The 109,325-nt window shown below is 57.7% G+C and carries 126 protein-coding genes and 6 tRNA genes (2 of these 132 cut by a window edge); 94 read left to right on the top strand and 38 right to left on the bottom strand.

Going from position 1 to position 109,325, the window contains the following annotated elements; all coding sequences use genetic code 11:
* The 16 genes from ACRC4F_RS25485 to ACRC4F_RS25410 all read left to right on the top strand — a co-directional run.
* On the top strand, window positions 1-588 hold the 3' portion of the coding sequence (locus tag ACRC4F_RS25485; protein WP_438661838.1) for a FimV/HubP family polar landmark protein. The gene continues 2,046 nt to the left of window position 1, outside the view; the window shows 588 of its 2,634 coding nt (coding positions 2,047-2,634); the start codon falls outside the window, past its left edge; its stop codon occupies window positions 586-588.
* A gap of 214 nt (window positions 589-802) precedes the next feature.
* Window positions 803-1,627 (top strand): tRNA pseudouridine(38-40) synthase TruA, encoded by an 825-nt coding sequence (gene truA, locus ACRC4F_RS25480; RefSeq protein ID WP_438661935.1) that lies wholly within the window; start codon window positions 803-805, stop codon window positions 1,625-1,627.
* Window positions 1,628-1,690: 63 nt separating this feature from the next.
* Complete coding sequence (locus ACRC4F_RS25475; RefSeq protein ID WP_438661837.1) at window positions 1,691-2,314, top strand: phosphoribosylanthranilate isomerase; 624 nt, start codon at window positions 1,691-1,693, stop codon at window positions 2,312-2,314.
* 208 nt (window positions 2,315-2,522) lie between these two features.
* Entirely contained in the window at window positions 2,523-3,443 is a 921-nt protein-coding gene (gene accD / locus ACRC4F_RS25470) for an acetyl-CoA carboxylase, carboxyltransferase subunit beta (RefSeq protein WP_056744405.1), read from the top strand.
* Window positions 3,440-4,747, top strand: a complete 1,308-nt coding sequence (folC, locus tag ACRC4F_RS25465) for a bifunctional tetrahydrofolate synthase/dihydrofolate synthase (RefSeq protein WP_438661836.1) — start codon at window positions 3,440-3,442, stop codon at window positions 4,745-4,747. The genes accD and folC overlap by 4 nt, the downstream gene beginning before the upstream one ends.
* Window positions 4,731-5,408 carry an SPOR domain-containing protein gene (locus tag ACRC4F_RS25460; RefSeq protein WP_438661835.1) on the top strand — a complete coding sequence of 226 codons (678 nt, stop codon included), beginning with the start codon at window positions 4,731-4,733 and terminating at the stop codon, window positions 5,406-5,408. Before folC ends, ACRC4F_RS25460 begins: the two co-directional genes overlap by 17 nt.
* Before the next feature lie 98 nt (window positions 5,409-5,506).
* The gene (locus ACRC4F_RS25455) at window positions 5,507-6,067 is read left to right on the top strand and encodes a CvpA family protein (protein ID WP_109633196.1); all 561 of its coding nucleotides are present in this window, start codon (window positions 5,507-5,509) and stop codon (window positions 6,065-6,067) included.
* Between the two features lie 41 nt (window positions 6,068-6,108).
* Entirely contained in the window at window positions 6,109-7,614 is a 1,506-nt protein-coding gene (purF, locus tag ACRC4F_RS25450) for an amidophosphoribosyltransferase (protein WP_438661834.1), read from the top strand.
* Between the two features lie 73 nt (window positions 7,615-7,687).
* Window positions 7,688-8,899 carry an O-succinylhomoserine sulfhydrylase gene (locus ACRC4F_RS25445; RefSeq protein WP_438661833.1) on the top strand — a complete coding sequence of 404 codons (1,212 nt, stop codon included), beginning with the start codon at window positions 7,688-7,690 and terminating at the stop codon, window positions 8,897-8,899.
* Window positions 8,896-9,672, top strand: coding sequence for an SDR family oxidoreductase (locus ACRC4F_RS25440; protein ID WP_438661832.1), 777 nt, complete (start codon window positions 8,896-8,898; stop codon window positions 9,670-9,672). The genes ACRC4F_RS25445 and ACRC4F_RS25440 overlap by 4 nt, the downstream gene beginning before the upstream one ends.
* 238 nt (window positions 9,673-9,910) lie before the next feature.
* A tRNA-Val gene (locus ACRC4F_RS25435) sits at window positions 9,911-9,986 on the top strand.
* A 55-nt stretch (window positions 9,987-10,041) separates the two neighbouring features.
* Window positions 10,042-10,118 (top strand) — tRNA-Asp (locus ACRC4F_RS25430).
* Window positions 10,119-10,210: 92 nt separating this feature from the next.
* Window positions 10,211-10,287 (top strand) — tRNA-Asp (locus tag ACRC4F_RS25425).
* 248 nt (window positions 10,288-10,535) lie between these two features.
* Window positions 10,536-11,045: a sigma-70 family RNA polymerase sigma factor gene (locus ACRC4F_RS25420; protein ID WP_438661831.1), complete on the top strand. Its 510-nt coding sequence runs from the start codon at window positions 10,536-10,538 to the stop codon at window positions 11,043-11,045.
* Complete coding sequence (locus ACRC4F_RS25415; RefSeq protein WP_438661830.1) at window positions 11,042-11,992, top strand: FecR domain-containing protein; 951 nt, start codon at window positions 11,042-11,044, stop codon at window positions 11,990-11,992. Before ACRC4F_RS25420 ends, ACRC4F_RS25415 begins: the two co-directional genes overlap by 4 nt.
* A 67-nt stretch (window positions 11,993-12,059) precedes the next feature.
* Window positions 12,060-14,483, top strand: a complete 2,424-nt coding sequence (locus tag ACRC4F_RS25410; protein ID WP_438661829.1) for a TonB-dependent siderophore receptor — start codon at window positions 12,060-12,062, stop codon at window positions 14,481-14,483.
* A gap of 118 nt (window positions 14,484-14,601) precedes the next feature.
* Here ACRC4F_RS25410 and aldA read toward each other — a convergent pair whose 3' ends face one another.
* From aldA to ACRC4F_RS25390, 4 genes are read right to left on the bottom strand one after another with little or no spacing between them, the layout of a single operon-like run.
* Entirely contained in the window at window positions 14,602-16,035 is a 1,434-nt protein-coding gene (gene aldA / locus ACRC4F_RS25405; protein WP_438661828.1) for an aldehyde dehydrogenase, read from the bottom strand.
* 19 nt (window positions 16,036-16,054) lie between these two features.
* The gene (locus ACRC4F_RS25400; protein ID WP_438661827.1) at window positions 16,055-16,855 is read right to left on the bottom strand and encodes an aldolase/citrate lyase family protein; all 801 of its coding nucleotides are present in this window, start codon (window positions 16,853-16,855) and stop codon (window positions 16,055-16,057) included.
* 14 nt (window positions 16,856-16,869) lie between these two features.
* Entirely contained in the window at window positions 16,870-18,054 is a 1,185-nt protein-coding gene (gene rhmD / locus ACRC4F_RS25395) for an L-rhamnonate dehydratase (RefSeq protein ID WP_077750338.1), read from the bottom strand.
* A gap of 17 nt (window positions 18,055-18,071) precedes the next feature.
* Window positions 18,072-19,367: an MFS transporter gene (locus ACRC4F_RS25390; protein ID WP_438661826.1), complete on the bottom strand. Its 1,296-nt coding sequence runs from the start codon at window positions 19,365-19,367 to the stop codon at window positions 18,072-18,074.
* Between the two features lie 125 nt (window positions 19,368-19,492).
* On the opposite strand from ACRC4F_RS25390, the gene ACRC4F_RS25385 reads away from it, so the two are divergent.
* The 5 genes from ACRC4F_RS25385 (at window position 19,493) to ACRC4F_RS25365 (ending at window position 26,193) form a co-directional block, all read left to right on the top strand.
* Window positions 19,493-20,434, top strand: a complete 942-nt coding sequence (locus tag ACRC4F_RS25385) for a LysR family transcriptional regulator (RefSeq protein ID WP_438661825.1) — start codon at window positions 19,493-19,495, stop codon at window positions 20,432-20,434.
* A 184-nt stretch (window positions 20,435-20,618) separates the two neighbouring features.
* On the top strand, window positions 20,619-23,450 hold the full coding sequence (locus ACRC4F_RS25380; protein ID WP_438661824.1) for a xanthine dehydrogenase family protein molybdopterin-binding subunit: 2,832 nt from the start codon (window positions 20,619-20,621) through the stop codon (window positions 23,448-23,450).
* Window positions 23,443-23,982, top strand: a complete 540-nt coding sequence (locus ACRC4F_RS25375) for a (2Fe-2S)-binding protein (protein ID WP_007982256.1) — start codon at window positions 23,443-23,445, stop codon at window positions 23,980-23,982. Before ACRC4F_RS25380 ends, ACRC4F_RS25375 begins: the two co-directional genes overlap by 8 nt.
* Window positions 23,983-23,984: 2 nt before the next feature.
* Entirely contained in the window at window positions 23,985-25,220 is a 1,236-nt protein-coding gene (locus tag ACRC4F_RS25370) for a c-type cytochrome (protein WP_438661823.1), read from the top strand.
* A 1-nt stretch (window position 25,221) separates the two neighbouring features.
* The gene (locus ACRC4F_RS25365) at window positions 25,222-26,193 is read left to right on the top strand and encodes an XdhC family protein (protein ID WP_438661822.1); all 972 of its coding nucleotides are present in this window, start codon (window positions 25,222-25,224) and stop codon (window positions 26,191-26,193) included.
* 120 nt (window positions 26,194-26,313) lie between these two features.
* Here ACRC4F_RS25365 and ACRC4F_RS25360 read toward each other — a convergent pair whose 3' ends face one another.
* A complete protein-coding gene (locus ACRC4F_RS25360; protein ID WP_438661821.1) occupies window positions 26,314-27,597 on the bottom strand; it encodes an NAD(P)/FAD-dependent oxidoreductase in 1,284 nt (427 codons plus the stop codon).
* Between the two features lie 183 nt (window positions 27,598-27,780).
* On the opposite strand from ACRC4F_RS25360, the gene ACRC4F_RS25355 reads away from it, so the two are divergent.
* Window positions 27,781-27,857: transfer RNA gene (locus tag ACRC4F_RS25355), tRNA-Val, on the top strand.
* A gap of 247 nt (window positions 27,858-28,104) precedes the next feature.
* Here ACRC4F_RS25355 and ACRC4F_RS25350 read toward each other — a convergent pair.
* Entirely contained in the window at window positions 28,105-28,326 is a 222-nt protein-coding gene (locus ACRC4F_RS25350) for a hypothetical protein (RefSeq protein ID WP_438661820.1), read from the bottom strand.
* A 258-nt stretch (window positions 28,327-28,584) separates the two neighbouring features.
* Between ACRC4F_RS25350 and ACRC4F_RS25345 the strand changes: the two genes are divergently transcribed.
* The 3 genes from ACRC4F_RS25345 (at window position 28,585) to ACRC4F_RS25335 (ending at window position 30,323) form a co-directional block, all read left to right on the top strand.
* Window positions 28,585-29,070, top strand: coding sequence for a hypothetical protein (locus ACRC4F_RS25345; protein WP_438661819.1), 486 nt, complete (start codon window positions 28,585-28,587; stop codon window positions 29,068-29,070).
* 156 nt (window positions 29,071-29,226) lie between these two features.
* A complete protein-coding gene (locus tag ACRC4F_RS25340; RefSeq protein WP_438661818.1) occupies window positions 29,227-29,421 on the top strand; it encodes a hypothetical protein in 195 nt (64 codons plus the stop codon).
* A gap of 446 nt (window positions 29,422-29,867) precedes the next feature.
* The gene (locus tag ACRC4F_RS25335; protein ID WP_438661934.1) at window positions 29,868-30,323 is read left to right on the top strand and encodes a DUF2214 family protein; all 456 of its coding nucleotides are present in this window, start codon (window positions 29,868-29,870) and stop codon (window positions 30,321-30,323) included.
* A 193-nt stretch (window positions 30,324-30,516) separates the two neighbouring features.
* Here ACRC4F_RS25335 and csrA read toward each other — a convergent pair whose 3' ends face one another.
* A complete protein-coding gene (gene csrA, locus ACRC4F_RS25330) occupies window positions 30,517-30,711 on the bottom strand; it encodes a carbon storage regulator CsrA (RefSeq protein WP_007938114.1) in 195 nt (64 codons plus the stop codon).
* Between the two features lie 250 nt (window positions 30,712-30,961).
* Between csrA and ACRC4F_RS25325 the strand changes: the two genes are divergently transcribed.
* On the top strand, window positions 30,962-31,327 hold the full coding sequence (locus ACRC4F_RS25325; protein ID WP_438661817.1) for an SPOR domain-containing protein: 366 nt from the start codon (window positions 30,962-30,964) through the stop codon (window positions 31,325-31,327).
* A gap of 100 nt (window positions 31,328-31,427) precedes the next feature.
* Window positions 31,428-32,339: a siderophore-interacting protein gene (locus ACRC4F_RS25320; RefSeq protein ID WP_438661816.1), complete on the top strand. Its 912-nt coding sequence runs from the start codon at window positions 31,428-31,430 to the stop codon at window positions 32,337-32,339.
* Between the two features lie 56 nt (window positions 32,340-32,395).
* Here ACRC4F_RS25320 and ACRC4F_RS25315 read toward each other — a convergent pair whose 3' ends face one another.
* From ACRC4F_RS25315 to ACRC4F_RS25305, 3 genes are all read right to left on the bottom strand, one after another.
* Complete coding sequence (locus ACRC4F_RS25315; protein ID WP_109633159.1) at window positions 32,396-33,085, bottom strand: endonuclease; 690 nt, start codon at window positions 33,083-33,085, stop codon at window positions 32,396-32,398.
* A gap of 4 nt (window positions 33,086-33,089) precedes the next feature.
* A complete protein-coding gene (locus ACRC4F_RS25310) occupies window positions 33,090-33,380 on the bottom strand; it encodes a DUF1654 domain-containing protein (protein WP_438661815.1) in 291 nt (96 codons plus the stop codon).
* 167 nt (window positions 33,381-33,547) lie between these two features.
* Complete coding sequence (locus tag ACRC4F_RS25305) at window positions 33,548-34,636, bottom strand: asparaginase (protein WP_438661814.1); 1,089 nt, start codon at window positions 34,634-34,636, stop codon at window positions 33,548-33,550.
* Window positions 34,637-34,982: 346 nt separating this feature from the next.
* Between ACRC4F_RS25305 and ACRC4F_RS25300 the strand changes: the two genes are divergently transcribed.
* The 8 genes from ACRC4F_RS25300 (at window position 34,983) to ACRC4F_RS25265 (ending at window position 42,584) form a co-directional block, all read left to right on the top strand.
* Window positions 34,983-35,420, top strand: coding sequence for a hypothetical protein (locus ACRC4F_RS25300; RefSeq protein WP_438661813.1), 438 nt, complete (start codon window positions 34,983-34,985; stop codon window positions 35,418-35,420).
* A 188-nt stretch (window positions 35,421-35,608) separates the two neighbouring features.
* Complete coding sequence (locus ACRC4F_RS25295; RefSeq protein WP_438661812.1) at window positions 35,609-36,565, top strand: sugar ABC transporter substrate-binding protein; 957 nt, start codon at window positions 35,609-35,611, stop codon at window positions 36,563-36,565.
* Window positions 36,566-36,620: 55 nt separating this feature from the next.
* A complete protein-coding gene (locus ACRC4F_RS25290; protein ID WP_438661811.1) occupies window positions 36,621-38,174 on the top strand; it encodes a sugar ABC transporter ATP-binding protein in 1,554 nt (517 codons plus the stop codon).
* Window positions 38,171-39,148 (top strand): ABC transporter permease, encoded by a 978-nt coding sequence (locus ACRC4F_RS25285; protein WP_438661810.1) that lies wholly within the window; start codon window positions 38,171-38,173, stop codon window positions 39,146-39,148. Before ACRC4F_RS25290 ends, ACRC4F_RS25285 begins: the two co-directional genes overlap by 4 nt.
* A 3-nt stretch (window positions 39,149-39,151) precedes the next feature.
* On the top strand, window positions 39,152-40,171 hold the full coding sequence (locus tag ACRC4F_RS25280; protein ID WP_438661809.1) for a LacI family DNA-binding transcriptional regulator: 1,020 nt from the start codon (window positions 39,152-39,154) through the stop codon (window positions 40,169-40,171).
* Window positions 40,172-40,195: 24 nt separating this feature from the next.
* Window positions 40,196-41,113, top strand: coding sequence for a ribokinase (gene rbsK, locus ACRC4F_RS25275; protein WP_438661808.1), 918 nt, complete (start codon window positions 40,196-40,198; stop codon window positions 41,111-41,113).
* On the top strand, window positions 41,110-41,514 hold the full coding sequence (rbsD, locus tag ACRC4F_RS25270) for a D-ribose pyranase (RefSeq protein ID WP_438661807.1): 405 nt from the start codon (window positions 41,110-41,112) through the stop codon (window positions 41,512-41,514). The genes rbsK and rbsD overlap by 4 nt, the downstream gene beginning before the upstream one ends.
* Window positions 41,515-41,555: 41 nt before the next feature.
* Window positions 41,556-42,584, top strand: coding sequence for a nucleoside hydrolase (locus tag ACRC4F_RS25265; RefSeq protein ID WP_438661806.1), 1,029 nt, complete (start codon window positions 41,556-41,558; stop codon window positions 42,582-42,584).
* A gap of 36 nt (window positions 42,585-42,620) precedes the next feature.
* Here the strand turns inward: ACRC4F_RS25265 and ACRC4F_RS25260 are convergent, their stop codons facing one another.
* Window positions 42,621-42,830, bottom strand: a complete 210-nt coding sequence (locus tag ACRC4F_RS25260) for a hypothetical protein (protein ID WP_438661805.1) — start codon at window positions 42,828-42,830, stop codon at window positions 42,621-42,623.
* A 132-nt stretch (window positions 42,831-42,962) separates the two neighbouring features.
* Between ACRC4F_RS25260 and ACRC4F_RS25255 the strand changes: the two genes are divergently transcribed.
* Both ACRC4F_RS25255 and ACRC4F_RS25250 read left to right on the top strand, forming a co-directional pair.
* Complete coding sequence (locus ACRC4F_RS25255) at window positions 42,963-43,268, top strand: hypothetical protein (protein WP_438661804.1); 306 nt, start codon at window positions 42,963-42,965, stop codon at window positions 43,266-43,268.
* 167 nt (window positions 43,269-43,435) lie between these two features.
* Entirely contained in the window at window positions 43,436-43,756 is a 321-nt protein-coding gene (locus ACRC4F_RS25250; protein ID WP_438661803.1) for an I78 family peptidase inhibitor, read from the top strand.
* Between the two features lie 72 nt (window positions 43,757-43,828).
* Here the strand turns inward: ACRC4F_RS25250 and ACRC4F_RS25245 are convergent, their stop codons facing one another.
* Together ACRC4F_RS25245 and ACRC4F_RS25240 are read right to left on the bottom strand one after the other, a co-directional pair.
* A complete protein-coding gene (locus ACRC4F_RS25245; RefSeq protein WP_007905882.1) occupies window positions 43,829-44,041 on the bottom strand; it encodes a cold-shock protein in 213 nt (70 codons plus the stop codon).
* Window positions 44,042-44,331: 290 nt separating this feature from the next.
* Window positions 44,332-44,634: a hypothetical protein gene (locus tag ACRC4F_RS25240; RefSeq protein WP_438661802.1), complete on the bottom strand. Its 303-nt coding sequence runs from the start codon at window positions 44,632-44,634 to the stop codon at window positions 44,332-44,334.
* A 373-nt stretch (window positions 44,635-45,007) separates the two neighbouring features.
* On the opposite strand from ACRC4F_RS25240, the gene thrS reads away from it, so the two are divergent.
* The 9 genes from thrS (at window position 45,008) to ACRC4F_RS25195 (ending at window position 52,464) form a co-directional block, all read left to right on the top strand.
* Complete coding sequence (thrS, locus tag ACRC4F_RS25235; RefSeq protein WP_438661801.1) at window positions 45,008-46,930, top strand: threonine--tRNA ligase; 1,923 nt, start codon at window positions 45,008-45,010, stop codon at window positions 46,928-46,930.
* Window positions 46,930-47,481 carry a translation initiation factor IF-3 gene (gene infC / locus ACRC4F_RS25230; protein ID WP_169857083.1) on the top strand — a complete coding sequence of 184 codons (552 nt, stop codon included), beginning with the start codon at window positions 46,930-46,932 and terminating at the stop codon, window positions 47,479-47,481. The genes thrS and infC overlap by 1 nt, the downstream gene beginning before the upstream one ends.
* 60 nt (window positions 47,482-47,541) lie before the next feature.
* On the top strand, window positions 47,542-47,736 hold the full coding sequence (rpmI, locus tag ACRC4F_RS25225) for a 50S ribosomal protein L35 (RefSeq protein ID WP_002553160.1): 195 nt from the start codon (window positions 47,542-47,544) through the stop codon (window positions 47,734-47,736).
* A gap of 28 nt (window positions 47,737-47,764) precedes the next feature.
* Complete coding sequence (gene rplT / locus ACRC4F_RS25220; protein ID WP_007905879.1) at window positions 47,765-48,121, top strand: 50S ribosomal protein L20; 357 nt, start codon at window positions 47,765-47,767, stop codon at window positions 48,119-48,121.
* A gap of 109 nt (window positions 48,122-48,230) precedes the next feature.
* Window positions 48,231-49,247 carry a phenylalanine--tRNA ligase subunit alpha gene (gene pheS, locus ACRC4F_RS25215; protein WP_007905876.1) on the top strand — a complete coding sequence of 339 codons (1,017 nt, stop codon included), beginning with the start codon at window positions 48,231-48,233 and terminating at the stop codon, window positions 49,245-49,247.
* A 26-nt stretch (window positions 49,248-49,273) separates the two neighbouring features.
* Window positions 49,274-51,655 carry a phenylalanine--tRNA ligase subunit beta gene (gene pheT, locus ACRC4F_RS25210; protein WP_438661800.1) on the top strand — a complete coding sequence of 794 codons (2,382 nt, stop codon included), beginning with the start codon at window positions 49,274-49,276 and terminating at the stop codon, window positions 51,653-51,655.
* Between the two features lie 3 nt (window positions 51,656-51,658).
* Window positions 51,659-51,961 (top strand): integration host factor subunit alpha, encoded by a 303-nt coding sequence (ihfA, locus tag ACRC4F_RS25205; protein WP_002553164.1) that lies wholly within the window; start codon window positions 51,659-51,661, stop codon window positions 51,959-51,961.
* Entirely contained in the window at window positions 51,942-52,298 is a 357-nt protein-coding gene (locus ACRC4F_RS25200; protein WP_003179985.1) for a MerR family transcriptional regulator, read from the top strand. The genes ihfA and ACRC4F_RS25200 overlap by 20 nt, the downstream gene beginning before the upstream one ends.
* An 89-nt stretch (window positions 52,299-52,387) precedes the next feature.
* A tRNA-Pro gene (locus ACRC4F_RS25195) sits at window positions 52,388-52,464 on the top strand.
* Window positions 52,465-52,533: 69 nt separating this feature from the next.
* Here ACRC4F_RS25195 and ACRC4F_RS25190 read toward each other — a convergent pair.
* The 4 genes from ACRC4F_RS25190 to ACRC4F_RS25175 are packed head-to-tail and all read right to left on the bottom strand — an operon-like array spanning window position 52,534 to window position 54,545.
* Window positions 52,534-53,715 (bottom strand): tyrosine-type recombinase/integrase, encoded by a 1,182-nt coding sequence (locus ACRC4F_RS25190; RefSeq protein ID WP_438661933.1) that lies wholly within the window; start codon window positions 53,713-53,715, stop codon window positions 52,534-52,536.
* Window positions 53,601-53,987: a hypothetical protein gene (locus tag ACRC4F_RS25185; protein WP_438661799.1), complete on the bottom strand. Its 387-nt coding sequence runs from the start codon at window positions 53,985-53,987 to the stop codon at window positions 53,601-53,603. The genes ACRC4F_RS25190 and ACRC4F_RS25185 overlap by 115 nt, the downstream gene beginning before the upstream one ends.
* 5 nt (window positions 53,988-53,992) lie before the next feature.
* Window positions 53,993-54,367 (bottom strand): hypothetical protein, encoded by a 375-nt coding sequence (locus ACRC4F_RS25180; protein WP_438661798.1) that lies wholly within the window; start codon window positions 54,365-54,367, stop codon window positions 53,993-53,995.
* Window positions 54,360-54,545 (bottom strand): hypothetical protein, encoded by a 186-nt coding sequence (locus tag ACRC4F_RS25175; protein ID WP_280163467.1) that lies wholly within the window; start codon window positions 54,543-54,545, stop codon window positions 54,360-54,362. Before ACRC4F_RS25175 ends, ACRC4F_RS25180 begins: the two co-directional genes overlap by 8 nt.
* Before the next feature lie 452 nt (window positions 54,546-54,997).
* Between ACRC4F_RS25175 and ACRC4F_RS25170 the strand changes: the two genes are divergently transcribed.
* Window positions 54,998-55,852: a hypothetical protein gene (locus tag ACRC4F_RS25170; protein ID WP_438661797.1), complete on the top strand. Its 855-nt coding sequence runs from the start codon at window positions 54,998-55,000 to the stop codon at window positions 55,850-55,852.
* A gap of 296 nt (window positions 55,853-56,148) precedes the next feature.
* Here ACRC4F_RS25170 and ACRC4F_RS25165 read toward each other — a convergent pair whose 3' ends face one another.
* Window positions 56,149-56,403 carry a hypothetical protein gene (locus ACRC4F_RS25165; protein WP_438661796.1) on the bottom strand — a complete coding sequence of 85 codons (255 nt, stop codon included), beginning with the start codon at window positions 56,401-56,403 and terminating at the stop codon, window positions 56,149-56,151.
* 153 nt (window positions 56,404-56,556) lie between these two features.
* On the opposite strand from ACRC4F_RS25165, the gene ACRC4F_RS25160 reads away from it, so the two are divergent.
* On the top strand, window positions 56,557-56,769 hold the full coding sequence (locus ACRC4F_RS25160; RefSeq protein ID WP_438661795.1) for a hypothetical protein: 213 nt from the start codon (window positions 56,557-56,559) through the stop codon (window positions 56,767-56,769).
* Here the strand turns inward: ACRC4F_RS25160 and ACRC4F_RS25155 are convergent.
* Both ACRC4F_RS25155 and ACRC4F_RS25150 read right to left on the bottom strand, forming a co-directional pair.
* The gene (locus ACRC4F_RS25155) at window positions 56,753-58,009 is read right to left on the bottom strand and encodes a hypothetical protein (protein ID WP_438661794.1); all 1,257 of its coding nucleotides are present in this window, start codon (window positions 58,007-58,009) and stop codon (window positions 56,753-56,755) included. The genes ACRC4F_RS25160 and ACRC4F_RS25155 overlap by 17 nt on opposite strands.
* A 244-nt stretch (window positions 58,010-58,253) precedes the next feature.
* On the bottom strand, window positions 58,254-58,775 hold the full coding sequence (locus ACRC4F_RS25150) for a hypothetical protein (RefSeq protein ID WP_438661793.1): 522 nt from the start codon (window positions 58,773-58,775) through the stop codon (window positions 58,254-58,256).
* Between the two features lie 341 nt (window positions 58,776-59,116).
* Between ACRC4F_RS25150 and ACRC4F_RS25145 the strand changes: the two genes are divergently transcribed.
* Window positions 59,117-59,761 carry a hypothetical protein gene (locus ACRC4F_RS25145; protein WP_438661792.1) on the top strand — a complete coding sequence of 215 codons (645 nt, stop codon included), beginning with the start codon at window positions 59,117-59,119 and terminating at the stop codon, window positions 59,759-59,761.
* A gap of 247 nt (window positions 59,762-60,008) precedes the next feature.
* Here ACRC4F_RS25145 and ACRC4F_RS25140 read toward each other — a convergent pair whose 3' ends face one another.
* The gene (locus tag ACRC4F_RS25140; protein ID WP_438661791.1) at window positions 60,009-60,368 is read right to left on the bottom strand and encodes an Arc family DNA-binding protein; all 360 of its coding nucleotides are present in this window, start codon (window positions 60,366-60,368) and stop codon (window positions 60,009-60,011) included.
* 321 nt (window positions 60,369-60,689) lie between these two features.
* Between ACRC4F_RS25140 and ACRC4F_RS25135 the strand changes: the two genes are divergently transcribed.
* Together ACRC4F_RS25135 and ACRC4F_RS25130 are read left to right on the top strand one after the other, a co-directional pair.
* Window positions 60,690-60,998 (top strand): DUF3077 domain-containing protein, encoded by a 309-nt coding sequence (locus tag ACRC4F_RS25135; RefSeq protein ID WP_438661790.1) that lies wholly within the window; start codon window positions 60,690-60,692, stop codon window positions 60,996-60,998.
* Window positions 60,998-61,810: a Rha family transcriptional regulator gene (locus tag ACRC4F_RS25130; protein ID WP_438661789.1), complete on the top strand. Its 813-nt coding sequence runs from the start codon at window positions 60,998-61,000 to the stop codon at window positions 61,808-61,810. The genes ACRC4F_RS25135 and ACRC4F_RS25130 overlap by 1 nt, the downstream gene beginning before the upstream one ends.
* 69 nt (window positions 61,811-61,879) lie before the next feature.
* Here ACRC4F_RS25130 and ACRC4F_RS25125 read toward each other — a convergent pair whose 3' ends face one another.
* Complete coding sequence (locus tag ACRC4F_RS25125; protein WP_438661788.1) at window positions 61,880-62,305, bottom strand: hypothetical protein; 426 nt, start codon at window positions 62,303-62,305, stop codon at window positions 61,880-61,882.
* Between the two features lie 119 nt (window positions 62,306-62,424).
* On the opposite strand from ACRC4F_RS25125, the gene ACRC4F_RS25120 reads away from it, so the two are divergent.
* The 9 genes from ACRC4F_RS25120 (at window position 62,425) to ACRC4F_RS25080 (ending at window position 67,468) form a co-directional block, all read left to right on the top strand.
* Window positions 62,425-62,670: a transcriptional regulator gene (locus ACRC4F_RS25120; RefSeq protein WP_217870804.1), complete on the top strand. Its 246-nt coding sequence runs from the start codon at window positions 62,425-62,427 to the stop codon at window positions 62,668-62,670.
* Window positions 62,671-62,737: 67 nt separating this feature from the next.
* A complete protein-coding gene (locus ACRC4F_RS25115) occupies window positions 62,738-63,160 on the top strand; it encodes a phage regulatory CII family protein (RefSeq protein ID WP_438661787.1) in 423 nt (140 codons plus the stop codon).
* Between the two features lie 21 nt (window positions 63,161-63,181).
* A complete protein-coding gene (locus tag ACRC4F_RS25110; RefSeq protein WP_438661786.1) occupies window positions 63,182-63,688 on the top strand; it encodes a hypothetical protein in 507 nt (168 codons plus the stop codon).
* Window positions 63,688-63,909 carry a hypothetical protein gene (locus ACRC4F_RS25105; RefSeq protein ID WP_438661785.1) on the top strand — a complete coding sequence of 74 codons (222 nt, stop codon included), beginning with the start codon at window positions 63,688-63,690 and terminating at the stop codon, window positions 63,907-63,909. The genes ACRC4F_RS25110 and ACRC4F_RS25105 overlap by 1 nt, the downstream gene beginning before the upstream one ends.
* A gap of 3 nt (window positions 63,910-63,912) precedes the next feature.
* Window positions 63,913-64,641: a helix-turn-helix domain-containing protein gene (locus ACRC4F_RS25100; RefSeq protein WP_438661784.1), complete on the top strand. Its 729-nt coding sequence runs from the start codon at window positions 63,913-63,915 to the stop codon at window positions 64,639-64,641.
* Window positions 64,625-65,428: an ATP-binding protein gene (locus ACRC4F_RS25095; RefSeq protein WP_438661783.1), complete on the top strand. Its 804-nt coding sequence runs from the start codon at window positions 64,625-64,627 to the stop codon at window positions 65,426-65,428. The genes ACRC4F_RS25100 and ACRC4F_RS25095 overlap by 17 nt, the downstream gene beginning before the upstream one ends.
* A complete protein-coding gene (locus tag ACRC4F_RS25090) occupies window positions 65,425-66,795 on the top strand; it encodes a replicative DNA helicase (RefSeq protein WP_438661782.1) in 1,371 nt (456 codons plus the stop codon). The genes ACRC4F_RS25095 and ACRC4F_RS25090 overlap by 4 nt, the downstream gene beginning before the upstream one ends.
* The gene (locus tag ACRC4F_RS25085) at window positions 66,792-67,082 is read left to right on the top strand and encodes a hypothetical protein (protein ID WP_438661781.1); all 291 of its coding nucleotides are present in this window, start codon (window positions 66,792-66,794) and stop codon (window positions 67,080-67,082) included. The genes ACRC4F_RS25090 and ACRC4F_RS25085 overlap by 4 nt, the downstream gene beginning before the upstream one ends.
* Window positions 67,079-67,468 carry an antiterminator Q family protein gene (locus tag ACRC4F_RS25080; RefSeq protein ID WP_438661780.1) on the top strand — a complete coding sequence of 130 codons (390 nt, stop codon included), beginning with the start codon at window positions 67,079-67,081 and terminating at the stop codon, window positions 67,466-67,468. The genes ACRC4F_RS25085 and ACRC4F_RS25080 overlap by 4 nt, the downstream gene beginning before the upstream one ends.
* A 143-nt stretch (window positions 67,469-67,611) precedes the next feature.
* Here ACRC4F_RS25080 and ACRC4F_RS25075 read toward each other — a convergent pair whose 3' ends face one another.
* A complete protein-coding gene (locus ACRC4F_RS25075) occupies window positions 67,612-68,346 on the bottom strand; it encodes a type II toxin-antitoxin system HicB family antitoxin (protein WP_438661779.1) in 735 nt (244 codons plus the stop codon).
* Between the two features lie 257 nt (window positions 68,347-68,603).
* Between ACRC4F_RS25075 and ACRC4F_RS25070 the strand changes: the two genes are divergently transcribed.
* The 19 genes from ACRC4F_RS25070 (at window position 68,604) to ACRC4F_RS24980 (ending at window position 83,948) form a co-directional block, all read left to right on the top strand.
* A tRNA-Met gene (locus tag ACRC4F_RS25070) sits at window positions 68,604-68,680 on the top strand.
* A 96-nt stretch (window positions 68,681-68,776) separates the two neighbouring features.
* Window positions 68,777-69,166, top strand: coding sequence for a hypothetical protein (locus ACRC4F_RS25065; RefSeq protein ID WP_131059671.1), 390 nt, complete (start codon window positions 68,777-68,779; stop codon window positions 69,164-69,166).
* The gene (locus ACRC4F_RS25060) at window positions 69,167-69,340 is read left to right on the top strand and encodes a hypothetical protein (protein WP_438661778.1); all 174 of its coding nucleotides are present in this window, start codon (window positions 69,167-69,169) and stop codon (window positions 69,338-69,340) included. It begins immediately after the preceding gene.
* 20 nt (window positions 69,341-69,360) lie between these two features.
* Window positions 69,361-69,792, top strand: coding sequence for a proteasome subunit beta (locus tag ACRC4F_RS25055; protein ID WP_438661777.1), 432 nt, complete (start codon window positions 69,361-69,363; stop codon window positions 69,790-69,792).
* A 12-nt stretch (window positions 69,793-69,804) separates the two neighbouring features.
* Entirely contained in the window at window positions 69,805-70,320 is a 516-nt protein-coding gene (locus ACRC4F_RS25050; RefSeq protein WP_438661776.1) for a hypothetical protein, read from the top strand.
* On the top strand, window positions 70,320-71,633 hold the full coding sequence (locus ACRC4F_RS25045; protein WP_438661775.1) for a phage terminase large subunit: 1,314 nt from the start codon (window positions 70,320-70,322) through the stop codon (window positions 71,631-71,633). The genes ACRC4F_RS25050 and ACRC4F_RS25045 overlap by 1 nt, the downstream gene beginning before the upstream one ends.
* On the top strand, window positions 71,630-73,684 hold the full coding sequence (locus ACRC4F_RS25040; protein WP_438661774.1) for a portal protein: 2,055 nt from the start codon (window positions 71,630-71,632) through the stop codon (window positions 73,682-73,684). The genes ACRC4F_RS25045 and ACRC4F_RS25040 overlap by 4 nt, the downstream gene beginning before the upstream one ends.
* Window positions 73,674-73,970, top strand: coding sequence for a hypothetical protein (locus ACRC4F_RS25035; protein WP_438661773.1), 297 nt, complete (start codon window positions 73,674-73,676; stop codon window positions 73,968-73,970). The genes ACRC4F_RS25040 and ACRC4F_RS25035 overlap by 11 nt, the downstream gene beginning before the upstream one ends.
* 72 nt (window positions 73,971-74,042) lie before the next feature.
* Window positions 74,043-74,912: a hypothetical protein gene (locus ACRC4F_RS25030; protein WP_438661772.1), complete on the top strand. Its 870-nt coding sequence runs from the start codon at window positions 74,043-74,045 to the stop codon at window positions 74,910-74,912.
* A 12-nt stretch (window positions 74,913-74,924) separates the two neighbouring features.
* Window positions 74,925-75,896: an SU10 major capsid protein gene (locus ACRC4F_RS25025; RefSeq protein WP_438661771.1), complete on the top strand. Its 972-nt coding sequence runs from the start codon at window positions 74,925-74,927 to the stop codon at window positions 75,894-75,896.
* Between the two features lie 44 nt (window positions 75,897-75,940).
* Entirely contained in the window at window positions 75,941-76,237 is a 297-nt protein-coding gene (locus ACRC4F_RS25020; protein WP_438661770.1) for a hypothetical protein, read from the top strand.
* Window positions 76,234-76,803 (top strand): phage adaptor protein, encoded by a 570-nt coding sequence (locus ACRC4F_RS25015; protein ID WP_438661769.1) that lies wholly within the window; start codon window positions 76,234-76,236, stop codon window positions 76,801-76,803. Before ACRC4F_RS25020 ends, ACRC4F_RS25015 begins: the two co-directional genes overlap by 4 nt.
* Window positions 76,803-78,248 carry a hypothetical protein gene (locus ACRC4F_RS25010; protein ID WP_438661768.1) on the top strand — a complete coding sequence of 482 codons (1,446 nt, stop codon included), beginning with the start codon at window positions 76,803-76,805 and terminating at the stop codon, window positions 78,246-78,248. The genes ACRC4F_RS25015 and ACRC4F_RS25010 overlap by 1 nt, the downstream gene beginning before the upstream one ends.
* Complete coding sequence (locus ACRC4F_RS25005) at window positions 78,248-78,541, top strand: hypothetical protein (protein WP_438661767.1); 294 nt, start codon at window positions 78,248-78,250, stop codon at window positions 78,539-78,541. Before ACRC4F_RS25010 ends, ACRC4F_RS25005 begins: the two co-directional genes overlap by 1 nt.
* Window positions 78,541-78,951 carry a hypothetical protein gene (locus tag ACRC4F_RS25000; protein ID WP_438661766.1) on the top strand — a complete coding sequence of 137 codons (411 nt, stop codon included), beginning with the start codon at window positions 78,541-78,543 and terminating at the stop codon, window positions 78,949-78,951. The genes ACRC4F_RS25005 and ACRC4F_RS25000 overlap by 1 nt, the downstream gene beginning before the upstream one ends.
* Complete coding sequence (locus ACRC4F_RS24995) at window positions 78,948-79,919, top strand: hypothetical protein (protein ID WP_438661765.1); 972 nt, start codon at window positions 78,948-78,950, stop codon at window positions 79,917-79,919. Before ACRC4F_RS25000 ends, ACRC4F_RS24995 begins: the two co-directional genes overlap by 4 nt.
* The gene (locus tag ACRC4F_RS24990) at window positions 79,916-80,632 is read left to right on the top strand and encodes a hypothetical protein (RefSeq protein ID WP_438661764.1); all 717 of its coding nucleotides are present in this window, start codon (window positions 79,916-79,918) and stop codon (window positions 80,630-80,632) included. Before ACRC4F_RS24995 ends, ACRC4F_RS24990 begins: the two co-directional genes overlap by 4 nt.
* A gap of 1 nt (window position 80,633) precedes the next feature.
* Window positions 80,634-81,866: a hypothetical protein gene (locus ACRC4F_RS24985; protein ID WP_438661763.1), complete on the top strand. Its 1,233-nt coding sequence runs from the start codon at window positions 80,634-80,636 to the stop codon at window positions 81,864-81,866.
* A gap of 3 nt (window positions 81,867-81,869) precedes the next feature.
* Window positions 81,870-83,948, top strand: coding sequence for a hypothetical protein (locus ACRC4F_RS24980; RefSeq protein ID WP_438661762.1), 2,079 nt, complete (start codon window positions 81,870-81,872; stop codon window positions 83,946-83,948).
* Between the two features lie 5 nt (window positions 83,949-83,953).
* Here ACRC4F_RS24980 and ACRC4F_RS24975 read toward each other — a convergent pair whose 3' ends face one another.
* Window positions 83,954-84,115: a hypothetical protein gene (locus ACRC4F_RS24975; RefSeq protein WP_438661761.1), complete on the bottom strand. Its 162-nt coding sequence runs from the start codon at window positions 84,113-84,115 to the stop codon at window positions 83,954-83,956.
* Window positions 84,116-84,191: 76 nt separating this feature from the next.
* Between ACRC4F_RS24975 and ACRC4F_RS24970 the strand changes: the two genes are divergently transcribed.
* From ACRC4F_RS24970 to ACRC4F_RS24950, 5 genes are all read left to right on the top strand, one after another.
* Entirely contained in the window at window positions 84,192-85,397 is a 1,206-nt protein-coding gene (locus ACRC4F_RS24970) for a hypothetical protein (RefSeq protein WP_438661760.1), read from the top strand.
* Window positions 85,397-85,849 carry a hypothetical protein gene (locus tag ACRC4F_RS24965; protein ID WP_438661759.1) on the top strand — a complete coding sequence of 151 codons (453 nt, stop codon included), beginning with the start codon at window positions 85,397-85,399 and terminating at the stop codon, window positions 85,847-85,849. Before ACRC4F_RS24970 ends, ACRC4F_RS24965 begins: the two co-directional genes overlap by 1 nt.
* A gap of 17 nt (window positions 85,850-85,866) precedes the next feature.
* The gene (locus ACRC4F_RS24960) at window positions 85,867-86,418 is read left to right on the top strand and encodes a glycoside hydrolase family 19 protein (protein WP_438661758.1); all 552 of its coding nucleotides are present in this window, start codon (window positions 85,867-85,869) and stop codon (window positions 86,416-86,418) included.
* Window positions 86,415-86,960 (top strand): DUF2514 family protein, encoded by a 546-nt coding sequence (locus ACRC4F_RS24955; protein WP_438661757.1) that lies wholly within the window; start codon window positions 86,415-86,417, stop codon window positions 86,958-86,960. The genes ACRC4F_RS24960 and ACRC4F_RS24955 overlap by 4 nt, the downstream gene beginning before the upstream one ends.
* Window positions 86,961-87,175: 215 nt before the next feature.
* On the top strand, window positions 87,176-87,466 hold the full coding sequence (locus ACRC4F_RS24950; protein WP_438661756.1) for a hypothetical protein: 291 nt from the start codon (window positions 87,176-87,178) through the stop codon (window positions 87,464-87,466).
* A gap of 191 nt (window positions 87,467-87,657) precedes the next feature.
* Here the strand turns inward: ACRC4F_RS24950 and ACRC4F_RS24945 are convergent, their stop codons facing one another.
* From ACRC4F_RS24945 to ACRC4F_RS24900, 10 genes are all read right to left on the bottom strand, one after another.
* Window positions 87,658-87,903, bottom strand: a complete 246-nt coding sequence (locus tag ACRC4F_RS24945; RefSeq protein ID WP_438661755.1) for a hypothetical protein — start codon at window positions 87,901-87,903, stop codon at window positions 87,658-87,660.
* Window positions 87,904-88,166: 263 nt separating this feature from the next.
* Entirely contained in the window at window positions 88,167-88,874 is a 708-nt protein-coding gene (locus ACRC4F_RS24940; RefSeq protein ID WP_438661754.1) for an SOS response-associated peptidase family protein, read from the bottom strand.
* Window positions 88,875-88,897: 23 nt separating this feature from the next.
* Entirely contained in the window at window positions 88,898-89,626 is a 729-nt protein-coding gene (locus ACRC4F_RS24935; protein ID WP_438661753.1) for a hypothetical protein, read from the bottom strand.
* 204 nt (window positions 89,627-89,830) lie between these two features.
* A complete protein-coding gene (locus ACRC4F_RS24930; protein ID WP_438661752.1) occupies window positions 89,831-90,256 on the bottom strand; it encodes a response regulator in 426 nt (141 codons plus the stop codon).
* 736 nt (window positions 90,257-90,992) lie between these two features.
* On the bottom strand, window positions 90,993-91,754 hold the full coding sequence (locus tag ACRC4F_RS24925; RefSeq protein ID WP_438661751.1) for a flagellar brake protein: 762 nt from the start codon (window positions 91,752-91,754) through the stop codon (window positions 90,993-90,995).
* A gap of 298 nt (window positions 91,755-92,052) precedes the next feature.
* Entirely contained in the window at window positions 92,053-92,262 is a 210-nt protein-coding gene (locus ACRC4F_RS24920; RefSeq protein ID WP_438661750.1) for a hypothetical protein, read from the bottom strand.
* 347 nt (window positions 92,263-92,609) lie between these two features.
* Window positions 92,610-92,882 (bottom strand): hypothetical protein, encoded by a 273-nt coding sequence (locus tag ACRC4F_RS24915; RefSeq protein ID WP_438661749.1) that lies wholly within the window; start codon window positions 92,880-92,882, stop codon window positions 92,610-92,612.
* A 182-nt stretch (window positions 92,883-93,064) separates the two neighbouring features.
* Window positions 93,065-93,769 carry a metallophosphoesterase gene (locus ACRC4F_RS24910; RefSeq protein ID WP_438661748.1) on the bottom strand — a complete coding sequence of 235 codons (705 nt, stop codon included), beginning with the start codon at window positions 93,767-93,769 and terminating at the stop codon, window positions 93,065-93,067.
* Window positions 93,770-94,108: 339 nt separating this feature from the next.
* Window positions 94,109-94,312, bottom strand: coding sequence for a hypothetical protein (locus ACRC4F_RS24905; RefSeq protein ID WP_438661747.1), 204 nt, complete (start codon window positions 94,310-94,312; stop codon window positions 94,109-94,111).
* 214 nt (window positions 94,313-94,526) lie between these two features.
* On the bottom strand, window positions 94,527-95,630 hold the full coding sequence (locus tag ACRC4F_RS24900; RefSeq protein WP_438661746.1) for a hypothetical protein: 1,104 nt from the start codon (window positions 95,628-95,630) through the stop codon (window positions 94,527-94,529).
* A 372-nt stretch (window positions 95,631-96,002) separates the two neighbouring features.
* Here ACRC4F_RS24900 and ACRC4F_RS24895 point away from each other — a divergent pair, with 372 nt between their 5' ends.
* The 7 genes from ACRC4F_RS24895 (at window position 96,003) to ACRC4F_RS24865 (ending at window position 103,177) form a co-directional block, all read left to right on the top strand.
* On the top strand, window positions 96,003-97,958 hold the full coding sequence (locus ACRC4F_RS24895) for a hypothetical protein (RefSeq protein WP_438661745.1): 1,956 nt from the start codon (window positions 96,003-96,005) through the stop codon (window positions 97,956-97,958).
* A 4-nt stretch (window positions 97,959-97,962) separates the two neighbouring features.
* Entirely contained in the window at window positions 97,963-99,408 is a 1,446-nt protein-coding gene (locus tag ACRC4F_RS24890; protein ID WP_438661744.1) for an MBL fold metallo-hydrolase, read from the top strand.
* 75 nt (window positions 99,409-99,483) lie between these two features.
* Window positions 99,484-99,804, top strand: a complete 321-nt coding sequence (locus tag ACRC4F_RS24885; protein WP_438661743.1) for a hypothetical protein — start codon at window positions 99,484-99,486, stop codon at window positions 99,802-99,804.
* Window positions 99,801-100,268, top strand: a complete 468-nt coding sequence (locus ACRC4F_RS24880) for a hypothetical protein (RefSeq protein ID WP_438661742.1) — start codon at window positions 99,801-99,803, stop codon at window positions 100,266-100,268. The genes ACRC4F_RS24885 and ACRC4F_RS24880 overlap by 4 nt, the downstream gene beginning before the upstream one ends.
* Window positions 100,269-100,509: 241 nt before the next feature.
* On the top strand, window positions 100,510-100,725 hold the full coding sequence (locus ACRC4F_RS24875; protein WP_154741692.1) for a TOBE domain-containing protein: 216 nt from the start codon (window positions 100,510-100,512) through the stop codon (window positions 100,723-100,725).
* Between the two features lie 189 nt (window positions 100,726-100,914).
* A complete protein-coding gene (locus ACRC4F_RS24870) occupies window positions 100,915-101,934 on the top strand; it encodes an ABC transporter substrate-binding protein (protein WP_438661741.1) in 1,020 nt (339 codons plus the stop codon).
* A gap of 16 nt (window positions 101,935-101,950) precedes the next feature.
* Complete coding sequence (locus ACRC4F_RS24865; RefSeq protein WP_438661740.1) at window positions 101,951-103,177, top strand: RtcB family protein; 1,227 nt, start codon at window positions 101,951-101,953, stop codon at window positions 103,175-103,177.
* 76 nt (window positions 103,178-103,253) lie between these two features.
* Here the strand turns inward: ACRC4F_RS24865 and ACRC4F_RS24860 are convergent, their stop codons facing one another.
* The 4 genes from ACRC4F_RS24860 to ACRC4F_RS24845 all read right to left on the bottom strand — a co-directional run bounded on the left by ACRC4F_RS24860 (window position 103,254) and on the right by ACRC4F_RS24845 (window position 105,801).
* Window positions 103,254-103,682 carry a hypothetical protein gene (locus tag ACRC4F_RS24860; RefSeq protein ID WP_438661739.1) on the bottom strand — a complete coding sequence of 143 codons (429 nt, stop codon included), beginning with the start codon at window positions 103,680-103,682 and terminating at the stop codon, window positions 103,254-103,256.
* Between the two features lie 117 nt (window positions 103,683-103,799).
* Entirely contained in the window at window positions 103,800-104,213 is a 414-nt protein-coding gene (locus ACRC4F_RS24855) for a VOC family protein (RefSeq protein WP_438661738.1), read from the bottom strand.
* A 144-nt stretch (window positions 104,214-104,357) separates the two neighbouring features.
* Window positions 104,358-104,963: a TetR/AcrR family transcriptional regulator gene (locus ACRC4F_RS24850; RefSeq protein ID WP_438661737.1), complete on the bottom strand. Its 606-nt coding sequence runs from the start codon at window positions 104,961-104,963 to the stop codon at window positions 104,358-104,360.
* Complete coding sequence (locus tag ACRC4F_RS24845) at window positions 104,950-105,801, bottom strand: 3-hydroxybutyryl-CoA dehydrogenase (protein WP_438661736.1); 852 nt, start codon at window positions 105,799-105,801, stop codon at window positions 104,950-104,952. The genes ACRC4F_RS24850 and ACRC4F_RS24845 overlap by 14 nt, the downstream gene beginning before the upstream one ends.
* 164 nt (window positions 105,802-105,965) lie before the next feature.
* On the opposite strand from ACRC4F_RS24845, the gene ACRC4F_RS24840 reads away from it, so the two are divergent.
* From ACRC4F_RS24840 to ACRC4F_RS24830, 3 genes are all read left to right on the top strand, one after another.
* Window positions 105,966-106,979, top strand: coding sequence for an AraC family transcriptional regulator (locus tag ACRC4F_RS24840; RefSeq protein ID WP_438661735.1), 1,014 nt, complete (start codon window positions 105,966-105,968; stop codon window positions 106,977-106,979).
* Window positions 106,980-107,375: 396 nt separating this feature from the next.
* Window positions 107,376-107,735, top strand: a complete 360-nt coding sequence (locus tag ACRC4F_RS24835; protein WP_438661734.1) for a DUF6124 family protein — start codon at window positions 107,376-107,378, stop codon at window positions 107,733-107,735.
* A gap of 170 nt (window positions 107,736-107,905) precedes the next feature.
* Window positions 107,906-109,325 carry the 5' portion of an ABC transporter ATP-binding protein gene (locus tag ACRC4F_RS24830; RefSeq protein ID WP_438661733.1) on the top strand. The gene runs 395 nt beyond the window's last position, so the window shows 1,420 of its 1,815 coding nt (coding positions 1-1,420); it begins with the start codon at window positions 107,906-107,908; its stop codon lies off the right edge, out of view.

The following is a 109,325-nucleotide window of genomic DNA, read 5'->3' as shown; positions in this document are numbered from 1 at the left end:
CAATTCCCGCTGGACGACGACTTGAGCTTTGAGTCGGTGTTGAAAGAGCAGACCGAGATCAAGGAAAACCTCGACGACCTGTCGGACTTCGATCTGGACATGGATCTGGGGGCAGACCCGTCGCCGGCGATGCTCGCGGAAGACGACTTCCTGCTGGACCTGGACGAAGGCGTGAAGGACTTGCCTGTCGAACCTGTGAAGCCTGAAGTTCCGCAGGATGATCTGGAATTGCCAGCCGATTTCGACTTGTCGCTGGCCGATGAAATGGACACGGCACCGACCGAACCTGAGGTTAAGGACGCCTTCGCCGCAGAGCTGGAAGACGTCAACGCCGAGCTGGATCGTCTGTCCCAGAGCATGAGTGAGCCGACCTTTACCGCCGAAGACGCCATGGCTTCTGCGGCGGACGAGCCGGATTTCGACTTCCTCTCTGGCACCGATGAAGTCGCCACCAAGCTCGATCTGGCCCAGGCCTATATCGACATGGGCGACAACGACGGCGCTCGGGACATCCTCAACGAGGTGGTGGCCGAGGGTAATGCCGGCCAGAAGAGCGAAGCCAAGGAAATGCTGTCGCATCTGGCTTGAGTGATCGGCAGGCAGTAAACAGAACGGCAGCCCATTGAGGCTGCCGTTTTTGTTTCGCCAATGTGTTGGCGGCGTTCCGACGATGGGGCCATAACATTCAACGCAGTCTCGACTGTTGCACTGGCATCCCGGTGCCGCGGCCTTATAATGCCCGCCTTTGCGCACATCAGCAGGCTGTTACTCCTTGGCAAATATAGATAACCCGGCCGCCGAAATGGCCGCTGACGGCTTTTTCCGGATCGCGCTGGGCGTTGAATACAAAGGCTCGCGTTATCGCGGCTGGCAGCGCCAGGCCTCCGGCGTGCTCACCGTGCAGGAAACCCTCGAAAAGGCCTTGTCCAAAGTCGCCGACTCACCGGTGTCGTTGCTCTGCGCCGGGCGTACTGATGCCGGCGTGCATGCCTGCGGCCAGGTGGTGCATTTCGATACGCAGGTCGAGCGTACGATGAAGGCCTGGGTCATGGGCGCCAACATCAACTTGCCCCACGACGTCAGCGTCAGCTGGGCCAAGGTAATGCCGGCGCACTTTCATGCGCGGTTCAAGGCCATCGCCCGGCGCTATCGCTACGTGATCTACAACGATCAGATCCGCCCGGCGCACCTGAACGAAGAAATCACCTGGAACCACCGTCCGCTCGACGTCGAGCGCATGGCCGAGGCCGCCCGGTATCTGGTTGGCACTCATGATTTCAGCGCTTTCCGCGCCGGTCAGTGCCAGGCCAAGTCGCCGATCAAGGAACTGCATCACCTGCGCGTCACCCGTCACGGCAAGATGATCGTGCTGGATATTCGTGCCAGCGCCTTCCTGCACCACATGGTGCGCAACATCGCCGGTGTATTGATGACCATCGGTGCCGGCGAGCGCCCGGTGGAGTGGATGAAGGAAGTGCTGGAGAGCCGGATCCGTCGTTCTGGCGGGGTGACGGCGCATCCATTCGGCCTGTATCTGGTGCAGGTCGAGTATCGCGACGAGTTCGAATTGCCTGAGCGTTACATTGGCCCACACTTCCTCACCGGCTTCTCTGAACTTGACGGCTGACGCCCTCGAACGCATTTGTTACCATCCGGGACTTTCTCGGATTTGCCCTGAGGTTTTATCGACATGTCAGCCGTTCGCAGCAAGATTTGTGGGATTACCCGCATAGAAGATGCGTTGGCGGCGGTCGAGGCCGGGGCGGATGCCATCGGGTTTGTGTTTTACGCCAAAAGCCCGCGGTCGGTGACGTTCCAGCAGGCGCGCGCGATTATCCAGGCGCTGCCGCCGTTCGTGACCACCGTGGGGTTGTTCGTCAACACCAGCCGCTGCGAGTTGGGCGAACTGCTCGACGCCGTGCCGCTGGACCTGTTGCAGTTCCATGGCGACGAAACCGCGGCCGACTGTGAAGGCTGGCACCGCCCATACATCAAGGCGCTGCGGGTCAAAGCCGGTGACGACATCGCGGCGGCATGCAATGCGTTTCCAAGTGCCAGCGGTATCCTGCTCGACGCCTATGTCGAAGGCGTACCCGGCGGAACCGGTGAAGCGTTCGACTGGTCTCTGATACCGCAAGGTTTGAGCAAGCCAATCATCCTCGCCGGCGGCCTGACGCCAGATAACGTGGCGCAGGCAATCGCCCGGGTCCGCCCTTATGCTGTGGACGTCAGCGGCGGGGTAGAGGCGAGCAAGGGCATCAAGGATCACGCAAAGATTCAGGCATTCATCAAGGCTGTACGTAGTAGCACGTAGTTGATGTGACGGCTGGCAGACTGCCGCCGTCCCAAAATGCACTGCGCTGCACAAAGCAGGCACGGCTGAGGATTGAGGGGTTGTACGCCGGTCACGTTCACTGACCCGGCAATCGATCGATCATCGCCACACACATGAATTTAGCTCAAGGGCATACGCGGGGCTGCGAACCAGAGCGTTCGGGCCGCCGGTACTGGAGAAAGAAAGCATGAGCAACTGGTTAGTAGACAAACTGATCCCTTCGATCATGCGTTCCGAGGTCAAGAAGAGCTCGGTGCCTGAAGGTCTGTGGCACAAATGCCCGTCTTGCGAGGCTGTGCTGTATCGTCCGGAGCTGGAAAAGACCCTGGACGTTTGCCCCAAGTGCAACCACCACATGCGTATCGGCGCCCGCGCACGCATCGACATTTTCCTCGATGCCGAAGGCCGTGCCGAATTGGGCGCTGACCTGGAGCCGGTTGACCGTCTGAAATTCCGCGACGGCAAGAAGTACAAGGATCGCCTGACCGCTGCCCAGAAGCAGACCGGCGAAAAAGACGCACTGATCTCCATGAGCGGCACCCTGCTGGGCATGCCGGTGGTGGTCTCGGCCTTCGAATTCTCCTTCATGGGCGGTTCGATGGGCGCCATCGTCGGTGAGCGTTTTGTCCGCGCCGCCAACTACGCGCTGGAAAACCGTTGCCCCATGATCTGCTTCGCCGCTTCCGGTGGTGCGCGGATGCAGGAAGCCCTGATCTCCCTGATGCAAATGGCCAAGACCTCTGCGGTGCTGGCGCGTCTGCGTGAAGAAGGCATTCCGTTCATCTCCGTGCTGACCGACCCGGTCTACGGCGGCGTTTCCGCCAGCCTGGCGATGCTGGGCGACGTAATTGTCGGTGAGCCGAAAGCCCTGATCGGCTTCGCCGGTCCGCGCGTCATTGAACAAACCGTTCGCGAAAAACTGCCGGAAGGCTTCCAGCGCAGCGAATTCCTGCTGGAGCACGGTGCGATCGACATGATCATTCACCGTCAGGAACTGCGTCCGCGCCTGGGCAATCTGCTGGCACAAATGATGGGCCTGCCGACGCCAAAATTCGTCGCCGCGCCTATCGAGCCGATCGTGGTTCCGCCGGTACCTGCAAACATATGACCGAACGTACCCTTGGCGAGTGGCTCGCCTACCTAGAGCAGTTGCACCCGTCGGCCATCGACATGGGCCTTGAGCGCTCGCAACAGGTAGCGTCCCGCATGGGACTGGGCAAGCCGGCGCCTCGGGTGATCACGGTCACCGGCACCAACGGCAAGGGTTCTACCTGCGCATTCGTGGCTTCGTTGCTGCGGGCGCAGGGCCTGAACGTCGGTGTCTACAATTCTCCGCACCTGCTGCGTTACAACGAGCGGGTGCAGGTCAACGGCGTCGAAGCGACTGACGCCGCGCTGTGCGAAGCTTTTGCTGCGGTCGAGGCTGGCCGTGGCGACACGTCCCTGACGTACTTCGAGATGGGCACCCTGGCGGCGTTCTGGCTGTTCCAGCGGTCCGGACTTGACGCTGTGGTACTGGAAGTCGGCTTGGGTGGGCGTCTGGACACAGTCAACGTGGTCGATGCCGACATGGCGCTGGTCACCAGTATCGGTGTCGATCATGCCGATTATCTGGGCGATACCCGTGAGTCCGTGGCTTTCGAGAAAGCCGGCATTTTCCGCCAGGGCGCGCCTGCGCTGTGTGGCGATCTGAATCCTCCACAACCTCTGCTGGATAAAGCGCGGGAGCTCAATTGCCCGTTTTTTCTGCGTGGCCGCGATTTTGATCTCGGTACCACCGATCAAAACTGGCAATGGCGCGGGGTAGACGCTGAAGGTCGGGTGGTTGAACTGCGCGATCTGCCGTTACTTGACCTGCCGATGGAAAACGCTGCATTGGCCTTGCAGGCTTACCTGTTGCTCGGGTTGCCGTGGGTGGATGCGCAGATTATTGAGGCACTGACAGCAACGCGGGTGGTCGGTCGTCTTGATCGCCGTCAGTTCGACTGGCAGGGCAAACGTCTGAACCTGTTGCTGGATGTGGGGCATAACCCGCATGCGGCCGAGTATCTGGCGCGCCGTCTGGCCAGCCGTCCGCCGGTCGGCAAGCGTCTGGCGGTGTTCGGATTGTTGGCGGACAAGGATCTGGATGGTGTTGTCAGTGAATTGAATGCTAGTGTCCAGCAATGGGCTGTCGCGCCGCTGGATTCACCGCGTGCGCGCCCTGTTGCCGATTTGCAGGCGGCGTTGCAGAACCTTGGCGCCGCGGTAACGTCCTATGACAGCGTGGCGGCCGCCCTGGACGGGCAGTGCGCGCTGGCGACGAGCGACGACGAGATTCTGTTGTTCGGATCATTTTATTGTGTCGCCGAGGCCCTTGAATGGCTGGCCCGGCGCTCCACGGAGGAAGCGGCAAATGGCATTGCTGGATAAGGCATACAAACAGCGCATGGTTGGCGCCCTGGTTCTGGTGGCGCTGGCGGTGATTTTTCTGCCGATGCTGTTTTCCCGCCAGGATGAGCAGCGTCAAGTGACGGTCGAAGCCCCGACCGCGCCGCAAGCACCTGCGGTGCCGCAAGTTCAAGTCGAGCCGGTGGTGGTGCCTGAGCCGCAAGCGCTGCCTCAGGAGCCTGTGCCGAGCGATGATGAAATCGCTCAGCAAGAAGCCGCGCCGTCGGCGCCGATTGCACCGGCTGCACCCAGTGCGCCGGTGGCGCCTGCACCTGTTGCCAAGCCGGTCGCGCCCGCTCCGGTGCCTGCTTTGGCAGCCAAGCCTGCCACTGCGCCGTCTCAGCCAATCTCCGCCGCACCGGGCAAGCCTGACACGACTCAAAGCCGCGTCGATGCCAATGGCCTGTCGGTCAGTTGGTCGGTGCAACTGGCCAGCCTGTCGAGCCGTGCCAGTGCCGAAAGCCTGCAGAAAGACCTGCGCAGTCAGGGCTATAACGCCTATATCCGTACGGCCGATGGCAAGAATCGGGTGTTTGTCGGACCGCTGATCGAGCGCGCCGAAGCCGATCGTCTGCGCGACTTGTTGGGCCGCCAGAAGAACCTCAAGGGTTTTGTGGTGCGTTTCCAGCCTGAGCGTGGTTAAAACTATCGCCCCGATTTGAAATGCACTGACAATCGCAGCTTACCGATAGCCATGGGCTCTGCTAAAATGCGCCGCCTTATCCGTCTGTAGGCTGCACTGTGCCATTTACCTGGGTTGACTGGGCGATCGTTGCAATCGTCGCCATCTCCGCATTGATCAGTCTGAGCCGCGGCTTCGTCAAAGAAGCATTATCGCTGGTGACCTGGATCATCGCAGGAGTCGTCGCCTGGATGTTCGGTGGTGCATTGTCCGAGTACCTCGCCGGATACATCGAAACGCCATCGGCCCGTGTGATCACGGGCTGTGCCATCATGTTTGTCGCCACGTTAATCGTAGGCGCAATGATCAATTATCTTATCGGCGAGTTGGTTCGTGTCACCGGGTTGTCCGGGACCGATCGATTCCTCGGCATGGCCTTCGGCGCTGCGCGTGGCGTGTTGCTGGTGGTCGTGGCAGTCGGGCTGTTGAGCCTGGGGCCGGTACAGCAGGACGGGTGGTGGCAACAGTCGCAGCTCGTGCCAAAATTTCTATTGGTCGCAGACTGGTCCAAAAACCTGATCCTCGGGTGGAGCAGTCAGTGGCTTGCCAGCGGTATCAGCGTACCCGCTGAGATACCGTTCAAGGAGCACCTCTTGCCGATGGCCAAAACGCCTCAGTGAGTTGTGTTCAGTTCAGATCCATTAAGTAGGGGTTGCGTCGCATGTGTGGCATCGTCGGTATCGTCGGTAAGTCGAACGTCAATCAGGCGCTGTATGACGCGCTAACCGTCCTCCAGCACCGCGGCCAGGACGCTGCCGGTATCGTGACCAGCCATGATGGCCGGTTATTCCTGCGCAAGGACAATGGCCTGGTGCGTGACGTGTTCCATCAGCGTCACATGCAGCGCCTGGTCGGCCACATGGGCATTGGCCATGTGCGTTACCCGACCGCGGGCAGCTCGACGTCGGCCGAAGCTCAACCGTTTTACGTCAACTCGCCTTACGGCATCACCCTGGCGCACAACGGTAACCTGACCAACGTTGAACAGCTGGCCAAGGAGATTTACGAATCTGACCTGCGCCACGTCAACACCAACTCCGATTCGGAAGTGCTGCTCAACGTGTTCGCACACGAACTGGCCCAGCGCGGCAAGTTGCAGCCGACCGAAGAAGACGTGTTCGCTGCCGTCACTGACGTGCACAACCGTTGCGTCGGTGGTTACGCGGTGGTGGCGATGATCACCGGTTACGGCATCGTCGGTTTCCGCGACCCGCACGGCATCCGTCCGATCGTCTTCGGTCAGCGTCACACCGACGAAGGCGTCGAGTACATGATCGCCTCCGAAAGCGTTTCCCTGGACGTGCTCGGTTTCACCCTGATTCGCGACCTGGCACCGGGCGAAGCGGTCTACATCACTGAAGACGGCAAGCTGCACACCCGTCAATGTGCGACCAACCCGTCCCTGACCCCGTGCATCTTCGAACACGTCTACCTGGCGCGTCCGGACTCGATCATCGACGGCGTGTCGGTCTACAAGGCCCGTCTGCGCATGGGTGAGAAACTCGCCGAGAAGATCCTGCGCGAGCGCCCGGATCACGACATCGACGTGGTCATCCCGATTCCGGACACCAGCCGCACAGCAGCGCTGGAACTGGCGAACCACCTGGGCGTCAAGTTTCGCGAAGGCTTCGTGAAGAACCGTTACATCGGCCGGACCTTCATCATGCCGGGCCAGGCTGCACGGAAAAAATCCGTACGTCAGAAGCTCAATGCCATCGAGCTGGAATTCCGCGGCAAGAACGTGATGCTGGTGGACGACTCCATCGTTCGCGGCACCACCTGCAAGCAGATCATCCAGATGGCCCGTGAAGCCGGCGCGAAAAACGTCTACTTCTGCTCCGCAGCCCCGGCCGTTCGCTACCCGAACGTGTACGGCATCGACATGCCAAGCGCCCATGAGCTGATCGCCCACAACCGTTCGACCCAGGACGTGGCTGACCTGATCGGCGCTGACTGGCTGATCTATCAGGACCTGCCTGACTTGATCGAAGCGGTCGGTGGCGGCAAGATCAAGATCGAGAAGTTCGATTGCGCAGTGTTTGATGGCCAGTACGTGACCGGCGACGTCGACGAGGCTTACCTGAACAAGATCGAGCAGGCACGTAACGATGCCTCCAAGGTCAAGACGCAGGCAGTCAGCGCGATCATTGATCTGTACAACAATTGAGTAACTACCGGCCCTGAGGGGCCGGTTTTGTATCTGGCTTTTAATTGACGAGAATAGGGAAAGGAGAGACAGCATGAGTCAGGATTGGGATGCCGGTCGGCTGGACAGCGACCTCGAAGGCGTAGCGTTCGATACCCTGGCTGTGCGCGCCGGTCAGCACCGCACGCCGGAAGGCGAACACGGTGATCCGATGTTCTTCACTTCCAGCTATGTATTCCGCACCGCTGCCGACGCGGCCGCCCGCTTTGCCGGGGAAGTGCCGGGCAACGTTTACTCGCGCTACACCAACCCGACCGTACGTGCGTTCGAAGAGCGCATTGCCGCGCTGGAAAGCGCCGAGCAAGCGGTGGCCACGGCAACCGGCATGGCGGCGATCATGGCGGTGGTGATGAGCCTGTGCAGCGCCGGTGACCATGTACTGGTGTCGCGCAGCGTGTTCGGTTCGACCATCAGCTTGTTCGAGAAATACTTCAAGCGCTTCGGCATCGAAGTCGATTACGTGCCCCTGGCGGACTTGTCCGGTTGGGATGCGGCGATCAAGGCCAACACCAAATTGCTGTTCGTCGAGTCGCCATCCAATCCGTTGGCCGAGCTGGTAGATATCGCCGAGCTGTCGAAAATCGCTCACGCCAAAGGCGCGATGCTGGTGGTCGACAACTGCTTCTGCACCCCGGCGTTGCAACAGCCGCTGAAGATGGGCGCGGACATCGTCGTGCACTCGGCGACCAAGTTCATCGACGGCCAGGGTCGTTGCATGGGCGGCGTTGTCGCCGGTCGCGGCGAGCAGATGAAAGAAGTGGTGGGTTTCCTGCGTACCGCCGGGCCGACCCTGAGCCCGTTCAACGCCTGGATCTTCCTCAAGGGCCTCGAAACCCTGAGCCTGCGGATGAAGGCGCATTGCGCCAACGCCCAGCAACTGGCCGAGTGGCTGGAGCAGCAGGACGGCATCGAAAAAGTCCATTACGCCGGCCTCAAGAGCCATCCGCAGCACGAACTGGCTTTGCGTCAGCAGAAGGGTTTCGGCGCCGTGGTGAGTTTCGAGGTCAAAGGTGGCAAAGAGGGCGCCTGGCGCTTTATCGACGCGACCCGTCTGATTTCGATCACCGCCAACCTGGGCGACAGCAAGACCACCATCACGCACCCGAGCACCACCTCCCACGGCCGTCTGGCGCCGCAAGAGCGTGAAGCGGCGGGCATTCGTGACAGCCTGATCCGCATCGCGGTCGGCCTGGAAGATGTGGCAGACCTGCAAGCCGATCTGGCGCGCGGGTTGGCTGCCTTGTGATCGAGTTGTCGACGCCGCGCACCGGCACCCATGGCCGCGTTGCACTGGTCACCGGTGCCGCACGCGGCATCGGGCTGGGGATTGCGGCGTGGCTGATCAGCGAAGGCTGGCAGGTGGTGCTGACCGATCTGGATCGAGAGCGCGGTTCGAAAGTGGCGAAGGTGCTGGGCGAAAATGCCTGGTTCATTGCCATGGACGTCTCGAACGAGGGGCAAGTGGCGTTGGGCGTCGCCGAAGTGCTGGGTCAGTTCGGGCGTCTCGATGCCTTGGTGTGCAACGCGGCGGTGGCCGACCCGCACAATATCACCCTGGAAAGCCTCGATCTGGCTTACTGGAATCGGGTGCTGGCGGTCAATCTCAGCGGGCCGATGCTGTTGGCCAAGCACTGTGCGCCGTATCTGCGCGCTCACAGCGGTGCGATCGTCAACCTGGCCTCGACCCGTGCCGGACAGTCAGAGCCTGATACAGAGGCGTACGCTGCGAGCAAGGGCGGTCTGTTGGCCCTGACTCACGCGCTGGCCATCAGCCTGGGGCCGGAAATTCGCGTCAACGCGGTCAGTCCTGGCTGGATCGATGCGCGAGACCCGGCGGCACGCCGTGCCGAACCCCTGACCGATGCCGACCATGCCCAGCATCCGGCGGGCAGGGTAGGGACCGTCGAAGACGTCGCGGCGATGGTGGCGTGGCTGCTGTCGAAGAATGCCGGTTTCGTCACAGGTCAGGAGTTTGTGGTGGATGGCGGCATGACCAAGAAGATGATTTACAGCGAGTAGTCGGACAGGGGGCGTTCTCCAGCAGTGGTGTTGAATGTACCGCCGTCATCGCGAGCAGGCTCGCTCCCACATAGGAACTGCGATTCATTGTGGGAGCGAGCCTGCTCGCGAAGGCGGTCTCACGGTTTGCGGCTCAGGTGTGGATTGCAACGATTTTGTCTTTTTCAGAAAAACTTCAATCCTGCTATTGACTTAGGTTCGCTACCTGCGTAAATTTCGCGGCCTCGGAGATGCAAACGGGTGATTAGCTCAGCTGGGAGAGCGTCTGCCTTACAAGCAGAATGTCGGCGGTTCGATCCCGTCATCACCCACCACTTCCGAGAGTCTTGCGAAAGCAAGATGGAAGCTTTTAAAAGCCTCCACCGACGCGCAGCGGTAGTTCAGTCGGTTAGAATACCGGCCTGTCACGCCGGGGGTCGCGGGTTCGAGTCCCGTCCGCTGCGCCATATTTTCCGGATCAGATTTATCTGGTGCGAGATTGAAAAGCTTCTGAGTTTTCAATCAGACGAGTTACTTGGGCGAAAGTCCAAAGCGATACGCAGCGGTAGTTCAGTCGGTTAGAATACCGGCCTGTCACGCCGGGGGTCGCGGGTTCGAGTCCCGTCCGCTGCGCCATATCTGCCTCAAGGCCCACTGAACGCCTTGGAGCTACGAAGAAAGCCGTTGGCTGTCTTCGAGTCGATAGCAAAGACCCTGGTCGAAAGACCGGGGTTTTTTGTGTCTGCGATTTGGCTTTTCCTCCTTCATACCCTGCCAATCCAACCTTTCTGCTCAGACGATGCATAAAGGGCTTCCTTCACACGCCTGACATTAATTAGAATCACTCTCATTTACGATAACTCCTTGGCCCAGGGCTTTATGAAATGAGCGATGCAGCGATGCCGGAGGAGCAAACCTTCCACGATGTGTACCGCGACCATCGCGGCTGGCTCGAAAGCTGGTTGAGACGACGCATGAGCAATGGCCATGATGCAGCGGACCTGAGCCAGGATACGTTCGTGCGCTTGCTCGCCAGCTCCCAGCACATTGCTGACCTTCAAGAACCCCGCGCCTACCTGGCGACCGTGGGCAAACGGCTGCTGACCAACTTCTACAAGCGCCGAAGCCTCGAGCAGGCTTACCTCAATGCCTTGGCGCTGTTGCCTGAAGACTGCGTGCCATCCCCCGAGCAACGCTGGATCCTGCTGGAAACCCTGCAAGCCCTCGACGAATTGCTCGATGGATTGCCGGCCCCGGTGCGACGAGCGTTTCTCTGGAGCCAACTGGAAGGCCTGGGCTATCAGGAAATTGCCGAGCGCCTGCAAGTCTCTGAACGCACGATCAAGCGCTACATGGCGCAAGCCTTCGAACACTGCCTGCTGGTGGACCTGTGATCGGTTCAGCCCCTTCGGCCGACGCCCGCCAAGTCATACGGGCTGCCGCCCAGTGGCTGGCGCTCATGGAGTCGGGCACCGCCAATGAGCGCGACCGAGCGGAATTGCAGAGCTGGCGGGAAAGCCATTCCAGCCACGAGCAGGCCTGGCAGAAAGCGCAACTCTTGCGTCAACGCTTTGCCGACCTGCCTTCAGCATTGGCGATGGCCAGTCTGGATCGGCAGCAGCCGAGCCGGCGTACGGTACTCAAGCGCGCCGTCGGAGCGGTGGCGTTGGTGCCGGCTGCCTGGCTGATCAGTCGGCAATTGCCTCTGGATGTCTGGAGAGCCGATCTGCGCACGGCGACCGGGGAGGGCAAGAAGGTTCAGTTGGCCGATGGCAGCTCGCTGCAATTGAACACAGCCAGTGCCGTCGATATCGATCTGAGCAACAGGCTACTGAAGCTCGTGGAAGGCGAAATAGCCCTGAAAGTCCCCGGCACTTCGCCGCTGACGATCCAGACGCACTTCGGCCAGGTGGTCGTCAGTCAAAGCGAAGTCTGTGTTCGTCAGTGGCAGACGGGTTGCCGGGTGTCGGTGCTGAACGGCGCGGTGCAGTTGCAGCCTTTGCACGGACCGGTCTTTTCGTTGCGCGCAGGCCAGCAAGTCAGCCTTCAAGCGGCGGGGGCTGGCGCGGTAGAGTCCTTCGACGTGCTCGCCCCAGGCTGGCGCGACGGTGTGTTGATGGCGCAGAACCAGCCGCTGGGGGATTTCCTGCGCGAACTCAGCACCTATCGCCCGGGCGTGTTGCGCTGGGAGCCGGAACTGGAATCCCTGCGCGTCACCGGCAGTTTTCGCCTGGAAGACACCGACCGTATCCTCGCGCTGCTGGCGGCCAGCCTGCCGTTGGAGGTGCATTCACGTACGCGTTATTGGGTAACGCTGTTGCCGCGCAAAAATAGTGTTTGAAGCGTGTCCCCTTTTTTCGCCTCGCTTGTCATTCAAGGCAAGTGAACGAGATAAGAGAGCTTCTTCAATGCCCGCAGTGTTCCCGTCCAGTCCGCGTTTGGCTTCATCCCGCCTGCGCCCGTTAATGCACTTGAGCCTGTTACTGAGCCTCAGTGCCTGTCCGTTGTTCATCACTGCCGGTTGGGCCGAAGACGCGCCTCGACGCAGTTATCAGGTGCCGGCCGGCAGCCTCAGCGCAGCACTGACCCGTTTCGCCGGTCTGGCGGGCGTCAACCTCTCGGTTGACCCGGCGCTGGTGAGCGGTCGCAACAGCCCCGGTCTGTCCGGCGAGTACGCCGTGGAGGAGGGCTTTGCCCGGCTGTTGCAGGGTTCCGGCCTGCAACTGCAGCCAGTGGGCGAACAGGCCTACATCCTGACCCCGGCGCCAGAAGGCAGCGGCCTGCAACTGGGTGCCACTTCGATTCTCGGCTCCATCGACCCGGTGGACGGCGATCCGTATGCCGGCGGCCAGGTCGCGCGCCGCGGTTCGCAGGGCTTGCTGGGCTCCAAAGATTTCATGGAAACGCCGTTCAGCATGACCACCTACACCAGTGAGGTGGTCAAGAATCAGCAGGCGCGGACCTTGGGCGACCTTATCGCCAACGATCCGTCGGTTCGCGCCACCAACCCGGCGGGTGGGCGCTACGAGCAGTTCACCATTCGCGGGCTCAGCCTGTTCAACAGTGATGTGGCCTACAACGGTCTCTACGGCGTCCTGCCGACCTACACGATCGACATGGAAATGGCCGACCGCGTCGACGTTCTCAAAGGTCCAAGCCAGTTGATCAACGGCATCTCGCCGCGGGGCAGCGTAGGCGGCGGCATCAACGTGGTGCCCAAGCGCGCCACCGACAAACCGATTACTTCGTTCACCGGCAGCTACGCGTCCGACAACCAGGTTGGCGGTGCCGTGGATGTCGGCCGGCGTTTTGGTGAAGACAACAAATTCGGCATCCGCTTCAACGGCGTGAAGCAGTCTGGCGACACCGAATGGGATCAGCAGAATGTCGACCGCGAAATGGCCGTCCTCGGGCTGGATTTTCGCGGTGAACGCCTGCGTCTCTCAACAGATATCGGGCGCACCGAGCGTGACACCGACGCCCCGCAGGAGCGCGTGCAGGTCAACGCCAACGCGCAGGTGCCGCATGCCAGCGATGTGCGCCACAACTACGCGCAGCCGTGGAGCAAGGCGAGCACCAACGACACCTTCGGTACCGTGAACGGTGAATTCGATGTCAGCGATTCCGTCATGCTGTATGGCGGTGTCGGCGCGCGCAAAAGCAACCATGACTTCCTGCGGCATGCCGTTGCAGTCACCAACGACCGGGGCGATTTCAGTGTTCAGCCACGTGATTTCACCCGTGATGAAAATGTGCGGACGGCCACCGCAGGGGTGCGTAACTGGTTTCATACCGGCCCGGTGAGCCACGAGGTCAATCTGGCCGCCAGCTACTTCTACATGGATTTCGAGAATGGCGGCGCGCGTTACGCGGCGGCCCCCAGCAACCTCTACAACCCGGTGGAAACCCCCACGCCGATCAGGCCGACGCGACAAGACCCGAAGGTCTACACCGAAAACCGCTTCAGCGGCGTGGCGTTGTCCGACACCCTGGGCTTCTTTGATGATCGGCTGCTGCTGACTCTCGGTGCGCGCTGGCAGCGGGTGAAGGTTGACGACTGGTCGGATAACGTCAAAGGCGACACCGCCTACGATGAGGAAAAGGTTTCGCCGTCGGGCGGCATCCTGTTCAAAGCCACTGACAAGCTGTCGCTGTACGCCAACTACATGGAAGGCCTGAGCCAGGGCAAAATCGCGCCGTCGACCTCGGTGAACGAGGACGAAATCTTCCCGCCGTTCATCAGTCGCCAGGTCGAGGTTGGCGCCAAGTACGACGCTGGCGCGTTCGCCGTGACCGCCGCAGTGTTCCGGATCAAGCAACCAGCCTACGAGACCAACGCCACAACGCGCGTGTTCGGCCCGAACGGCAAGCGTGAGAACACCGGGGTGGAGCTGAGTGTATTCGGCGAACCGCTCGATGGTTTCCGCCTGCTCGGCGGTGTCATGTACATCGACAGCGAGTTGACCAACACCGCCAATGGCACCTTCGACGGCAACCGCGCGCCAGCCACGCCGAAATATAACGTCAACCTCGGCGCCGAGTGGGACGTGCCGACCGTACAGGGTCTGACCCTGACCAGCCGCGGCATCTATTCCAGCTCGCAATACCTGGATCAATCCAACAACAAGGAAATCGATTCCTGGGAGCGTTTCGACGTGGGCGCACGCTACGCGTTCAAGGTCGAGGAAAAGAACATCACATTGCGTGCCAATATCGAGAACGTGGCGGACAAACGGTACTGGAGTTCGGCCGGTGCCTCGGATGACAGCGAGCCGGGTTTGACGCTGTCGACGCCGCGCACCTACCTTCTTTCGGCCACCTTCGATTTTTAAGCGGTGAGTACATTGTGGCGAGGGAGCTTGCTCCCGCTGGACTGGGCAGCAGTCCCCAAAGGGGTGGCTTCGCCCCCCGACGGGAGCAAGCTCCCTCGCCACAGATTAAGTGTCAGATTCAGCCCTGCAAATACACCGCATGGGTATGGGTGTACTCGTAGAGCCCATGCTTGCCATCCGCACCGCCAATCCCGGATTTACGCACCCCGGCATGGAAGCCCTGCATGGCTTCAAAGTTCTCCCGGTTGACGTAGGTTTCGCCAAAATCCAGCTCGCGCATCGCCTGCATGGTTTTGTTCAGGTCACGGGTGTAGATCGATGAGGTCAGGCCGTAGTCGCAGTCGTTGGCCAGGGCGATGGCTTCGTCGAGGTCATCGATGATCTGGATCGGCAGCACCGGGCCAAAAATCTCTTCACGCATGATTTCCATATCGGCGCTGCAACCTGCCAGCACCGTTGGCTGGAAGTGAAAGCCGTTCGGCAAATCGGCTATCTGCCCACCACTGATCAAACTCGCGCCTTGACTCAACGCCGTGCGGACTTTGCGGTTGACGCTGTCCAGGCCCTGACGGTTGATCAGCGGGCCCATTTCCACGTCCGGCCGGGCAATCGGGTCGCCGTAACGGGTCGCGCTCATCGCCGCAGAAATGCGTTCGATAAACTGATCGGCGACCTTGCGCTCGACGTACACCCGCTCGGCGCAATTGCACACCTGGCCGCTGTTGATAATCCGCGAATCGCGGATGGCTTTCACCGCCAGGTCGAGGTCGGCATCCGCCAGCACAATGGCCGGCGCCTTGCCGCCCAGTTCCAGGTTGAGCTTGGTGATGTTCGGCGCAGCGGCGGCCATGATTCGCGAGCCGGTGTCGACGCTGCCGGTGAAGCTGATCATGTCCACGCCCTTGTGCGCGCTGAGCGCCGCGCCCACTCGACCGTCGCCGCAGACCACATTGAACACGCCGGCCGGCAGGTCGGTTTCGGCCACGAGCCGGGCGAATTCGAAGCAGTTGTTCGGGGTTTCTTCGCTGGGTTTGATCACGATGGTGTTGCCGGTCAGCAGCGCCGGCGCCATCTTGCGAGCGATCAGGAAAAACGGGAAATTCCACGGCAGAATCCCGGCGACCACGCCCAGCGGTTTGCGGAACAGAAAGATGTTTTCGTTCTGCCGATCGCTGGTGATGATCTCGCCTTCGATGCGCCGGGCCCACTCGGCCATGTAGTCGAGGTAATCGGCGGTGAAATTGACCTCGACCTCCGCCAGACCGCTGATCTTGCCTTGTTCCAGAGTGATGGTGCGCGCCAGATGCTGGACATTTTCCCGCAGCCTGGCGGCGATCCGGCGCAGATGCCCGGCGCGTTCAATCGCCGGTTTGCGCGACCAGTCTTTTTGCGCAGCACGCGCGGCGGCGAGGGCGCGGTCGACGTCTTCGGCCGTCGAGGCCGGGACTTTCGACAGCACGACGCCGGTGGCCGGGTTGATCACATCGAGATGGGCAGCACTGGCCACAAACTGGCCGTTGATGAAATTTTCGTAGACAGGCACGGACGACATGGGACGACTCCTTGGCTGATCAATAGGTGCGCGACGGCGCGTGCTCGGTGGCCGGTGTGCGGTAGCGCGCGAGGGTGGCCATGGCGCTTTGGCGCAGCAGGCTGATGTCGATGGCCACCGCAATGAACTGGCAGCCCCAGCTCTGATAGCGGCGCGCGTCCTCTTCGTTTGGCGCGAGAATGCCGCAGGCCTTGCCGGCCGCGAGGGTTGCTTGCACCGCGTATCGGATGTGTTCCTGGACTTCAGGATGACCCGGGTTTCCGGCATGGCCGAGACCGATGGACAAATCCGCCGGGCCGATAAACACCGCGTCAACGCCTTCCACGGCGGCGATCGCTTCAACGTTTTCCACACCCGTGCGCGATTCCACCTGCACGATCAGGCACAACTGCTCATGGGCGGTGTTCAGGTAGTCCGGCACGCCATCCCAGCGCGTGGCGCGGGTCAGGCCGCCGCCCACGCCGCGAATGCCATGCGGCGGATAGCGCATGGCGCGCACCAGCGCGGCGGCTTGCTCGGCGGTTTCGACCATTGGGATCATCAGGGTCTGCGCGCCGATATCCAGCAGTTGCTTGATCAGGTTGGCATCGCCCGTCACCGCACGCACGACGGGCGCAGTGGAGTAGGGCGCGACCGCCTGCAATTGCGCGAGTACACCGGGCACCGTGTTGGGCGCGTGTTCACCGTCGATCAGCATCCAGTCGTAGCCGGTGGTAGCGACGATCTCGGCGGCGTAGCCGGTGGCGAAACCGGCCCATATGCCGTATTGGGTCGCCGGATTTTTCAGCGCAGCCTTGAAAGCGTTGTGAGGCATGTTCATGACGGGTTCCTTTCTCAGCGGTTATACGGCCGATGCAGTTGGCATTCCGGGTTGAGCGTCACGCCGAAACCTGGCTGGTCGAGTGCCGACAGGCGCATGCGACCGTTCACCGGCACCGGTTCTCCGAGCAATTGCGGATGGAACATCGGCACCACTTCATCCGCTTTCGGCGCCATCATCAGGAATTCGGCGAACGGGCTGTTATGCCGGGTGGCGACGAAGTGGTAGCTGTAGACCGACGAGCCATGGGGAATGACCAGGGCGTTATGCGCGTCGGCCAAGGCGGAGATTTTCACCAGCTCGGTAATGCCGCCGCACCAGCCAACGTCCGGCTGGATGATGTCGCAGCAGCCCATTTCCAGGAGCATGCGGAAACCCCAGCGGGTCGCTTCGTGTTCGCCGGTGGTCACCAGCATGCCTTTGGGCACATTGTTGCGCAGGGCCGCGTAACCCCAGTAATCGTCCGGCGGCAGGGCTTCTTCGATCCACTTCAAGCCGTATTCGTGAGCACCGACCGCCAGTTTGGTGGCGTAGTTGAGGTCCAGGCTCATCCAGCAATCGAGCATCAGCCAGAAGTCCGGGCCAACCCGCTCGCGCATGGTCGCCAGTTCTTCGAGGTTCTTGCGCAGGCCTTCCTCGCCTTCGGCCGGGCCGTGGTGCAACGGCATCTTGCCGCCGATGAAACCCATTTTCTGCGCCAGATCCGGACGGGCGCCGGTGGCGTAGAACTGCAATTCGTCGCGCACCGCACCGCCGAGCAATTGGTGCACTGGCTCTTTGCGGATCTTGCCGAGCAAATCCCACAGCGCCAGATCAACGCCGGAGATGGTGTTGATGACGATGCCTTTGCGCCCGTAATACAGGGTCGATTGGTACATCTGGTCCCAGATTTTTTCGATGTCGGTGACCCGTGCGCCTTCGAGGAAACGCGCCAGGTGTTTCTCGACGATGTAAGCGGCAGGCTCGCCACCAGTGGTCACGGCAAAACCGACCGTGCCGTCGCTGGCTTCGATCTCGACCACCAGGGTCCCGAGCACGTTGATGCCGAAGGTGCGGCGGCTCTGGCGGTACTCGGGGTACTTGCTCATCGGCGTGGCAATGTGATCGTCGATCCAGTGGCCGTCCGCCTGATCGTGATAATCCGCGCCGCCGCCTCGCAGGGTGAAGGCGCGGACGTGTTTGATGGTTGGAATGCCCATGGTGTGACTCCTCAGGTTTAAACGGTGGCCGGTTTGTTGGAAGGCTTCTGGACCGGTGAGCGGATACCCAGGACCAGCAACGCGGCGATGACAGTGGTGCCGGCCAGCACGTACAAACCGGCGGCCGGGGAATGGAAGGCGCCTTCGGCCCAGTTCTTCAGCACCGGGGCAATGAAACCGCCGAGGGCACCGAACGAGTTGATCAAGGCGATCCCGGCCGCTGCGGCGCTGCCGGCGAGATAACTGGAAGGGAAGGTCCAGAACACCGGTTGCACGGCGATGAAGCCGGAGGCTGCAAAGCACAGGGCGACGATGCCAAGGAACGGGCTGGCGAAGGTCACCGAGCAGGCAATGCCGGCCGCCGACATCAGCAAGGTCAGGCAGGCAGTGCGGCGTCGTTCGCCGGTGCGGTCGCTGTAGCCAGGGATCAGGTACGCGGCGACGATTGCGCAGATCCACGGAATGGCCGTGACCAGCCCGACCATTAGCCCAACCTTGGTGCCCAGCAACCCGCCGACTTGAGTAGGCAGATAGAAAACCACGCCATACACGCTGGCCTGAATCAGCAGGTAAATCAGGCACAGGTACAGCACCGAGGGTTGGCACAACACGTTGAGCAAACTGCGGCCATGATTCTGTTTATGGCTGTCTTCCAGATCGATCACAGCCTGCACTTGCTGGCGTTCCTCGACGGTCAGCCATTTGGCGTCGGCTGGGCGATTGTCCAGGTACCAATAGGCCCAGACGCCCACCGCCGTGGCCATCAGGCCTTCAACCGCGAACAGCCATTGCCAGCCGTGGACACCGGCAAATCCGTCCAGCTCCAGCAACAATCCGGATAACGGGCTGCCGAAGATGAACGCCAGCGGTGCACCGAAGTAGAAGAAGCCCATGGCCTTGCCGCGCGCGGCGCTCGGGAACCAGTAGGTGAGGTAAAGGATGACGCCAGGGAAGAATCCGGCTTCGGCCACGCCCAGCAAAAAGCGCAGGATGTAGAAGCTGGTTTCGGTGTGGGCGAAGACCATGGCGGCGGAGACCAGGCCCCAGGTGACCATGATCCGGCACATCCACAGACGGGCGCCGACACGGTGCAGGATCAGATTGCTCGGCACTTCCAACAGCGCATAACCGACGAAAAACACTCCAGCGCCAAAGGCGAAGGCGGCGTCGCTGATATTGGTGTCGGCTTGAAAGGCTTGCTTGGCGAACCCGACGTTGGCACGGTCGAGGAAGGCCATGATGTACATCAACAGCAGGAAGGGGAGCAGCCGCCAGGAAATTTTGGCGAGCAGAGGCGCGGGTAGAGTCTTCATCGCAGTTTTCCTTTGGTAGGGCATTTGTTCTTATGGGAAAGACTGTACGGCCGTGGATCGATGCGTTACAAATCGAATCTAGCTCACAACTGATACCTTAAGGGTATCGATAACACAGGCCCGCCATGACCACGCCGATCATCTCCCGCAGCCTGCTCAATCGTCTGCGCTACAAGCATTTGCACATGCTGGTGACGCTCAGCAGCAGTCAGAACCTGCACCGCGCCTCGCAAAGCCTGAACATGTCGCAACCGGCGGCGACCCGGATGCTGCATGAGATTGAAGACATGTTCGGCTGCGACCTGTTCGAGCGCCTGCCCCGCGGGATGCGGCCAACGGCGCTGGGCAGTGAGTTGATTCGCTTCGCCGAATCCGCCCTCAGCGGCCTCGACCGCTGCGCCGAAGACCTGATCGCGCGGCAGCAGGGCGGTTACGGTTATCTGTCCATCGGCACCATCATGGGCGCTGCGCCGGACCTGGTGATGGATTCGATTGCCGAGATCAAGGCGCTCAATCCGCAGTTGCGCATTCGCATCATGGGCGACACCAGCGACCAGGTAATCCAGCTCCTGGAACAGGGCCGCATCGACCTCGCCATCGCCCGTCGCAATGCCGCCACCGACAGCGAGCATTACGAGTTCGAACAGCTGGGTAACGAACGGTTGCTGGTCGTGGTTCATGCCGGACATCCTTTGGTGCAACGGGAAAAACTCGAACTTTCGGAACTGGTCAGCGGCTGGCCGTGGATCCTGCAGCCGGAAACCAGTCCGGCGCGTATTGGACTGGATCAGGCCTTGCAGCGCCTGGCCTTGCCGACGCCCGCGGACATCATCGAATGCAGCTCGGTGTATTCGATGCAGCAGCTGATTCAACTGACCGACGCCATCATGGTGCTCTCGGAAACCGCGTTGCGCGACTACCTGAAAATGGGTCTGGTGGTGGCGCTGCCGGTGGAGCTGGACGTGCAACTGGCGCCGTTCGGATTGCTGCTGCGCAAGGGCGAACACATCAGCCGGGAGTTGGGTTTGTTTATCGATCTGCTGCGCCGGAAAGCGGCAGTTTTTTGATTGTTCGGTCAGATTTCTGTAACCAGTTGTTTTCTATAAGCGCATAAATCTATAAAGTTAACCTTTCGGTCAGCTTTGCACTGTCAACACAGCCCTTTGCTTCGTCAAAAAGGGCTTCTGCAAGACTCGAGATCCCCAGAACATAACCAGAAGGGCGGACCCATAACCGCCCAGAGGATGATCCATGTCCAACCGTGAAATATCCCGGCGCTCGTTCCTTCAGGGCGGGCTGGTGGCGGGTGTGAGCGTGACGCTCACGCCGCTCAGCAGTCAGGCGCTGGCGGCCTTGATGGAAAACAGCGTGACCGTGCCGTCCGAGCAATGGCTCGGCAACAACGGCAAGGCGCGCTCGCGTAACGATGCCTTGTCCAAGGTCTGTGGCAGCAAAGTCTTTGCCCGCGACATCCGCGCCAAGGACATGCCGGGCTGGCCGCAGCAGCAAGGCCACGCCATGCTGCTGAAAACCACCAAGGCCGATCGCATCTACGCCGGTCATGACCTGTCGTGGCTCGGCGACGAGTTGCAGCCGGACCGCATCGTCACCGCCGCCGACCTGGACAAGGACGGCATCGCTTTCCCGGAAGAGCACGCGCCGGATCCGCTTCTGCCGGAAGGCAAGGTGCCGATGTTTATCGGGCACCCGGTGGCGATCCTGATCTGGAGCGACTTCGAGCGTTTCCGTCAGGCCAAGGCCAAGCTCAAGTTCAATGACAAAGCGATTCGTTACGGCGACAAAGTGCCGTTCTACGAAGGCGATCCCTACGGCAGCTTCCGCTACGTGCGCGTCGGCGGTGCTACCTCGGCGGACGAAGACGAATTCGCCAGCCTCAAGGATTCGATCCTGTTCCCGATGCTGAAAAACCGTCGCCCGGTGTGGAATTCCCAGCCGGACCTGCACGGCAACCTGACCGAGCGCGGGCTGTTTTACGCCGAGCGCATGAAGCAGCAGATCGACACGCCGCCCGACAACTGGCTGGTGTTCGATGAGCGCTACAAAACCCCGTCGATTGAACCGGCTGCCATGGAGCCGGACAACGGCAACGGTTGGTACGACCCTGCGACCAAGACCCTGCATTTTGTCGTGGCCACCCAGTGCCCGCTGGAGACCGCGACCGAAACCGCGAAGATGATCGCTCCGTCGCGTTTCGGCCTGGCCAACCTGAACATGCACCCGGGTTACACCGTCGGTTACGGCTCCAAAGACCACAACATCTTCGTCTACTACGCGGCGCTTGCGGCGTTGTACGGCGCCGGTGTGCCGGTGCGTCTGGCCAACGATCGCTACGAGCAATTCCAAAGCGGCATCAAGCGTCACCCGTTCGATATCCGCTATCAATTGGCGGTGGACAAGACCGATCACAGCTTCAAGATTTTCCGCGCCGAGATGAACGTCGACGGCGGTGGGCGCATCAACTACAGCCCATCGGTGGCGGCGGTTGGCGCCACGGCGGCGCAGTCGATCTACTACATGCCGCAGAACGATCTGCAGGTCACCGCCTATCATTCCCGCGCCGTTGAGGCCGGGTCGATGCGTGGTTATGGAACCCTGCAGAGCATGGCCTCCACCGAGATGATGGTCGACGAAATCGCCGATCGCCTCGGCATCGACGCCATCGACCTGCGCAAGAAAAACGCCATGGTCTCGGGCATGAAAAACACCCAGGGCGCGGTGCCGGCGGGTGCATTACGCCTGCACGAGATTCTCGATAAAGCGGCTGTCCACGAAGTCTGGAAGAACCGCGACGCGATCAAGAAACAGCGCGAAGCCCAGGACCCGGATAACTGGTACGGCGTCGGTTTTGCCATCTGCCAGAAAGACTTCGGCACCGGTTCCGAAGCGCCGATGGCCAGTATCGAATTCACCGCTGATGGGCACATCACCCTGCGCCACATCGGTATCGAAATCGGCACTGGCATGTCCACCTCGCAAGCCTTGGTCGTGGCGGATTTTCTTGGCGTCCCGGCGACTGAAGTGAAGACCGGCGAGACCGAATGGAAAGAGTTGCAGCTGATCACCGGCGGCAACCCTTACATCATGAGCCAGGCCGAGCAGGACAATTTCCTGCGCAATCCGCGCTGGGTCGGCAAGCTCGCCTCGGCCTCGTCGGCGACCAACTCTGCCTACTACTTCAGCCACGCCACCCGTGAAGCAGCGCGCGTGCTGTTCAACCACGGTTTGTGGCCGGCGGCGTTGCAGATCTGGGGCCAAGGCCCTTACGGCGGCCAGGCCAACCCGTATGTGGTGCGCCGCGAAGACGCGCATTGGGTCGATGGCCGACTCACCGCCAACGGCATGCAGCCATTGAGCTTCGAACAGCTGGCTAAACATGCCCACGAAAAAGGCCTGGTGACCGGCGCGACGGTGCACGGTTTCAACCGTTGGAGCTGGGCCGAGGCCGAGTTCAGCATCGACGGCGTGCGCGAGCGTCTGCCGCTCGATGGTCTGGCGGTGAAGTACGGCGACGGCGCTCCGAGCGTGAAAAAGACGCAGATGAACAGCGCTGGTTTCCACCTGCTCGACCGCCAGAATATCCATTACCCGGACACTCAGCTGAACAACGCGGCGGTGACTTATTACAGCCCGGTCGCGACGCTGGTGGAATTGAAAGTGAACAAGGGGTCGGCCGAGGTTCAGGTGCTCAATCATCACTCGTGGGTCGAGTGCGGTCGGGTGCTGGTGGAAGAACTGGTCAAGGGTCAGCTCGAAGGCGGGATCGCCATGGGCATCGGTCATGCGTTGATGGAAGAGATGCCGCTGTACGAAGGCGGGCCGGGGGAGGGTGACTGGAACTTCAACCGTTACCGCTTGCCGATGGCCCGCCACGTTGCGGTCTGGAAACAGACGGCCGAGATCCTGCCGCCGCTGTCGCCGAGCGATCCCTCCAAGGGCATCGCCGAAGTGGTGATGATCCCGGTGGTCGGCGCCATCGGTAACGCCGTGGCGCACGCCATCGGCAAACGGGTCCGCGACCTGCCCATCACTTCTGCACGCATCAAGGAGGCCCTCAATGGCTAACCGTCCGCTTCAACTGACCCTCAACGGTCAATCCGTCGGCCCGGTGGACATCCCTGATGACCTGCCGATGATCGATTACCTGCACGAATACAAAAACCTCACCGGCTCGCGCCTCGGCTGCGGCCAGGGCATCTGCCATGCCTGCGTAGTGATCGTCGACAACCCGGACGGCACCAGCGAAGAAGTGCGCACCTGCATCACCGGCGCGCACTATTTCGAAGGCAAAAAGGTGCGGACCATCGAGGGCCACGCGACCCGCGACGAGCAGGGCAAGGTCACCGAGCTGAATCCGATTCAGCAGCGCTTCGTCGATGAATTCGCCTTCCAGTGCAGCTACTGCGCACCGGGTTTTGTGAATGCCGCGACGGTGTTGGTGGAGAAGCTGCAGCGTCAGCCCATCGTCAAAAGCCAGCTGGAAAAAGTCATCGAGGACAGCCTCGGCCACCACATCTGTCGCTGCACCGGCTACGTGCGTTATTACAGCGCCACGCGCAACGTGCTGACCGATCTCGGTCTGGTCAAGGAGGGTTAAGCATGAAGCATTTAATATCCCGCCTGACGCTGGCGGTCGGCCTGACCGTGCCGGTATTTCTGGCTCATGCCGATGATCAGGTTGTTCGCGGTGCCTATCTCGCCCGTGCCGCCGATTGCATGGCCTGCCACACCGCGCCGGGTGGCGCGCCGTACGCGGGCGGTCTGCCGATCGTCTCGCCGTTCGGTACGATCTACGGCACCAACATCACCCCGAGCAAAGAGCACGGCATCGGTTTGTACAACGATGACGAATTCTTCGCCGCGCTTACCGAAGGCAAGCGTCGCGATGGCGCGAACCTGTATCCGGCAATGCCGTACACCTCGTATCACCTGATGCCGCGCGCAGACTCCGACGCGATTCATGCTTACCTGAAAACCGTCGAGCCGATCGAGCGTGCAGCACCGGTCACGAGCCTGAGCTTTCCGTTCAACGTGCGTCTGGGCTTGATGGGCTGGAACATGCTCTACGGCAAGGACGTGAAACTGGAACCCGCCGAAGGCAAAAGCGAAGCCTGGAAACGCGGCCAATACATGGTCGACGTGCTCGGTCACTGCGGCGAATGCCACACCCCACGCGGGTTGCCCGGCGCAATGCAGCAGGACAAACGCATGACCGGAGGCCTGCTCAACGGCTATCTGGCGCCAAGCTTACTGGCTAACGACTTGGCCGCGCGCGGCTGGAATCATCAGGACCTGAGCTCGTTCCTCAAGCACGGCATGAGCGCCCAGGGCACGATGTTCAACGAGATGTTCCCGGTGTTCCACAACAGCACACAGGGCCTCAATGACCCGGACCTGGCGGCGATGGCGACCTTCCTGCTCGGCGATCAACCACCGGCGGCGAAAGTGTTGACCGATGTGCCTCTGGACAAGCTTAGTGCCAGCGCCCAACGCGGTCGTCAGGATTACCTGAACGTCTGCGCCGGTTGTCACGCGGTCGGCGGCGAAGGCAAACCGCACATCGCCGTGGCCATGCGTGGTAACACCACGCTGCGCCTGGAAGATCCGCGCAACCTGGTGCGGGTGATCGATGACGGCATTGGTGAGCAGAAATTTGCCGGGTTCGAACACATGCAACCGATGCCGGGGTTTGCCGAGAAGCTCAGCCACGAGCAACTCACCGATCTGCTGAACTACTTGCGTCAGGGTTGGGGTGGTCAGTCGGGTGATCTGGCGGTAAGCGACGTGCAGACGTTGCGGGCCGATGCGCCGCCGCTCGAGCACAAGGCGCACTGACATGCAGCATCTCGATCTGCAAGTGGTGCGACGGGCGCTGGAATGGTCGATGGCTGGCCAGCGTATCTGGCTGTGCACGGTGCTCGCCACTTATGGCTCGGCGCCGCGTGCGCCGGGCTCGTTGCTGGTGGTGAACACCGACGGACAATGGATCGGTTCGCTGTCCGGCGGCTGCGTCGAGGAAGACTTTCTCGAACGTGTCGCCGAGGGTGCGTTTGTTGAGGCGGTCAGCGTCGTTCGTTATGGCGAAGGCGATGATCCGCGTTCTCGCGTGAGTCTGCCCTGCGGCGGTGTGCTTGATGTGCTGGTGGAGACGCTTGAGCCCGAGTGCGAGGTTCAGGCTCATCTGCGGGAGCTGGAGTCGGCGTTACTGGGCCAGCGGCGGCTGATCCGCGAGATCGATCTGGCCAGCGGTGCGCGCAGTCTGTTCACTGATCGTGAACAGGGTGTGCGTATCGAACGTGAGATTGACCGGGTACGCGTGCGGATCGGCGCAGCTCAGCGTTTGTTGTTGGCGGGGTATTCCAGCGTCGCCCAGGCGTGTGCAGAGTTTGCGGTTGGCCTGGGGTTCGAGGTGATTCTCTGTGATCCGCGCGACGAAGTGCTGGAAGGCGTCGTGCTGGACAACGTCGAGATTCGTCGACAATTGCCGTCGGTGTTCATTGCCGACGGCGGCTGCCACAGCGACACCGCGGTGGTGGCCCTGACTCACGACCCGCGCATCGACGACCTGGCGATGATGGAGGCGGTGCGCACCGAGGCGTTTTACATCGGTGTGATGGGCTCCATGCAGACCTCGCAAAAGCGCTTCGAGCGGTTGCGCAGGATTGGTGGGTTGGGAGACGCGGAAATGGCGCGGATCCATGCGCCCATCGGTTTGAACCTGGGCAGTAAAACCCCTGCGGAAATTGCCCTCGCCGTACTTGCTGACATCCTGCGAATCCGCAGCGGCATCGCGCGGGATCGACTCTAGACACCATGCCCCCTGTGGGAGCGAGCCTGCTCGCGATGGCGGACTGGCAGGCAGCATTAATGTTGAATGTGACGGCCTCATCGCGAGCAGGCTCACTCCCACAAGATATCGCGCTGTTGCTTAGTACCCGAACTTGTCCCGCAACCCGTAATACCACGCACCCAACGCAGCAAACGGTGTGCGCAGCAATTGTCCGCCGGGGAACGGGTAGTGCGGCAGGTCGGCAAACGCGTCGAACCTCTCGGCCTGGCCACGCAACGCTTCGGCCAGCACCTTGCCCGCCAGGTGCGTGTACGTCACGCCGTGGCCGCTGCAACCCTGGGAATAGTAGATGTTGTCGCCAATCCGTCCGACCTGAGGAAGACGCGACAGGGTCAGCAGGAAATTGCCGGTCCAGGCGTAATCAATCTTCACGTCCTTGAGCTGCGGGAACGCCTTGAGCATCTTCGGCCGAATGATCGCTTCGATGTTCGCCGGATCCCGCGCGCCATAAACAACCCCGCCACCGAAGACCAGGCGCTTGTCGCCGGTCAGCCGGTAGTAATCGAGCAGGTAATTGCAGTCCTCGACGCAGTAGTCCTGTGGCAGCAGGCGCTTGGCCAATTCATCGCCCAGAGGTTCGGTGGTGATCACCTGAGTCCCGCACGGCATCGACTTGGCCGCCAGCTCCGGCACCAGATTACCGAGATACGCATTGCCGGCCACGATGATGAACTTGGCCCTGACCTTGCCCTGTGGCGTATGCACCACCGGATTCGCGCCACGCTCGATGCGTACCGCTGGCGACTGCTCATAAATAGTGCCGCCCAGCGACTCGACCGCCGCCGCTTCGCCCAACGCTAGGTTCAGCGGATGTATGTGCCCGCCGCTCATGTCGAGCATGCCACCGACGTATTGATCGCAGGCCACCACTTCACGAATGCGCTTTTGGTCCAGTAACTCAAGTTGCGTATGACCAAAACGTTCCCACAGGCGTTTCTGCGATTCCAGATGCCCCATCTGCTTGACGGTTATAGCAGCGAACACACCGCCGTCCTTCAAGTCGCACTGGATATTATATTTGGCGACCCGCTCACGAATGATTCGCCCGCCCTCGAAGGCCATTTGCCCCAGCAACTGAGCTTGCTTGGGACCGACGCTGCGCTCGATCACATCAATGTCGCGGCTATAACTGTTAACGATTTGCCCGCCGTTACGGCCCGACGCACCAAAACCAACTTTGGCGGCTTCTAGCACCGTGACCTTGAAACCGTTCTCCAGCAGAAACAGGGCAGAGGACAGCCCTGTGTAACCGGCACCAATCACACAGACATCAGTCTCTACGTCATCCTGCAACGCTGGACGCGGCGGAACCGCATTGGCCGACGCGGCGTAATAGGATTCGGGGTAGGGGGTGTTCGCCATCCGGCTGCCTCTGTTTAATATATTTTACGAGTGCATCGATCCTACCCGAGTTAAAAATCGACCGCCAGCCACCGGAAAATCTTCTTAACCGCCGCGAAATTAAATATTTTGCATATTCATAGGGTTAGCGCGAAAAAAGGTGTTGACACCCCTCCGGAATTCCGTAGAATGCCGCCTCACAGCAGGCACGTAGCTCAGTTGGTTAGAGCACCACCTTGACATGGTGGGGGTCGTTGGTTCGAGTCCAATCGCGCCTACCAAACAAAATCCGCTCTGCTGGGCGGTCTAGAAGGGCTCACCGAAAGGTGGGCCCTTTTTTGTTGTCTGGGGTTTCATCAAAACGTTCACAAAATATAGGGTCCGTTCACAGTCGGCACTGTGAACGCCGTAAACGACCTCATTTTCTTCAGGCATGGCTTCGTTCCCGCCGCTGTAGCGGCTGACTTTGAAGGGGAGGGAGTAAATGCAACGAGCGTCACGGGCGGACGCTCGGGGGAGTGTTACAGGTTAACGGTTTGCGGGGTTCAGTACGGCATCGATTTTAATTGCAACTGCGTGATCGTCGAAGAAGTGAGGGCGAATCTCGTTGAGTAGCCGTTTCAGACTGTCATTCGCCAGTGACACATTTTTCAGTTCTTCCGATAAGGCCACCAGCGCGAGCCGGCGGCGCTTGGCTATACGAGATCTGACGGCAGAGGAAAATTCATTGTTTTCTTGTTGTGTTTGCATCCTGCAAAACTCCGTTTGAGTGCACATTCAGTGCGGCAGTATAGTTCCGATCACAAAAAACGAGGTCAATCAGTCGTCTTGGTATTCATACCGATGCCTCGTTGAGGTCTGCGCCAGGTCTCAAAGTCAGTCGGCAGTCAAGCCAGTCGCTGGTGCCTTCGATTTCGAGGGGGGGGCCAATGGCTTGCCGAAACCCCGTTCAGCCCCGGCTCGGGGCTTTCCCCCGGCAGATCTGCTGATCGAATCAATGAACCTTCGATGTCTGCTAAACGGCTGAATTTGAAGGGGATTAGTGCTGTCCTTTTCGGGGTGTGCTACAAAGCCCGCACATCTCAAGCCGTTGAAAGGACGCTCGCTGTGGGTCGATATCTTTTTTTTGTATTGTTGCTTCCGCTGGGCTCAGCTTCTGCGGTCGAGGCCGATCCAGCAATCAACGGTTTTTCCGATGAGCTTACTGACTGCGCCGGCTTCTATTTGATTTCCTCCAGGTCTGTTCGGGCGCAACCGGAATTGGCCGAGCAGAAAAAACAAGCAGCGGTCAGTGCTTTAGCTTTTGCCAAAGAGCTCATTAGTAAGGACATGATTCGAGTCAAAACGGAAAGGGCGGTCAAATCAATGCTTGAAGAAGTTAATGGTGACGCCGTGAAATGGTCGAATTTGATAAAGAAATATTCGGCTAAATGCGATGAGATCGTGGCTGATCCGGGGAAGCGAGCGGACTACTGGTTCAAAACGCCAGGTTGATCAATCGTGAATGCCTGCTCGCTCGATGATCCCTGGTGTCTGACGCGCGTTCCTGCCAGCCAGACTCATGACGCTCCTGGAAGGTGATTTCTGTGACGCGAAAACCAGCCATTCAGGCGTAAACTGGCGGTGCTACCTCACCAAAAGGAGCCGCATATGATCGCCGACCAAACAAACAAACAGCTATCTGAAGACAGGACTGTTTGGGATCAATACTTCTGCGCTGCGTTGATTGCGGAAAGCAATCTGACGGCACCGGTTGTCGGAGGGGCTACTCACGAAGACAGGCAGAACCTGTTGATTGAAAGGGCCAAGGCGCTTGCCGACAAGATGATGGAAAACAGGAAATAACCGTAGCCCAGCCATCGTGCTGGGCTCTCTGTTTAACGCTTTTAAAAAGACAGTGACGACATTGGTATGGGATGGTTTGTTCAGGGTCCACAAAAATAGTGTGGATATTTAATCACTTAGAATATTTATTAACCGAACGGTCCTCAAAATATATTGTTACAAGTGTCGGTTTTAGGTAAGATTGCTTCGCGTTCACCACCACGGTTTATGCATTTTTAAGTCCCAAGCGTCCATCAGCTGCTTGGGATTTTTTTTTGCCTGTAATTTGCCCCGGTTCGCTCGAACTTCATCAGGGCCGCTTCAGGCACGCATCCATTGCTTTGAAAAAAACGCCGTTATGGCGTCCTGCGTCTATGGAAATCGCTCTGTGCAAATCGAGCGAATCCCGGTTTTTTGGGCTACTACTGTCTGGCCAAACTCAAACTCGGTCTGATGGGGGTCTTTCAATGTTGGTTCATTGGTCGCTTGCGGCAATTCACCTGCTGGCTTTTGCCTTGGGGTTCTGGGCTGTACTGACACGCGGGACGGCGTTTAGCCGACTGGCTGCCGGGGCGGGGGAGGCTCGCCGTGTGTTGATGGCCGATAACCTGTGGGGAATTTCTGCCGTCATCCTCCTGGTCACTGGTGGGATGCGTGCCTTCGGTGGGTACGAAAAGGGCACTGATTACTACCTTCACCAGCCATTGTTCCATCTCAAAATGACGCTCTTCATTCTGATCCTGCTGCTTGAAGTTGCGCCAATGATCACGCTGATCAAATGGCGGATCGCGCTGAGCCGTGGCGCGACGATCGATGCTGGGCGCGCGAAGCTGTTTGCGCGGATCAGTCATGTCGAGGGGTTGCTGGTATTGCTGATGGTCGTGGCGGCCACGGGCATGGCGCGAGGCGTGACGTTTGGTTAGCCACGTCAGATCACGTTCTTCCTCGGGGTTATTCAGAAATGTCTGACAGTCAGGGCAAGGGCGTGCCGTTAATATCGGCTTCACGTTTTTGGCAGGAAGGGATGAACGAATCAGCGGATGGCCATACAACGCTTGAATCTTTAGCCAGCCGTTGTCCGGAGTTGAACGGGCTGGCTACTGACTGCAACAGGATTCAGGGAGTCTGTGGCTTGTCTGGAGCTGTCAGGCCAGCCTGAATGCGTTGGTAGATTTCTTCGCGGTGCACTGCGACGTCTTTCGGCGCGTTGATGCCGATGCGGACTTGCTGGCCGCTCACGCCCAGAATGGTGATCGTAATGTCGTCACCGATATTTATGCTTTCACCGACTTTGCGGGTGAGTATCAGCATGGTCTTCTCCTTGATTGCTTTGTAGGGCACCTGATTCGAACAGTGCAGAGGTCGGTGGTATGTATAGATTAGTGCGAAGTCTCACGGTTTGGGTGCCTCTTTCTGACGCGCAGATGCTGCATTAATTCCCAAGGCGTAACTATACAGAGGCCGCAACCATCATTCTCGTTGTTTTGCGCCCATTTTGCGGCACTCGGGAAGTATTCATGAATGGTAAAATCGCCGCTTTCAGCATTCAGAGGGACACGTTGTGCGCAAAATGGTCTTGGTAATCGCAGTACTGGCGTTGGTTGGGTGCGATCAAGGTAAGGGCGTTGACGCTCAAAAGCCGAAGCCCGCAGTCGTTTCCACACAGGCGGCAGCCACCGGGCCGCAATGGGATCTTGAAGTGAGAGGCGAAACGCCACAGGCCGTCAGCGACCTGAGCGGCTGGCTGATCGAACACAGCTTTATGTCCAGCGTCGTCAAGGAAAACGGCAAAACCCGGATTCTGCTCGGTCCATTCAATTCGAAAGCCGAGGCCGAAGCCAAACAGGCCGAGGTGGCTGCAGCGATTACCCGGGCGAAGAAGCAGAACATTGAATTGCTGGTGCTTGAGCGTCCCGTAGCCCAGTAACAATCCTTTCACGCAAGCCTTCTGTCGAAGCCCCTTAAAGGGGATCCACATTGACTCGTCTCTAAGCGTAGTCACTGTCGATTCCCAGAAGGAGCTCTCCATGGCCTCCGCCACCCCTTACAAAATCTTTGACGCGGTCCTTGCACACAAAAAAAACCTCAGTCCTCATTTGATGCGCGTGACCCTGGCCGGTCCGATGGTCACCGAAATGGCCACCTGGGCGCCAGATCAGCGGGTGAAGCTGTTCTTTCCAGCCGAAGATGGATCGCCTGCCCGGCTGGCTCATGACCAGCATTGGTATGCGCGCTACCGTTCGATGCCGGTGGCCCAGCGTCCGGCGATGCGCACTTACACCATTCGACATTTGCGTGCCGAGCAAGGCGAAGTGGACATCGATTTCGTTTTGCACGGTGAAACCGGTCCGGCCTCCCGCTGGGCGATCCGTGCGGTGGAGGGCGAGTCGATCCAGATTGTTGCACCTGATCGTCAGTTTTCAGCGCAAGACGCGGGAGGTTTCGAATGGAAGCCGCCTCACAGGCTCAAGCATCTGTTGCTGGTCGCCGATGCCACTGCATTGCCCGCCGCTCTCGGCATTCTGGATGAGATAGCTGCTTTGGCCGAGCCGACGATGACTCAGGCATTTTTCGAGGTGGACAGTGCGGAAGACGCATTGCCGGTCCCTGAATGGCCGGGGCTGACGGTGCGGTGGTTGATTCGGGATCATTCCAGCGGTAAAGCGGCAGGGTCATTGATGGTTGAAGCGGTCCGTCAGGCAGAGCTGCCGGTCACTGCTTCGCAGGCTCACGAAACGGTGGAGCTGACGGAAGTCGATGTCGACCAAGAGATTTTCTGGGAAACCTGCGACGCGACCGGGGACGGTTTCTACGGTTGGATCGCCGGAGAAACGGTGGCCGTGATGAGCCTGCGCAAGCACCTGATCAAGGAACGCGGCATCGCGCGGGACTCACTCAATCTGATGGGATACTGGCGCTACAACAAAAGCGGCGGGTAGAAACGAAAAAAGGCCTCGGGAATTACCCCGAGGCCTTTTTGTTTTTCAGCGGTCGATCAGCCGCAGGCTTTCATGTCCACGGGCCCGACGAACTCGTTACCGCGACCCATCACACACGCCACGCTCTGGTTGCGCTGGCGTTCCCAGGCTTCAACCGGATAGGTCTTGTTCCACGCGTCGTACAGTTGGCGATCCTGTTTCGACAGGCGCAAACCGTACTGCTTGCTCATGTAGAAATACGTCCGGGCGATCATGCCGCGAATGGAAGGTCGGGGCATGACCTTCTTCGCCTTGAAGTCGACTTGGGTCAGGCACGAGCCATACTGACCCGATTGCACTGGCAGCCAGCCGAAACTGAAGTTACTGCGATCGCCGTTCACCTCGCCGATGCTAGGCACCAGGTTGTGCAGATCAGCCTCGGCCTTTTGATAGGTCGGATCGTACCGCGTGCAGTTCTTGCGTCCACCTTCTTGCCAGCACTGACGCTGATGGCCGATCTGCCAGGCCGGAACAATGTGCTCCCACTCGATGCGGGCGGCGCGTTTGGCGTTCTTGCGCGGCACATACCCGCACGCTGCGAGGTTGACCTTGTTGCCGGTGTATTTGCAGCCGCAATAGAACTCGGTGGATTGCGGCGCGTACAACTTCCAGGCAACTTTTTTGGCTTCGTTGAAGGTGCGTGGAGCGCCAGCCTGGGCGCCGAGGGTGATGAACAGAAACAGCAATGCAAACCAGCGGACACTCATTGACTCAATCTTCCTTCGGCACAACCCAGAAAATCTGCACACCGCCATCGTCGCGATAGGCGAGGGTGACGTTGTCGTTCTCATCGATTTCTTCGAGCAATTGCTCCCACTCACCCACGGGTTCGTCCGGTAGACGGAAGATCAGTGCGGCCTTGGCTTTCTGAGCGGTGGGGGAATTGATGATTTTCTGAACGCGAATGCCCATGCGTTGATAGGCGTCAGGAGGGGCGGAGGTGGTGGCCACGGAATTATCCTTATTAAGCTGTACGTGCATACAGTATTTAACTGTAGGCATTTTCGCAACTGCTTAAAATTCAAGAAAATCCTCTGACAGCAGGTTTTTCCTTTTGGTGTAGGAAGAAGGAAAAAATTTATCGGAACAGCGGAAGGGTATGAGCCACTCGCCAAGGCCGGCGAGTGGTGAATGCGGTGCCCGACCGGAGTCGGTCGGGCGAGGGCGAATCAGTATTCCCAGAACATCCGCTGCAGCTCTTTGCTGTCGTTGGTCTTGGTCAGTGCAACCATGGCCAGGATGCGGGCTTTCTGCGGGTTCAGGTCATGCGCCACGACCCAATCGTATTTGTCGTCAGGTTGCTCGGCGTTACGCAGGACGAAACCGCCGGCATTGACGTGGGACGAGCGAATGATTTGCACGCCGTCCTTGCGCAGGGCTTGCAGGGCAGGGACCACACGCGAGGAGACTGAACCGTTGCCGGTACCAGCGTGGATAATGGCTTTGGCACCCGACTGAGCCAGGGCCTTGTAGGCCGTGTCGCTGACGTTGCCGTAGGAATAGGAAATTTCGACGTCAGGCAGGCTCTTGATGGTCTTGATGTCGAATTCCGAGTCCATCGTGTGGCGCTTGGCTGGCAGACGGAACCAGTAGGATTTGCCTTCAACCACCATGCCGAGCGGGCCCCAGGCACTTTTAAACGCCTCGGTTTTGATGTTGATCATTTTGCTGACATCGCGACCCGACTGGATCTCATCGTTCATGGTCACCAGGACGCCTTTGCCGCGCGCCTCTTTGCTGCTGGCGACAGCGACGGCGTTGTACAGGTTCAGCATGCCGTCAGCCGACATCGCGGTGCCCGGGCGCATGGAGCCGACGACGATGATCGGCTTGTCGGTTTTTTCCACCAGGTTCAGGAAGTAGGCGGTTTCTTCCAGGGTGTCGGTGCCGTGGGTAATCACGATGCCATCGACGTCTTTGCTGTCAGCCAGTTCGGCAACGCGACGACCCAGTTGCAGCAAGTTTTCGTTGGTGATGCTTTCCGAGGCGATTTGCATGACCTGTTCGCCGCGAACATTGGCCAATTGACTGAGCTCCGGAACCCCGGCGATCAGTTGCTCGATACCGACTTTCGCCGCCTGATAAGTTGCGCTGTTAGCGGCGCTCGCGCCGGCCCCGGCAATCGTGCCGCCGGTGGCGAGGATCACCACGTTGGCCAGTTTCTGTTGGGTTTCGACTTCTTTTGCCTGAAGAGCGGTAGGCAGGAGCAGCAGGAGGGCCAAAGCGCCCGGAATAAAGGTGTTGAAGGCAGATTTCATTATTTTCTCTCTAGTAGTGAGACGGTGCTGATGCAAGTTCATCTAGATACGCCCCAGGCAGATCTGAACGCTTGGGGTATAGGTGAAGAGCAGGATCTGTACCAGCCATACGTTGAAAGAGAGAAACTTTTAACATGATGATTTATATCAATATTTATCCATAGGACTACTAGCGTTAAACGGCTTGGTGTCCGGGTTTCCGACTAAGTTGAGGTTTCGCGTTCGGCTCTCCGAAAAGGCCTACGACCTCTGGTGAATGCATCGCCTTGCCAGAAGGAAAATCAGTGCTAAAGAAACCCGTGCACAGGTCGATGCCCCTTCAAGGATTTTTTTTTCGGGAGTGCACATGTCTTTTTCTGTCGGTTTTCCAAATGCGGGCGCAATCACCATCGGTGGCAAGACTCCGTCGACGATCAATGCCTTGAGCGAAGCGACGGAAGAGGCGTCGACGCAGCTGACTGGAAAAGAAGAGAATCAGGTCAGAACCGGTGGTGCTGCTCAGGGTGAAAGCAAAGCCGAGAGCAAAAGCACTCAAAGTATTGCGGTGCAGGTGCTGCTCAAACGCATGCAGGAACTGCAACAGCAGTTACGCGAACAACAGCAGCAATTGGCGGCGGCTCAGGCCGCGTCTTATCCAACCGAGGAGGCCAAGACCACTGCTGTCATGTCGATCCAGGGGCAGATCGCCGATACCAATGGCGCGTTGGCCCAAGTGGCGGGCAGTCTGGTGAAAGAACTGGCGAAGGAATCCAGCACTGGCGCTCTGGTCAGCACGACCGCGTGATGCGCAGTGTCGGTTTTTGCCAAACGAGGCACAAAACAGGTCGTTGACAAATCGCAGCAGGATTCGCATAGTTCGATCTACGCAAACGTTTGCGCGCTGTTCGCGATGGCTCGGTCCGTTGATGGACGCACTGAAGCCTACGCCAGCGCAAGCGTTGCTCACAATAATCATAAGATCGGAGTGAACCCATGAAGCTGCCATTCGCTGGACGTCTTCTTGCTGTCGCTATGCTGGCTGCCGCATCCGCCGCGCTGCCTGTCTCTTCGGCATTCGCCGAGACCCCTGAAAAACCCAAAGTGGCGTTGGTCATGAAATCCCTGGCCAACGAGTTCTTCCTGACCATGGAAGACGGCGCCAAGGCGTATCAAAAAGACCATTCCGGCGATTTCGAACTGATCTCCAACGGCATCAAGGATGAAACGGATACCGCCGGGCAGACGCGCATCGTCGAGCAAATGATTCTGGCCAAGGTCAATGCGCTGGTCATCGCTCCGGCCGACTCCAAGGCCATGGTTCCGGTGATCAAGAAGGCCATCGATGCCGGTATCACCGTGATCAACATCGATAACCAGCTGGACCCGGCCGTGGTCAAGAGCAAGAACATCAATGTCCCGTTCGTAGGCCCGGATAACCGCAAAGGAGCGCGTCTGGTTGGCGAGTACCTGGCCAAGCAACTGAAGGCCGGTGACGAAGTCGGCATCATCGAAGGCGTGTCCACCACCACCAATGCCCAGGCCCGCACCGCAGGCTTCAAGGATGCGATGGAAGCGGCGCAGATCAAGGTCGTCTCGTTGCAATCCGGTGACTGGGAGATCGACAAGGGCAACAAGGTTGCCGCCTCGATTCTCAGCGAGTACCCGCAAGTCAAAGCCCTGCTGGCGGGTAACGACAGCATGGCCGTCGGTGCCGTTTCCGCCGTGCGTGCGGCGGGCAAGGCCGGCAAGGTGCAAGTGGTCGGTTACGACAACATCAACGCCATCAAGCCAATGTTGAAAGACGGCCGGGTCCTGGCGACCGCTGACCAGTTTGCTGCAAAGCAAGCCGTGTTCGGTATCGAGACTGCGCTGAAAATCATCAAGGGCGAGAAGGTCGACAGCGGCACCAACGGCGTGATCGAAACTCCGGTAGAGCTGGTCACCAAGTAACCTTTCTGGCGACACAATGGTGCTCGCCCGTCCGGGCGAGCACATGGAGAGTTTTATGTCAGTTTCCGCCCCGAACGCTGTCCTCTCGGTCAGCGGCATCGGCAAGACCTACGCCCAACCTGTCCTGACCGGCATTGACCTGACGCTGATGCGCGGTGAAGTGCTGGCGCTGACCGGCGAGAACGGTGCCGGCAAAAGCACGCTGTCGAAAATCATTGGCGGACTGGTCTCGCCGACCACCGGCCACATGCAATTCCAGGGGCAGGATTACCGCCCGGGCAGCCGCACCCAGGCCGAAGACCTGGGCATCCGCATGGTCATGCAAGAACTCAATCTGTTGCCGACCCTGTCGGTGGCGGAAAACCTGTTTCTCGACAATCTGCCCAGCAATGGCGGCTGGATCAGCCGCAAACAACTGCGCAAAGCGGCGATCGAGGCCATGGCCCAAGTGGGGCTCGATGCGATCGACCCGGACACCCTGGTCGGCGAACTCGGCATCGGTCACCAGCAAATGGTCGAGATCGCCCGCAACCTGATCGGCGATTGCCATGTGCTGATCCTCGACGAGCCGACCGCGATGCTGACCGCTCGTGAAGTCGAAATGCTGTTCGAGCAGATCACCCGCTTGCAGGCTCGCGGTGTGTCGATCATCTATATTTCCCACCGCCTCGAAGAACTGGCGCGGGTTGCCCAGCGCATTGCGGTTCTGCGTGACGGCAACCTGGTCTGCGTCGAGCCGATGGCCAATTACAACAGCGAGCAATTGGTCACTCTGATGGTTGGCCGTGAACTGGGCGAACACATTGACCTGGGCCCGCGCAAGATTGGCGCTCCCGCGTTGACGGTCAAAGGGCTGACCCGCTCGGACAAAGTGCGCGACGTGTCCTTCGAAGTTCGCGCAGGCGAGATCTACGGGATTTCCGGATTGATCGGGGCAGGGCGCACCGAGTTGCTGCGTCTGATCTTCGGTGCCGACACCGCAGACAGCGGCACCGTCGCGTTGGGCTCACCCGCTCAAGTGGTCAGTATTCGTTCGCCGGCTGATGCGGTCGGTCACGGCATCGCCCTGATCACCGAGGACCGCAAGGGCGAAGGCCTGCTGCTGACCCAGTCGATCAGTGCCAACATTGCGTTGGGCAATATGCCGGTGATTTCCAGTGGAGGTGTCGTCAACAACGCGGACGAAATGTCCCTGGCCCAGCGTCAGATCGACGCCATGCGCATCCGCAGTTCAAGCCCCACACAGCTGGTTTCCGAGCTGTCGGGTGGCAACCAGCAGAAGGTCGTGATCGGCCGTTGGCTGGAGCGTGACTGCTCAGTGATGCTGTTCGATGAACCGACCCGTGGCATCGATGTGGGCGCCAAATTCGACATTTATGCTCTGCTCGGTGAGCTGACCCGACAGGGCAAGGCGCTGGTGGTGGTGTCCAGCGACCTGCGTGAGCTGATGCTGATCTGCGACCGGATCGGCGTGTTGTCGGCGGGACGCCTGATCGACACCTTTGAGCGCGACAGCTGGACCCAGGATGATTTGCTTGCCGCCGCGTTCGCCGGCTACCAAAAACGTGATGCGTTGCTCAACGAAGCAGCGCCTAGGGACCCTTCATGAAAACTGCATCTTCCGCCGGCAAACGTAGTGGCAATTTCTTCGGTCTGGGCACCTATCTGGGCCTGGCCGGTGCCTTGCTGGCGATGGTTGCGCTGTTCTCGGTATTGAGCAGCCATTTCCTGTCTTACGACACGTTCAGCACTCTGGCCAACCAGATCCCCGATCTGATGGTGCTGGCGGTCGGCATGACGTTCGTGCTGATCATCGGTGGTATCGACTTATCGGTCGGCTCGGTGCTGGCGCTCGCGGCGTCGGCCGTCAGCGTGGCGATTCTTGGCTGGGGCTGGAGTGTCCTGCCTGCAGCGCTGCTCGGGATGGCGATTGCGGCGTTGGCCGGGACCATCACCGGATCGATCACCGTGGCGTGGCGAATTCCGTCGTTCATCGTGTCCCTCGGCGTGCTGGAAATGGCCCGCGGCGTGGCGTACCAGATGACCGGTTCGCGTACGGCTTATATCGGTGACGCCTTCGCCTGGCTGTCCAACCCGATCGCCTTCGGCATCTCGCCGTCGTTCATCATTGCCTTGCTGATCATCATCATTGCTCAGGCCGTATTGACCCGAACCGTTTTCGGTCGCTACCTGATCGGTATCGGCACCAACGAAGAGGCGGTGCGTCTGGCAGGGATCAATCCAAAACCCTACAAGATCCTGGTCTTCAGTCTGATGGGCCTGCTGGCCGGGATTGCCGCGCTGTTCCAGATTTCCCGTCTGGAAGCGGCGGACCCGAATGCCGGCTCCGGACTTGAGCTGCAAGTGATCGCTGCCGTGGTGATCGGCGGCACCAGCCTGATGGGCGGCCGTGGTTCGGTGATCAGCACGTTCTTCGGGGTTCTGATCATTTCCGTACTGGCGGCGGGCCTGGCGCAGATCGGTGCGACTGAGCCAACCAAACGCATCATCACCGGCGCGGTGATCGTGGTGGCGGTGGTGCTTGATACTTATCGCAGTCAGCGCGCAAGCCGGCGGACCTGAGTCATGGCAACGATTAAGGATGTAGCGGCACTTGCGGGGATTTCCTACACCACGGTTTCCCATGTGGTGAACAAGACCCGGCCGGTCAGCGAAGAGGTGCGGATCAAAGTCGAGGAGGCGATCAAAACCCTGGACTACGTGCCGAGTGCCGTGGCCCGCTCTTTGAAAGCCAAGACCACGGCGACCATCGGTTTGCTGGTGCCTAACAGCCTCAACCCGTACTTCGCCGAACTGGCCCGGGGTATCGAGGATTACTGCGAGCGCAACGGCTATTGCGTGATCCTCTGCAACTCCGACGATAACCCGGACAAACAGCGCAGTTACCTGCGTGTGCTGCTGGAAAAGCGTATCGACGGCTTGATCGTGGCCTCGGCCGGTGGCGACGCGGGGCTGGCAGAAGGGCTGGCGGGCGTGCGCACGCCAATGGTGATCGTCGACCGCGGGCTGGAAGGTGTGAACGCCGACCTGGTGCGTATCGACCACGAATACGGGGCTTATCTGGCCACCCGGCACCTGCTCGAATTGGGCCATCGGGACATCGCCACCATCGGCGGTCCGGCGGGTACCAGCGTGGCGCAGATGCGTCTGGCCGGTTATTGCCGTGCCTTGAAAGAGGCGGGCGTCGAGGTGCATCCCGAGCGCATGCTGGAAAGTGACTTCACCAGCACGGGCGGTTACAACGCCGCCGCGATTCTGCTGGAAAAGAACCCGCCCAGCGCCATCTTCGCCGGCAACGACATGATCGGCATCGGTGTGCTGCGAGCAGCGGCCGAGCGCAATGTGCGTGTGCCGACGGAATTGTCTGTGATCGGCTTCGACGATATCCAGATGAGCCGTTATGTCTATCCGGCGCTGACCACCGTGGGCCAGTCGATCCTGCAGCTGGGTGAGATGGCGGCCGAGGTTCTGTTACGACGGATCGCAACCCCCGACATGGCCACCGATCAACGGATCGTGACGCCCAGTATTGTCCTGCGAGAATCGACTGCGCCGCTCGCCGGTGTATTCGATGAATACCGCTGAAACCGAATTGACGAGTAGTGACGTATGCCAGCAAAAGTAGTGGTGATAGGCAGCCTGAACATGGACCTGGTGACCCGGGCGCCACGGCTGCCCCGCGGCGGTGAGACGCTGATCGGTGAGTCGTTTGCCACGGTTTCCGGCGGCAAGGGCGCTAACCAGGCCGTCGCCGCGGCCCGGTTGGGCGCGCAGGTGTCGATGGTCGGTTGTGTCGGCAGCGACGCCTATGGAGAAGAGCTTCGCGGAGCGCTGCTGGCCGAGCAGATCGACTGCCAGGCCGTCAGCACCGTCGAAGGTTCCAGTGGCGTGGCCTTGATTGTGGTCGATGACAACAGTCAGAACGCAATCGTGATCGTCGCCGGTGCCAACGGTGCGCTGACGCCGCTGGTGATTGACCAGTTCGATGCGGTCCTGCAGGCGGCGGACGTGATTATTTGTCAGCTGGAAGTGCCGGATGCCACGGTGGGTCATGCCCTCAAGCGCGGCCGTGAGCTGGGCAAAATCGTCATTCTCAACCCGGCCCCGGCCAGTCGTCCGCTACCGGCGGACTGGTATGCCTCAATCGATTACCTGATTCCCAATGAAAGCGAAGCCTCGGCCCTTAGTGGGTTGCCGGTGGACTCCCTTCAAACTGCCGAAACCGCCGCCACCCGTTTGATCGCTCTGGGCGCCGGTAAGGTCATCATCACCCTTGGCGCTCAAGGATCGATGTTTGCCAACGGCACCGGCTTCGAGCATTTCCCGGCGCCGAAGGTGAAGGCTGTCGATACCACGGCGGCTGGCGACACCTTCGTCGGCGGGTTCGCCGCCGCGCTGGCGTCCGGCAAAACCGAAGCTGAAGCGATCCGTTTCGGTCAGGTCGCCGCAGCGCTGTCGGTCACCCGCGCCGGCGCGCAACCTTCGATTCCTACCTTGTCCGATGTACAGGCGTTCAAAGCACCATGAAAAAGACACCTTTGCTCAACGTCGCACTGTCGCGGCTGATCGCGTCCCTCGGGCACGGCGACATGGTCGTGATCGGCGATGCCGGCCTGCCGGTACCGCCGGGCGTCGAACTGATCGACCTGGCCCTGACCCAGGGTATTCCGGATTTCGTCAGCACCTTGACGGTCGTGCTCAGCGAAATGCAGGTGGAACGGCACGTGCTGGCTCAGGAGATTCTGGACAAACAACCGCCGGCCTTGAGCTCGCTGGATGAGCTGAATGCCAAAGGTGCGCTCGGCCAGCGCGAGCTGCTCAGCCATGACCAATTCAAAGTCATCAGCCGACAGGCGCGAGCGATTGTTCGTACAGGTGAATGCGCGCCGTACTGCAACATCGTGCTGGTATCGGGGGTGACGTTCTAACGCGCTGTACCCAGATTTCCCCCACGCACAAGGAGTGCGATATGCACCGCTATGCTCAGAAACTGCACCACCTGCTCCGGAGTTTGCTGCTTTTGTCCTTGATTACTGCAACGAGCGCCCAGGCGGCGGAAAAGATCGATCTGATCATCGACACCGATCCCGGCGCCGACGACGTCGTCGCCTTGCTGTTTGCCTTGGCGTCGCCGGAAGAGCTGAACATTCGTGCGCTGACCACCGTTGCTGGCAACGTGCGCCTGGACAAGACTTCGCGAAATGCACGACTGGCCCGTGAGTGGGCAGGGCGCGAGGAGGTGCCGGTCTACGCGGGCGCGCCGAAGCCATTAATGCGCACGCCGATTTATGCCGAGAACATCCATGGCAAGGAAGGCCTGTCGGGCGTTACCGTGCACGAACCGAAGAAGGGCCTGGCCGAAGGCAATGCCGTCAATTACCTGATCGACACCTTGAAGACTGCCAAACCCCACAGCATCACCATCGCCATGCTAGGGCCACAGACCAACCTGGCCCTGGCGCTGATCCAGGAACCTGAAATTGTTCAGGGCATCAAGGAAGTGGTGATCATGGGGGGCGCGCACTTCAACGGCGGCAACATTACGCCGGTGGCCGAGTTCAACCTGTTCGCCGACCCGCAAGCTGCGGAAGTGGTACTGAAAAGCGGCGTGAAGCTGACCTATCTGCCGCTGGACGTGACCCATAAAATCCTCACCAGTGAGGCGCGCCTGAAGCAGATCGCAGCGATCAACAACAATGCCAGCAAACTGGTGGGCGATATTCTCAATGAGTACGTCAAGGGCGACATGGAGCACTACGGTATTCCGGGTGGCCCGGTGCATGACGCCACCGTCATCGCTTACCTGCTCAAGCCTGAATTGTTCACTGGTCGGTCGGTCAACGTTGTCGTTGATAGCCGCGAAGGCCCGACCTTCGGTCAAACCATCGTCGACTGGTATGACGGCCTGAAAGCGCCAAAGAACGCTTTCTGGGTCGAAAGTGGCGACGCTCAGGGGTTCTTCGACCTGCTGACCCAGCGTCTGGCTCGTCTGAAGTAAGTTGCATGCCCGCAGGTGCCAGCCTGCGGGCTTCTACTATTTTTCGGTTTCCACTGCGTCTTTCAGGCCCGCAGGATATCTCTCGAATACCTGCCTGATGAAAGAATGGGCTGCGTCGGTGCCCAGTGCCTTTACCAATAGATCGATACCAATGATTGCCAACTCTTCCGGGCTGCCCGGGCTGTAAGAGCTGTGGCCCTGTGGCCACTTGACGGTGATGTTGGCGTCGATGCTTACGGTGGTCATGATGGCGCTCGTGAAGTCGGAAAAGTCTGAGTGCCGAGTTAACCATTTTGCGCGGCGTTTGGCACTCCGACTTAGGCATGAGAAGAGGGCTGTGCGACACTTGGTCTTTGACGAATTTTCAAGGACTGTGCTGTGCAGATCGATTTGAACACGCCTGACTGCTTGACCCTTGAGGCGGTGCGCCAGCTGCTGGCTTCTGCCAGTGATGATGAGCACACGCAGTTGCGAGTGACCAAAGGCGGCATTGCCTATATTTCATCGGGCGTTGTGGGCGGCACCGATATCGACGGTCTACTGTTCCGTCTGGAGACGTGGGCCAAAGGTTCCGGTTATGTGGGATTAGTCGCAGCCAGCGATGAGGTCTGGGTCATGCAGATCTTCAATGCGTTGAAAGAGAACTGGCCAAACCCGCCGTACGATTACATCGACGTCTATTGAGGGTTGTTCATATTCAGTCACGATTGAATGATGAACGACGGGGCGATGCTCAGGCAAACTCGCCGCTCGCGCGGTTCGAGGGCAGGGTGATGGCACTCACCTTGAAACCAAATGCCGGATTGGCGGTCGCAAGATCTCGGTTTAACTATTGAAAAAAAGGAGGCTTCATGCCTTGGAAGTTCGCGTCATTGGGTACTTTGTTCGCCGTCACTCTGCTGGCTGGTTGCAGCAGTACGTCCTCCGAATCGGCGGCAGACCCTGTAGCGACGACTGACACAGGTCACAGCCGTTGTGAGGCAAAGGCAGCCGAATTCGCCATCGGTAAACCGGCTTCGCCCGCATTGCTTGAGCAGGCGCGTACCCGCGCAGGTGCACAGAACGCACGTTTCCTGTCACCTAACGATATGGTGACGCTGGAGTACCGCTCCGATCGCCTGAACCTGAATACCGATGCCAGCCGGGTGGTTACCCGTGTCAACTGCGGCTGATCGCTTCAGGCTTTTGTTTCGCCCATAAAAAACCCCGTCACATGGACGGGGTTTTTTTAGTGCGGCTGAAAATTACTCAGCGCGGACTTGTGCAGCTTGCATACCCTTTTGGCCTTTCTCAGCCACGAAGGAAACGGTTTGGCCTTCTTTCAGGCTTTTGAAACCGTCGCTTTCGATAGCTTTGAAGTGTACGAACAGGTCGTCACCGCCACCTTGAGGAGTGATGAAGCCGAAGCCTTTTTCATCGTTGAACCATTTAACGGTGCCGGTTTGGCGATTAGACATGGTGTATCTCCAAGAAACATATATTTTCAGTAGTGCTGTGCTGCTCAGGCCAACTGGGCACACCGGGGTATCATAGTCGAAATGTTCGCTTTGGGAGCCCCCCGGACGTGCTGTTTGCCCTACAGACGCGTTTCATTTGCTGCTTGATGTAGCTGAAAGCCCCGTTTTACAAGGCTTTCAGCCGAAAGTAAAGACGATAAAAAAACCTGTAAAACCTGCATAAATCGTACAAAAAAGCTCAAATGCAGTGCTTTTTATCAGCGATAAGCTGAGTCAAAAGGACTTTTTCGTCACTTTTTCGCTGGTGCATCGGCCTTGCATTTGGCGATCTGGCCCAGTGCTTTCTGTTGCAGTTCCGCGCTGGCCTTGTTGTCCATCAATGCCTGGATATCGCCAGCCGGATACGATTTGATCGCATCAGCACCGCAAGCGCAGTGAGACTTTGCTGCTGCAGCACCGATCTGCGGGGTCGCCGCTTGTGTGCACTGAGCCATGTATTTCTCGCGCTCGCCCTTCGGCCAATCGGCGTGGGCGGCCAGTGGCAGCAGCAGAACGATGGGGGCGAGGACTGCGAACAAACGATTCAGACGCATGCTGGGATGCTCCTTGTGGGTCAATGTCTTGTTATCTGAGGGGTAAAGCGGGGTTCAAGTTCAGCACTCTGGCATAAATTGCACGATTTGCCCCAGCACAAAGCCTCGTTGCATCGACGACCGTTCATCTGTGCTAGCATGCCTCGCTCGGGCGTTTGCAGGCTCCGGATGACCTTCAGTCCCGGTTGCGGCAACTGCGCGAATAACCCTGATTTGAATCCCAGTCACTCTGGTTCGGTTTTCCGGTTGGCCGCAAGGCTCCTGCCGCTGTAAGGCAGGCGTTCGTCATTGAATGGCCTGGATCGGATCTTGTACTGGCTCATCCCAACCCACGTGACCTTTGGTAGGGGTCACCACTAGGAGAGGAGGCGCCATGCCAACTATTACTCTTCCCGACGGCAGTCAACGTTCATTCGATCACCCGGTTTCCGTAGCCGAGGTCGCCGCATCCATTGGTGCTGGCCTGGCCAAAGCCACCGTGGCCGGCAAGGTCAATGGCAAGCTGGTCGACGCCAGTGACATCATCGACAGCGATTCCACGCTGCAAATCATTACGCCAAAGGATGAAGAGGGGCTGGAGATCATTCGCCACTCTTGCGCCCACCTGGTTGGCCACGCGGTCAAGCAGCTGTATCCGGCCGCCAAGATGGTCATCGGCCCGGTCATCGACGAAGGCTTCTATTACGACATCGCCTTCGAGCGTCCATTTACTCCGGACGACCTGGCCGCGATCGAACAGCGCATGCAGCAGCTGATCGAAAAAGATTATGACGTGATCAAGAAGGTCACTCCGCGCGCCGAAGTGATCGAAGTGTTCAAGGCTCGTGGCGAAGACTACAAACTGCGCCTGGTCGAGGACATGCCGAACGAGCAGGCCATGGGCCTGTATTATCACGAAGAATACGTCGACATGTGCCGTGGTCCGCACGTGCCGAACACGCGCTTCCTGAAATCCTTCAAGCTGACCAAGTTGTCCGGCGCCTACTGGCGTGGCGATGCCAAGAACGAGCAGTTGCAGCGCGTTTATGGCACCGCATGGGCTGACAAGAAGCAGCTGGCGGCTTACATCCAGCGCATCGAAGAAGCTGAAAAGCGCGATCACCGCAAGATCGGCAAGCGCCTGGGCCTGTTTCACACCCAGGAAGAGTCGCCGGGCATGGTGTTCTGGCACCCGAACGGCTGGACTTTGTACCAGGTGCTTGAGCAGTACATGCGCAAGGTTCAGCGCGACAATGGCTACCTGGAGATCAAAACTCCACAAGTTGTTGACCGCAGCCTGTGGGAGAAATCCGGGCACTGGGCCAACTACGCCGACAACATGTTTACCACCCAGTCGGAAAACCGCGACTACGCCATCAAGCCCATGAACTGCCCTTGCCACGTGCAAGTGTTCAATCAGGGCCTGAAAAGCTACCGCGAGTTGCCGATGCGTCTGGCCGAATTCGGTGCTTGCCACCGAAACGAGCCATCGGGTGCGTTGCACGGCATCATGCGCGTCCGTGCATTCACTCAGGACGACGCCCACATCTTCTGCACAGAAGAGCAGATGCAGGCCGAATCCGCCGCTTTCATCAAGCTGACCATGGACGTTTATGCCGATTTCGGCTTCAAAGACGTCGAGATGAAACTGTCCACTCGTCCGGAAAAACGCGTCGGTTCCGACGAGCTGTGGGATCGCGCCGAAGCTGCACTGGCTGCAGCCCTTGATAGCGCTGGCCTGCCGTACGATCTGCAGCCAGGCGAAGGTGCGTTCTACGGTCCTAAGATCGAGTTCTCGCTGAAAGATTGCCTTGGCCGTGTCTGGCAGTGTGGTACCCTTCAGCTCGATTTTAACCTGCCTGTCCGTCTAGGAGCCGAATACGTCTCCGAAGACAACAGTCGCAAGCACCCGGTTATGTTGCACCGGGCGATCCTGGGCTCCTTCGAGCGTTTCGTCGGAATCCTGATCGAGCACTACGAGGGTGCATTCCCTGCGTGGCTGGCTCCGACCCAGGCAGTGATCATGAATATCACTGATAAACAGGCTGATTTTGCCGCCGAGGTTGAAAAAACCCTCAATGAAAGCGGATTTCGTGCCAAGTCTGACTTGAGAAATGAAAAGATCGGCTTTAAAATCCGCGAGCATACTTTGCTCAAGGTTCCCTATCTCTTGGTTATCGGAGATCGGGAAGTCGAGATGCAGACTGTCGCTGTGCGTACTCGTGAAGGTGCTGACCTGGGCTCGATGCCCGTCGCCCAGTTCGCTGAGTTTCTCGCGCAAGCGGTTTCCCGGCGTGGTCGCCCAGATTCGGAGTAATTACTATTAAGCGTGAAATGAGACAAGATAAACGAGCTGCACCGAAAGCCCCGATCAACGAGAATATCTCGGCACGCGAGGTTCGGTTAATTGGGGCTGAAGGTGAACAGCTTGGGATTGTGTCAATTGAAGACGCGCTTCTTAAGGCTGAAGAGGCCAAGCTGGATCTGGTGGAGATTTCCGCCGATGCAGTACCCCCAGTTTGCAAACTGATGGACTACGGCAAATCGATCTTCGAAAAGAAGAAGCAGATTGCCGCAGCCAAGAAAAACCAGAAGCAGATTCAGGTTAAAGAAATCAAGTTTCGTCCAGGGACGGAGGAAGGGGATTACCAGGTAAAACTGCGCAACCTGGTACGTTTCCTGAGTGATGGGGACAGGGCCAAGGTATCCTTGCGATTCCGCGGCCGTGAGATGGCCCACCAGGAGCTGGGGATGGAACTCCTCAAGCGAGTTGAAGGTGACTTGCTCGAGTACGGTTCGGTCGAACAGCATCCTAAGATGGAAGGACGCCAGCTGATCATGGTCATCGCCCCGAAAAAGAAGAAGTAATCATCAGGGCACGGCAGGCCTTCTGATTATGTTTATCAACTGAATGCGGAGTATCCGAACATGCCAAAAATGAAAACGAAAAGTGGTGCTGCTAAGCGGTTTCTGAAAACTGCTAACGGTATCAAGCACAAGCACGCTTTCAAGAGCCACATCCTGACTAAAATGTCGACCAAGCGTAAGCGTCAACTGCGCGGTAGCAGCTTGCTGCATCCGTCTGACGTGGCAAAAGTCGAGCGCATGCTGCGCCTTCGTTAATTTTAGTCAAGAATAGAGGAAGTAACTCATGGCTCGTGTAAAGCGTGGCGTCATTGCCCGTAAACGTCACAAAAAAATTCTGAAACTTGCTAAAGGCTACTACGGCGCTCGCTCGCGCGTATTCCGTGTTGCCAAGCAAGCGGTAATCAAGGCAGGCCAATACGCCTACCGTGACCGTCGTCAGAAAAAACGTCAGTTCCGCGCTCTGTGGATCGCTCGTATCAACGCTGGTGCACGTATCAACGGTCTGTCCTACAGCCGTTTCATCGCCGGCCTGAAAAAAGCGTCCATCGAGATCGACCGTAAGGTTCTGGCTGATCTGGCAGTGAACGAAAAAGCGGCGTTTGCTGCGATTGTCGAGAAAGCTAAAGCCACCTTGGCTTAAGTACCCCCGACAGTCACCCGGCCTCACCTCTGTGGGGCCAGGTGTTAAACGTCATAAATAGGGGAAGAGCCTTCAAGCTCTTCCCCTATTTTGTATCTGGAGTCTGTACATGGAAAACCTGGACGCGCTCGTCTCTCAAGCACTAGAGGCTGTGCAAAGCGCTGAAGATATCAATGCCCTGGAGCAAATCCGGGTTCACTACCTTGGCAAGAAGGGTGAATTGACTCAGGTGATGAAGACCCTGGGGAATTTGCCGGCAGAAGAGCGGCCGCAAGTCGGCGCCCTGATCAACGTTGCCAAGGAGCGTGTCACAGAGGTTCTCAATGCTCGCAAGGCACTGTTTGAAGAGGCCGATCTGGCCGCCAAACTGTCTGCCGAGTCCATTGACGTGACCCTGCCTGGCCGCGGTCAGACCTCGGGTGGTCTGCATCCGGTCACCCGCACTCTGGAACGAATCGAGCAATTCTTCACCCACATCGGCTACGGCATTGCCGAAGGCCCTGAGGTCGAAGACGACTACCACAACTTCGAAGCGCTCAACATCCCAGGCCATCACCCGGCCCGGTCGATGCATGACACCTTCTATTTCAATGCCAACATGTTGCTGCGCACCCATACCTCGCCGGTACAGGTCCGCACCATGGAATCGAAACAACCGCCGATTCGCATCGTCTGCCCAGGCCGTGTGTACCGTAGCGACTCCGATATCACCCACTCGCCGATGTTCCACCAGGTTGAAGGCCTGCTGGTCGATCGCGATATCAACTTCGCCGACCTCAAAGGGACCATCGAAGAGTTCCTGCGCGTGTTCTTCGAGAAAGAACTGGCCGTGCGTTTCCGTCCTTCCTATTTCCCGTTCACCGAGCCATCCGCCGAAGTCGACATGGAATGCGTGATGTGCAGCGGTAAAGGCTGCCGCGTCTGCAAGCAGACTGGCTGGCTGGAAGTGATGGGCTGCGGCATGGTTCACCCGAATGTGCTGCGCATGTCCGGGATCGACCCGGAAGAGTTTTCGGGCTTTGCCTTCGGCATGGGCGTTGAGCGTCTGGCCATGCTGCGTTACGGCGTGAACGACTTGCGTCTGTTCTTCGACAACGACTTGCGGTTCCTCGCGCAATTTCGCTAGTCGTAACGAATTCTTAGGAGAGCAGGATGAAATTCAGTGAACAATGGCTGCGTGGCTGGGTAAGCCCGCAGGTAAGTCGCGACGAGCTGGTTGCTCGTCTGTCGATGGCCGGTCTTGAGGTTGACAGCGTTACGCTGGCCGCCGGTGAATTCAGTGGCGTGATCGTGGGCGAAGTGCTGAGCACTGAGCAACACCCGGACGCCGACAAGTTGCGTGTTTGCCAGGTCAGCAATGGCTCGGAGACCTTCCAGGTCGTGTGCGGTGCGCCAAACGTGCGCCCGGGCCTGAAGATCCCGTTCGCCATGATCGGCGCCGAACTGCCAGGCGACTTCAAGATCAAGAAAGCCAAGCTGCGTGGCGTTGAGTCCAACGGCATGCTGTGCTCGCAAGCCGAGCTCCAAGTCGGCGAAGGCAACGATGGCCTGATGGAGTTGCCGGCCGATGCACCGGTCGGTCAGGACATTCGCGAATACCTTGGCCTGGACGACGCCAGCATCGAGGTCGACTTGACCCCGAATCGCGGCGACTGCCTGTCCCTCGCCGGTCTGGCTCGTGAAGTCGGTGCGCTGTATGCCGCTGAAGTCACCCGTCCGGTGGTGGCTGTCGTGCCAGCCGTGCATGACGAAGTGCGTTCGATCGAAGTACTGGCGCCAGCCGCTTGCCCACGTTACCTGGGCCGTGTGATCCGTAACGTCGACCTGACCAAGCCTACACCGCTGTGGATGGTCGAGCGCTTGCGTCGTGGTGACGTGCGCAGCATCGACGCTGCCGTCGACATCACCAACTACGTGATGCTGGAACTGGGTCAACCGCTGCACGCGTTCGACCTCGCCGAAATCAATGGCGGCATTCGCGTGCGCATGGCCGAAGAAGGCGAGAAGCTTGTGCTGCTCGACGGTCAGGAAGTCAGCCTGCGTAGCGATACGCTGGTGATTGCCGACCACACCCGCGCCTTGGCAATCGCCGGCGTCATGGGCGGCGAGCACAGCGGCGTCAACACCGCGGCCACCCGTGATGTGTTCCTCGAAAGCGCGTTCTTCGATCAAATCGCCGTCGCTGGCAAGGCTCGTTCCTACGGCCTGCACACCGATGCTTCGCACCGCTACGAGCGTGGCGTGGACTGGCAGCTGGCCCGTGAAGCCATGGAGCGCGCCACTGGCCTGCTGCTGGAAATCACTGGCGGCGAAGCTGGCCCGATTATCGAAACCGTCAGCGAGCAGCATCTGCCGTCGATTGCTCCGGTGACTTTGCGTGCGCAGCGCATCACTCAGATGCTGGGCATGGAAATGGAGTCGGCCGAAGTCGAGCGTCTGCTCAGCGGCCTGGGTCTGAAGATTTCTGCCGATGGGGCAGGGCAATGGCGCGTTGAAGTGCCAAGCCATCGCTTCGACATCAGCCTGGAAGTCGACCTGATCGAAGAGCTGGCCCGACTGTACGGCTACAACCGTCTGCCGGTTCGTTACCCGCAAGCTCGCCTCGCGCCGCAGGCCAAAGCCGAAGCGCGTAGCGAACTGCCTGAATTGCGTCGCCTGCTGGTAGCGCGTGGATATCAGGAAGCGATCACCTATAGCTTCATCGATCCGAAACAATTCGAGTTGTTTAATCCGGGTGTCGAGCCGCTGCTGCTGGCCAACCCGATCTCGAACGACATGGCGGCCATGCGCTCGTCCCTGTGGCCCGGTCTGGTCAAGGCGCTGCAGCACAACCTGAATCGTCAACAGGATCGCGTCCGTCTGTTCGAAAGTGGCCTGCGTTTCGTCGGTCAGCTGGATGGCCTGAAGCAAGAGCCGATGATTGCAGGTGTTGTGTGCGGTAGCCGTCTGCCGGAAGGCTGGGCTCAAGGTCGCGATGTCGTGGATTTCTTCGACGTCAAAGCCGACGTCGAAGCAGTGCTGGGCTTTGCCGGTGCACTGGATTCGTTCAACTTCGTGCCGGGCAAGCACCCTGCGTTGCACCCGGGTCAAACCGCACGCATCGAACGTGAAGGTCGCCTGGTCGGTTTCGTCGGCGCCATCCACCCTGAATTGTCGAAAACCCTCGGTCTCGACCGCCCGGTTTTCGTCTTCGAGCTGGTTCTGGCCGAAGTGGCATTGGGAAAAATGCCTAAATTCCAGGAGTTATCACGCTTTCCTGAAGTGCGTCGTGACCTGGCGCTGATTGCGTCTACGGACGTTGCAGCCAGCGCTGTACTGGACGTAATCCGTGAAAATGCAGGCGAATGGCTCACAGACCTCAGGCTATTTGACGTGTATCAGGGTAAAGGCATTGATCCTGATAGAAAAAGCCTCGCAGTCGGCTTGACCTGGCAGCATCCATCGCGCACTCTTAATGACGATGAGGTGAATACCACGACACAAAACATCCTCACCTCGCTCGAACAAAGGTTGAACGCCACGTTAAGGAAGTGACGTATGGGGGCTCTGACGAAAGCTGAGATGGCGGAACGTCTGTATGAAGAGCTGGGCCTGAATAAACGGGAGGCCAAGGAATTGGTCGAACTGTTTTTTGAAGAAATCAGGCACGCTCTTGAAGACAACGAACAAGTCAAATTGTCCGGTTTCGGCAATTTCGACCTTCGGGACAAACGCCAGCGGCCTGGCCGCAATCCGAAAACGGGTGAAGAAATCCCGATCACGGCTCGCCGTGTGGTCACCTTTCGTCCAGGGCAGAAGTTGAAGGCCCGAGTTGAGGCTTATGCTGGAACCAAGTCATAACGACGAGCTACCCGTCATCCCAGGCAAACGCTACTTCACCATTGGTGAAGTCAGCGAGCTGTGTGCCGTAAAACCGCACGTGCTGCGTTATTGGGAGCAGGAGTTTCCTCAACTCAACCCCGTCAAACGCCGCGGAAACCGCCGGTATTATCAGCGACAGGACGTGCTGATGATCCGGCAGATCCGCGCGCTTCTTTACGATCAAGGGTTCACCATCGGTGGCGCACGTTTGCGTTTGTCCGGCGATGAAGCCAAAGACGACACCACTCAATACAAGCAGATGATTCGGCAGATGATTGCCGAGTTGGAAGATGTGTTGGTTGTCCTCAAGAAATAATTTCCTGCGTTTGAATACTTCCAGTTTTCAAACGCTTGCGATATATTCTTGAGCGTTCTTCGAGATGAGGAACAGATTTAACGCCTAGTCGGGGCGTAGCGCAGTCCGGTAGCGCACTAGCATGGGGTGCTAGGGGTCGAGTGTTCGAATCACTCCGTCCCGACCATATAATTCAGTAACTTAGCCGAACTCTAGCCAGTTCGGCTTTTTTATGCGTAGGGACTTTTGCGGGGGATCATCCCGTCTTCCTCCTCAAGATGGTCAGCGCCGGCCCTCGCGAATCGGTGGCTGACACTTTGTTTGCCGCGTCAATCAGATGCCCAAGCTCTGCGGTAGAATAGTGGCTCGTAATGCTGCCGTTTTTATGCCCAAGCAAAATGTTTCGGTCCTCTAGCGTCACGCCTGCTGCACGCAACCTTCTGCCAAAGGTGTGCTTCAAGTCGTGAATCCGAAATGACCTAAACCCAGGATGCGCTGGCGCCTGGTTGGTTTTCTCCCATTTGTCAGCTGCCCGCTTCCTGGCTTTCCTCCAGGCCGAGTCGTTCATCCGGTGCATGGCCGTGGCCCCAAACTGATCTGGCTGCCCGTATGGGAAGACCAACTCCTTGTGAAGGCCGCGCTGCTTGTCGATGATGTTCATGGCCACCTTGTTCAGGATCACCAGGCGTTCATCGCCGTTCTTCACCCCTGCTTTTTCACTTCGCCCGCCGAATCCGGCAGGTATCAGGAACACGCTGGTGTTCACTTCGGGCACGCGTATCTCCCAGTCCCAACGCAACTTGCATACTTCCTGTTCCCTACAACCGCTGTTCACCTTGTAGAGGGCCATCCTCAGCAGGTGATCTGGCAGCTCGGGAAACAAGATCGCCTGCTCTTCCCACGACATTGGGTAGGGTTTCCGGGCGGACCTCTTTTCCTCCAGCATCGATATCATCGGCACGCTTTCAAGCCATGGCCGCTTTTCTGCGTCTCGCCACTTCCTATGGCACAGGTTCAGGATTCGAACGACTCGCTGCAGGGCGATGTTCACCGTCCTGTTCGAAACGCCCGGCTTCACCTTGCCTTTCGCCGTCTTGGTGAGCTTTTGCCGATCCCGCTTGAAGGCGGCGAGCGTGCCGTCATCAATGTGCGTGATCGGCAAGTCGCCGATATACGGGTCCAACTGCTCGATGTGGGAGGCGGACAAGGCGATTGACGCCTGGTCCTTGAAGTCCACCAGAAACTTCGTGGCAGCCTCCCGCCAGGTTCGCACCTGGCGCACACCGTAGACCTTTTCCTGTCGGAGCTTTTCCAAACGGTGGATCAAGTACTGCTCTGCTTCCTCCCTTTCGCTTGATCCAGTGCTTTCTTGAAGTCGCTGACCTCTGACGACTTTGTCGATGTGCCAAATCCCGTTCCTCTCGTAGAGGCCGGAGATTGTTTTTCGCGCCATTTATTAACTCCTTGGCGCCCACTGCGGGGCCGATTGTTGTCCTCATTGCTGGCTTTTTCAATTGCCATCGACTCGATGTACGCGTCTGCCCATGCGTCCAGTTCAAGCCTGTCGAATGCAACGCCTTGTTTCCCAATGGGGAATTCTCGAATCTGTGGGCGTACTTCGGCGTCAAACACGGCGCGGCACATGCCCAGGTACGCCGGCGCCTGCTTGGCCCGGATGAAGCGGGGGAGGAGAGCGAGATCTGCGGTCATTTCTTTCACAACTCCCTATCGCCGCGGCAGCTGGGCTCGTTGGCCAATTTCTGCCTCAGTTGGCTTTGGCGAGTAGGGAAGGCTTCTCCCTCCCACTTCCCTGCCTTGCCGCGAATAGCGCCATGGTGTCCATAACTGTGGGGTTTTTTGCTGGCAAAGAGCTGCTGGCAGGCCTCAAACAAGGCAGCCTCACCTTCAATTGATTTCAGTTCCTGCCCTGCCATCGAGCCAACCTGAATCCATCCCGACTTGGCGCGACCATAGTTTTCAGTTTTGAACAGCCGGTACCGGTTCCTGTGCCCGGTATTGGGTGATGAACTCTCGGTGTTCAGGTAGAAATGGACACCACCCTGATGGACCTGCAGGATCGTTTTAGCCATTGCGCACCTCTGCGCCAGGCACTGAGCGAAGGTTCAGCAGCTTGATGCCGCAGGCCCTTGCTAGCTCTTGTAGATCCCTCACGGTGGTCTGGTCGCGCTTCATCGCCATGCCCAGGTCTATAAGGCGCTGACCAAACTCCGCGAATTCGCTTGCTGGGCTCTGTGCTTGAGTACTCACTGCGTTTCCTCTCGGGTTAAGGCTTGCCAACGACACAGTTTCTCCAAAGCGAGCAAAGTCCCGCCGCATTGTTGGCATTCGCGAAATTTGGTGGAGGCTTTAGGTTTGCCATGAGGCAAAGGAGAAGTGGTGCCAATTTAGCTAATGCTAAATAATTAGTCAATACAAATTGCTAAATGATATTTTGCTAATGTGTTGAGAGAGCAGCAGCTGCAACGCCTTACTGCTCGTAGTGCGATTTAATGTTGCTAGCACAGCCAGCGGGGCACGCAGATAAGGTGAGGGTAGGAAGGATTATGTGGGGAGCGTGGAAATAGCTGAACGGCGGGGAAGTACGGTTTCGAGAGAGGGGCTAAGCTGTCTGGAAAGTTATTCCGTCAGATGTGCCGCTCCGATTAGCGAGCCGACCCTTTTGCTGAAAATGGAGCGCCAAATCATGACGAGTTATTGCAATGAGCGTTAAGCGTACGCCGCACTCAAGGCCTAAAGTCGGCACCAGCGAGAGGCCATCCACAGGTAGGCTTGGGTCCGGAGCCTTGCTCAAAATAGGTACGATTGAACAAGTTCGCGCTTTCCTGCAAGAGGAGGCGTCGCGCCGGAAAACCAATTTAAACTCCCCACTTTCTCAGGAAGAAAGATTCCGCAAGTGGATCGAGAAGCGAGCCAAAACGTACGCAGATGTAATGAAACGATACAACGAGCGTAAGGCAGCTCGTTCAGCCGCCCCGCTGGACGACAACAAAGAGCAAGGCCATACTCAAACCATGAGCGACGTAACCATGGATCAAATCGACCAAAAGCTATCCGGCATTGAAGAGCGGATGGATAAGCGTATCGATCGGATGGAAGCCGCAGAGGAAAAGCGGGCGCTGTCGTGGCGCCGAGAGCAGGAGGCTTATCGAAAGGAGCAGGAGGCGCGTGATCGGTTGTACGCAGAGCGATCTGAGGCGACAAGTAGACGGCTAGAGGATAGAGATAAAATCATCGACTCTAAGCTTGATGCAGTGAATGCCTCAATCATGTCTGCTGGTGTGAAAGTGGGCGAGCTTGAGTCGAAATTATCAACCAATTTGCAGGCGGTGAAAGATTCCAACCGTTCCACTGCTCTATTCATTATCGGTACCGTCATCGCTTCGGTGCTGGCTATGTTAGCCATCAATGCGACTATTATTTATGGGGCAAAAAGCTTCTTTGACGCAGGCAAAGAAATTGCTGCACTCCAGTCCAGTATTGAAGATCTCAAGAAAAGTATTATCACCCCAAAACTTGAGCCTGCACCTGCACCTGCACCTGCAACCGCCAAATGATGTAAGCCGGCCCACCGCCGGGCTTTTCGCATCTGCCCTGTCACACCTTCGGTACATGCCCTAAGCAGAATGTAGCCAGCCAAACGGATTTGGCAACGTGCATCAAGAGCCCGACCAAGCGCCGGGCTTTTTCGTTCTACGCTTTCACGTATTTTTCACGGGCTGCAGCCTATGGTGATTTCAGCTCCTAGTGAAACCTTCAGCCCGCGCTCCCCACGCGGGCTTTTCTTTGTCTGCAAATTGGCATTCTCTTGCTCCACGGCTTCGGTATGGCTGAGCCCCAAGCGTTATCGTTCTTAATTTTTATCGCCGTTCGAAGCCTTATAAAAGAGAGACCAGGCCAAACCGCTGAATCCCAAGATTCCCGCGACCAGGCTTCCACTCTCTTTCAGAGCAAGGAAAAGACCTCTAAATCTCCAAGGGGTGTCTAATCCAACATTTCCATCCGGACCAATGTGGAGTCCTGCAATTACAACAACCAACAGCGCTGAGGCTGCCAGAAGCGCAGTAATAGTTCCCCAGGCCAGCACACCAAGTTGATTCAGAGTCATTTCTGAGCGCTCCGCAGAGTGGATGAGCTTTCAGCTATAGCAGTGCTTTTACTTTCCTGCTCTGGTCATCGGATCCATGCCAGCAGAAATTGGCTTTTTGCTTCGTGCCCTCTTCGTTGCTACGCTTTCGGCTCCTCGAATGGAGTCGAAGCGATGCCTACACCCGAATACTCTCTCCCTGATGTTCTTGAACGCCTGTATCACAACCAGCTTGCCCTGGAGGCTGCTCTGATGGAGCTGACACAGCTCGTTGAGACTCAAGGCCATGTCGAGGCCGGCGACAACGTCCGCGGAGCACTAGAGGCAATTGGCGAGAACGCCGGGCACATTAAGCAGGGGCTGGCCAGGCTCAAGCTTCAGAGTTAATCGTGGTCACCTGGGGGAGGGCGGCGGCGATCTCTTCCATCGTCGCCTTGTCTCGCTCAAAGTAAGCGGCGCCGGCGTGTGTTATCGCAAGCTGATGGTCGCCAATCTCGACAACGTCCACCATGGCAAACAGCGAGATCAGGTCTAGCCCTTCAGCTCTACCGATCTCTGTCTCTGGCAACCCATTCCCCTCATCCAGCATGGCAGCAAACTCTTTGGCCTCTTCGTGGGTATTGAAAAGCTCCAGCACTTCCGTCGACGAAATTCTGTTGAGATCGCGATACGCCACCGTCTCTGGGGATTCCGGACTACCGAGATAAAAGGCATGCCTATTTGCGAAGGCATGAGTGTCCGGATTGTTGGGCCCGCGCCGAATTATCCAGGCGCCGTTAGGGCCCTTGGCGCTGATATGCGGTATGAGTACGTACTGCCTAATGGTGGGGTCATTGTCGAAAGCGTGGTAGGGCAACACTGGTCGCCCCAGGTGCAGTGCTGTCGCCCCGCAGCTCAACTTTACGCGATAGCTGTCCGGGGACTCCCATACTCCGAATAGGTCATCCTTCGCCATCAACCGAATGATCGCGGGTATCAGCACTTGGGATTTCTTCGCCATCATGGGGGCAATCCGAAGGAGCTTTTTATCTCGGTGGCTGATTTCTTCTAGCGGTACCGGCTCGAGGTCCGCCGGGGTGAACTCTACGAACTCCCACTCAAGTAGGCCTTGTTTCTCTTGGGCCGCTAACCCCTGGAGACGCTCCGGCTCCATGTACAACTGGTCCGGTCGTAATGGGATCGAGTCCGTCTCCCGTGACGCGTGACCGGCGCTGGTGACAGGCTTAATTGAATCGATCGCCACCCTCCAATCACAGCCAGGCTCGGTCCAGATCGGGACTGCGTCAGGGAATACCACACCCGACGTGCTGCTCTCTGGGTTTCCGAAGTAATAGCTAACGTAAGGAAGGGCGCCGAAGAAAGTCTTCGTTATTCTCCTAGGCGCAGGGTGGGGCCCTACAACGAGTCGATACTGGAGGACGAGATCTATGTCGCCACACATCAGTGCGCCGCGGGCATACGATCCAACGGCCCATAGCGACGTGATCTCGACCTGAGACGTTGCTGCTTTGTTGAAGAAATCTTTGTGAGCGATGGTCCGGATGGATGCCTCGTCCAGCATCTGGCAGATCCGCTCCAGCTTCTTGGTGAACGACTCGCGGGGATAGCGCTTTTCGAGTGCGGCCATGCTCTTGTCTCTTCACGCGGGGTCAGGAGAAAGAACGTATCATCTTGGTCAGTTAAATCACCATTAGCAACGGGTACAGTGAGACGGGCTTCATCGCGCATAAAAAGCCCGGCGCTAGGCCGGGCTTTGAGAATCTTGAATAGAGACGCGGCGGTCAGAGCAATGAGAGCTCGATAACCAAATCCATCCCAGGCTCGTTTGATTAATGAAACCCACAAGTCCAGAAGATTCGGCTGAGAAACCATTAATTCGTGATCACAGATCTATTGGATGGTGTATTCAAGAGCTCGGCCAGCCCCTTCCTAACCTGCCTGGCTTGACCCGGGTATCGACCAGTGAAAAGACGACAAAAAAAAGCGAAAAGCGCGCCGGTAACCCCAAAAAACAATCCTTCAGCGACTACGCCCCAAGCATAGATTGCGTTTTCTAGTGAATCAGTAACAGTAAGCCAAATTACTCCGATAAGCAGCCCTAATTGCAGTAGTGCCCCTAGCCAGCCCCAAGTCGCTTGCAGCCACCCACAGAGATCAGACAGTCGATTGCTAAATCGGTCATTACTAAAGCGTTCTGACATAAATTCGACAGCCTTCGAGGCATGTTTCTCATCATTCAGTTCATCAACGGGTATGCCTAGCCTGGTGGCGATTTCTTGAAGTGTACTTTTGCTAAATCTTTCTCTATGCCACGTGTCGATCAGTAAAGCGATCACGCCCAAGGCTACTGTAGCCAGCATGGTGCCAACGATATGCGCTATTGCCGTTAACATTTGTAATGCTCCTTTAGATCACAGCGCGTCAAAGACTCAACCGTCGCTACGAAATTCCAGCGTTGCTCCGCACAATCCTTCCCGCTTCCCGCTTCCCGCTTCCCGCTTCCCGTCTTCCCGTCTTCCCGTCATATCTGTTCTGCGTTTTGGTTTCGCCATCTTCTCTCTCCGATCCACCCATGATGGGGCGGAGATCGCACCTAAGCCTAGCGCAGTCCTGGCGACGCGCTCCGTTTCGCACGATTACGTCGCAGCTATTACATTTTGCTAACTGGCGATAGACTGGACGCTATTGTGGCTTTTTCTTGAAAACATGATGGATGATTTGTTGAGGGAATGGAATGAGCGAGAATTTTGAAAAAGTTCGAGGGTTATTTATTCAAGCAGCAGAGGAGTTCACCGACGCCTCTGAAAATTATAACTTCTTGAGTGATGACTTGCTAAAAGTCCAAAATGAGGTAGTAGGGTTGCTTGCGATGATATCGGCCGTGGGTTTATCACGTAAGTTTAAATCGGAAAAGGAGCTTTTTGATCTGTCTTTAGATCTTGCTGGTTTTGTTCTCGCTCCATTGATTAAAGTGCAAGAGCATCTGGTTGATGCTTCAGATAGACGCCCTGAAGCTCTGCAAGACCTTTCAGAATTAGTTTTCAGTGTTGCGCAACTATTTTTTATACCATCTCAAAATCTAAAGAGGCGTTATAGATCGGAAAGTGCGGCATTTAATTCGTCGCTCGCGGTTGTCAATGAGATAAAAGACGCTATTAGAGAAAGAGCAAGGTCTATCGCAAATGAAAAATGGAAATCAGATGCAAAAAAGAAGGAGTATCCCCGTCTGTCTGATATGGCCGTTTACGTTAGAACCCGGTTAGAAAGTGAGGGGTGGGCGGAGGATATGCCCAAAACTATCGAAACGATTAAAGGTTGGCTTAGGCCGATGGCTCCCGCTTACGCAAAGCAGCCTGGACGCTCACCTAAATCATCCTGAGCGCTACGCTCAAGGGGTTTTACGCCCGTGTAAACCCCTGTTAACGGTACGTACACAACGTTTTCCTCTGCGTTTTTGTCGAGTCAAATGAAGGCTCTTCCACTCAGAGTCTTTCAATGGATATTTTTTCTCACGGCTATCCACGACGCAGCGTTGGAGTTCTCGGCGTAAATCGATCGAGGCTAAATTTTCAGAGTCGGATGGCAATAAATCGCATCACGAATTGCAACGTAAGGCGACTCGGCGGCTATTTCTTGGCCGGAGGCGCGCTATCACCAGTAAATGTCCGCAATTTCTCAGCTAACTGATCCAACTTTTCTTGCGTTTCCACCATGTATTGCATCATGTGGTTGGGAGACGGGTACATGCTGGTTGTTTTTGAGTAAGTAGGACTCCCATCGATATCTGGACCACGCTCATCAACCACTGCGAAGTCTTTATTCGCTGGAACCGGAGTGGGAGTTTTTGGGGCAAAGCTTTCAATTAGACGAGCGATGATCTCGGCATTCATCGATTTGCTGGTCTGCTCCGCAGCTTCTGCGAGCAGTTCGTGAAGATCCCTGGGGATCCGCAAGGTTATGCGTGTATAGCGGTCGTCTTTATCCATAACGTGGAAATTTACACGAAAGTGGTGTCACACAACAGTTGACACTGAAATGGTGTCGTGTGATTCTGTTGATGACACCAATTTGGTGTCTAATTTTGGAGGGGTTATGAACCTTACTGTTCGAGCAACCATACGCATACCAACTGATGTCGCAGATTGGTTGAGGGGGGAGGCCAAGCGTCAGAATCGATCGCTGAATCGCCAACTTACGGAGTATCTGAAGACCGTGATGGCAAGCACCAAAAATGAACGGCCATAAAAAAACCCCAGCGCAGGCCCGCGCCGGGGTTTGGATAACGTCAATCTACGAGGAAAAACGTCATGGATCAGCATACCGCAGTAAACGAAAAACACAATGCTGGCGCTATCAAGGCGCCAGTCACGGTGGAGTTGTCTTTCACGATTTGCAATCCGGACCAGGAACACTTACTCGCTGTTCGGCCTGGGATCCCAGTTACAGATGCCCTTGAAGAGGCGTCCTGCATTCTCAGTGAGTTGAAATCTTCACTTGAGGCAGCTGCCATGGGAGTCGATGGAATCACGCCTAATCAGGCATGGCTACTGTTCCGGGCTGCGAATACGGCGAAGGTTATTGTCGATTCGACGCATGCAGGTCTGGAGAGCGCGTAATGAACATTTCCTCCAGTCAGCACGGGCAGAATGGCGTCGCGACACATTTTCGGATTCAACAGGACGTGTCGCGCACCACAATGTCTTCTCGCGAGGTTGCGGATCTTGTTGGCTCGCGTCATGACAGCGTGAAACGCACTATCGAACGCCTTCAAGAGAATGGCGTTGTGAGCTTTACACCGTCGGTGGAAACCTCACACGAAGGCGCGGGCGCGCGACCAGTAGAAGTTTACCTGGTCAACAAGCGCGACAGCTTCGTGGTGGTCGCCCAGCTCAGCCCTGAGTTTACAGCTCGCCTGGTTGATCGCTGGCAAGAGTTGGAAGAGCGAATGGTCAGTCCTGTAACGCTCCCGTCCTATGCCGAAGCCTTGCGTCTCTACGCGGACCAGATCGAACAGACGGCAGTACTGCGCGTCGAGAACCACCAGCAGGCGGAGAAGATCGCCAGCCTTGAATCCATTTTTCAGGTTGGCATGACCCCTACGCAATTCTGCAAGCGGCTGAACGGTGTGAACTGCCAGCAAGTGAACAACGCGCTGCTAGCTCGCAGGTGGATATTCAACTCGGAGCGCGACGAGAAGCGCTCGGTCAAGTATCGGGTTGGCTCGCTGGCCCGGGATAAGTACCTGACAGAGAAAGTCACCACCATCTCCAATGAGGGTGTCGATCCGTTTCCGAAGTACACGCCAATTTTGCTTAAGGAAGGCGCCAAACGCCTGCATGAGCTGTACATGGCCCAAAAGCTCCCGATGAAGAGAACATGGGACGGCCAGTTCTGCCACTGCAAGGCTACTGAGGAGGACTTGGGGTGAATTGGGGCGCTGACTTGAAGCAGGAGTGAAGAGAGCCCGGCCTAGCGTCGGGCTTTTGCTATCTGCGATTTATGGTTTGTCGGAGTTGGCCTTTTCGAGCAGGCCGGCGATGCCTTCCAGCAGCACCAAGTCCGACTCCTTCAGCTTGCCCTTTGCCGCGGCTCTGGCCAGCTTATCGATGATGGTAATTGCCCTGGGTGACGCGGTCCCTAGCATCGCTTGGTAAGCAGGAGACTGTTCGCGAACGATCTCATGGCGAGTGAACTCGCCCTCGATGACGTTGGAGCCGTAGTTGCCCGGGTTAACCAATACGCCAGGCGCCAGGCCGATCTTCTGCTCAAGGGTGAGCGCAGCTTTCTCGCCCAGGCCTCGATGCCCATTGAGGATCTGGGACAAATAGGAAGCGTCCAGATCGTGCTGGTCGGCGAATTCTTTCTGGCTGAGTTGGCCGATTACGCGCCGCAGCGCGTCGACCCGAAGAGTTTTGATATCCATAGGCGAATAGTGATCCCGCGTTAGCAAATAGTAAATAGCAGCTAGTAAATGACAGCTTACAAAAAGCTATTGCGAGTAGAATTACAAAAATGTAATCTGGAGCTCTTTCGGAGATCACCATGACTCTACTCGACCTCATCCGCTCCTTGGAGCCGACCCAACTGGATGCTCTAGCAGAGCGAAGCGGCACCAGCGTCGGCAACCTCAAACAAATTGCCTACGGGTATCGCCTGGCTGGTCCTGGGCTCGCCATCAATCTTGATCGCGAGTCGGGGAGGGCGGTGACGTGTGAAGAACTGCGTCCTGATATCGACTGGGCTTATCTGCGCAATTCACCTACCAGCTCCGAGCAATCTGCCGCCTGATCCGATGAGCAAAGTTTCGCTCAACGACAGGTTGTGCTGCCACGACAACCGCCAAGAGGTTTCCCGAATGGAACAAGTACATCGCGCAATTCATGAGGCAGTGCTTGATGCGGGGCCAAAGCAATTGGCTCACCTGATGGGCATGAGCCATACCGCGCTGCTCAACCGCAGCAATCCGAATGACGACTCGCACCGGCTGAACCTGGAGCAGTTCCTACAGATTCTGGTGCACAGCAAGAACCCGGAACCATTGCAGTTACTGGCGAGCGCCTTGGGATACGAGCTGGTACCGATTGTGAGGCCTGAAGGGGTCAGCCTGATTCAAGCGCTTGTACACCTGGCTGCGGAGTCGGGGGATGTGTCCCGCGCTGTTCATGACGCCATAGCGGATGGGCATGTTTCGCAGATCGAGAAGGCGGGCATCCAGAAAGAAATCGGCCATGTGCGGCAGAGCTTGCTGGTGCTTGAAGAATCGGTGAAGGCGGCCTGAATACGGCAGCCAGGACAGGACTTGCATTATTTCAAACGGGTGGATGATGAAATTCGCCCGGCGCAGAAAGCAACAAACCCGGCGGGAACCGGGCTTATCAAATCGTCCTGTGCAACCAGGACAACACATCTCGTAGAGGTATTTATCATGGCACACGCAATTGGTGGTGAACAAGCACGTCGACTTATGTTGATCAATTATCCGCTGATTTGTACGCGCGACGATTTGAGTTTTACAGCGCGTGACGCTCAGGGGCGCATGGTCAATTGGCCACGGAACAATCCCGGCGTAGCTGCTGACTGGGAGAAGGGTATGACTTTCTTCGATCAAGAAGTCAGTGCGTTGGCGGCCTTTGACGAAACCGAAGCATTTCATGCAATTCAGTTCGCAATCATGGGAATGGGCGGTCACTGCACGAACCTTGAAATTGGTTTTGTTCAGCGCGTTGCTGCAGCGGCGGTGTTGGGTCTTCGCGCTATGCGAAATGGTGAAGCCGATTTTGTTCCTGTCGATCGGGAGGACAACTGATGGGTGTTCTTCGAGATCACCATCCAGAGCCCTCTACAGCCTGCAAGATTGCCGGCCCTTGGCCAACCTATGCGAGCTTTCGCAATCTTCCTGAGCGTGAGCGCTGGGTGCTTTATGGCAGTGCCAAGGCGTATCGGCAGGCCCTGGAAGATCAGGGGTTCGTCATGGCCGAGTCTTACGACGCTTTCATCAAGCGCGTTACTGACGAGATGGAGCTCTGACCTATGAGCATGGAATTGATGGTCAAGGCCATGAAAACGAAGGTAGGAAATCCGCTGCGCAAGCTGGTGCTGATCAAGTTGGCAGATAACGCCAGTGACCAAGGTGAGTGCTGGCCCTCTTACCAGCACATTGCAGATCAATGCGAGATCGACCGGAGCACTGTGCGCAAGCATATCAAGCAGTTGGAAGCTCAAGGTTTGCTGCGCATTGAGAACAGGGACGGGCCAAAAGGTAATTCGACGAACTTGTATTTTTTGACGTTTGGAGGTGTAGGCCGAAACAGCACACCTGTAGGCCCAGAAAGCACAGCTGTAGGCCCACAGCCTACAGGGGGTGTAGGCCCAGAAAGCACCAGAACCAGTCACTCTTCTGAACCAGTCAATGAACCTAAACCTTCGTGCACGACGGACCCAATGGAAGGCTTTGATCAGTTCTGGAAACTGTACCCGAAGAAGAAGGGACGCAAGGACGCTGCCAAAGCTTGGGCGAAGCTGAAGCCGGACGACGAGTTAAATCAGACTCTGATCACCGCCTTGGGCAGTCACTGCATTTCCGAGGACTGGACCAAGGACGGCGGGCGGTACATCCCGAACGCCACCACCTGGCTGAACGGTGAACGGTGGCACGACGTACTTAAGCCCGCAGGTGCCAACCCAAGCTCGGCCTTTCACGGCCTACCGAACCATACGCAAGAGATGTATCCGGAGGTGCAGAGTGGCGCGAATTTCTAATTTTTGCAGGCTGCCTCGTGTCCGCTTTTTTGATCTCGAATGTCCATTGCATGGCTCGGTGAGCAGTTCCGAGATTGAGCAGTTCGACGGCTCTGTGTTGACCCGTGGTTGCAAGCATTGCCACTGGGAGGCTTTGCACACAGCTCCGAAGTCGACGGAAGCTCACATCCTGGCGAGGGGCAGGAAGAAAGCCGAAGACTTGAACAGGCTGCTCGTAGGCTCTGGTATCTCGCCACGTTTCAACGGGTGCACATTCGACACCTACAGGACCGTCGAAGGGGCAGAAGGTATGGGCAAAGCTCTAGGTGCTTGCAAGGGCTATGTTGCCCAATTTACCGACAACTACGCTGCCGGCCGTTCACTTGTCCTTACCGGCAACGTCGGTAACGGCAAAACCCATCTCGCCTGCGCGATGGTCCAGGCAGTCATCCGTGAGCACGGAGCTCAAGCGGTAATTGCGACAGCAGCTGAGATCATCCGAGTCTTCAAGGGCGCTATGGATCGCGGCGCTGAATATTCGGACAGAGATGTCCTCGACGAACTTTCCAGTTTTGATCTGTTGGTGATTGATGAGGTCGGCGCTCAAAGTGGCAGCGCGTATGAGCTTGGTGTTCTTCATGAGGTGATCGATCGACGTTACCAGTTCGTCCTACCGACCGTAGTTGTCTCCAATCTGGTCACTGTGGATCTCGCTCGGTACATCGGGGATCGCGCACTGGATCGCTTGCGGCAAGCGGGTGGTCAAGCTATCGGTTTCAACTGGGTATCTGCACGAGGTGCAGTATGAGCCGCGAACTGTTCAGCATCGAGGCAGAGCACGGCGTCCTAGGGGCAATCATGATTGACCCATCCTTGTTCGACGAAATTACCAGCAAGGTAAAGAGTTCGGACTTTCATGACCTGGAGAACGCCGCGCTGTATCAGGCGATTGTCGACTGCCATGCGACGGGGGATCCCATCGATGCGGTAACCGTTGGACTGTTTCGTCCTCGGTTGCCGAGCGGTGATAGCACGCTGGCCTTCGCCGCCGAGATCGCCAAAAACATCCCTAGTGCCGCCAACTGGAAGGCGTACGCGCGTCACGTTCGAGAACGCGCCGTGCTGCGCCAGGTTGTTCAAGCTGCCGACGTGATTCGAGAGCAAGTCAGTGAGGACAGATCGGTGGCTGAGATCATCGCGTTGGCTCAGCAGGCTACTGCAGACCTGCGCGACCTAGATGACGACCATCCTAAGTATCACCGTCTGGACCATGTCATGGGGCAGGCCGCTGAAGGCGTCAATGATAAACATCTTGGTCTGAGACCTGACTGGCCTTCGACCGGGCTCCAAAAGCTTGATGAGTTGATACAGGGGATTCGCCCGAAGAAGGTGACCATCATCGCGGGTCTGCCAGGTAGTGGAAAAACCACCCTAGCGCTGCAAATTGCTCAACACAACGCCTGTGTTGCGAAGTTGCCATGGTTGGTATTCTCGATCGAAATGCCGGGTGAAGAGTTGGGTGTGCGCGCTATCGCGTCCCTCGGTGGTGTGGACCTGCGGCGGCTCGACAATCCGGAAAAGATGCAGGATGACGACTGGGCTCGAATGGTCGGAGCTGTAGCCAAGGCGCATGGAGCTCCACTGTTCATTTGTGACGATCCGCATCAGACCCCGGCGAGCATTCGATCAACCGCAAGGCAATGTCAGCGTGAGCACGGCTTGGCCGGAATCATGGTCGACTATCTCGGCTTGGTTCAGTCGGAGCGAAGAGGGCGGACGCGCAGTGAGGAAGTCGGCGCAATCAGCAAGGCGCTCCTACGGCTCGCTAAGGAACTCAATGTTCCTGTGATTGAACTCTCGCAATTGAATCGTGATTCCACAAAGCGCGTTGGCAAGAGGCCTCAAGCGAGTGATCTGCGCGACTCCGGCGAGATCGAGGCTGACGCCAGCTGCATTATCCTGGTTCATCGCGACATGGACAGCGAGGAGGGCCAGAACGGCGTAACCGAGTTGATCATGCCCAAGTGTCGACACGCGAAAGTTGGCAACTGTCTTGTCCAGCAACAGGGGGAGTACGGTCGCTTCGTCGACTTCTGCGGCAATTCGAATCCATCCGATGAGGAGGTCGAAATGAATCGTCCCTTCGTCAGCAAGTACAGGGGGAAAGCACAATGAACGATCGAAGCGCTGCACCGCTCCCGCGTAAAAGCATGAATGAACTGGAGCGGATGTTTCTGAAAGTCGCCGGTGAAGAATTTTCCAAAATTAAGATCGGCGGCGCTGCAGCTTTGGCGTGCCTCCTGGACATGGTTGCCAGCTGGCACGGGAGCCGAGCAGAGATCGGGTTCCACGACTTCGGCCAGCGTTGGTTGATTGAGGGTAATGCAAAGAGCAAACCTGCCGATCGCTTGCTGCGCGACCTGTTCGGTTTGAGTGATCCAGATCCGAGGAAGGCCGCATGAAAAAGCGAACGTACATCGGTAAAGCTTTGGGGGATACCGAGTGGATGCTGGAGCAGTGGGGCTATTGGCGGATGGACGGCATGGGAGTGCCTCGCTACGTGTCCCCGCTCAATGCGTTGATTCGCGACAACACTCAGTGCCATGGAGGAGTGAAGGAGTATTCAGTGACCGATGACCTGGCCTTAGTGTTGGATGGAGCAGTCGCTCGACTGACGAAGCGCGATCCGCAGATGGGAAATTTTATCTGGCTTTACTTCGGTGCTAAATGGCCGGCATTGCGCATCGCAAGGGAAAACGACATGGGCGAGGCGAAGGCGAGGGAGGTCATCAAGGCTGGAGTGGCTTGGATTGACTCGGCCTTGGAGACGATCCGTGAGGCAGCGTAAAAAAGTCTTTCCACGCGGATAACGACCTGTTTTCATGGCACGGTATTCAGCTGTTCAGCGCTACACCACAAAAGAAACCCGGCCATCGCGCCGGGTTTTTGTTGCACGCACGGAATACTTGTCCGTGATCTTTGTGGGCTATTTCATGCGCTGGCTTGCACTAGGCGAATAACGCCAGCTTTTTTTCCTTGCTCACCTTTCGCTATGTGTTCAAAAAGGCCAGTTGCCGAGAGCTGTTGGAATACTTCATTCACTGCCTGCATGGTGTCTGGTCTTTTTGCATACCGCGTGCGCAGAAGGTAGTCCAGCGACTCTGGTTTTACCTTGTCGAGAGAGCCAGCATTAGCTCCTGTGAGCATTTCAACGATGTTTCTTTCTTTGAAGACATCGACTAGGCGCTCAGCGTAGAAGCCAGCTTCTGGGCTTCCGCCATAGGGTAGTTCAATCCAGGTTTTAGATGACTTGACCGAAACTCGAATACCCGCACCGATTGCTTTAAGCGCCGTTTCTATCTGCTCCATCTTGGATGTGTGCAGGAAGTCGACAAGGCGATCACCCTGGGCTTGGTGCACACCGAGCAACCGGCACAGGTCGGCTTTGCGCATATCGCGCTCCATCATCGCGTTCCATAGCGCTATCTTGGCGACGGTTACCGCTGGCAAGGGGACAACAAGCTCGCCGGCCTCGGTTGCAGACGCTGCCGGAATTGCACGGCGCTCATCAACATAGATCGACAAAGTTGCCTCGATTCCGTCTACCGCCTCGCTCAATGCGTGCTGTTCGTCATCACCGTAGCTGTGAAATTGCGGCAGGTCACGGCAGAACACAGCGAGTCCAGGGGTGTCGTCCCGCTCAAAACGAATTGCGTAGTTGTACATGGTCATTCCTTGAAGGTAATCATCTAGTTTGGATGTGATGAGGAGGCATCTTGTTTGATATGTCGATGGTACTACATTTTTGTAGTAGTACAACATTTTTGTAGTGATAGCATTGCTACGAGTAAAGTCTTGATACACCAATTCCAAGCCTCGCCACAGTGCGGGGTTTTTTTGTTTCTGAAGTCCGGACAGCCTCTCGCAGAAGCACAAATCGTTCGGTAGAGCCCAGCCATCGCGCTGGGCTTTTTTGTTTCTATTGCATGGTGGCGCAGTCCGGTAGCGCGCTGGGCTCATAACCCAGAGGTCGTTGGTTCAAATCCAGCCCTTGCATCCAAATTCGCCGCTGTTCCCCCAGCGTTTGGCCGCTCACACCGGTCTTTTTTATTCCCCAACCGCCGAGACACACGAGGCGCCTATGAGATCGCACACCATGTCAGAGCCAGGACCGTTTACCGCTTTGGGTGGGATCGCGCTCTATAAGCTCGGTGCCTTCGGTTTCGTTGCAGTACTGGCAGCCATTGTCGTGATGGCGATGACGCTGCCCAAGACGGTTCGCGAGTTCGTTGTCGCGATGATCAGCACCACAGTCTCCAGTATCTGCGGTGGCGCCTTCGTGGTGCGTTGGTTCGATCTTGGCGTCTGGGCGCATGACGACATCGGCCTGATTGCGATCGGCGGCATCATCTTCGTCTGCGGCCTTCCTGCATGGGTATTGGTCCGCGCCTGGTTCAAGTGGGCCGAGAAGCGCAAGGACAAGGATCTGGCCGAGCTGGCTACAGAGCTGAAGGATCTGCGCAAGACCGTCACCGGCGGGCAGTGAATGACTCGCCAGATCAAAGTCCGGGCCTACCTCCCCTGGTGGTTCCGCACTTACGTCCGAGCAGTCTACGCATTCGCCTACATGGCAGGCCTTGAGGTTGATCAAGACGTCATCCGCGCTCAGGCCAAGCAAGTCACTCGTTACCGCGAGATCGATTCAAGCGATCAACAGTAAGTCACACAAGGTGAAACCTAATGACGACCATTGCCTACAAAGACGGCGTGATCGCCTATGACGGTCGAGTCTCGCGTGGCAACACCATCGTTTATGACGACTTCGACAAGAAGCGTGAGCGCGATGGCGTGTTCTTCTTCGGTACCGGCGCGACGAGCGACATCAACGAGTTGGTTTGCGCGTGGTTCGGTGAGGAGGTCGTCGGCGAGTGTGGGGCGAATGCCCTTGTGCTGCACGACGGCAATCTGACCCTGATCGGCTATGAAGAAGGCAAGGTCTGGAAGAGTCCGGTGGTGCTTGACAGGCCGTATGCCATTGGCAGCGGTGCTGACCACGCTCTGACAGCGTTCGATATGGGCGCTACCGCATACCAAGCCATCGAGATGGCCATGAAGCGCGACTGCGGCACTGGCGGCAAGATCAGAACGCTCACCATCAAGGTCGAGCAGTAGAAGGAATTCAACATGACGACCAAGCCTGACTGGGAGGCGATCGAAGCCGCCTATAGGGTTGGGTTCCCTTCGGTTCGTGCCATAGCTGAGCAATACGGCATCAGCGACACAGCAATCCGTAAACAAGCCAAGAAGCTTGGGTGGAGTCGTGACCTTACCGAGCAGGTTCGGACAGCAGCAAAAGCCAAGGTAGTTCGCACCGAGGTTCGCAGTAATGGTTCGCAGTCTGCGCCGCGAACCGATGAGCAGATTATCGATGACGCCTCGGACAAAGTGGCACAGGTTCTCCTCGCTCATCGCGCAGGCTTGGCTCAATGGAGAAGCATCGCTGACAAGCTCGGCGCATTCCTCGCTGAGGCAGATGTGAACGAGGAGACCCATAGCGACTTCGCCCGTTCGCTGAACGCAGGTGTCGATGCTCAGCTCAAGGTCATCAAGGGTGAGCGCCAGGCTTACAACCTCGGCGATGACAACGGCGAAGGTGATAAAGGCGACACCGTAACGAGAATTGAACTGGTCGCGATGTAATGGCGGTCGCGAAGATCGAGATCCCTGACAAGCTGATCCCAGTGTTCCAGGGTGACGCTGACGTTCGTGGCGCGTTTGGTGGCCGCGGTTCTGCCAAGACGCGCAGCTTCGCCACGATGATTGCAGTGCGTGGCTACATGTACGGCAAGCAGGGGGTATCAGGGATTCTGCTCTGCGGCCGGCAGTTCATGAACTCGCTGGCTGACTCTTCGTTTGAGGAGTGCAAGCGGGCGATCGAGGAGCAGCCATTCCTCAAGGATTACTACGAGATCGGCGAGACGTTCATCCGGAGCCGCGATAAGCGCATCTGGTTCGCGTTCGCCGGCCTTGATCGCAACATTGCCTCCATCAAGTCGAAAGGTCGAATTCTGATCTGCTGGGTGGATGAAGCCGAGCCGGTCACTGATGACGCATGGGTGACGCTGATCCCTACGCTGCGGGAAGAGGGTGAGGGCTGGAACGCCGAGCTTTGGGTCACCTGGAACCCGAAGCGCAAGAAGGCGCCGGTCGAGAGCCGTTTCCGCAACATCAATGACGCACTGATCAAGGTTGTCCAGCTCAACTGGCGCGATAACCCCAAGTTCCCGGGCAAGCTTGAGCGAGAACGTCAACGCGATCTTGAAGAGCGGCCTGAGCAGTATCCGCATATCTGGGAAGGTGACTTTGTGACAGCACTTGCCGGCGCCTACTTCGCCAAGCATCTGGCCAAGGCGAAGGACGAGGGCCGCATAGGTCGCGTTGCTGCTGATCCACTGATGACCATCCGCCTGTTCGCTGACATCGGCGGCACTGGCGCCAAGGCTGACAACTTCGTGTTCTGGGCTGCCCAGTTTATCGGCAGAGAGATACGCGTCATCGACCACTACGAGCAGCAGGGGCAGCCACTGGCGACCCACCTGAACTGGCTCCGGTCGAAAGGCTACTCGCCGGACAAGGCGCAGATCTGGCTGCCACACGACGGCGACACACAGGACAAGGTGCACGATGTTTCCTACCGCTCAGCCTTCGAGGCTGCCGGCTACATCGTCACAGTCATTCCGAACCAGGGCAAGGGCGCCGCGATGCTTCGTGTCGAGGCTGGTCGCCGCCTGTTCCCCGCTATGTGGTTCGACGAGACGCCAACTCAGGCAGGCCGTGAGGCGCTGGGTTGGTATCACGAGAAGCGAGACGAGATCCGCGGCATTGGACTCGGCCCTGAACACGACTGGGCCAGCCACAGCTCTGACGCATTCGGCTTGATGTGCATCGCCTACGAGCAGCCGAACGCTACGGCGCCGGCCCCTATCAAATACCGTAATCGAGTGATCGCATGACCAAGATGACCGACGCCGAGCTGCTTTCCTATCTCGAGGATGAGGCGCGCCAGGCTCACCTGTTCAACGACGGGGAGCTGCAGGAAGAGCGCGTCAAGGCAATGCGTGCATACACCCGCGAGCCATATGGCAACGAGGAGGAGGGCCGCTCGGCTGTCGTGGCGTCTGACGTGTTTGACGCGGTCGAAGGCATGCTCCCGGACCTGATCGAGGTGTTCACCAGTTCCGAGAAGGCTGTGGTCTTCGAGCCCGTAGGCCCGGAGGATGAAGAGAGCGCCGAGCAGGTCACCAACGCCTGCAACTACGTGTTCTACAAGCAGAACAACGGCTTCCTGATCCTGTACACCGCGATCAAAGACGCTTTGCTGCTCAAGACTGGCGCGGTGAAGTGGTTCCATGAGAAGAAGCGCGTCCCGACCTTCACGCGGTACAGCGGCGTCGATGAGATGCAGTTCGCGCTGTTTATGCAGGACAACCCTGAAGCTGAGATTGTCGAGCAGGAAGAGGCTGAACTCTCCGATGAGGAGCAGCAGCAGTTCCATCAGTTCGCCACCGAGCAATATCAGGCAACGGGGGTTGCTCCGGCCATGCCGCGCCGCTTCAACGTCAAGGTCAAGACCATTCAGGAGAAGGGCTATTGCTGCGTCGTAGCCATCCCGCCTGAAGAGCTGCAGGTCTCGCGCCGGCACGACTCGCCCATGCTGAAGGATTGCCCTTACGTCTGCCATGTCACTCGCCGCAGTGTGTCTGAGCTGCGCGAGATGGGCTATGACGTGGAGGCGTCCGAAGTGCGCGCCGCAACCTACGAGAACGTGACCGACTACCGCGAGAACAACGGCGGTCGATTTGATGACTGGGAAGACGAAGACCCGGTAGATCAATCCATGGTCCGTGGCTATCTGCGTGATGAGTACGTGCTTGTCGACTACGACGGCGACGGCATCGCAGAGCGCCGCAACATCGTGCGCCTCGGCGATCGAGTGCTGAAGAACCAAGAGTGCAGCCACGTACCTATCGCGGCCTGGACGCCGTACATCATGACTCACGCCTTCAACGGCATGTCCGTGGCGGATCTGGTCGAGGACTTCCAGCGCATCCACACCACCATCATGCGTCAGCAGCTCGACAACCTGTATCTGGCCAACAATCAGGAAACCATCGTCACGATGGACTCCCAGGGCAACCCGATGGCAGACATCGATAGTCTGCTCAATCGTCGCCCGGGCGGCATCATCCTTGAGAAGCAGGCCAACTCTGTTCGCCCATACATGGAGCGCTGGCAGGGCATCGAAGCCATGCCGATGCTTGAACAGTTGCAGGGCGAGAAGGAAAACCGCACTGGCTGGACCCGCTACAGCCAAGGCCTCGACGGTGACAGCCTGAACAAGACGGCTACCGGCGCCCAGATGATCATGAACGCCAGCCAGAAGCGGATGAAGCTGATGGCCCGCATCGCCGCTGAGTGTCTTGTGGCCCCGATGTTCCAAGGCATATTCAAGGTGCTGACTGACAATGGCATGGAAAAGCTGAGCTACCGCCTCAATGGCAAGTTCGTGCAGTCCGACCCGCAAGAATGGCGCGATCAGTACGACATGACGATCAACGTCGGCATCGGCACGGGTGACGTGCAGCAGCAGAACGTGTTCCTGCAGCAGATTGCCCAGACTCAGGCCATGGTTGCTCAGTCGCCATTCGCCAAGTCGTTGATGAGCCCGGACAAGTTCTACAACGTCCAGGCGCGCCTGGCAGAGAACGCAGGCTTCAAGAACCCAGAGGAATTCTGGGTAGATCCAGCCTCCGTTCCGCCCGAAGCCGAGCAGCCGCCTCCGCCAGACCCGAAAGTCGTGCTGGAGCAGGAAAAGCTCAAGAACGACCAGATGAAGACCCAGGCCGAGATGGTGCAGAAGTCCCAGGAAGCCGAGAAGGATCGCCAGTTCAAGGCCTCCGAGGCTGATAAGGACCGCCAGTTCAAGCTGCAGATGGAGGTTCTTCGCCTCGATCACGCCGCCGCGCACGCCCATCAAAACGAGGACTTCCCGAATGGCCAGTGAAGCGGATCTGCATGACCAGCAAGGCCGCGGCCAGGTCGCGCTGCAGCTGCTGGAAAACGAGCTGCTGAAAGAGGCGCTGGACGCCATCGATCGCGAGGTGATGGAGCAGTGGATTGGCTGCCCGGCCCGCGACAAGGAGGGCAAAGAAGCCTTGTGGCAGCTCATCAAGACCAGCCGCAAGTTCCGCGAGGTCCTGACTGGATACATCGACACCGGCAAGCTGGCCGCGCACAAACTCAAGCTTTACGAGGAAGAGGGGCGGATAGCGCGCCTGTTCCGCAAATAACACGGATTCAAATATAGCCCGCCTTCGAGCGGGCTTTTTTATGCCCGTTTGACGGGCGAACTGGAGTGAGTGATGGACACCAACCAAGAAAGCGGAGTGTCGTTGGATGAAGTATCCGAGCTTCTGGACGAAGCGCCCGAGCAGGTCGAAGAAAGCGAAGTAGCCGAGGCAGAAGAACTCCCCGAAGAGGGTGAGCAGCCTGAAGCAGCGGCAGAAGACGACGGCGAGCTGGTTGAGATTGAGGGCAAGGCCTACCGGGTTCCAAAGGAACTCAAGGGTATGGTCCTCATGCACAAGGATTACACCCAGAAAACCCAAGAGGTAGCCGATCAGCGTCGGGCCGTCGAAGAGCGTGCGCAAGCTCTTCAGCAGCGCGAACAGGTGTTGGGCGCCTCCTTTGAGAAGGCTGTCGAGTTCCGTCAAGTGCAGGATCGGCTGGCCCAATTCGAGGCTCTGGACTGGAACGCGTTGGTTGATGCGGACCCGGCACAGGCCCAAAAGCTGACCATTGCCTATCAACAGCTTCAGCGTGAGGCGCAAACCAAGTTCTCAGAACTGCAGCAGACCCAGGCCCAAGCCCAGCACCTGACGGACACCCAACGTCAGCAAATGCTCGCCGAGGCTCAACAGGATCTGCACGCACGACTGCCGGGCTTTGGGCCGCAGACCGCTCAGCAGATTCGCAAAACAGCTGAAGAGCATTACGGCATCAAAAGCGAGGAGCTTGAAGGCCTCGTGGACGCCCGTTACGTGCATGTCCTGCATGACGCCATGAAGTGGCGTGAGCTTCAGGCCAAACAGCCTCAAGCCATGCGGAAAGTCGCTGAGGCAGCCCCGGCAATCAAGCCGCAGGCCGCCCCGCAAAAGCCCCGAACCAATCAAGCCGCCTTCGACCGCCTGAAAAAGAACGGCCGTGTCGAGGATTTGGCTGCTTTGCTCTGAGGAGAGTAAGCCATGACCCAACCTACCAACACCTTCGACTCCTACGATGCCGTAGGTAACCGCGAAGACCTGCAAGACAAGATCTACATGGTGTCGCCGGAGAAGACCCCGATCGTCTCCGCCATCGGCCGCTTCAAGGCTACCCAGCGCCTGCACGAATGGCAGCGCGACAACCTGGACACGCCGAACAAGGACAACGCCGTTATTGAAGGCGATGACCGCACCGGCACCGCGCTGACCCCAACCGAGCGCGTGGCCAACACTGTGCAGCTGTTCGACAAGGTCGCCGTGGTGTCCAGCACCCAGGAAAAAACCAAGTCCGCCGGCCGCTCGAGCGAGATGAAGTATCAGATCTCGAAGAAAATGGTCGAGCTGAAGCGCGATCTGGAAGCCATGGTCATTTCCAACAACCCGGCCGTGCAGGGCAACAGCACCACCGCTCGCAAATCGGCGGGTCTGGGCGTGCTGCTGTACACCAACACCAGCCACGGTGCTGGCGGTTCGACCACTGCGCACACCTCTGGGCTGGCCACCGTCGCGCCAGTGGCTGGCACTGCACGCGCCTTCGCTGAAGCTCAGCTGAAGACCGTCATGCAGAGCATCTACACCAACAGCGGTGAGATGCCGAGCATCATCAGCATGACGCCGAGCCACAAGGCCGGCTTCTCCGCGTTCACTGGCATTGCTGCAAGCCGCGTGAATGTGAAGAAGGGTTCGCAAGCCACCATCGTGGGTGGTGCTGACGTGTACATGTCCGACTTTGGCGAGCTGACCGTGGTTCCGAACTACGTCCAGGCCACCGCCAACAGCGGCACCGTGTTCATCTTGAACCCGGAATACGCTGGCATCGCCTACCTGGGCGGGTTCAAGTCCGAGGCTCTGGCCAAGACCGGTCACACAGAGAAGGAGCTGGTCTCCGTCGAGGCGTGCCTTGTGGTCACCTCTGAGAAGGCCCACGGCAAGATCGCTGATCTAACCGCTTAACCACCTGATGAGGCCCGCCCTGGGCAACTGGGGCGGGTTTTTTAATGCCCAAATTTACCGAATACGATCCGCAGACCGGCGTCAAGACAACCGTTCACGACCTGGACGACAAGATCGTGTTCGAGAAGTCGTACGACGCTCAGCCATTCCTCGACCGTGCCGCCGATATGCGCGCCGCTACCGAGGGCGAGAGCTGGGGTGAGATGCGGCACATCGGGTTCATCCCGAACGCCGTGCTGGGAACCATGCTGCGGCAAGACGGCGGCATAGACCAGAAACGACTGGTCGCTTGGCTCAAAGCCAATCCGATGATGACCACCTTCAGCAAGGTCCTCAAATGAATTACGCCCAGATCAGCGAAAGAGTGGCGGACTGGATCAACCGCGGCGACCTGTCTGCGCGTATCCCCGACTTTATCGAACTGGCCGAGGAGCGCATGAACCGCGCGCTACGTGTTCGCCAGATGGAGTCCCCCCTGGCTGCTACCGCGATCACGGACAACCTGATAACGCCAGCTGCTGACGTGATTGATGTGAAGGTTTTATGGGTGCCGGATTACGAGCGCACGCCACTCAAGCCGCAGGCACTTGAGTCGGTTATCGCTGGCGGGTATCAGGGCACTCCAACCATGTACGCATGGGACGGGGCGGATCTGCGCTTTGATGGCGCTGGCGACGTGCAGGGGGTGCTGTACGTGCGCATTCCTGCATTGTCGACCGCCACCACCAACTGGGTGAGCGAAGGTCCGTGGAGTCTGTACCTCTGGGGGGCGCTCATGGAAGCCTCGTTGTTCGTCAAGAACGCAGCGGATGCAACCACATGGGAGGGTCGATTCCAGCAGGTTCTGGACGAGCTTCGCGGCAATGATCAACGCCGATCCGGGCCAATGGTTGCGAGGGCTCGCTGATGATTCCGCTGATGGGCTTTGCGCCGGATGCCGACGTGACAACGCCCGGCATCCTTACCAGTTGCTCGAACCTGATTCCGTATCAGAACGGCATGGAAGGCGCGCCAGAGCCGGCCACGCCTGCGGCCACGCCAGTGCTTGCGGCGGCCTGCATCGGTGCGGCGGTGGTGTCCAAGCTGGATGATACGCGCCGGATCATCGCGGGCACGGCCACAAAGCTTTACGAACTCGCATCAGGCGTTTGGACAGATGTGTCCCGGGTTGCCGTGTATACCGGCGGCGTCGATACGCGCTGGTCCATTACCCAGTTCGGTGATGCCACGCTCTGCGCGAACCGATCCGACGTGATTCAGCGCTCGACAGGTGCCGCTTTCGCCGATGTTGCGACCTCGCCAAAGGCTGAAATCTTGTTCACGGTCGGTGCGTTTGTCATGGCGCTCAATACAAATGACGGGGCTGAAAAGCCGGACGGCTGGCATTGTTGCGCCGCCTTCGATGACACGTCGTGGACCCCGAACCTTGCGACCCAGGCCACGTCCGGGCGACTGGTAGCGACTGCTGGCCGGCTGACTGCCGGCATGCGCCTTGGTGAGTACGCCATCGCCTACAAGGCCAAATCCATTTATCTCGGTCAATACGTCGGCGCGCCGACGGTCTGGAACTGGATTCAGGTTCCTGGCGGTGAGGCGGGCTGTGTCGGCAAGGAGGCGATTTGCGATATTGGCGGCGCGCACTTCTTCGTCGGCGACGACAACCTGTGGATTTTTGACGGCACTCGGCCTGTGCCGGTGGCTGAGGGGTACGTGCGGCAGTTCTTTTACAACAACTCGAACCCGGCCTACCGCTACAAGACGATTTGCGTGTTCGACCGGCAAAACAACCGGGTGTGGGTGTTCTACCCTTCTCTCGGTGCGACTTCGCCTGACTCGGCGCTGGTCTACCACATCACCTCCAAGAAGTGGGGTGTGGCCAACCGCAGTATCGAGGCTGCCCTGAACTACGTCGCCAACGGTGTGACCATCGACGGTCTGTCGGCCATCTCGACCACGATTGACGGCCTGTCTTCGTACTCGTTCGACTCCCAATTCTGGCTGGCTGGCGGCAAATCGATGTCGATTTTCAACACCTCGCATCAGCTGCAATCCATGACAGGCGTGTCGGTGGCGAGTTCCATGGCGACCGGTGAAGCCGGAGATGACGACCAGGTCATGGCGCTGAACAAGATTCGTCTGCGCTACGCCATATCGCCTGCCGCTGCTACCGCGCAGACCTTCATCCAGCAGAACTCTGGGGAGGGTTTCACTGCAGGTGCGACTGGCGCGGTGCTGGACGGCAAGTTTGATGTGAGGGTATCCGCCCGGTGGCACAAGGCGACCTTCACGTTTACGGGGCCAGTGCGGATCACGCATATGGATGCGGACCTGCAGCCGGCTGGTGGCCGCTGATGAAGCTCAGAACAACGCCTACGGTAGGAACGACTGATCCTGTTCTACAGCGTGAACTGCGTGAGCATGCCACCCAGGTCAACCTGCTGTCTGAAGGCAGGATAGCCGGCCGTTACGCGGCAACCACTGCGCCGCCTACCAGTGGCGACTGGATGCAGGGCGACGAGGTCCATAACTCGACCCCAACAGAAATCGGCACGGCCGGTTCGAAATACTTCATTGATGGCTGGAAATGCATCGCTTCAGGAACCCCGGGCACCTGGGTTCAAAAACGCTGCCTGACGGGTAACTGATGAACAAACTGATCATGGTGCCGACGTCGCATATCGACGTGGCTTGGAAAGAGGGCGCCCACAACCTCGGCCTGGCCTGCGCCACGTCCGGCGGCGAGATCACAGGCGACCAGCTGAAAATGATGCTCAGCCGCGGCGAGCGGACCCTGTTGCGTCTTGACCGTGATGACGTGGTTTCTGGCTGGGGCGTCGTTGGTGTGGAGCAACTGCCGAACTGCCGCGTGTTGTACGTCTATGAGTTGTACGCCCCGCACGGCCATTTTGAAGAATTCTGCGAAGAGTTGGGGGTCATGGCCAAATCGCTGGGCTGCTTGCGCCTGCGTTGCGCAGCCGCACCAGCTCAAGCCCGTCTCTACCGGCAGCGCTGTGGATTCGCGCCGGTCTACCAAGTCCTGGAGGTCGAACTGTGAATATTGAAGCCCTGCACGAACAGCTTAGCGCAGAGTTCGGCGGCCCGGCCATTGGTGCGCTGCCGTCCTTCACTGGTGATGTGATTCGCCCCCATAAGGGCGGTGGTGGTCAGTCCAGTTCTACCACGCAATCCATTCCCAACGAGCTAAAGCCACTGGCCGCTGCGTACAGCGACAAGGCCATGCAGCTCTCAAACACGCCATATCAGTCCTACGGCGGTCAGCAAGTCGCCGGCATGCACCCTTTTCAGAATTCAGCGACCGCAAGGCTTGGGCAGATCTTCAACTACGGCGATCCATCCATGAACGCCGCCAGAAGCACTGTCACAAACTCCCTGAATTCCGGGAAGGCCGCAACGGATAACCCCTATGGCTATGCCGGGAACGGCGGAACCAATCAGTACGCCGGATCGAACCCGTACCTGCAGCAGAACATCGATGCAACCCTGGGCGATATCACTCGCAACTACAACGACGCGGTGGCGCCCGGGCTGACCAGTCAGCTGGTCGGTTCAGGCTCGTTCGGCAACACAGGAGCTCAGGCTGCCACGCAGGGGGCGCTGAATGACCTAACCAAGAACCTCGGCAACACCGCCTCAGGCATGCGCATGCAGGACTACACCGCGCAGCAGGGGCTGGCCGAGAACCAGCTGAATCGCAACCTGCAGAACAATCAGTTCAACGCCGGGTTGGGACAGGACTATGCGAGCCGCAACGATCAGCTGCGTAGCCAGATGCTTGGCCTGGCGCCAGGATACGAGAGCCAGGGCATGGACGTGGCGAACAACTTCATGAACGCCGCCAACATGTACCAGGACAACGAGCAGCAAGGTCTCGACGCCCAGTATCAAAACTGGTCAGACATGCAGAACGACCCGTACAAAAAGCTCGCGGCGATGTCCGGCGTGTTCGGCTCGGGGCTGGGAAATACCGCAACTACCAAACAATCGGGCGGGGGTGGTAAATGAGTTTCTTCGGTGATGTGGGCAGCTTTGAGCTGTTCAACCTGGGTGCCATGGGCAGCCAAGTGAAAGACAATCCGGCGCGGCTGTTCTACGGCTCGGCGGATCCGTTTTCAACCAAGATGTGGAACGGCATTTTGGGCACCGATGACAAGCCACTCGTAGACCAGTGGGGCGGCGCCGCTCCTCAGCGTTATGAAGAAGCTCAGGATGCCGGGATCAATACCGGCCCTGGCAAGACCATGCACAACATTGCCAAGACCATCGCCTCGATTTACGCGGGCGGTGCGGCGGGGGGGCTGCTGGGTGGCGGGTCTAGCGCCGCAAGTGGTGCAGCCGGCAGCGCCGGGACAGCAGGTACTGCTGGGGCATCCACTGCAAGCGCAGGTTATGGGTTGGGGCAGCCGGCGGTGACTGGCAGCATGGGCAATGCGGCTTATGCTGGCGGCAATGCATCGCCTGGACTGCTCAGCTCCATGGGCAGCAGTCTTTCCAATTTCAACACCCAGGCCAAACCCTACATGGATGCGGCCAGTTACGGGCAGAAAGCCTACGGCTTGCTTTCGCAAGGCCAACAGCAGCAACCAATGGGTGGCGCACAAGCCATGCAGCAAGCCAACACCGGCCCGCAGACCCTGGCCCAGATCGCTCAAGGCCAACCAAACCCATTGATCGCTCAGCGCCAGCAGTACGCGCAGCAACGCCGAGGGAGATTCTGAAATGCCTGACATGAATGGGCTTCTTGATTTCGTGAAAACCCCCGCCGGCCAAGGGTTGCTCGCGGCTGCGTTCGGTGGTTTGGCTACTGCTGGGCGCGGCGGACCAATCAACACGTTGGGCGCTGCGGGACTGTCAGGGATCGCTGGTTATTCCGCTGCCAGCGGAAACGCGCTCAAGCAGCAAAAAGCGGACATGCTCCAGCGACAGGCGCAAACAATTCCGACTCTTTATGGGAAAAGCGCTGACGGTGGCGACACATTCGATTGGAAATCAGCGGCAGCGCTCGGCCTGGGGCCTGAAGAGATTGCCAAATACGCCCAACTTCCAAAGGCCGGAATGAGCAAGGTTGCGCGCACGGTTGAGATCCCAGGCGCCGATGGCAACAAACAGACCGTCCAGTACGATGAATATGGTCAGCCGGTGGGGCAGGCTATCAACTCCTACGTCGCCCCGCAGCTGGTCGACACGGGCGGGGTGAAGCAGTTCGCAGTACCGACCGCCGGGCAGAGTTTCGCCATGAGCATGTCGCCGGGCGAGCAGGCGGCAGATACCCGCGGTTGGGCCGGCATAGCGAATCAGCGGGAGCAGAATGCCACGCTGAAGGACGCCAACAATGTCCAGCGAGAGGCTGGACGCATCCAGATCATTAGCGGCCCCGACGGCAACAGTTATCGGGTCGACAAGGGTACCGGTCAAGTGTCGCCCATCGTGACGCAGGCGGGTACGCCGTTTCAGGACGGCGCATCCTCCAAGCTCACAGAGTCAGAAGGAAAGAGCACGCTGTACCTGAGTCAGATGACCGACGCATCCAACACTCTCGGAAAAATTAGTGGAAAGGTTTCGCCTGCGCGGGTGGCACTCACCAGCAGCCCTTATACCAACGCGTTTGCGGGGGAGACCGCACAGCTCGTCGCTCAGACGCAACGGCAATGGGCGGAAGGCTTCTTGCGCGCCAAGACGGGGGCGGCGGCAACGCCTGGCGAAGTGGATAACAACATTCGCACCTTTTTCCCGGTAGTGGGTGACAGCGAAGCGGTGATAAAGCAAAAGGCGATGGCGCGACGCCAAGCCGAAAAGGATATGAGGGTGCCGGCTGGGCGTGGTGCGGAAATAGTCACTCCTCGCAATGCATTACAACCACAACAGCCAGCGCCCATGCCGCAAGCAGGCGCATTCGCCGATGCAGACAAAGAAGCTCGTTACCAAGAATTCAAACGGCGTCAGGGGCAATAAACCATGACCGAACAGGAAGAATTTGAGTTCCGCATGCGTTTGGAGCAGGAGAGCGCCGCACAATCTCCTGAACAGCCTCAGGTCCAAGCAGCACAGCCTCAGCAAGAGGTCGCGGCCCAGCCGCAAACGCGTTCTGGTCGTCTCAGCGGCCGCAACTGGCTGGAGCGAGGCACACTTGGCGCGGGTAAGGCTGTTGCGGATCTGATGGAGGGCATCGGACTTGGTGGTGTTCTCTGGCCTCGCGGCTGGCAGCGTGCGCCCGGTGCAGATGATGACCTCATGTCAGACCCGGCAGGTATTACCGGAAACATTGGCGGGCAGATCGGGCTTGCCTATCTTGGTGGTCGCGGCTTGCAAGCTGGCGGTAAGGCGATACAGGCGGCGAACGCTGCACGCGCAATGCCGGCGATCAAAACTGCTGGTGGTTTGCTGGAAACAGCAGGCAATGCCGTGATCAACCCTGCAAGCTATAAGCAGGCGGCCGGAGCGGGCGCGGCCTTTGGCTTACTGTCACAGCCTGGTGATGTCTCAGACCGGGTAGCCAACACAGCTACTGGAGCTATTGGCGGCGCTGGCGGCATGGCGATCGGGCGAGGTGTCGGTAAAGTGGCTAGCGGTGTTAAACAGCTTATGACTCCGAAAGCTCCTGTGGAGATGGAGATATCGGCGAAGCTCTCCCAGAAAGGAATCGACTACAACGCGCTTCCGCAAGCCGTTAAAGATCAGGTTATTAAAATCGGTAAGAACGCCATTGAGGACGTGGATAACCTGGACACTGTTCAGCTTGGTCGCATGGCCGACTTTAATACTCTCGGCATTAAGCCAACACGCGGCTGGCTAAGTCGCGACCCTAAACAGTGGTGGATGGAAAACAACCTCAATACTGTTGACGACCAAATTCAGGCGCGATTCGTAGACGCGAATCGGTCACTGCTTCAAGGAGTTTCAAAAGGCGCGGGCACTGCCTCTGACTACCAGCGTGGACAAGTTCTTCAAAAATCCGTCACTGGTTATGATGATGCGCTGAAGACAAAAGCCGACAAACTTTACCAAGCTGCCAGAAATACGGCCGGGCGTGATATCCCTCTCGACCCTCACCGGTTCGTCAATGATGCATCTATCGATCTGGATCAACAGATGCTCGGCTCAAAGCTGCCGGCCGATACGTTGTCATGGTTCCAGAAGGCTACCGAAGGCGAAGAGCCTTTCGATATGGGCACGGCGTTGCAACGCCTGCAGGCGTTGAATGGGCGCATTTACGGTACGAATGACCCTGCCGAAGCGAAGGCTCTTGGCATCGTTAAAAGCCACCTGATCAACGCCATTGAGGGCTATGGTGAATCGCGCGGCGGCCAGGGATTCGGTGGTAATCAGCTAACCGTACCGAACAGTGCTGTATCGCCGTTCGGCCCAGAGATTGCCCCAGACACAATCCAGCAGAACCTGGCAAACGCCTTCAAGACTGCAAGAACGGCTGCTGCCGACCGTTTCCGCTTCCAGGATGCGAGCCCACTGATCGATAAAATTCTCAAAGGCAAATATGCCCCCGAGGACCTGCCCGACATCGTGGGGCGGATGAAAGTCGACGACCTGAGAGGGCTTTCTCAGCTTGAATCTCAGCGAGGCGTGCCGATCATGGGCGCCTTGCGTGATGCGGCGCAGGCTTATGTTCGAGATGCCTCAACACTTCAGAGTGAAACTGGTGGCTCCTTCACCATCAACGGAATGCGCAAGGCGCTCGATCGTATCGGACCGGAGAAAGGGAAGGAGCTCTTTGGGAATGCCGGATGGGCTGATTATCAAAGGATTCTGCGGGTCGGCGGCAATATTATGAACCCGCCGATGAAGCCGGCAGGGTCGACTACCGCGCCGAACCTGTTGCGCTTTATCCAGCAATTGCCAATCCCTGGCATCGGGCAGCCGCTGAATATGGTGCTTACTGCTGCTGGCAAAGTTAAGCAAATGGCTGATGTGGGCTCTGCGCTTAATCCGCCGCTGAACATGGTGATCCCCAAAACGCCACGACCGAGCATGCTGCCGATGGTCGTAGCGCCTGGACTATTAGGGATCTCGGAGCAATGAGGCGCCTAATCCTCGTCGGGTTTAATCAGGACAATTTTCCTGATCCTGCTCCCCTTGGGTAGGTGCTTTTTGGCTAAATAAGTCAGCCACTCTTCAAATCTGACCAGCAGCCAGAGACCTGCAAATACGCCGGAAAACTGGATTGCTTTCAATAGATGCTCGCTCAAGCGAACCTCCAGGGTGTAACGCCCTCACTCAACTTAAGCCCGCCATGTGCGGGCTTTTTTATTGGGATGAACAAACATGCCTATCCCTTCTTCAATCAATGATCTTTCGACCGCCGCCGGCAGTAACAGTCCAGCGGGTTCTGAATCGCCATCGTTGATAGATGACTATCTGCGCACCTATGCATCATACATCGCCCTTTTGCGCGATGGGGCGCAGAGTAATGGCTTCAATTACGCCGCCGCTGGCGGGACTGCAAACGCAATCACGGCAACCTATTCGCCAGCCATAACGACGCTCAGTGATAGCACCGTCCTGCTGGTCAAAGCATCATTGCTGAATACGGGGGCCACCACTTTTAGCCCGAATGGCCTCGCTGCCAAGCCTGTTGTCACCATTGCCCACGCGCCATTGCAAGGCGGGGAAATTGTAGCGAACGGCGAACTGTGTCTCCAATACAACACCAGTGTTAGCGGCGGTTCCTGGGTGTTGATTTACAGCTCAGGCAGTGTTTTGCAGGCTACGACACCCATTCAATCTCTGACGGCCTCTGTCGCGGCCAATGCGCTGACGGTCGCTTGGGCGCCGGCGCCACTGGTTTTCCGCAACGCTACAGCGACGGTTGGCACGCCAGTCGTTGCAAATATAGCGGCCGGTCTTTCCATTGTAGTGCCTGCCTCCGCAACGCTCGGAACGACTTCAGCATTGCAGGCTACGCTAGTGTTTCTGGTCGCCTACAACGCCGGAACACCAGTCCTGTGCGTGACCAACCTGGGCGGCGGGGCAGATTTGAGCGAGACAGGTTTTATTAGCCCAACGACGATCAGCGCCGCCTCGACCTCTGCGGGGGTTATTTACTCTGCGTCGGCTGTCGCCGCCGGATCGCCGTATCGCGTCGTCGGCTCCATTCAGATCACCGAAGCCACGGCGGGAGCCTGGGCGACGGCACCAACCTTGGTGCAGGGCAGTGGGGGGCAAGCGCTTACCGCTCTGTCGAGTATCGGTTTCGGGCAAGCGTGGCAGGACGTAACCGGCAGCCGGGTGCTGGGCACTGTTTATGCAAACACCACCGGCAGGCCGATAACTCTCAATGTGACGATGTCAATTACTGCGGCGGCAGGTGCGTCTGTTGTTGTGATGAATGGTCTATCTGTAAACGGCAATCCAAATAGCGGTGTCAATGCGTTTTCGGCAATAACCGTCATTGTTCCTGCAGGAGCGACCTACCGGGCAAGCTGTTCGGCAGGTACCCCAACCCTCTCGCAATGGCTGGAGCTTCGCTAATGAGCTATTTCAAAGATGATGCAGGGAACTGCTATTTCCTCAGCGCCGAAGATATCGCCAATGGTGGGCTGAGTTTACTGCCTGCAGATTGCGTCGCCATCACAGACGAGGAGGCGCACGCCATTCAAAACCCGCCTCCGACTCCACAGCAGATCCTCGCAGCGCAAAGTGCCAAGTTGCGTGGACTGGTGCAACTGGCAAGCGCTCAAAAGGCGGCGCTAGCTAATCGCATTGACGATATCGAGTTTTCCATTGCAGACGGCTCCTCTACCCCCGCTGATGAGACCGAATTGCCGGATCGCAAGGCGCAGTCGACCGCGTGGTATCGGTTCTCCTCCGCGCTGGGCCGTGTATCGGCCCAAGCCGGTTGGCCAGTAACGGTCACATGGCCAGTTCAGCCATCTGATGGGATGGACCTTAGCGTATCGGCCACATCGCCCGACACCGTCTAGAAGCCTGGAGAAATGTCATGCCCATCACCGCGCAGCAGTTGCGGCAAATCCTCCCGAACGCCGGCAAACAAGCCGGCGTTTTTGCGTCTGCGCTGAATTTGGCCATGGAGCGGTTCCAGATCAACACCCGGCTGAGGATGGCGGCCTTCATTGCCCAGGTAGGACATGAGAGCGGCCAGTTCCGGTACGTGAAGGAACTCGGCGGCGACCAGTACCTGAGCAAGTACGACACCGGAACCCTGGCCAAGCGGCTTGGCAATACGCCAGAGGCCGACGGGGACGGGCAACGATATCGAGGCCGCGGCCTGATTCAGGTGACTGGGCGCGACAACTATCTGGCATGCAGCAAGGCACTGTTTGGCGATGACCGCCTGCTGCGAACTCCTGAATTGCTGGAGCAAGCCGAGTGGGCCTGCAAGTCGGCGGCGTGGTTTTGGAATTCTCGCAACCTGAATGCGCTGGCTGATACTGGCGACCTGAAGACCATTACCCGGCGCATCAATGGCGGGCTGAACGGCTGGGATGAGCGTCAAGCGTTCTACGCCAAGGCGCTGAAGGTGCTGACATGAACCCGCTCCCGCTCCGCCTCCTTCCTTATATAGCTGCAATGGCTCTGGTAGCTGGCGCGCTGTTCGGCGTCTATCACCACGGGCTTTCGGTCAAGGATGCTGAGTGGGTTGGCCGCTGGAATGACCGTAATACCCTGGACGCGAAGGCGAAGGCTGCGAATGAAGCCGCAACCCGGGCCAAGGAGCAGGCATACCAACGCTCAATTGAAAAGGCGACCCAAGATGGACAACGTACGATCGATCAGGCAGTTGCTGACGCTGCTGCCGCTCGCGCTTCTGCTGACGGCCTGCGCGGGGCAGCCGACACCGTTGCCGCTCGACTCGCAGCCAGTGAAGGAAGCGGCAATTCCTGCGCTGCCGCCGCAAGCAAGGCAGCTACCCGCGCCGCAATGGTGCTTGCCGACGTGCTCAAGCGGGTTGATGAGAGAGCGGGCGATTTGGCTACAGTTGCTGACCAAGCCCGGGCCAGGGGAGTGACCTGCGAGCAGGCGTATGATGGGCTGTTTATTAAGCGCAGTCGCTTGAGACGGCCCAAGCGATGATTGCTACTGATCGATTGCTGACCGGTAAAGCGCTGGATCCCACCGGCGGCGCAACACATAACTACTCAACCACGATGCCGGAAATACCGGCTAAAGCAGCGTGTGCTAAGCAGACGCTGTAGCTTTACCATCACATCTTTTATCGCGTCTTTTTGTATCTGGCAAATGCCGAATAGTTTAATCGTCTGGTTTTGTAATGGAACGCAATCACTCCTATGAAAAAAGCATCTATAAACAAAAAGTTTTTTCCATTTGGTAAGTTAGAATTAACTTGTTGTTTTTATAAAGGCGAGGACAAGAAAATGACTACGCAGGATAGCGAGAAAACAGAAAAACCAGTTGTGGAAAAACCTAATGCGGACAGGCCAGCTCCTGTGGAAAAGCCGGCGTCTACGCCAGAACCAAATCAAGGGCAGGAACGATCAGAAAAAGACGCAAAGTGGCAGAAAGAGCAAACCGAAGCTGCAAAAGCAGACGCTGAGCGAAAGAAGCTTCAGGGATACTAGAAACTTATTAGAAAATTAACCGCCCGTAGCAAAATTTTGCACGTGGCTCCAAGGGTGGTTTGTACTGGTTGCAAGCCGCTCTGCCCAAGATGTAAAAGAGACGGCGTAAATTTTCTTTAGGAACGTACTGGATCTGGCGCCATAGCAATTACCCAGTTGATCGGTTTGCTATGTAGTGTTGCATGTCGATATCAAAGTCCTTGTTTGTCGTGTATTTGCCATTCTCTCAAAATGTTGTCAGCTTCGATTGAAGTGGTAGTAAATGGTTCGTGGTCGGGGTAGTCACTTAAATGAGCGGCCGCGTCTGCATCGGCCAACTGTAGTGTTTCTCTATAATTCCCGTGCCAAGCAGGCTTATGCTGAGAATGACCGCAAAGCGCAATGTAGTCACCAAATTTTTTGGGTTCTCTGGAAATAGATCTATTAGATTCGCTCATTCGTTCACCTAAAAAGATTAGTTATATATAAATTGATTATCAATCTATTATTACACCCGCTCCTTCTTGCCAAATGTGGAGTAGGACCTGAGAAACATAGAGTATAGAGTAGTCTTTTCAGGAACAAATGAAAGGCGAAGAACGTTCCATTTTGGCATCGGGTCGATTCCTTTCGATGAGTTTGAAGCGTATCAGGGGTCTATAAATGTAGACATGAGATCGTTAGCACCAGACCTGGCCCGTGGGTGCACTATCCCATAGACTTAGAACAAGCCATTACCTTCGAGATCTTCACCGACTGGGGATATCAAATAATGGCCTTGGTTGCGCACGTTGCCTATTGAACGGTCGACCTTGAACCATTCGAAAGTCTCTGTCGGCTCCCCCTGGAGCAGCACCATTTGTTCGGCGCGCTCCTTCGGTGTGGCCGGGTCGAGCCATTCGCGGGCCAGCTCCGGTGATAACACCACCGGCCTCCGGTCGTGAATGTCCACCATACCGCCAGCGCTGTCAGCGGTGATGATAACGAAGCCGTCATGCTCGCCGGGCTCATGCTCGGCATTCGGGTATTGACCGATTGCAGCACAGAGGATCGGTGACCTGTCACGGTGACGAATCAGGTAGGGCTGCTTCTTCGGTCCGCCTTCGTCCACCCATTCAAACCAGTTGTCGATCGCAATAATTGCCCGATGTGGCCAAATCGCGCGGAAAAAAGGGCCGTGGGCAACTTTCTCTACCCGGGCATTGATCGGTGCTGCGCGGTCTTTTGCCCAGTGCGGCCGCCAGCCCCAACGCACCATGTCGGCGTGTAACACGTTCTCCTCGAGGTGAAACAGGGCGAGCTGAGTCGTTGGTGCAGCGTTGTACCGCTCGAACGGCTGATCGCCAGTGTTGTTGACCAGCGCGCCGGGCATGCTCAGTGCCGCCACAAAGTCATGAATGCCCCGGTACTGGGAAAGTCGTCCACACATTGCCGCGTCCTCTCGTCGTGCTTTCAGCGTAGACCAGCCACTGTTGTCTTCGTTACAAACCCTTTTCCGGAGCAGGTCGGACAGTCGTCCCGCGGGCCGAAGCGATCAAGGCAGGTCGGGCAGGTGCAGAAGCTTGCCAGGTCGAGAAGTGGCCGTGCCTTTTCGAATGCGCGCAGATCGTGGCTCTCTCGGGCAAGCTGGGCAGTGTCGACCAGAGCGCGGTACATATCGGGATCTACGATCGGTTCGTATGTCACACCCTCGATCATTCGTTGAGTCTCGACAAGGTCGAAGAGTCGCCCGTCGGGCATGGCCATAGTCAACCCGGTAATTCTTGCGGTAGCCCCTGAGGCATTGAAAACAAGGTTTGCTCCGTTTGCATCCGGATAGGTCTTGCCGTCGTAGCCAGACCGCATAGGATCAGCAAGCGAGTTGGCGTCGTAGAAGATGGACCGGCCGATGCGACCAAATAGGTCAGTAGTCCCGCATAACACCACATCGTAGGAAGACGCGCCGCAGTAGCGCGGTGGCGAGTTAATCAGCTCTTCCACAGCGTGCCAGTAGGCGGCGTTCGCCATCTCATCCATGTCGAACTGTTCAAGCTTGTCGATCAAACCCTCGGTGGCCAAGGTTTTGCTCATTGCATGCAGGGTCTGGCGATGCGCCTCCGGGTTCTGCATTCGGAATTCGTGGTTATCGAGGGTCGAGCGCCACTTCTGAAGTCTCAGCGCTTGAGCCTGGTCAAAAGTCATTGAAAGAGTTCGCTTTACAAATACTGGTTGTATGTACAGTAATTGATGTTGGCGTACGGTGTCACAGAAAGCGACGAACTGTTCACGAGGAGCGTGAATCAGGACAGCCAGTAAATTGTCCCCAGTACGATGGCAGTCCATACGAAACCCAGGACGAAGAGTAAGCCGACAAAGCCTGTTTCGTTCATGGTGAACGTCCGCGAATCAAAACGATCGGTCGCTGGATGGATAAATGGGAATGCCGGGCTGCATTACGGTAGCCACCGAAAGCACTAGATCATTTAGCGACCACGGCTTGTGCAGGTAGAGTGTGGCGGCGGGCAAGTCAGTCGGATTGATCAGATATCCGGACGTGAGAATCGATGCAATTGAGGGCCAACGGCTTTGAATCAGCTCAATGAACTCTATCCCTTGGATCTGACCAGGCAATCCCTGATCCACGATAACAAGTGGGCAAGAACCTTGGTTCTGTAGAAGGTGGGTCAACGCGTCGTCTGCGGTCTCGAAAGCCAGAGTGTTGGCGCCGATCTCCGCCAAGATGTCCGTCATGAGAGAACGTAAAGTCGGGTCATCCTCAACGACTATCACATCTCCTTCGATCGGCAGTAATCCCTCCCAATTCACGTTCAATCTACTTTTCCTAGTCGTCGGTATTTTTGCGTTATGAAAGGACAGCGTAGGCCGATTTCCGTTCATGGAGGACAGCGGGAATGATTTTGGCTCACGATTTTTCGTGACCGGTCATGTCACGCTTTGGAGGGGACTGGAATCGATCCCATGCCGATACCCTGTCTGGGGACTCAGTACCTAATGTAAGGAAAGACCCCCGCTATTGGGGATTGTCGCTAAGACAATAGAAGTCTAGCGTCACGAAGTGACCGTTTTATCACCGTGCCATGAAGCCAGGAGCCTGCCTTTGCCTGCTGGCTTGGTTCTTGCTCAGAGGCTAGGACCCAACATTCGCTGGATCATCAAAGCCGGAGAATAGCGCCTTGTGGAAACATCCTCTGCTGCTCGGCATCACCTGCGCAATTGCGATCCTCACATTCGGCTTTGCTGCGAGCATTATCCTTATTCAGTGGCAGCTGAGATGACCAATCGACCCAAAGCAACCGTGCAGTCGTCCGCTTCGTAAAGAGTTCATGGCATTGAAGCCGTTCTCGAACGGCCCCTTTTTACAGATCGCCGCCTGTCGTGAAGGACAGCAAGCGACCCATAGCAGACGCTCAGGAGTCGCGCCGAACGAGGGTGTAGTGCTGCCGCTAGCTGAAATGTATGCCTCAATCGGCTCGCCTTTCAGCCGCGAAATAAGCATCCAGAAATACGTCTAGACGCTATTTTGTGATCGGCGAGCTATTGGTCAAGGCTATCGTGTTGGTATTCCATCAATACAATCCTTGTCCCTTCTCCGCGCGTCACGTTGAAGTTGGTTCACGAAGCTTTCAACTTTCCGTTGCGTCAGGCCGCTGAGGTTATGGAAGCGCATGCCGACGAAGGTTCTGTCGAGGCGAGTTTCATAGCGAAGGTGACGTAGCTCTAGCGTATTTAGATTGACGCTCAGCGGAGCGCCTGTAGACATCCGTTCGTAGATGCATCCCATCCGAAGCCGATCTTCGAGATTACCATCGAAGCTTACTTTACAACCGGTGGCGGAAATTTCGAGTAAGCGCCCGCGCAGAGCGCCGCTACGTCGGAGCTTATCGCCGTCTAAGATGATGTCGATCCGTTGTGATAATTTGAGCGTCGCTCGAAACGCGTTGCGGCGCTGATAATAAATAACTTCGTCGGGCATTCCCATTTGAAAGCATCGCAGGCCACCGATCGTGCAGATGTGTACAGGGTTGCTGCACTCCCAGGCGATTAGCACTCCGCCGTGCGAACCTTCGATGCGATAAGGCTCCCTTTCATTCAGGAAAACTGCAGCATCACGAGAAATAATTTCATCTAGCGTGAGCGTATGGCGATCGCAGTCAACCTGAACCAAATACGTTTTAAAACTTTTTCCGTATTTGGGAAATGTTAATGTCAGGGGCGCACGAGTCTCCACTAAAGAAAGCAGCCTCGACGCTACCTCTAACGGCGTGCTCAGGATTTGGTGGTACTGTAATCCATTGGCGATCTCAGACATTGGCTGTCAATCTCTCGTGTAAACAATCGCGATAAAGGCATTTGGCCACTACTGCTTAAGCACGATAGACGCAAACCGACGTAGCATTCTGGAAAATGATGAACGGTATAGCGGTTCTGAAGTCTCGCGCGGGCTGCGGATGATGCAAGATATTGGCAGCTACGTTGCGGTTTGGTTCTAGTCTTCGTTGGAAGACGCGGGGAACTTACCTTCCCATACACGCCGTGAATGCTTGCACTGACGTGGAAGCAGGCTTACATCGAACGTCCGTTTTTGGCCGATTTCTGCCTGTGAGAGATCACTCGGGCGCCATCAGCACCGCAAGCGTCAATTTGATGAACTCCTCATTTCGGTCGATCGCTTCCAAAGCGCCGCGCACGTTACCGGCAACTTCGGCGGAACCTCGTTGCTCGACCCAATTTGTCAGCTCCATGATGGCGGCCTCTAGAGCCAGTTGGTTTTCGTTGATCTTGTAGAGCAGGGAAGGGAGCAGGTCTGAGTTGGGCATCGTGATTTTCCTCCGTGAAGGAGGAGAGCGTAGCAGTCAAAAAAAAGGATGAGGATTCGGTCGGCAGGACGCCGGAATGCAGGGACTTTCTTGTCGAAAGCCTGTAGGGACTTTTGCGGGGATTCGTAAAACACGGTTAGTCACGGTAGGGCATCGATTGCAGTGGGCGCCGTTCCAAAGGACTGTTCCGTAAGGCTTTTTAGCGCCCCTGCAAGCATGGGGTGCTAGGGGTCGAGTGTTCGAATCACTCCGTCCCGACCATATTTCCTGAGTAAAATCAGACAGTTAAGCCGATCAGATAGATCGGCTTTTTTGTGCCTGCGCAAAACCCACAGAATTCCTGTCCGTCACGGCTTCCGCTTAGTTCCTTCATCCCCCGAACCACTCGACGTCGCCGCGTCTTTTTCCATCTCCTCCGACTCTGCACCGGAATTGGAGCCCGACGCCTCCTCGCCCTTTTTGTCAGCCTTTTCCTCGTTAGACTCGCCCCCCTGGTTAAGCCCCGGAAGGGCGCTGGGTGGGATGGTCGCGTCTTCCGTGTTTTTCTCTGTCGCGAGCGAGTAGATCGAGTAGATCGATAGAAGTCCCGTGAGCATGAAAGCGGCAATTTTACTGTTCATCGTTTGCGCCTACCGTGCGAGTGGATGTATGCATTGGAAGAGTGCGGAGGGTGAACGTGCTGATGCCAGGACGAGCGGTAGAGCACATGTGCCCAGCTTTTTACGTGAGAGACGTTTATGCGGCTACTACAATGGCGCCGTGCAAAGGACGGAGAAGAGTGGAATGAGTACGCGTAGACCCATCAAGATCCAGCTTCGAGCGTTTCGAGATTCAAAAGGGTGAAGTAGCCCAGATCCGGCTTCCAGCCACCAGTGTCGATATGAATCACATTGCCAAGCCTGACCGGTTTTCGAATGGGTGTATGCCCGACGATCAGTGCTCGCAGACCTTCAACGCCCTGCATCTCCCACTGATCGAGCCGGCTTCGGGACCACATGCAGCGGTTCTGCACCTGCATCAGGCGCTTGTTGCTCTCGGGCGATTCCAGTTCCTTGCGCAATTGCTCCCAAGATGGAAATGGACAATCGGCGTGCACGATGCCGACCAGGCCTTGTGCTGTTTCGACTTCGATGGCGACAGGCAACTCAGCAAATTTCGCTGCGAATTTTTTCTGCTCGGGCAGCGATAGCTCCGTAAACCAAAAGCCGCCGTTGTAGATCCAGCTATCAACGTCGCAGGTATCGAAGTGAACTACGTAATCGTCATGGTTGCCGCACACTGGGTGAAACCATGGCTTGTCCAGCCAGTCGAGCGCGGCACGGCACTCGGGCCCACGGTCGATCAGGTCGCCAACGCTGAAAAGGCGATCGACCTCTGGGTTAAACCTGTTTTCATGCAAAGCACCCTGCAGCCGAGTGAAATAGCCATGAATGTCGCCGACCGCAAAATCCCGACCCGCAGGGTTTGCGGCGAAGCGCTTTATGCGCATCTGTTTAGATTCGGACATGACAATGCCTCATCCGCCGCTCGCTGGCGGTCTGGTGGTCCATTGAGTTTAGGCTGTGCCAGGGTATTACCGGCGAACCGCGAGCTACGGTTGCCGCGGTCCCGCGCATCGCAGGCCAGGCTTGGCTATGAGGCATTCAATGAGGCAAGAGATATGGCTAATGACAGTCAGTTGAGCCGTAACGCGATTTGTAGCAGCCGGACGCAGGCTTCGCCAGCCGCTACAAAAATTGCGCTGCCTTGAAACTGCTTAACTGATCGGCATCAGGTGAGCAGGCTGCTGTTTTTCCACTGAGCGATCATCTTCAATACAGTACTGTTCCTTGCTGACCAATAACCGTCAAAGCGAGTAACCGGCCACCTGCCCGAGGTGGTTGTCCTGTACGGCGGCGATGAGGTGCAGTGGAATGTGTTGTTGTTCAGTGGATGGGATTTCGACACTGCCCACGATCTGGGGGCGTCGCTCACTCAGTCCGGTCGACTCTTCTGCCTTTGCCATAGCCATTCTCGCGTGGTTCGCTGCGATTTCATTGAGAGTTGACACGTTACATCTCCGGTGACTGACCAAGCGTATCGCTGGAGTCCTTAAGCGTTGATTGGATTTGCCGCCGCGTCAGAATTACGTCGTTCTGGGGCTGCCAAGACCGGCATGTGCAATCCCTAAGCCAGACCGGGTCGAACAATGCGTGCCGCGATTTCATTGGCGACGAGTGGTTGTCATGGTTAACAAAGACTCTCAACAACCAGATAAATGTCGATCAAAGAGTCACTTCAAAGTCGACAATGGTACCCGGGGCAAATACATAGGACCGTGGTGCGGGGGTGTATACCCCATTGGCATTCGAAAGCGACCGCCCCGAGGCATCGCAATAAATGGCGTCTCCTTTACTGTCTACTCCGCGGATGACAAACGTGTACTCAATATTCGGATCGACCTCAATGCCCGCGGTCATGGGAACTCGCTCGACATCGCGCCAAAAATACTTCGCGAGGCGTCTGAAGACATTTTGTTGTCGAACCAGCCCCAGCAATTGTTGCGGTGTAGACCCGGGGTTGATCGGCCTTGTCTGCTGCATGATTTCCACGATTTTCTTCGCACGTTCCCGGTGAACCTTCAAGGCCACCCAAGCCTTGGTCTTTGGCGGTTTCGGTGTAACGTTTTCAGCCTGGCGGTTTTGCCGCAAGTTGAGTGCGACCATGAGCGAATTGACGCTTGCACTTCCTCCCGCGAGCACAAGCGCCGTCAAGAACCGCGTTTCGAAACTTGATGTGACCTCGGACAGGTAGATATTCATCAGGTCTGCAATGAAATCAATATTAAAACTACGCACAACTAAATAGGCGGCCAAGAACATCACGACGGTGCGAACGCCGCGTCCGTCAAAGAACTCGAGAAAGACGCGCCAATTGAACAGCACAGCGAATGCCGATTCGAGTATCACCGCCATCACGAGCATTGCAAAAAGAAGGCGCGTAGTCTTTCCGATCAACGCAGGATCTTGCGCAGTCGGCGTGTTTGTAATTTCGACAAGGCTGGTTTTGGAACTGTTCCCCTGGGTAAAGACAATGGGTACTTCGGAGTCGGCGGGCGGTGGATTCGAGGCGGTATAGGTCAGAATCCAGTAGGCTTGCGGTGTACCGCTCTCAGTCGTGAGCACACGTGCGCCTGAGGGGGCCGTGCCCACAATTCCGATTTTTTCCGTGCCTTGTTCCAATACGATCGTACTGCCCGGCTGTACGAACAGTCGGGGAAGGTCCGCCTGCGCGGGAGTCGCTGTGGCTGCCAGCACAAGCATGGACGAGACTATTATCAGCAGCCCTCGAAAGTTGAAAATCGTCTGTGCCAAGGTTGTGGGCCACATTGATGCTGCTCCTTCTTCATGGGAGGGGGCTCATGCAACATCGAACGCCAATGACAGATCCGGTTCATGCTGGGGGCTTTTGAAAATATAACTGCAAGTGGCAAATGCGCAAGGCGTGTAAAGCGTCGCGCAAGTTGTTGTAACGGTAACTTATCACTGGGTTACCACGCGTTCGCCAGCAATAAATTCCATAGCAAAATTTCATATGCTATTTCTTTGACACTCATCATTATTGCCACTTGACTGATAAACAGCCTGACGAGAAGGATTGCCAAATACTGTATTTAAGCTCGCGGGTCGATATCGATTATCGCTCTAACACAACTTTCGTCAGAGTGTGATTCAAACGTTGGTCAGACAAGGAGAAATGGAGTGGACAAGTCCGACTACCCTTCACCGCCTACTCGCAAACTGCGAGTCTATGCATTCGACCCGCAAGCCTCGACCCAAATGGACACGGTGCAAATCAATCATGCCACCATTGAATTACCCTGGGAGCAACGTTGGGAGCCGGAGATCCTGCCAGGGCCTGTGAACGAGTATCTCGAAGTCATCGATGTTGACCCTACGAGCGGACAGTTCTACAAGCCTGTTAATTTGAATGATCCGCATCTGTTGGCCCAGGATGGCCTCGCGCCTTCCGAGGGAGACCCGCGCTTTCATCAGCAGATGGTCTTCACCGTTGCGATGAAGACCATCAAACTGTTCGAACGGGCTCTGGGGCGCAAAGTGTTCTGGTCACCCAGAGCCGTCGAGGATGCAGTCACCAAAAAAACCAAGTCTTACGTCTATGTGCGAAGGTTGCGCATTTATCCCCACGCATTACGCGAGGCTAACGCCTATTACAGCCCTGCGAAGAAAGCTTTGTTGTTCGGTTACTTCAAGGCTTCGATGAGTGATTCCGGGGTGAACTTGCCGGGCGGCTGGATCTTCACGGCGCTGTCCCACGATATTGTTGCGCATGAAACGACTCATGCCATTCTGGACGGCTTGCACCGTCGTTACATCGAGTCGACCAGCGTTGATAGCCTGGCTTTTCATGAAGCCTTCGCCGACATTGTTGCGCTGTTGATGCATTTCACTTTGCCGGAAGTTGTGTCCAGTCAGTTGGCGGCACGCCGTGGCAACTTGAGTGAGCGTTCCTGGTTGAGTGGCCTGGCTCGCCAATTCGGCGAGGCCTCGGGACGATATGCAGCATTGCGCGACGCCATCGACGAGAAAGGCAAGGACGGCTTGCCTGACCCGACTCGACTTGCGCGGCTGAGCGAACCTCATGAGCGGGGCGCGATACTGGTTGCCGCTGTTTTCGACGCTTTTATTACCATTTACGAACAGCGCACGACCGATCTTTTTCGCCTGGCTGGGCACGACAAGACGTCGACGGCCAACTTGTCGACAGAGCTGATCGCACGCCTGACCCGTGAAGCCGTGAAGTCTGCCGATCATGTGTTGCGCATGTGCATTCGTGCGCTGGACTATTTGCCGCCGGTTGATGTGCATTTTGGCGAGTTTCTGCGCGCGATAGTCACGGCCGATAACGACCTGGTACCGGATGACCGGATGCACTATCGCCTGGCCGTCATCCAGGCGTTCAGACGCCGCGGCATTTTTCCGGACAAGTGTTTGTCCCTGGCACCGGACAGCCTGCTATGGGAATCAGTAAAAGGTGTTCAGACAGAGGAACTGACGCTGACGGCCGATGACCTTCTTGAGTTCAAGGCTCCCCCGAATCAGAGCTGGCGAGGTGGATCGCTTGATCTCACTCCACAGTACGTACGGGAAAAGGCGTTTCGTCAGTCAGAACACAACCGTCAGGTTGTGTGGAACTGGTTGATGGAAGAGTCAGAGCATGACGCTGAATGGGAGAGGGTATTAGGGATTTTTTTTATGGCGCATCCGGGCGCAATCACGATGCAAGGTTCATTGTTCACCGGATGGGACGGGGTTCAACCAGCCGTAGAAGTGCACTCGGTGCGAACATGCCGCAGGGCAGGGCCGGATGGGCAGGACCTTCGGCAACTGGTCGTCGAAATTACTCAGCGCCGTCGCGGCTACTTCGATGTCGGGCAACAGCGTAAGGAAGATGTCGCACCTCTGCGCGAAAAGGATTACAGCCCTTACGACTTTACTTTTCGCGGGGGCGCGACGCTGATCATTGACCTGCGCGATGGCACGCTGCGCTACGTCATCCGCAAGCGCATCAATGACGATGATCGCTTGGGTGAACAAAGTAGTTTCCTCCAGACCGGAAATGATGGACTCGCCCTGACTTACCGTCGCCCGCGCCTGGGCGATAACGCCTTTGCCATGACCCACCGAGGAGTATGACGCCATGACGGATTCCAATCTTCAGGGCAAGGTGGCGATTCGCATGTACCGTGGAATTCTGGGCGACTGCTTTCTGATTCGCTACCTGGAAGCCGGCACAACCCGCCACATACTGATCGACTGTGGCGTGTTGCAAGGGTCGAAGGACGGCAAGCTCAAAATGGCGCGTATCGTCGACGACATTCACAAAACCACCGGGGGCGTGCTGGACCTGGTGGTGGTGACCCACGAGCATCATGACCACACGAGCGGCTTCCTTTATGAACAGGCGCGCTTTTTTGGCGAGGATTTTCGCATCGGTGAACTCTGGCTGGCCTGGACCGAGGACCCGAATGACTCTCAGGCAGTAGCGCTGCATGCCCGCTTCAAAAAGGCGAAAGTGGCTTTGGCTGGCGTCGTCGGTCTGAGTGGAAACGGGACTGCATTGAGCCAGGATGCGCGAATCAAGACGGTACATGGCCTGGGGGCCTTTATCGAACCGCTTGCCGGTCTTGCCAGTAAGGACAAGCGAACAACCATTGAAAAGCTCAAAGCCAAGGCGGGATCGAAAGCCATCCGCTATCTGGAACCTGGTGAAGTTGCGCGACCGGCCGCCATCGGTACGCTCAAGGCGTACGTCATGGGGCCGCCACGTTCCGAAGAGCGTTTGCGCAAGGACTTGCCAAGCAAGGGGACGGGTAAAGAGGTCTACGTGACCAGCCTGGACGAAGCCATGGCGTTGGAGGAGCGGACGCTGCGGCTCAAAGGTGTGGTCCCTCCCGCGGCCGATACCCCGTTCGCCTCTCCTTATCAGCGTACGTACGAAAAGGCGCAAAGCGATACTGATGCCCACAGCGGGGCGGATGAAGATGAGGCCAGTGTCGAACAACGCTATTTCAGCAGCGAAAACCAATGGCGTTGCATTGAAGACGAATGGCTGGATGGGGCGGAAACCCTTGCCCTAAAGATGGATTCGGACACTAACAATACAAGTCTGGTCCTGGCTTTCGAACTGCCCGATGGGCAAATCCTGCTCTTTCCCGGAGACGCCCAAGTGGGCAACTGGTTATCCTGGGGGGATCAGACTTATCCCAAGAAGAAAGTCGCAGGATCGCCCGCGCCACTGACGCGAGATGAAATCCTCGCACGGGTTACGCTTTACAAAGTTGGCCATCATTGCAGCCATAACGCCACCGCTCGTGCGGCAGGATTGGAGAAAATGCATGATTCGCGGTTGGTGGCGATGATTCCTGTCGACGCTGATGTTGCGAAAGGCAAAGACTGGAAAATGCCCTATCCGGACCTTCTGAGTGCGCTGCAACAACGCACTAAAAATCGGGTTGTTTCAGGTGATGGCAAACCAGAAAGCGAAATGAAAACCTTCAAAGATTCACCGACAGACCCGAATAACCCTGTGGTCCTGAATTATGGGCCAAATGAATCGTGGGTGGAGTTATTGATCCCATATTGAAATCAACCTATGCCTGGAAGTCACCAACAAACAGTAGGCATTTATGTCTTCGTTCACGGGTCAAGGAGCATGGAAATGAGTGATATTTCTGTAGATTCAGCTCGCCAATACGTGACTGACCTCGAGCTTCCCAAGAGGCGTACCCGAACTCTCGAGTTTAATGCGCAAGACACTGCTGGGAAGGTAGTCGTCTTCGATGCCTCGAAAAATCAGGCGACTGTTATTGGTTCAGAAGTGGTGTCGTTTGTAAAAGGGGTTTCTGCCGAGCGGCGCCAGGATATTGTGGATTGCGCATCTCTGGCTCAACTGGCGGCTAACACAAAGGTCAATCTGAAAAGTGAGGTTTCGATTGGTACAACATCTATTTTGAGGTCCTGGAGAATCTGGGTTGGGTGATCCAGTCAAAAAGCTTTGATGTCTATAGTGGGCAAGTCAAAGGGCTTGAAACCCATGAAGCGATATTGAAAGTGGCGAGCGTTTTACTGGGTGCGGGTTCCACAGCGTTGACGATCGTTGTAGCAACCCTCGAAGCAATGAAGACAATGAAAAAAGACGATCCCTGGATAACCATTTTTAATCGCGAAAGTCAGCATGCAAACGCTACGAGATTTCAGATCGCTCTCGCACAACAGCAAGAGAATGGCGAGTTTGCAATCACGACCATGGCATTTGAACTAGACGCCAATTATGAAATGACCCAGGTCATATTTTTCAAGTTTCATTCCAATACGCTTAAGTTGAAACACTGCTCAGGCAAGATTACGGTCAATGATGTCGTGCTGTCTGGCGTTCGGGATAAATTGCGCGAAAAACTTATCGGTCGAACCAAAGGGTTCATTGATTCCATTGATCTTGATTGAGTAGCTGTTTGGACGATATTAGATCGGTTAACAGAGATCCTGATAAGACATGCAGTGCGATATGTCCACTGATTGAGCAGCTCTGTTGCCGTGACCCATGGGATCAGCGAGAGAAGCCGTTATATTCCATAATAGAATAAGCAGATAATTATATATTCCTTTTGTTGCTGGTTCAGGTGGTGCACTTTGATGGCCTGCGCATCCATGCGGATGTGTCCGATATCAGACAGGAAGCCTCGACATGACCATCAAAGCGATCAACGTCCGTAACCAGTTCAAAGGCGTCATCAAGGAAATAGTGCTGGGCGAAGTGGTGTCCGAAATCGATGTGCAAACCGCTTCCGGAATTGTCACTTCGGTGATCACCACCCGTTCGGTGCGCGACCTTGAACTGAAAGTCGGCAGCGAGGTGATTGCCTTCGTCAAATCCACCGAGGTCTCCATCGCCAAGCTTTGAAGAGCTCGTTCGGAATTCAACACCAGCGGCCTCGGCTAATGCCGGTAAGTCACGAGCGACGAAAATCCTGTGGGAGCGAGGCTTGCCCGCGAAGAATGCACCGCGTCTTTTCAGGTATTACGCGTCATCGTTCTTCGCGGGCAAGCCACGCTCCCACAGGTTCTTTGTACCCATCACACTGAGGTTTTCATGGCGACTCCTTTCAAACGTTCCCCGTTGACTCTGTTGGCAGCCTCCGTGGCGGCGATGAGTGCGTTGCTCAGCGGCGGCGTTCAGGCCGAGGGCAAAATCAGCATTGCCCAGCAATTTGGCATCGGTTACCTGATTCTGGATGTGGTGCGCGATCAGCAGCTCATCGAGAAACATGGCAAGGAGCAGGGGCTCGACATCAAGGTCGACTGGAACAGCATCTCCGGTGCCACGGCGATGAACGAGGCGCTGCTGGCCGGTGCGCTGGATGTGGTGTCGGCAGGCGTGCCGCCGATGCTGACGATCTGGGACCGGACCAAGGGCAAGCAAAACGTCAAGGCCATCGCCTCGCTCGGATCGATGCCCAACTACCTGCTGACCAATAATCCGAACGTGAAAAGCCTCAAGGACTTCACTGAAAAGGATCGCATCGCCGTACCGGCGGCGGGTGTCGGTTTCCAGTCGCGCACGTTGCAGATCGAAACGGCCAAGCAGTTCGGCGCTGACAACTTCAAGAAGTTTGACGACATCTCGATCAGCCTCGCGCACCCGGATGCGACGTCGGCGTTGATTGCGGGCGGTTCGGAGATCAACTCACATTTTTCCAGCCCGCCATTCCAGTATCAGGAACTGCAAAGTCCCAACGTGCACAAGGTGCTGAGTTCCTACGACGTGTTGGGTGGCCAGGCCACGTTTAACGTGTTGTACACGACCGAGAAATTCCACGACGAAAACCCGAAAACCTACAAGGCGTTTTACGCGGCGCTGGCCGAGGCCGAGAAAATCATCAAGGCCGATAAGCCCGCAGCTGCCCAGACCTATATCCGCGTGGAGCAATCGAAACTATCCTTGCCATTGGTAGAGAAAATTGTCGCCGACCCCGAAATCGACTTTACCGTGGTGCCACAGCGCACCTTTATCTATGCCGAGCAACTGCAGGCGCTCGGCGTGCTGAAAAACAAGGCTGACAGCTGGAAAGATTACTTCTTTGAGGAAGCACATGGCGGTGCAGGCAGTTGAGAAAAGACCGGACATCATGCAAAAGCAGAGCTACCAACTGCTGGAAGTCGCCAACGGCAAACCGATCAAGCTCTGGACCGAAGGCGTCCCGGTAGAAAACGAAGCCAGGCAGCAATTGATCAACACCGCGAAGATGCCATTTATCTTCAAACACCTGGCGGTGATGCCCGATGTGCACCTGGGCAAAGGCTCGACCATCGGCAGTGTGATCCCGACCGTCGGCGCGATCATTCCGGCCACGGTCGGCGTGGACATCGGCTGCGGCATGATCGCCGCGCGCACGTCGCTGACGGCCAGCGACTTGCCGGACAACCTGCATGGGTTGCGCTGCGCCATCGAGAAAGCGGTGCCCCATGGCCGCACGGTGGGTCGTGGCGTAAAGGACAAAGGGGCGTGGGACAGCGTTCCGAAGCAGGCCGATCAGGCTTGGGCTGCCTTGAATCCACGGTTCAAGGCGATCACCGACAAGTACCCGAAACTCGCCAGCACCAACAATCGCGGGCACTTGGGCACGTTGGGCAGCGGCAACCACTTCATCGAGGTGTGCCTGGATGAAACCAACCGCGTCTGGTTCATGCTGCACAGCGGTTCACGCGGGGTTGGCAACGCCATCGGCAATCTGTTCATTCAACTGGCCCAGGCCGACATGCGTCAGCACATTGCCGATCTGCCGGACCGCGACCTGGCCTACTTCAAGGAAGGCAGCAGGCATTTTGACGATTACGTCGAAGCCGTGAATTGGGCCCAGGACTTCGCCAAACAAAACCGTGCCCTGATGATGCAAGCGGTAATCCAGGCAACCCGAAAAGTGATCAGCAAGCCGTTCGAAGTCGCCCTGGAGGCGGTGAACTGTCACCACAACTACGTGCAGAAAGAGCGGCATTTCGGTCAGGAGATACTGGTCACCCGCAAGGGCGCGGTGTCGGCGCAGAAGGGCGAGTTGGGGATCATTCCGGGATCGATGGGGGCGAAGAGTTTCATCGTCCGCGGGCTCGGCAACGAGCAATCATTCTGCTCCTGCAGCCACGGAGCCGGCCGGGTAATGAGCCGTACCAAAGCGAAAAACCTGTTCACCGTCGAAGACCAGATTCGCGCCACTGCCCACGTCGAGTGCCGCAAGGATGCAGCGGTGATCGATGAAATACCGATGGCCTACAAAGACATCGACCGCGTAATGCACGCCCAGCGCGAATTGGTGGAAGTGCTGCACACTTTGCGTCAGGTGGTGTGCGTGAAGGGGTAGGTCAAGATCAAAAGATCGCAGCCTCGCGAGTTCCCTGTAGCAGCTGTCGAGTGAAACGAGGCTGCGATCTTTCAATCTAGCGATACTTGATCACGATCCCCTTGAGTTTTCGCCCCTCAATGGTCCGGACATCGCGAGCCCACAGCGGCCCGTTGACATAGGCGCCCATCGGCTGGATATGGTCGTAGACCACTACCACGGCATCACCTCCGAGCTTGGCCGACTCATCCCGCAGTTTCGCTTCTACCTCTGTGATCGGAGGCGCAGGATCGACGCTGGCATCAATCAATACTTCACCCAAGCGGATGTGCGGGCGAAGCGGTTCGGTCCGCAACACTACGACTTCGCTGGCCATTGTCGGCGCGGGATGCTCGACGCCCACATAAGCGGTGGTCCGCGCATCGACGGAGGCGCAACCATTGAGCGCAAGCAGGGTGGCGGCGAGCCCAGCCGCCAGCAGCGACAGTTTCAAACGGGTGGACCAAAGCGCGTCATGAGCAGGCATGTGGGTTTCCTCCGAAGGGCCGCAGCGATGCGGGGTGGCCTGTTGACGGTAGCAGACGGCCCGGGAGTTTCCAGAAAGCCCAGCCCCTTCAGGTTGGGCTTTTACACGCCTGAACGGTCACTGATCCTTTTCGCAATTCACCATCCACGACACACCGAAGCGGTCCACCAGCATGCCGAAACGCGCCGCCCAGAAAGTCTTTTCCAGCGGCATTTGCACGTTGCCGTCTTCCGACAGAGCGCCAAAGACACGCTCGGCTTCGGCAATGCTGTCGACATTCAGCGAGACCGAACACCCACTCATGTCATCCGTCGGGCGATCCGGTGTGGTGTCCGAACCCATGATTGCCTGATCGCCCACCGCCAGACGGGTATGGATGATCAGGTTGTGCAGGTCGGCAGGAAAGTGCTCGCGCGCCGGGCTTTCGCCGAAGGTCATCATCATTTCGATCTGACCTTGCAGGGCTTGCTCATAGAAGGTGAAGGCGGCTTTGCAGTCGCCGTTGAAGATGAGGTAGGGATTGATTTTCATGTTCTGCTCCCGGTAACCGTGGGCCTGGAGACCCACATTGGCCTTTGAATGGACTCCAAGTAGCAAAGCGTTAGAGGCGGGGTTGTGCAGGATTTGTTTAGACGGTTTTTCTATGGAAGAGGCGAGGCTTATTGCCTGAAAATTTCAGGCCACCGCGCGCGTGACGGATGACGGGCGCAACAAACGCTCGACGGCACCGGTCACCAGGTTTTCCAGCAGCTCATCGCGCTGCGCTTCCTCCAGCGGATGTTGTCCCAGCCAGCCGGGCGCGCTGTTGAGCAAGTTGGCGATGGCGTGTCCGGCGGCGATCAACCCCTGTTCGCCGAGACGGGACGGGGCGCCGAGCATCTTCAGCAGCTTGCGCTCGTATTGCTCGCGCAGCTGCCGAACACGCGCCTGTTGCTCATCGTTCAGGCAGCCGCTGTCGCGCTCCGCCAGGCGAAAATGCCAGGGCATTTCCCGGTGCAGATTCAGGTGCGCGCGAATAAGGTTCGGCAGTTTGTCGCGTTTGGCCGAGGCCTTTTGATCGATACGCCCGAGGGTCGACAGCAGTTCTTCGTAGAACTCCTCGATCAGATCGAGCAGCAAGTGCTGTTTGCTCGGGTAATGGTGATACAACGAGCCCGGGGACAACCCCAGGCATGTGGCCAGCTCACGCATGCCGACCTGCCCGAACCCCTTGCTGGCGAACAACTCCAGCACCTTGTCCCGGTACTCGGCGAAGCGCGAGCAACGCTCAGGCATAGGCATGGAAGCCACGTCCTGTTTTGCGTCCCAGGTAGCCGGCGGCGACCATTTCCTTGAGCAGGGGAGCGGGGCGGTATTTGCTGTCGTTGAAGCCGTCGTAGAACGCCTCGAGAATCGCCAGTACGGTGTCCAGACCGATCAGGTCGGCCAATGCCAACGGGCCGATCGGCTGGTTGCAGCCCAGGCGCATGCCGGCGTCGATGTCGTCGGCGCTGGCCAGGCCTTCCTGAAACACCAGGATTGCTTCGTTGATCATCGGCACCAGAATCCGGTTGACCACGAAGCCCGGGCGGTTGCCGGCGGTGATCGCGGTTTTGCCGAGGGTGGTGGCCATGTCCAGCGCCAGGGCGTGGGTCGCGTCGCTGGTTTGCAGACCGCGGATCACCTCGATCAGGCCCATCACCGGCACCGGGTTGAAGAAGTGCAGACCGATGAAACGCTCAGGCTGGCTGACGCTGGCGGCCAGTTGAGTAATCGACAGCGACGAGGTGTTGGAGGCGATCACACACTCGGCGCTGACCTGTGCCGCAATCTGTTGCAGCACACGCAGTTTCAGGTCGAGGTTTTCGGTGGCGGCTTCGATCACCAGTTGCACGTTCTGCAGGCTGCTGTAATCGGTGCTGGTGCGGATCTTCGCGAGGGCGTCGAGCTTTTGCGCTTCGGTCAGGGTTTCCTTGGCAATCTGCCGGTCGAGGTTTTTGCCGACGGTGGCCAGCGCCTTTTGCAGGGCGCTGTCGGCGATGTCGATCAAGGTCACATTAAAGCCGGCCAGCGCACAGACTTGCGCAATGCCGTTGCCCATGGTGCCCGCGCCGATCACGCCAATGTTTTGCAGATTCATGTCCCGTCCTTCCGATCAACCTTGCGATACCTTGGCCGCCGCAACGGCCGAAGGCGTACTATTGGCCGCGAGTCTAGAACCGGCAGGGCGGTTGTCCTATGCCGCAACTGTTCAACGGTGCTGGTGTTTTTTGCCATTCGGGCGATGGGGAGAGAAGCGTTCAAATGCGGGAAAAGGACTCGGTGGCGGCCTACTTCGTGCAGGCGATGATCCATGGGCAAGGCGACAATCCGCAGCGCTCGCGAGCTGCGCTGAAAGAGGCGGGCATCGACCTGGCGTTGATCGAGCAGCCGACCGCACGCGTGCCGGCGAGCGCGTTTGCCGCGCTGTGGCTGATTCAGATCCGCGAGTTGAACGATGAATTCTTCCGGCTCGACTCCCACGGCATGCCACCCGGCAGCTTCGCGCTGATCTGCCGCGCCTTGATCCAGGAGCCTGACCTGCACAAAGCCATGCGCCAGTGCCTGGCCAACTTCGCGCTGTTCCTGCGCGACTTTCGCGGCACCCTGACCGTGCGCGGCAAACGCGCGATCATCAGCCTCGACACCCACGCGCAAAACGAAGACGCCAGCCGTTTCGGTGAAGAGACGTTCCTGGTGCTGATGATCAGCCTGCTGTGCTGGCTCGGCGGGCGGCGCATCCCCATCGACCGCGCGGATTTTCGCCATGAACGTGTTTCCCTCAGCGACGACCGATTGCTCTGGGGCCCCAACCTGACCTTCGGTGCCGAACGCACCGAAATCGAATTCGCCAGCCACTACCTGCGCCTCCCGGTGGTCCAGGACCTGGCCTCACTGAAAGTGTTCCTGCGCACGGCGCCGCAATGGCTGGTGATCCGCTTTCGCAACCAACATGGCCTGGCGTCGCAGGTCCATCAGCGTCTGCGCAACAGCCATTACAGCCAATGGCCGACCTTGCAGGCGTTTGCCCTGGAACAACACCTCAGCCCCAGCACCTTTCGCCGCAAGCTTGAGCGGGAAGGCTGTTCGTATCAGGAGATCAAGGACGAAGTGCGGCGCGGGGTGGCGTTTGAGCAGTTGCGTGAGAGTCGGGCGAGTATCAGCGACATTGCTGAACAGCTGGGTTTCCAGGAACCGAGCGCGTTTCATCGGGCGTTCAAGAAGTGGACGGGGGAGAGTCCGGGGCGGTATCGGGCGCGGTTTCAGGGTTCCCAGTAAGTGTTTTGAGCGGGCACTTTGTGGTCAACCTTACTCGACCGTTTAACCATGAATGAGTGCTTGTTTAAAACTCATCGAGGTTACGTCCTGAAAGCTACAAAACCTTGCGCCGTTGCCTACGGCTGCGCCAGAATCCGCCGGCTTGTGCGCCTTGGGGCCGCTCGGTAACTTGATTCCCGTCACTGCCCTTCAGTGATCGGGTTTAGTCGCCCGCGTTAACTCAGTTGTGCGTGCATCTGTCATGCAGGTCTTCATTCCTGTACTTGATGGTGGCTGTACGCAGGGCGCTCTCGGGCGCGCCGGATTGCTGAGTTTCCCGGTCGACTAACCTGCGTGCAGCTGCCTCCCCTTACGTTTAGTCGCAAGAGGGGTGGCACCCAATTGGAAACTCAGCCTATGTTCAAGGTCACACCTAATCCGCCAGACAGCGATCCGGCGTCCCCGTACGAACCCGATTCAAAGAAGCTCAACGAGGCCGCCGAGAGGGCGCTCGACTTTCACTTTCCGTCGAATGCCGACATCAACGCCACGCCGCGAACACGCAGCAGCCTGTTTTCCGTGGACCCCGAGGCTACGGCCGAAACGCTGGCGGTTTATTTGGTCGAGACGCTGGCTTCGGTTGATGTGATGGTGCATCAGTTGGTGGATCATCTGGAGGGCGAGTCGCGTTATGCGCTGCTGGGTATTTCCAACAGCATCATGATGGCGGAGATCACGGCGAACCGGGTGTTGGATAAGATTGATTTGCCCAGGTAAGTCTGTAACTCGTTGAGCTGTGCAGCGGTGCCATTTTGGGGGCTGCTGCGCAGCCCAACGGGGATGAATCCCCTCACCACAGGTGTTTCCCGTCTGCACAGTTATCTAGCTGAAGTACCATGACGACATTGTCGTGATCAGCGACCTTCATCTGCCGAGCCCATCACCCTATGCCTGCGGCACTTTCCCGTTTCACCTCATTGCTCGACCAGGCCAGACGCGCCTTGCTCCTGGTCTGGGGCACTTCTCGCGGTCTATTCCTCGGCCTGGTCCTGGCCACCCTGATCGCCGGTGTCCTCCCGGCCCTGGCCGCCTGGCTGGGCCAGCGCATCGTCGATGCAGTGGTTTTCGCCATGCAATTGCACGCGCAGCAGGGCAGTGCGCCGTTGTGGCCGGTGGTGCGTTACGTGTTGTTTGAAGCGGGTGTATTGGCGTTGCTGTCCGGGACGCAGCGGGCGCTGTCGGTTCAGCAGTCGTTGTTGCGGGTGCAGTTGGGGCAGAAGGTCAACACGATGATTCTCGAGAAGGCCCAGACGTTGTCGCTGGTGCAGTTCGAGAATTCCGAGTTCTACGACAAGTTGGTGCGGGTGCGGCGCGAAGCGTCGACGCGGCCCTTGGCGTTGGTGATGAAGTCGTTGGGGCTGATTCAGAACCTGATTGTGTTGATCAGCTTCGGCGTGTTGCTGGTGCATTTTTCGCCGTGGGCGCTGGTGTTGCTGGTGGTGGGTGCGTTGCCGGTGTTTTTCGCCGAAGCGCATTTTTCCGGGGATGCGTTCAGGCTGTTCACGCGTCGGGCGCCGGAGAGTCGGCAGCAGAATTACATCGAGACGCTGCTCTCCCACGAGGGCTACATCAAAGAGGTCAAGCTGTTCGGCTTTGCGCCGCTGCTGTTGAAGCGTTATCGCGAGACGTTTGCCCGTCTGTATGCCGAGGACCGTCGGCTGACCTTACGCCGGGATGGCTGGGGGTTTGTGCTGGGGTTGCTCGGCACCGCCGCGTTTTACCTGGCCTATGCGTGGGTGGTGGTCGATACGGTCCACGGCCAGATCAGCCTTGGGCAGATGACCATGTACCTGGTGCTGTTCAAGCAAGGGCAGACGGCGGTGAGCAGCAGTTTGAGCGCCATCAGCGGTCTCTACGAGGATGGTCTGTACCTGTCGAGCCTCTACGAATACCTCGCCGAACCGGTGGTGGCCGATGCCGGGCATCTCACGGTGGGGGCGGTACCCGGTGATGGTTTGCGATTCGAGAACGTGGGTTTCCGTTATCCGGGGGCGAGTCGCGCCGCTCTGGAAGGCATCGACTTGCACCTGGTGCCGGGGCGCAGCCTGGCGCTGGTGGGGGAGAACGGTTCGGGCAAGACCACGCTGATCAAGTTGCTGACCCGCCTGTATCGCCCCGATCACGGGCGCATTTTGCTCGACGGCAGCGATTTGCAGGTGTGGGAAGAAGACGCGCTGCGTCGACGCATCGGCGTGATTTTTCAGGACTACATCCGCTACCAGTTTTCCGTCGGCGAGAACATTGGCGTCGGCGATACGCTGGCATTCAACGATGAACAACGCTGGAAAGAGGCGGCCACCGAAGGCA

The sequence above is a fragment of the Pseudomonas sp. genome (genome assembly GCF_051660785.1).
Lineage (GTDB): Bacteria > Pseudomonadota > Gammaproteobacteria > Pseudomonadales > Pseudomonadaceae > Aquipseudomonas.
This window is presented reverse-complemented; position numbering and strand designations above follow the sequence as displayed.

Bases quoted from the DNA above. Each gene is read 5' to 3' on its own strand.
- truA (WP_438661935.1), top strand. From the start codon at position 803: ATGGCCGCTGACGGCTTTTTCCGGATCGCGCTGGGCGTTGAATACAAA.
- ACRC4F_RS25475 (WP_438661837.1), top strand. From the start codon at position 1,691: ATGTCAGCCGTTCGCAGCAAGATTTGTGGGATTACCCGCATAGAAGAT.
- accD (WP_056744405.1), top strand. From the start codon at position 2,523: ATGAGCAACTGGTTAGTAGACAAACTGATCCCTTCGATCATGCGTTCC.
- folC (WP_438661836.1), top strand. From the start codon at position 3,440: ATGACCGAACGTACCCTTGGCGAGTGGCTCGCCTACCTAGAGCAGTTG.
- ACRC4F_RS25460 (WP_438661835.1), top strand. From the start codon at position 4,731: ATGGCATTGCTGGATAAGGCATACAAACAGCGCATGGTTGGCGCCCTG.
- purF (WP_438661834.1), top strand. From the start codon at position 6,109: ATGTGTGGCATCGTCGGTATCGTCGGTAAGTCGAACGTCAATCAGGCG.
- ACRC4F_RS25445 (WP_438661833.1), top strand. From the start codon at position 7,688: ATGAGTCAGGATTGGGATGCCGGTCGGCTGGACAGCGACCTCGAAGGC.
- ACRC4F_RS25420 (WP_438661831.1), top strand. From the start codon at position 10,536: ATGAGCGATGCAGCGATGCCGGAGGAGCAAACCTTCCACGATGTGTAC.
- ACRC4F_RS25410 (WP_438661829.1), top strand. From the start codon at position 12,060: ATGCCCGCAGTGTTCCCGTCCAGTCCGCGTTTGGCTTCATCCCGCCTG.
- aldA (WP_438661828.1), bottom strand. From the start codon at position 16,035: ATGTCGTCCGTGCCTGTCTACGAAAATTTCATCAACGGCCAGTTTGTG.
- ACRC4F_RS25400 (WP_438661827.1), bottom strand. From the start codon at position 16,855: ATGAACATGCCTCACAACGCTTTCAAGGCTGCGCTGAAAAATCCGGCG.
- rhmD (WP_077750338.1), bottom strand. From the start codon at position 18,054: ATGGGCATTCCAACCATCAAACACGTCCGCGCCTTCACCCTGCGAGGC.
- ACRC4F_RS25390 (WP_438661826.1), bottom strand. From the start codon at position 19,367: ATGAAGACTCTACCCGCGCCTCTGCTCGCCAAAATTTCCTGGCGGCTG.
- ACRC4F_RS25385 (WP_438661825.1), top strand. From the start codon at position 19,493: ATGACCACGCCGATCATCTCCCGCAGCCTGCTCAATCGTCTGCGCTAC.
- ACRC4F_RS25380 (WP_438661824.1), top strand. From the start codon at position 20,619: ATGTCCAACCGTGAAATATCCCGGCGCTCGTTCCTTCAGGGCGGGCTG.
- ACRC4F_RS25375 (WP_007982256.1), top strand. From the start codon at position 23,443: ATGGCTAACCGTCCGCTTCAACTGACCCTCAACGGTCAATCCGTCGGC.
- ACRC4F_RS25370 (WP_438661823.1), top strand. From the start codon at position 23,985: ATGAAGCATTTAATATCCCGCCTGACGCTGGCGGTCGGCCTGACCGTG.
- ACRC4F_RS25365 (WP_438661822.1), top strand. From the start codon at position 25,222: ATGCAGCATCTCGATCTGCAAGTGGTGCGACGGGCGCTGGAATGGTCG.
- ACRC4F_RS25360 (WP_438661821.1), bottom strand. From the start codon at position 27,597: ATGGCGAACACCCCCTACCCCGAATCCTATTACGCCGCGTCGGCCAAT.
- ACRC4F_RS25350 (WP_438661820.1), bottom strand. From the start codon at position 28,326: ATGCAAACACAACAAGAAAACAATGAATTTTCCTCTGCCGTCAGATCT.
- ACRC4F_RS25345 (WP_438661819.1), top strand. From the start codon at position 28,585: ATGTCTGCTAAACGGCTGAATTTGAAGGGGATTAGTGCTGTCCTTTTC.
- ACRC4F_RS25340 (WP_438661818.1), top strand. From the start codon at position 29,227: ATGATCGCCGACCAAACAAACAAACAGCTATCTGAAGACAGGACTGTT.
- ACRC4F_RS25335 (WP_438661934.1), top strand. From the start codon at position 29,868: ATGTTGGTTCATTGGTCGCTTGCGGCAATTCACCTGCTGGCTTTTGCC.
- csrA (WP_007938114.1), bottom strand. From the start codon at position 30,711: ATGCTGATACTCACCCGCAAAGTCGGTGAAAGCATAAATATCGGTGAC.
- ACRC4F_RS25320 (WP_438661816.1), top strand. From the start codon at position 31,428: ATGGCCTCCGCCACCCCTTACAAAATCTTTGACGCGGTCCTTGCACAC.
- ACRC4F_RS25315 (WP_109633159.1), bottom strand. From the start codon at position 33,085: ATGAGTGTCCGCTGGTTTGCATTGCTGTTTCTGTTCATCACCCTCGGC.
- ACRC4F_RS25310 (WP_438661815.1), bottom strand. From the start codon at position 33,380: ATGCCTACAGTTAAATACTGTATGCACGTACAGCTTAATAAGGATAAT.
- ACRC4F_RS25305 (WP_438661814.1), bottom strand. From the start codon at position 34,636: ATGAAATCTGCCTTCAACACCTTTATTCCGGGCGCTTTGGCCCTCCTG.
- ACRC4F_RS25300 (WP_438661813.1), top strand. From the start codon at position 34,983: ATGTCTTTTTCTGTCGGTTTTCCAAATGCGGGCGCAATCACCATCGGT.
- ACRC4F_RS25295 (WP_438661812.1), top strand. From the start codon at position 35,609: ATGAAGCTGCCATTCGCTGGACGTCTTCTTGCTGTCGCTATGCTGGCT.
- ACRC4F_RS25290 (WP_438661811.1), top strand. From the start codon at position 36,621: ATGTCAGTTTCCGCCCCGAACGCTGTCCTCTCGGTCAGCGGCATCGGC.
- ACRC4F_RS25285 (WP_438661810.1), top strand. From the start codon at position 38,171: ATGAAAACTGCATCTTCCGCCGGCAAACGTAGTGGCAATTTCTTCGGT.
- ACRC4F_RS25280 (WP_438661809.1), top strand. From the start codon at position 39,152: ATGGCAACGATTAAGGATGTAGCGGCACTTGCGGGGATTTCCTACACC.
- rbsK (WP_438661808.1), top strand. From the start codon at position 40,196: ATGCCAGCAAAAGTAGTGGTGATAGGCAGCCTGAACATGGACCTGGTG.
- rbsD (WP_438661807.1), top strand. From the start codon at position 41,110: ATGAAAAAGACACCTTTGCTCAACGTCGCACTGTCGCGGCTGATCGCG.
- ACRC4F_RS25265 (WP_438661806.1), top strand. From the start codon at position 41,556: ATGCACCGCTATGCTCAGAAACTGCACCACCTGCTCCGGAGTTTGCTG.
- ACRC4F_RS25260 (WP_438661805.1), bottom strand. From the start codon at position 42,830: ATGACCACCGTAAGCATCGACGCCAACATCACCGTCAAGTGGCCACAG.
- ACRC4F_RS25250 (WP_438661803.1), top strand. From the start codon at position 43,436: ATGCCTTGGAAGTTCGCGTCATTGGGTACTTTGTTCGCCGTCACTCTG.
- ACRC4F_RS25245 (WP_007905882.1), bottom strand. From the start codon at position 44,041: ATGTCTAATCGCCAAACCGGCACCGTTAAATGGTTCAACGATGAAAAA.
- ACRC4F_RS25240 (WP_438661802.1), bottom strand. From the start codon at position 44,634: ATGCGTCTGAATCGTTTGTTCGCAGTCCTCGCCCCCATCGTTCTGCTG.
- thrS (WP_438661801.1), top strand. From the start codon at position 45,008: ATGCCAACTATTACTCTTCCCGACGGCAGTCAACGTTCATTCGATCAC.
- rpmI (WP_002553160.1), top strand. From the start codon at position 47,542: ATGCCAAAAATGAAAACGAAAAGTGGTGCTGCTAAGCGGTTTCTGAAA.
- rplT (WP_007905879.1), top strand. From the start codon at position 47,765: ATGGCTCGTGTAAAGCGTGGCGTCATTGCCCGTAAACGTCACAAAAAA.
- pheS (WP_007905876.1), top strand. From the start codon at position 48,231: ATGGAAAACCTGGACGCGCTCGTCTCTCAAGCACTAGAGGCTGTGCAA.
- pheT (WP_438661800.1), top strand. From the start codon at position 49,274: ATGAAATTCAGTGAACAATGGCTGCGTGGCTGGGTAAGCCCGCAGGTA.
- ihfA (WP_002553164.1), top strand. From the start codon at position 51,659: ATGGGGGCTCTGACGAAAGCTGAGATGGCGGAACGTCTGTATGAAGAG.
- ACRC4F_RS25200 (WP_003179985.1), top strand. From the start codon at position 51,942: ATGCTGGAACCAAGTCATAACGACGAGCTACCCGTCATCCCAGGCAAA.
- ACRC4F_RS25185 (WP_438661799.1), bottom strand. From the start codon at position 53,987: ATGACCGCAGATCTCGCTCTCCTCCCCCGCTTCATCCGGGCCAAGCAG.
- ACRC4F_RS25180 (WP_438661798.1), bottom strand. From the start codon at position 54,367: ATGGCTAAAACGATCCTGCAGGTCCATCAGGGTGGTGTCCATTTCTAC.
- ACRC4F_RS25170 (WP_438661797.1), top strand. From the start codon at position 54,998: ATGAGCGTTAAGCGTACGCCGCACTCAAGGCCTAAAGTCGGCACCAGC.
- ACRC4F_RS25165 (WP_438661796.1), bottom strand. From the start codon at position 56,403: ATGACTCTGAATCAACTTGGTGTGCTGGCCTGGGGAACTATTACTGCG.
- ACRC4F_RS25160 (WP_438661795.1), top strand. From the start codon at position 56,557: ATGCCTACACCCGAATACTCTCTCCCTGATGTTCTTGAACGCCTGTAT.
- ACRC4F_RS25155 (WP_438661794.1), bottom strand. From the start codon at position 58,009: ATGGCCGCACTCGAAAAGCGCTATCCCCGCGAGTCGTTCACCAAGAAG.
- ACRC4F_RS25150 (WP_438661793.1), bottom strand. From the start codon at position 58,775: ATGTTAACGGCAATAGCGCATATCGTTGGCACCATGCTGGCTACAGTA.
- ACRC4F_RS25145 (WP_438661792.1), top strand. From the start codon at position 59,117: ATGAGCGAGAATTTTGAAAAAGTTCGAGGGTTATTTATTCAAGCAGCA.
- ACRC4F_RS25140 (WP_438661791.1), bottom strand. From the start codon at position 60,368: ATGGATAAAGACGACCGCTATACACGCATAACCTTGCGGATCCCCAGG.
- ACRC4F_RS25135 (WP_438661790.1), top strand. From the start codon at position 60,690: ATGGATCAGCATACCGCAGTAAACGAAAAACACAATGCTGGCGCTATC.
- ACRC4F_RS25130 (WP_438661789.1), top strand. From the start codon at position 60,998: ATGAACATTTCCTCCAGTCAGCACGGGCAGAATGGCGTCGCGACACAT.
- ACRC4F_RS25125 (WP_438661788.1), bottom strand. From the start codon at position 62,305: ATGGATATCAAAACTCTTCGGGTCGACGCGCTGCGGCGCGTAATCGGC.
- ACRC4F_RS25120 (WP_217870804.1), top strand. From the start codon at position 62,425: ATGACTCTACTCGACCTCATCCGCTCCTTGGAGCCGACCCAACTGGAT.
- ACRC4F_RS25115 (WP_438661787.1), top strand. From the start codon at position 62,738: ATGGAACAAGTACATCGCGCAATTCATGAGGCAGTGCTTGATGCGGGG.
- ACRC4F_RS25105 (WP_438661785.1), top strand. From the start codon at position 63,688: ATGGGTGTTCTTCGAGATCACCATCCAGAGCCCTCTACAGCCTGCAAG.
- ACRC4F_RS25100 (WP_438661784.1), top strand. From the start codon at position 63,913: ATGAGCATGGAATTGATGGTCAAGGCCATGAAAACGAAGGTAGGAAAT.
- ACRC4F_RS25090 (WP_438661782.1), top strand. From the start codon at position 65,425: ATGAGCCGCGAACTGTTCAGCATCGAGGCAGAGCACGGCGTCCTAGGG.
- ACRC4F_RS25085 (WP_438661781.1), top strand. From the start codon at position 66,792: ATGAACGATCGAAGCGCTGCACCGCTCCCGCGTAAAAGCATGAATGAA.
- ACRC4F_RS25080 (WP_438661780.1), top strand. From the start codon at position 67,079: ATGAAAAAGCGAACGTACATCGGTAAAGCTTTGGGGGATACCGAGTGG.
- ACRC4F_RS25075 (WP_438661779.1), bottom strand. From the start codon at position 68,346: ATGTACAACTACGCAATTCGTTTTGAGCGGGACGACACCCCTGGACTC.
- ACRC4F_RS25065 (WP_131059671.1), top strand. From the start codon at position 68,777: ATGTCAGAGCCAGGACCGTTTACCGCTTTGGGTGGGATCGCGCTCTAT.
- ACRC4F_RS25060 (WP_438661778.1), top strand. From the start codon at position 69,167: ATGACTCGCCAGATCAAAGTCCGGGCCTACCTCCCCTGGTGGTTCCGC.
- ACRC4F_RS25055 (WP_438661777.1), top strand. From the start codon at position 69,361: ATGACGACCATTGCCTACAAAGACGGCGTGATCGCCTATGACGGTCGA.
- ACRC4F_RS25050 (WP_438661776.1), top strand. From the start codon at position 69,805: ATGACGACCAAGCCTGACTGGGAGGCGATCGAAGCCGCCTATAGGGTT.
- ACRC4F_RS25045 (WP_438661775.1), top strand. From the start codon at position 70,320: ATGGCGGTCGCGAAGATCGAGATCCCTGACAAGCTGATCCCAGTGTTC.
- ACRC4F_RS25040 (WP_438661774.1), top strand. From the start codon at position 71,630: ATGACCAAGATGACCGACGCCGAGCTGCTTTCCTATCTCGAGGATGAG.
- ACRC4F_RS25035 (WP_438661773.1), top strand. From the start codon at position 73,674: ATGGCCAGTGAAGCGGATCTGCATGACCAGCAAGGCCGCGGCCAGGTC.
- ACRC4F_RS25030 (WP_438661772.1), top strand. From the start codon at position 74,043: ATGGACACCAACCAAGAAAGCGGAGTGTCGTTGGATGAAGTATCCGAG.
- ACRC4F_RS25025 (WP_438661771.1), top strand. From the start codon at position 74,925: ATGACCCAACCTACCAACACCTTCGACTCCTACGATGCCGTAGGTAAC.
- ACRC4F_RS25020 (WP_438661770.1), top strand. From the start codon at position 75,941: ATGCCCAAATTTACCGAATACGATCCGCAGACCGGCGTCAAGACAACC.
- ACRC4F_RS25015 (WP_438661769.1), top strand. From the start codon at position 76,234: ATGAATTACGCCCAGATCAGCGAAAGAGTGGCGGACTGGATCAACCGC.
- ACRC4F_RS25010 (WP_438661768.1), top strand. From the start codon at position 76,803: ATGATTCCGCTGATGGGCTTTGCGCCGGATGCCGACGTGACAACGCCC.
- ACRC4F_RS25005 (WP_438661767.1), top strand. From the start codon at position 78,248: ATGAAGCTCAGAACAACGCCTACGGTAGGAACGACTGATCCTGTTCTA.
- ACRC4F_RS25000 (WP_438661766.1), top strand. From the start codon at position 78,541: ATGAACAAACTGATCATGGTGCCGACGTCGCATATCGACGTGGCTTGG.
- ACRC4F_RS24990 (WP_438661764.1), top strand. From the start codon at position 79,916: ATGAGTTTCTTCGGTGATGTGGGCAGCTTTGAGCTGTTCAACCTGGGT.
- ACRC4F_RS24985 (WP_438661763.1), top strand. From the start codon at position 80,634: ATGCCTGACATGAATGGGCTTCTTGATTTCGTGAAAACCCCCGCCGGC.
- ACRC4F_RS24980 (WP_438661762.1), top strand. From the start codon at position 81,870: ATGACCGAACAGGAAGAATTTGAGTTCCGCATGCGTTTGGAGCAGGAG.
- ACRC4F_RS24970 (WP_438661760.1), top strand. From the start codon at position 84,192: ATGCCTATCCCTTCTTCAATCAATGATCTTTCGACCGCCGCCGGCAGT.
- ACRC4F_RS24965 (WP_438661759.1), top strand. From the start codon at position 85,397: ATGAGCTATTTCAAAGATGATGCAGGGAACTGCTATTTCCTCAGCGCC.
- ACRC4F_RS24960 (WP_438661758.1), top strand. From the start codon at position 85,867: ATGCCCATCACCGCGCAGCAGTTGCGGCAAATCCTCCCGAACGCCGGC.
- ACRC4F_RS24955 (WP_438661757.1), top strand. From the start codon at position 86,415: ATGAACCCGCTCCCGCTCCGCCTCCTTCCTTATATAGCTGCAATGGCT.
- ACRC4F_RS24950 (WP_438661756.1), top strand. From the start codon at position 87,176: ATGAAAAAAGCATCTATAAACAAAAAGTTTTTTCCATTTGGTAAGTTA.
- ACRC4F_RS24945 (WP_438661755.1), bottom strand. From the start codon at position 87,903: ATGAGCGAATCTAATAGATCTATTTCCAGAGAACCCAAAAAATTTGGT.
- ACRC4F_RS24940 (WP_438661754.1), bottom strand. From the start codon at position 88,874: ATGTGTGGACGACTTTCCCAGTACCGGGGCATTCATGACTTTGTGGCG.
- ACRC4F_RS24935 (WP_438661753.1), bottom strand. From the start codon at position 89,626: ATGACTTTTGACCAGGCTCAAGCGCTGAGACTTCAGAAGTGGCGCTCG.
- ACRC4F_RS24925 (WP_438661751.1), bottom strand. From the start codon at position 91,754: ATGTCTGAGATCGCCAATGGATTACAGTACCACCAAATCCTGAGCACG.
- ACRC4F_RS24920 (WP_438661750.1), bottom strand. From the start codon at position 92,262: ATGCCCAACTCAGACCTGCTCCCTTCCCTGCTCTACAAGATCAACGAA.
- ACRC4F_RS24915 (WP_438661749.1), bottom strand. From the start codon at position 92,882: ATGAACAGTAAAATTGCCGCTTTCATGCTCACGGGACTTCTATCGATC.
- ACRC4F_RS24910 (WP_438661748.1), bottom strand. From the start codon at position 93,769: ATGTCCGAATCTAAACAGATGCGCATAAAGCGCTTCGCCGCAAACCCT.
- ACRC4F_RS24900 (WP_438661746.1), bottom strand. From the start codon at position 95,630: ATGTGGCCCACAACCTTGGCACAGACGATTTTCAACTTTCGAGGGCTG.
- ACRC4F_RS24890 (WP_438661744.1), top strand. From the start codon at position 97,963: ATGACGGATTCCAATCTTCAGGGCAAGGTGGCGATTCGCATGTACCGT.
- ACRC4F_RS24885 (WP_438661743.1), top strand. From the start codon at position 99,484: ATGAGTGATATTTCTGTAGATTCAGCTCGCCAATACGTGACTGACCTC.
- ACRC4F_RS24875 (WP_154741692.1), top strand. From the start codon at position 100,510: ATGACCATCAAAGCGATCAACGTCCGTAACCAGTTCAAAGGCGTCATC.
- ACRC4F_RS24870 (WP_438661741.1), top strand. From the start codon at position 100,915: ATGGCGACTCCTTTCAAACGTTCCCCGTTGACTCTGTTGGCAGCCTCC.
- ACRC4F_RS24865 (WP_438661740.1), top strand. From the start codon at position 101,951: ATGCAAAAGCAGAGCTACCAACTGCTGGAAGTCGCCAACGGCAAACCG.
- ACRC4F_RS24860 (WP_438661739.1), bottom strand. From the start codon at position 103,682: ATGCCTGCTCATGACGCGCTTTGGTCCACCCGTTTGAAACTGTCGCTG.
- ACRC4F_RS24855 (WP_438661738.1), bottom strand. From the start codon at position 104,213: ATGAAAATCAATCCCTACCTCATCTTCAACGGCGACTGCAAAGCCGCC.
- ACRC4F_RS24850 (WP_438661737.1), bottom strand. From the start codon at position 104,963: ATGCCTATGCCTGAGCGTTGCTCGCGCTTCGCCGAGTACCGGGACAAG.
- ACRC4F_RS24845 (WP_438661736.1), bottom strand. From the start codon at position 105,801: ATGAATCTGCAAAACATTGGCGTGATCGGCGCGGGCACCATGGGCAAC.
- ACRC4F_RS24840 (WP_438661735.1), top strand. From the start codon at position 105,966: ATGCGGGAAAAGGACTCGGTGGCGGCCTACTTCGTGCAGGCGATGATC.
- ACRC4F_RS24835 (WP_438661734.1), top strand. From the start codon at position 107,376: ATGTTCAAGGTCACACCTAATCCGCCAGACAGCGATCCGGCGTCCCCG.